We start from the raw sequence: 112,760 nt of genomic DNA, 5'->3' as shown, positions 1-112,760 counted from the left end.
TTTAACGCCCTATACGAAGTCAGGTTCCCAAGAAAAACATTTTGGCAAAGCTTTCGGCGCTAAGCCGCCTATGCGCCCGCATCCGCGCGGGCAGATTCATAGGCCAACAGCGCCCGCTTGACCGGAATCCCCCAATGATACCCCCCCAAACCGCCCGATTTTCGCAGGGCGCGGTGGCAGGGGATCAGCCAGCTGATCGGATTGCGCCCAACGGCGGTGCCCACAGCGCGCACGGCTTTGGGCGTGCCGATCGTTTGCGCGATCTCGGAATAGGTTGTGACATTGCCCGACGGGATGCTTAACAACGCCTCCCACACTTTTATCTGGAAAGGTGCGCCAATCAGATACATCGGGGCTTTGTCCCCACTGCCCACCCGCGCGCCAAATGCGGTTTGCACCCAATCATGCAAAAGGTCTGGGTTTTCGACAAAGGTGGCACCGGGCCAACGGCTGCGCAAATCCTCCATTGCCTCGGTTTCCCCGGTCTCGGCCGAGAACGCGAGGCCGCAAATGCCCCGATCTGTGCCCATCACCAATGCCGGACCAAAGGGGCTGTCGAACCACCCCCATGAGATTTCCAGCCCCGCGCCTTTGCGGGCGAACTCGCCAGGGCTCATCGCCTCCCACCTTAGGAAAAGATCGTGCAACCGCCCTGACCCCGACAGCCCCAGTTCATGTGCCGTCCCAAGGGTGGTAAAGCGGTCACGTAACAGATCTTTGGCGTGATCCAGCATCAGGTATTGCTGATACCGTTTCGGCGACACCCCCACCCAGCGCGAAAAGAGACGCTGAAAATGGGGGGCGCTCATCCCCATTTGGTCTGCAATCTGGTCAAGCGCCAAGGGATCAGAGGCGTGATCGATCAAATCAATTGCACGGCGCATCACACCATAGTGGTAGCCATCATCAGGGGCGCGAGTCGGGGATGTAAGAACTTGTATCATGCCGCCAAACTAGGAGCTGCGCTTTGTTCAAGCGACCCGAAACTTGCGCCAAATTAATATTTACGCGGCAAGCAGATGCAAAAGAGTTTCCTCAGGGCTGAGCAAATTACGCAAAAAACCGGCCTCTTCTTTGCTTAGACAGGTACGCGGGGACGTGGAAACACCATCAAAGACCTTGCTTGCCCGGCGCAGTTCCGGGCTGACATCCAGCATCGACGCCGTATCGCGGCCCGTGGTTTCCGCCCAAATGCCGCAGGTCATAATCAGATCGTGATGCTCTGTTATAATGTGGTGATAGCTTAGCGCAGGCGCGCCCATCTCAAAGCGCGGCGTCGACCGTCGGGACAACGCACCAATTTCAGCCATCGCTTCGGTATGACCGAAATGCCGCGCCACATGATGTGACGCAACCAGCACGTTGTGATGTGGCGACAGGCGCAGGGGTTCAACCAGCCCTTCGGGTGCGACGTTTTCCCTGGGGCGCAGATGCACGGGCGATGGCAACGGCAGGCCGTCTGGCCCAATGCCGCGGGACCGCTTGATCGCCAAGATCGGTTGTGCGCCGCGGTCGCGGGTGATGACGTGATCGCCCGATTCCAACCATTCCACCGGCAGTTCGCCATCCAACGTCATAATCATCGCGCCCGGACCGAAACCTGAAACCTTTGAAAACATCGCTTCAACTGCCATTACCCATTCCCCTATTACTGAGGGCTACCGCCCATTGCACATTACCAGCCTACTGCCCGTGCCCCCAATCTAGCGAACAGAATGTGCAAATTAGGTAAACGACCATTCTTGAACGCGCCCAGCCTTGCCCTGATTGAAAAATCCCCCCATACCAAGGCACATGGCCAAACCCCTTGATTATCATACCATCCGAGAGATCTTTACCCGGTTTCAGGCAGCAGATGCCGAACCAAAGGGTGAACTGGATCATACAAATGTATACACTTTGCTGGTTGCCGTGGCGCTGAGCGCGCAGGCAACTGATGCAGGGGTAAACAAGGCCACGAAATCCCTGTTTCAGATCGTCGAGACGCCCCAGCAGATGCTTGACCTTGGGCTGGAGGGACTGACGGATCACATCAAATCCATTGGTCTGTTCCGCCAAAAAGCCAAGAATGTCATGAAGCTAAGCCAGATTTTGGTAGATGACTATGACGGCATCGTGCCAAACAGCCGCGCGGCCCTGCAATCGCTGCCCGGTGTCGGGCGCAAGACGGCAAATGTGGTTTTGAACATGTGGTGGCATTACCCCGCCCAAGCCGTCGATACGCATATCTTTCGCGTGGGCAACCGCACGCGCATCTGCCCCGGAAAAACGGTTGATGCGGTTGAACGCGCCATAGAAGACAATATTCCCGTTGATTTTCAACAACACGCCCATCACTGGATGATCTTGCACGGTCGGTATCACTGCAAAGCGCGCAAGCCGCTGTGCAGAACCTGCATCATCCGCGATCTCTGCCCCTACGAGGACAAAACTGAATGACCCAATATGAAGTGGTTGGTATCGGCAACGCCGTTGTCGATGTAATCTCGCATGCCGATGATGCGTTTCTTGGCGAAATGAACATCGAAAAAGGCATCATGCAGCTGATCGAGCGTGACCGCGCCGAAGACCTGTATGGCGCAATGAACGACCGCGTCCAAACCCCCGGTGGATCGGTTGCCAATACGATTGCCGGCATCGGCGCGCTTGGCCTGCCAACGGCGTTTATTGGCCGTGTGAACGACGATGATCTGGGCAAATTCTATGCGCAATCCATGATCGATGGCGGCACTGATTTCGTGAACGCCCCTGTCGCGGGCGGCGATCTGCCAACCTCGCGCTCGATGATCTTTGTATCCCCCGATGGCGAACGGTCGATGAACACCTATCTGGGCATCTCGACCGATCTGGGGCCTGCGGATGTGCCCGATGCTGTTGCCGGCTCGGCCAAGATTATGTTTCTTGAGGGGTATCTGTTCGACAAGGATCAGGGCAAGCAAGCCTTTCTTGAGGCATCACGCCTGACCCGCGCGGCGGGCGGCAAAGCTGGTATCGCGATTTCCGATCCCTTCTGCGTTGATCGTCACCGCGACGATTTCCTGCGCATGATTGCGGACGAGTTGGATTATGTCATCGGCAATGAGGCCGAGATCAGATCCCTGTTCGAAACCGATGATCTGGAGGAAGCACTGGCCAAAACATCCGCGATATGCGGCATGGTCGTATGCACACGTTCCGGCGATGGCGTCACGCTGATCCGCGAAGGAGAGCGCGTCGAAGTCCCCGTGACCAAGGTCACCCCCGTGGATGCAACAGGCGCGGGCGATCAATTCGCTGCCGGTTTCCTGTTTGGTATGGCCACTGGCCGTGATCTGGAAACCTGCGGCAAGATGGGTCACATTTGCGCGGCCGAGGTCATCAGCCACGTGGGCCCCCGCCCACAAACCGACATGATGACCCTATTCAAAGAACAAGGGCTGGTGTGATCAATGCTGACTGATGGATATCACGACGTGCCGGATGGCAAACTGGCGATGGTTGTGACCCATCTTGAGATGCGTGCGGCACCCGTTATGCGGCCTATGGAATTGCCCGATGGCGTATCTCTGCGACAGGTCACGCCGACGGTGGAATGGTACCGTGACGTCTTTGACCGGGTTGGCGCACAGCATTGGCTGTGGTTTTCGCGGCTGAAGATGTCTGACGCTGATCTGGCTGCAATTCTGACAGATACCGATAGGGTCTATTATACCCTTGGCAAAGACGGCCAGGACGAAGCCCTGCTTGAGCTGGATTTCAGCCCGTCGGGCGAATGCGAGCTGGCGTATTTTGGCCTCACCCCAAAACTGATTGGCGCAGGCGCAGGTCGCTACCTCATGAACCACGCGATTGCCACCGCGTGGTCGCGGGACATCACCCGTTTTCACCTGCACACCTGTACCATCGACAGCCCGCAGGCCTTGGCGTTCTATCTTCGTAGCGGGTTTACCCCGTACCGCCGCCAGATCGAAATTGCTGACGATCCACGGTTAACGGGCCTGCTGGACAGCGACGCTGGCCCCCATGTGCCGATCATCGGTTAACGGGCCACGGCACCGCCAGCGCTGCTGGTGATTACCCCATCCGTTCCGATGCATATGATCCGGGCGAGGCGGGGAACACGACGGTCTTGTTGCCGTTCAAAAACACCCGGCGGTGGATATGCGCGTGGATGGCACGGGCGAGTACCTGACTTTCCACATCGCGGCCCAATGATACGTAATCATTGGCCGATTGGGCATGGGTCACACGCACGATATCCTGCTCGATAATCGGCCCTTCATCCAGATCGGCGGTCACGTAATGCGACGTCGCACCGATCAATTTGACCCCACGCTGGAACGCCTGCTTGTAAGGGTTCGCACCCTTAAAGCTGGGGAGGAACGAGTGGTGAATGTTGATGATCCGCCCCGACATTTTCTGGCACATCTCGTCTGACAGAATTTGCATATAGCGCGCCAACACGATCAGCTCCGCCCCTGCCTCTTCGACCACCGCCATGATCCGCGCCTCGGCCTCGGCTTTGTTCTCGGGCGTCACCTTGATGCAGTGGAACGGGATGTCGTTGTTCACGACGACCTTTTGATACTCCATATGGTTGGACACCACCGCAACGATATCAATGGGCAGCGCGCCAATGCGCCAGCGGTATAGCAAATCGTTCAGGCAATGCCCGAACCGCGATACCATAATCACGACCTTCATCTTTTCGGTCTGGTCATGGAAATCATAGGTCATGTTGAAAGGGCTGGCAGTGGCTGCGAAACCATCGGCCAACCGGTCCAGATCAACAACGTCGTCACTCTCAAAACTGACGCGCATAAAGAAATTGCCGGTTTCCTTGTCGTCGAACTGGGCACTGTCGGTGATGTTACAGGCGTTATCGGCAAGGTAATTCGCAATCGCAGCGACGACCCCACGGGTCGAAGGACATGCAACGGTAAGAGCAAAGTTTTTCATGGGTTCAGGTCCAGTCAGAAAGGAAGCGGTACATGGCTTCGACGGGCCTGTGTTTCCCAAGCCGTTTGCGCGGTCAATAGACGCATATGCAAATGCCGCGCCAAAGCAGCACCACCCGTGCCTTTAAGCGACGCGGTGGTTTCCGATCATGCACAATGGGCGGCATTTGCTACGAAATAAGCAGTATGAAAACCGATCAGATATCAGCGGGTGTAATATGCGGGCGGAACGCCGCCACGACGGCCTGATAGACCTCGCGTTTGAACGGCACGATATTGTCGACCAGATCGTCAACAGGCAGCCAACGCCATTCTGAAAACTCTTGATGATCGGTTTCCAGATTGACCTCGGAATCCTCGCCGTGGAACCGCAACAAGAACCATTTTTGTTCCTGCCCGCGATAGCGGCCTTTCCAGATGTTAGGCACCAGATCATGCGGCAGATCATAGGGCAGCCAGTTGTCCGTCTGGGTCACGACAGACACGGAACTGGGCCCAATGCCGGTCTCTTCCTCAAGCTCGCGCAGGGCGGCGGCCTCGGCCTCTTCGCCTTTGTCGACGCCACCTTGGGGCATCTGCCAGGCATCTTGATCCCGGTCCCTGCGTTGCCCGACAAACACATGGCCATCGGCATTCATCAGCATCACGCCGACACAGGGACGATAGGGCAGTTTGGCGATTTCTTCGGGTGTCATGGCGGGGCCTTTGGGTTGTCTCGGTTCAGCGCGGGCCTATCACAAAAGCCCGCCCGATGTATATTGGCTTACGCAGCGTTGTGCGTGACAGATGCCAGCGCTTAAGATGAAGTCAGTCGCAACGTCCCCATCCTTCGAAAGGTTCGCCCCATGTCCGACTATCCACACCTGCTGGCCCCGCTTGATCTGGGCTTTACCACATTGAAAAATCGCGTGTTGATGGGGTCGATGCACACGGGGCTTGAGGAAACACAGGATTGGAACCGCGTCGCTGAATTTTACGCGACCCGCGCGCGTGGCGATGTGGGGTTGATGGTTACCGGCGGCATCGGCCCGAACCCCGAAGGGTCAGTGGCCCATGGTGCGGCGATGATGACCTCGCAAAAAGATGTCGATAACCACAGCATCGTCACCCAACGTGTGCACGAGGCGGGCGGTAAAATCGCGATGCAGATCCTGCATGCCGGGCGCTATGCGTTCAGCCCCGATTGTGTGGCCCCGTCGGCGATCAAATCCCCCATCTCGATGTTCGCGCCCAAGGAACTGGACGCAGAAGGCATCGAAAAACAGATCAGCGACATCGCCGCCTGCGCCCTGCGCGCCAAGCAAGCAGGCTATGACGGGGTCGAGGTGATGGGCTCCGAAGGCTATTTCCTGAACCAGTTTTTGGTCACCCACACCAACAAGCGCGACGATGAATGGGGCGGGTCCTATGAAAACCGGATGCGGCTGCCAGTCGAGGTGGTGCGTCGCGTGCGCGAGGCGGTCGGCCCCGATTTCATCCTGATCTACCGCTTGTCGATGATCGACCTGATCCCCAATGGATCAACGTTTGAAGAAGTCGTGCAACTGGCCAAGGCGGTCGAGGCCGCAGGTGCCACAATCATCAACACCGGCATCGGCTGGCACGAGGCGCGTATTCCAACGATTGCCACGTCCGTTCCCCGCGCCGCGTTCGCATGGGTTACAAAGAAACTGATGGGTCAGGTTGGCATTCCGCTGATCACCTCGAACCGGATCAACACACCCCAAGTTGCCGAAGACGTGCTGGCCGAAGGCTGCGCTGACATGGTGTCGATGGCGCGGCCCATGCTGGCGGATGCTGATTTCGTGGCCAAGGCGGCGGCGGGCAAAGCTGATCAGATCGCGCCTTGCATCGCCTGCAATCAGGCCTGTCTGGATCACACCTTTGGTGGCAAAATCTCGACCTGTTTGGTGAACCCGCGCGCCTGCTACGAGACTGAGCTGAAGGTAGAACCGACGATCGACGTCAAAACAATCGCGGTTGTCGGTGCTGGCCCTGCCGGTCTGTCGGCGGCCATCACAGCGGCTGAGCGGGGCCACAAGGTTACCGTCTTTGACCGCGCGTCCGAAATCGGCGGACAGTTGAACCTAGCCAAGCAGGTTGCGGGCAAAGAGGAATTCTGGGGCCTTGTCGATTGGTACCGCGCAATGGTCAAAGAACATGGCGTGACCGTCAAACTGAACACCGAAGTATCGGCCAATGATCTGGGTGACTTCGACGAGGTGATTATCGCCACCGGCGTCGTGCCGCGCGACCCACAGATACCCGGCCAAAACACCGGCAATGTCGTCAGCTATATCGACATCCTGAACGGCAAGGTGACCGCGGGCCACAAGGTTGCGGTCATCGGTGCGGGCGGTATCGGTTTTGACGTGTCCGAACATCTGGTCCACGACGGCGACAGCACCACCACGAACCTGCCCGAATGGATGAAGGAATGGGGCGTTACCGACCCTGCCGACCATCGCAGCGGTCTGGCCCCCGAAGGCCCCCAACCCCACGCCCCTGCACGCGAGGTCACGATGTTGCAGCGCAAGGCCACGAAGGTCGGCAAAGGTTTGGGTAAGACGACAGGCTGGATTCACCGCGCGTCCCTGACCATGAAAAACGTCCAGATGATTGGCGGCGTGAATTACGAAAAGATCGACGCAGACGGTTTGCACATCAGCTTTGGCGAGGCCCGCGAGAAACCTCAGCTGATCGAGGCGGATACGATTGTGCTTTGCGCAGGTCAGCTGTCGGATCGGTCCCTTGCAGACGCGCTTGAGGCGAAAGGCATCCCTTGCCACGTTATCGGCGGTGCCGATGTCGCGGCAGAGTTGGACGCGAAACGTGCGATTAATCAGGGAACAAGGCTCGCCGCGGCGCTGTGATATTGCCCTTGGGCCGATAGGGTGCGAAACTTTGCTTTCAAAAGCAGTTAGAAAGCGGACCCATGCCCATTTGCGTTTTTGATATCTATCCCGATGGCACCGCGACAGTGCCGACGGACACCAATCTGACGGGTCCGGGTGCCTATCGGTGGTGGCATTTCGATCTGACGGACGAGATGCTTGAACCTTGGGCACGCGAAAACCTGCATGACATCCCCGCCGGATCGTTGGTTCAAAAACAAACGCGCCCCCGCTGTGACCAGTTCACCGGCGGGCTGATCCTGAACCTGCGCGGCATCAACATGAACGAGGGACAGGCCGCCGATGAAATGGTGTCGGTCCGCATGTTCATCGAATCCGACCTGTTGATCACCGTCCGCCGGAAGAGAGTATTCGCCCTCGAAGCAATCCGCCGATTGGCCGAAGCGCAAAATGCCCCGCCCAGCCCAGCCGTGTTTCTAGAGGATCTGGTGGGTCGGCTGACCCGGCGGGTTCAGGAACATGTCGAAGGCATCGATGAACAAACAGAATTCTTTGAAGTGGATTTGGAGGACAAAGACACGCCAATGCCACGCGAATTGCCTGAAATCCGGCGCAGCGTGATCCGGCTGCGGCGCTATCTTGATCCGCAACGCGCAGCACTTAGCAAACTAGCCGCCCTTGATATCCCCCTGATCCCCGAGAACAGCCAGCTTGAACTGCACGAACAGGCAAATAGCGCGCTGATCGCGGTTGAGGAATTGGACGAGCTGCGAGACCGTCTTGTGTCGGTGCAAGAAGAACATGACGTCCACGTTGCCCAACGCCAAGCGCGCCATGGGTATGTGCTCTCTGTGGCGGCGGCCCTGTTTCTTCCGTTGGGATTTATCACCGGATTGTTTGGCGTAAACGTCGCAGGCATGCCCGGCATTCATTCCCCTTGGGCCTTTGCATTTTTATGTCTGGGTATCACCGTGCTGGCGGTCTTGATGTTCGCGTTGCTTAGAAAGCTGCGGTGGATCTGAAACGCCTGAGAATGCGCGTAACTTGCGATTGTTTCCCTGACGCAAACAATCCACGCAATAACCTTTCTACTGACCCACCACTGCCGTGATCTTGCCCGATTTGACCCGCATATCTCTGCCAACTCAGATGATAGAAAAGGGGACGGCAATGGACCGCCTGACAGAAATGGAAGCATTCGCCACCGTCGTGGATCAGGGTGGTTTTACGGACGCGGCCAAGAAAATGGGCATCTCGAAGTCTGCCGTATCCAAACATGTATCCTCGCTTGAGGCACGCCTTGGCGCGCGCCTGCTGAACCGCACCACCCGCCGGGTCAGCCCCACGGAAATCGGCCTTGCCTATTATGACCGCGCCCGCCGCGTGTTGAATGACGCAGGCGAAGCAGATGCGCTGGTGACATCAATGCAATCCGCGCCCTCGGGCCTGCTGCGCATTTCGGTCGCAACGGATTTCGGGGTGAACCATCTGTCCCCCGCCCTGTCCGGTTTCCTTGAGGAATTTCCAGACATCACCGTGAACATGGTTCTGAACAACCGCTACGTTGAATTGATCAGCGAAGGTTTTGATATGGCCGTCCGCATCGGAGAGTTGGAGGACAGCACCCTGCGCGCCCGCAAACTGACCGAGACGACTAAACGCATGATCGCGTCGCCGGGGTATTTCGAAAAATACGGCCGTCCTGAAAAGATCGACGATCTGAACGACCACAAGCTGTTGCACTATTCGAACCAATCCAGCGGAAACATGTGGAAACTGACCTCGCCATCGGGTGAAAAGCGGCAGGTGCGCACTGCCGGCTGGCTGTCTGTCAATGACGGGCAATCCCTGTTGAACGCCGCAGTTTCAGGCCTTGGCATCGCATATCTGCCCAGCTTTCTATATGCTGATGCGATGGCAAAGGGCCTTGTCGAAGATGCAATTCCCGAGCTGCCCTTGGAAACTCAGGGCATATATGCCGTTTACCCACCGGGCCGTTTTACCCAACCCAAGGTCCGCGCGTTCATTGATTTTCTAGCGCATGAATTTGCCGACAAAGGCCCGAACGACTGGTAAATCCACCCTGCGACGCAATCGACCCAAGCCAGATCAAATCAACCCTCGCTCACCGTCTAGGTAGCGGGGGTTTATCATTTCTTGAAGGTCAATCCCGCGACAACAAAACTGCCTCGACCCTGCGGTTATCCTCGCGCCCTTGCGCGGTCAGGTTTGATGCGACGGGGGCAAGATACCCCATACCTTCAGCCTCGATCTGGGCGGGGGGGATGTCGTATCTTTCGATCAATCTGTCACGTACAGCGGCAGCGCGACTACGCGACAAGGCAATGTTCGGCTGCAACGACCCAACGCTATCGGTATGCCCGACCAGCGCAATCCGGACCGTCGGCTGATCCTTTAGAAACGCGGCGAGCCGTTCAAGCGCACCTGCACCGGCATCGCCCAATGTGGCCGTACCCGACGTGAAATCCAGCCCGCCCAATACCGCATGCCCTTGGCGCAGCAACGCATCGGCCAGCGTGTTCCCATCCGCATTTGACGGTGGCACTTCGACACCACCCTCTGGCACCTGCGCGGCCTTTACGGCATCCGCCTGAATAATCTGCACATAGGCCGAAGATGCCGCCGTGCTGGCCAGCACAGTTACAATGGACGTCGGTGCCGACAACGGCCCCTGCACTGCGGTCACAAACTGATAGGACCGAATGTTGACGTACATATTCGGCCCCGGCAGCGTTTCGGTGGCAAAGCGAAAATCAAACCCGCCACAGGCGACTGCGCCGCAATCCAGCACGATGTCATACCCAGCCTCAGTCAGTTGTGACCGAAGCGGGCGCAGCACTTGCAAGGGCGTCAACCCTAACGCCTCAAGCCGCCACGCGGACCGCGCAATGTTCCCCTCAATAGTCACTGTATTCAGGGCACCGTCCGCAAACGGGCCAATCGGCGCTACATAGCTGTCAGGCCCCGTATTTCGCTCAACCGTTAGGCGCGCGGATTGCGGTAAAGACAGCTCTACCGCTGCGGCAGGCGTCGCAAAGGCCAGCAAAGCAAAAGCTGTGGCGCGCAGGATCATCTGAACTGCGCGTGATAGGCTTCGTTAGGTTTCATGTTGGTGGCGCTGGCCACACGGTTGGTCATGTTAAAGAACGCCGCGACCGATGCGATGTCAAAGATATCGCGGTCCGTGAAACCCACATCGCGCAGCGCCTGACGGTCGGCTTCGGTGGTTTTGGCGCTGGCCACGGTCAGGTTTTCCGAGAACTCAAGCATCGCTGTTTGGCGCGCATCCAGATCGGCGACACGCCAGTTCATCACCATCTGTTCGCCCAAGATCGGGTTGCCAGAAAGCTGCCGCACGGCAGCGCCATGCGCCGTCAGGCAATAGTAGCATTTGTTCACCGACGACACCACGACTGCGATCATCTCGCGCTCAAGCTTGGACAGGTTCGACGCGCCCAGCATCAGATCGTTATACATCGCGGTAAAGCTGTTCAGCTTGTCGATATCAAACGCGTATGTCTGCAAAACATTCGGGATCATGCCCAGCTTTTCCTGACACACGTCAAAGTATTTTTGCGTGGCTTCAGGCAGCGGATCAACCATCGGCAGATCAAGGGCGGTTGGGGCGTCTTTTGCCATCGGATGGCTCCTTTATTCAGCGGGTTGCCGATAATGATAGTCGCCCACATGGGCAAAGCCCAGCCCTTGATAAAGCCGGTTCGCGGGCACATTCGCCTTTGTGCAAAGAACCGCCACATGGGTCGCACCTTGGGCCTGCGCCCACGTGGCCGCGCGGCGCATCATCCACTTGCCCACGCCCATACCACGTTGATGTTCCAGCACCTCGACCGCATGCACCATGCACACGCCATCATGGATCGCGGCAAAGGCCACGCCACCGGGTTTTTCCTTCCAGCGCGACAATATCGCTGTCTTTTTCGCGGCGCGGCGCATCACATCGATGCGGGCCGGGCCAATGCCGCCCTTGGCCCAAATCTCGAGCATGATGGCCAGCGGTTCCCAAATCTCGAACGCGGTGACAGGGGGGATCGGCACGTCGGTCAGCCCTTCGACCGGCAGGATATAGATGTTCACGGGATCGATAATCTCGTATCCCCGCGCGGCCAGTTCAGCGTCCAGCGCATCATCGCCCTGCCGGATCATGAAAAGCGGCGTTTGGTTCATGGCGCGCATGGCCGTTTCGGCAACACTGACATCCGCGCCCGCGCTGGCCAGCGTCGCGGCCGAGGCACGTTTGCCCCCGCCTTGCCCATCGCGCAGGGTCCAGCCATTTTCTGTCCAGCGCCGCGCAGCGGGCCAGGTTTGATCAATCACCTCGTAAAGTTGGGGGATATCCGGTGCCGTCAAAATGCCGCCTCCAGCTTTTTCATAGCGGCGTCGATGTCAGCCTGATTGCTCCCCCGGATCACAATATGCGCGCCGTATTTGCCATCTTTTTGAAACGGGTATGATCCAATCGACAGCGTCGGATGATCCTTGGCGATCTGCCCCAGTGGGCCAGCAATATCGCCTTCGCCACGGTCGATGCGCATCGTCGCACTTAGCAACGGTGCGCCGCCGGTCAAGGTGGGCAGCACGGTGGCGACCATCGCCTCGAACACAGACGGAACCCCTGCCATCACATGCACATTCTCAAGCGTGAAGCCGGGGGCCGCTGAAACGGGGTTATCAATCAATATCGCATCATCAGGGATACGGGCCATCCGCAACCGCGCCTCGTTCAGCTCGGTGCCGGACCGCGCGTAATGCGCCGCCAGAATGGCGCGGGCGTCGTCGCGCACGTCGATATGTTTATCAAAGGCCGCTGCGATACAATCGGCGGTGATGTCATCATGGGTCGGGCCGATACCGCCGCTGGTGAACACCGTATCATAGGCTTTTGACATCGCCTGAACCGCCGCAATAATCGTGCCATGTTCATCGCCGATCATGCGGACTTCTTTCAGGTCGATCCCCACGCTGGTCAGTTGCCCCGCCAGATGGTGCATGTTGCTGTCGCGCGTGCGCCCCGACAAAATTTCGTCGCCGATCACAATCATGGCTGCGGTGGGGTTTGGCATGGGCCTGTCTCCTTGAGGGGGCTGTGATTGAGGTATAGGTCACACCCTATGCGCTTTCAAACTGAACTTGTCCCCGCCCGCCTGATCCGCCGTTACAAACGGTTTCTAGCCGATTGCACATTGGACGATGGCCGAGAGGTCACCGCCCATTGCGCCAACCCCGGATCAATGATGGGGCTGGCCGACCCCGGCATGCGGATTTGGCTGGAACCCAATGACGATCCCAAACGCAAGCTGAACTATGGCTGGCGCTTGGTTGATCACGAAAACGGGCATTTCACGGGTGTTGATACGGCCCTGCCCAACCGCGCGGTCAAGGCTGCGTTGATGGCGCGGCAAGTGCCTGCATTGGCAATGTATGAAACCGTCAGACCCGAGGTGAAATACGGTGAGAAATCGCGCATCGATTTTCTGCTGACACAGCCCGGCCTGCCCGACGCCTATGTCGAGGTGAAATCAGCGACCCTTTCACGCACCCCAAGCTTGGTGGAATTCCCCGATAGCGTCACTGCGCGCGGGGCAAAACATTTGGCTGAACTGGCCCAGATGGCGCGGGCGGGGCACCGTGCCGTTTTGCTGTATTTGGTGCAGCGTACCGATTGCACCGCGTTCTCTGTCGCGGGCGATATCGACCCCACCTATGCCGCCGCATTTGCCGCAGCGCGGGCCGCAGGGCTGGAAACATTGGTCATCGGTACCCATATCAGCCCTCAACAGGTGACTTTGGGCACTGAATTACCCCTAAAGGGTTGACCTGCACCGACCCTTGGACCATCCCGAACGAAACGACATAGACCTACGGAGATACCGGTGATGAATGAACACCGAGGACGCCAGACAAAAGACGGCATTCGCATTTACGACCCATCGGATTTCGCAGGCATGCATGCCGCGGGCAAGCTTGCCGCGCAGATTCTTGATGATATTGCCGCGCATGTTTTCGTGGGTCAGACAACCGGAGCCCTTGATGGCCTGATCACCCAGATGGTCGAGGACGCAGGGGCCAAATCGGCGACGATCGGATACAAGGGCTATCAGCACGCCAGCTGTATTTCGATCAACCATGTCGTCTGCCACGGCATCCCGGGTGACAAAAAGCTGAAAGACGGCGACATTCTGAACATCGACGTCACCGTGATTGTCGATGGATGGTTTGGGGATACCTCGCGGATGTATGTCGCGGGCAAATTGCCCCGCAAGGCCGAACGCCTGATCAACGTGACCCATGACGCCCTGATGCGCGGGATTGAGGCCGTGAAACCCGGTAACACCTTTGGCGATATCGGCCACGCGATCCAAAGCTTTGTCGAAAGCCACCGGATGAGCGTTGTAACCGATTTCTGCGGGCATGGTTTGGGCCGCGTTTTTCACGCCCCGCCCAATGTCTTGCACTATGGCCGACCCGGCACAGGGTCGGTTCTGGAACCGGGCATGTTCTTTACGATTGAACCGATGGTCAATCTGGGCCGCGCGGAAACCAAGGTTTTGTCAGACGACTGGACAGCAGTAACCCGCGACAAATCGCTGTCTGCGCAATTTGAACATTCCATCGGCGTGACCGAAACGGGGTGCGAAATTTTCACCCTATCGCCCGCCGGTAAATTTCATCCGACCTATTCCCAAGACTAAGCTTTGCGCTTGGCCATCTTGAGTTCGATCACAGCCCAAAGCACGCTGCCTGCATAGGCAAAGCAGCAAATCACAAGCGTGGCCCAAGGGAAACTGACCAAGCAGGCAATAAAGCTGGTGAAGGCGATCAGGAAATAGGTCACGTTGCTGCGCGAAAAGCTGACGGATTTAAACGACCATGTCGGGATGCGGCTGATCATAACCCAACCGACAAACACGATATAAAGACAGGCCAGCAAATCCGGCATCGCCGCACCGGGGCCAAATGCATAAGGCAAATAGATCGGCAGCATCACCAGCATCGCACCCGCTGGTGACGGCACGCCGGTGAAATATCCGCCATCATCCAATGGCGTCTTGGTGCGCGAATCCACGTTGAAACGTGCCAACCGCATCACGCAGCACACGGCGAATACCAGTACTGCCAGCCAGCCCGCGCGATAGAAGTCTTGCAGGCCCCAGAAATAAACCACCAAGGGCGGTGCCACGCCAAAGTTGACGAAATCCGCAAGGCTGTCCAATTCGGCACCAATTTTGCTATCGCTGCCCAGATAGCGCGCCGCGCGCCCGTCCATCCCGTCCAGAATACTGGCCAGCGCGATCAAAAACACCGCCAGCGGAAATTTATCCTCGGCCGCGAAACGGATCGCTGAAATGCCCGCGCAGATCGCCGCAATGGTCAGCATGTTTGGCAACAGCTGAAGCAGCGAAAATTCGGTCTTTGATTTATCTAGGGGCGCTGGGATTTTGTCGGGCATTTACGACAGCTCTGCCAATATGGTTTCGCCCGCCACCATGGTCTGGCCAATGCTGACCTTGGGTTCAACGCCTTGGGGCAGGTATACATCCACCCGCGATCCAAAGCGGATCAGACCAAAACGCTGGCCCGCCTGCGTGTGTGCGCCGGGCTTGGTAAAACAAACAATGCGGCGCGCCACGAGGCCCGCAATCTGCACCACGGCAATGTCACGCCCGTCGTCCATTTTGATACGCAGGCTATTGCGCTCGTTGTCCTTGCTCGCCTTGTCCAGCGACGCGTTAAAGAACTTGCCCGCACGATAGGCGATTTCGGTGATCTCACCGGCGACCGGCGCGCGGTTCACGTGGCAGTTAAACACGTTCATGAAAACGCTCACACGGGTCAGCGGCGTATCGGCCATGCCCAACTCGGCCGGGGGGATGGCGGGTTCAATCAGGGAAATGATGCCGTCGGCGGGGCTGATCACCAGATTGTCGCCCTTGGGCGTCACGCGCTCAGGATCGCGGAAGAAGTAGTAGCACCAAACCGTTGCCCCGACGCCGATCCAGCCCAGAAAGTCAGCCAGCAAAAACAGAACCAAGGTGATCGCGGCAAAGATCGCGACAAACTTGCGCCCTTCTGGGTGCATTGGTTTGATAAAGGTACTGGTCATGCTCAGGCTCATGGGGGCGTCTTTCCGTTGGAATAATTGACTAGCTCATAGGCGTAAGTAGGGTGAATGCAAAGCCTGAACAGTTTTTCGGTTAGCTCACGTTTAAAAAAGTAATCCAGGTGTCGCCATATTTTCTTTTGTCGATGCGGGTAAATCCGTCGGGCGGGTCCATCGCCGCGTTTTCTTCCCACACGATCATCGCACCCTTGGCCAGCCACCCACCGGCCAGCGCCTTGGCCAGTGCCGCCTGCCCCATCGCTTTGCCATAGGGGGGATCAAGGAACACCAGATCAAAGGGGGCCGCGATCCAACCGCCAAGCGTTGTGGCGTCCGACCGCATCAACGTTGTCTCGCCTTCGGCGCGCAGTTTCTTGATATTCTCGGAAATCAGTTTTTGCGCGACACGCCCGTTTTCAACAAACACCACATCGCGCGCGCCGCGCGACAGCGCCTCAAGGCCCAATGCGCCGGTGCCTGCAAACAGGTCCAACACATGCGCGCCGTTGATCACATTATGCGAGGCCAGCATCGAAAACAGGCTTTCGCGCACACGGTCAGAGGTGGGGCGCAGATGTGCATCTGCATCGCCTTTGCCAACCTCTGCCAGATGCGTGCCGCGCGATTTTCCGGCGATGATCCTCATGCTTTTAGCAGCGCTTTCAGGTCTGTTTCGGGATCTTCGATCAGCTCGGGCGCAGGGGATTTCCCCGCCTCGATCAGCCGTCGCCCGATCATGAACCCGCGCGGGTCATTCATGGCGTCCACGGCCAGCAGCTCGGCCCCTTTGTAGTACCAGAACGCGACTGAATCCTCATCCGTCCGTCGGGTAATCACACGATCATACCCTGTGTTCAGGCCCGCAATTTGCAATTTCACATCATATTGGTCAGACCAGAACCATGGCTTTGCCGCATATTCCTTGTCCGCGCCCATGATATTTTCGGCAACACATTCCGCCTGATCAATGGCGTTTGGCACCGATTCCAACCGGATGCGCGTGCCGCGATAGGGGAAAGACGTGCAATCCCCCGCCGCCCAGACATTCGGCGCTGATGTGCGCCCGTGGCTATCGGTTTTGATCCCGTTATCAATCTCGATCCCTGCCGCCTCGGCCAGCTCTGTCGCGGGGCCAATGCCTACACCGACGATCACGAAATCGACAGGCAGTTCCGACCCGTCGGACAGACGTGCCGCTGTGACATGGGTGTCGCCGATCAACCGCTCAAGGCCCACGCCCTCGCGGATGTCCACGCCGTGCGAGCGATGCAGATCACGGAAGAAATCAGATGTTTGCGGGGCCGCGACGCGCTGCAAGATACGGTCGCCCATCTCAACCAGGGTCACGTTCAGCCCCAGCTTGGCGGCGACCGATGCCGCCTCAAGGCCGATGTATCCCCCACCTACGATCAACACACGCGCGCCTTTGGTAAATCGCGGCCCCATCGCATCAACATCAGTCAAATCGCGCACCACATGCACCCCGTCCAATGCGCCGCCGATACTGGCGGGCAAACGACGCGGCACCGACCCGGTGGTCAGCACCAAGCTGTCATAGGGCATGTCATCGCCGCTCACGCGGATCGTTTGGGCCGCGGTATCAATGCTGTCGACATGGGTGCCCAGCATCAGATCAATATCATACTCGCCATAGAAGCTTTCGGGGCGCAGAAACAGGCGCTCAAGCGTCATGTCGCCCAGCAGATACGCCTTGGACAACGGGGGGCGTTGATAGGGCGGCACGGTTTCGGCACCGATCAGGGTTATCTTACCCCCAAAGCCGGAATTGCGCAGTTTGGCCACACATGATGACCCGGCCTGACCTGCCCCGATAACAACGACATGTCCCATGCTGCATCCCTTACTTAAAAAATCGGTTTCCCGCCTGCGCCCAAAACCTATATCTAAGCACAAGACAAACGCAATGACATGGAAGGTCAGACAGATGACGATTTCTCAAGGTGATATGCTACCCGATGCCACGCTGATGGAAATGGGTGCCGATGGCCCCGCGCCCGTGCAAATGGCGGACAAGGTAAAAAGCCGCAAAGTCGTGGTATTCGCTGTTCCGGGTGCGTTTACGCCCACATGCCATTCCGCACATGTGCCCAGCTTTATCCGCACCAAAGACCAGTTTGATGCCAAAGGCGTGGACGAGATTATTTGTATTTCCGTCAATGACCCCTTCGTGATGCAAGCATGGGGCGACGCGACGGGTGCTTCGGCTGCCGGTATTACCATGCTGGCCGACGGCAACAGCGCCTTTACCAAGGCAATCGGCATGGATTTCACCGCTGAACCTGTTGGCTTGATGGCACGATCCAAGCGCTATGCGATGCTGGTTGATGATGGCAAGGTCACACTGTTCCAAGCCGAAGAAAACCCCGGCGTTTGCGAAACCTCCGGTGGCGAGGCGTTGCTGGACAACATGTGATCTGAAAACAGTAGTAAAGATGGGCCGCCGGAGTGTTTTCCAGCGGCCCTCATATGTTTCAGCTTTTGTAAGTGCCATCTTTCAGCAAAGGCCAAGCTTCTGCATACGGCATTACATCTTCATGTTTTGACTTCCAATGAGCGTCAATTCCATCCCATCCGTTGCCCTTAAATACGTGGCCGCATTCAGGACAGACCTTAGAGACTGTGTTTTGGGTGCCGGTAGTAGTAGAGGCTTGCTTTTCGTTTACCGTGCCGAATAAACCATCCATCTTGCGCGCGAGCTTGGCATCCAGCGCGCTTAGCCCATCGCAATCATGGGTCGTCAGCGTCACGACCACCTTGCTGTACACATTTTCCCATTCCGGGTGATGGTTCCATTTTTCCGCCCAGATGGCCGCGCGGGTCATCCAGCCAAATGCATCCGCAAAATCGTTGAACTTGAACGTCTTGATGATGGCATCACGCCCGTCGACCATTTCCCAGCCTGTCGCAAACAAGGGGGCGAGCACGGTTTTCCGGGTCTCTTCGCTTAATTTTTCGCTCATTGTTGTTCCTCAATATTTACCCGCTTAAACGGGCCATAATCTGTCAGTATGTCGATATCGTGATCTACGGCGGCACGTTCTTGCTGCAGGTAATCCCCCACGGCGCGGGCAAAGCCCTGATCGCGCATCCAGTGCAGTGACCATGTTGCGGTGGGCAGATAGCCGCGTGCCAGTTTGTGTTCGCCTTGGGCTCCTGCCTCTACGCTTGCCAGCTTCATGTCGATTGCGATGTCGATTGCGCGATAATAGCACAGTTCGAAATGTAGGAACGGGTGGTGCTCGTTGCACCCCCAGTACCGCCCATATAACGCGTCAGCCCCGACAAAGTTCAGCGCGCCGGCGACCCACCGCCCATTACGCCCTGCCAACACCAACGCCATGTCATCGCGCAGGGTTTCCTGAGCGATATCAAAGAACTGGCGCGTCAGATAAGGTGTGCCCCATTTGCGCGCACCGGTGTCTTGGTAAAACTCCCAGAACGCATCCCAATGTTCAGGCTCGATCTGGTCGCCGGTAAAAGTTTCAATCGTCCCGCCAAAATCCTGCGCTTGCAGCCGTTCCTTGCGGATGTTTTTGCGCTTGCGCGAGCTGAGCGTGGCAAGAAAGCCGTCGAAGTCCGCATAGCCGTGGTTTTGCCAATGGAACTGCTGGCTTTTGCGCGCCATCAACCCCAATTCTTGCGCCGCCATCGCCTCGGCCTCGGTGCAAAAGGTGATGTGTAATGACGACAGCCCGTTGTTGTCGGTCAGTTGCACGGCACCTTGTATCAACGCCGCCATGCCTGCGTCCTCAAAACCCGGACGGGTTAGAAAACGGCGACCGGTGGCGGGGGTGTGCGGCACGGCAATTTGCAGTTTCGGATAATACCGACCACCCGCACGTTCCCACGCATGGGCCCAGTTGTGATCAAAGATATATTCGCCTTGGCTGTGGGATTTCGCATACATCGGCGCCACCCCGATGATCTGCCCGCCAATCGACGCAGCTAGGTATTGCGGCTGCCAGCCCGTGCCGGGGCCAACGCTGCCGCTGTCCTCCATCGCGGATAGGAAACGGTAGGTGGTGAACGGATCATTTGGCCGCCCGCCTGATGCGGCTTCGGGGCAGGCGCAGGCATCCCAGTCGGCCTGGCCAATGTCTGCAATCTCGGGGAATATTCGAATTTCGACTTCTTGCGCGCTCATGAAGGTGTCCCGGTTGCCATGGGTTGTATCTGTGGCCGAAACGCCGGGGTTCAAGCGGTCAGCAACGCATCATAGCCCTCGAAAGTGATATTATCGGCATAGTGTCGCGCCGTCGCTTCGATTTCGGCGCTGCGCACTGTCCAACAACACACCATCGCGCCCGCCTTGCGTAGGGCTGCCACACGCGGTCGCGACAGATCATCAACCTCGTGACTGATGAAACATGCGCCGGACCGGTCATAATCGGGTAACTCACGCAGATGATCGCAGGTCGCCCGCGATAGCGGCCAATCGGCATAGCGGTAGGCACTGGTGACAATGCCGCGCGGCACCTGTGGCACAAGCTGCGCCATCAAGGCCACGGAATTTGGATTGAACGACATCACCGCCACATCGCCCTCATAACCCTGCAACGCTTGGGCTGTCATCTTTTCCAGCGGACCGATGTTTGCGCCCATGGCACCGTCTTGATCCTTGACCTCGACCAGCAACGGAACACGCCCGCCGATCAGCGTCAGGATTTCTGGCAAGGTGTGTATCGTATCGGTGCCGCCCTTCAGCGTGATCTGTGCCAGCTCGGCCGCGGTGCGTTGCTGGATCGGTCCTGTCTCGGCCGTCAGACGATCCAGCGCATAGTCATGAAAAACCATCGCTTGCCCGTCGGCGCTTAGCTGCACATCCAATTCGATACCATAGCCGCGTTCAATCGCAGCGCTGAACGCGGTCGGGCTGTTTTCAGGCCGTCCCGCGTTCAGATCATGAAAGCCCCGGTGGGCAAAAGGTGCTTTTACAAGGGCTGCTGGAAAGGTCATGCGATCTCGAAAATGCCTTCGATTTCGACGGCGACGCCCAGTGGCAAGGACGCGGCAGATACCGCAGAACGTGCATGCCGCCCTGCATCACCTAGGGCCTCGACCAGAAAGTCAGACGCGCCATTGATCACCTTGGGCTGGTCGGTGAAATCGGCAGTAGAGTTCACAAAACCGGTCAGCTTCACCACGCGCACCAGACGTTCGATATCGCCATCACAGGCGGCTTTGACCTGCGCCAACAGGCTGATCGCACAGGTTTTGGCTGCCGCCGCACCGGCATCAACATCCATCGTATCGCCCAGCTTGCCCAGAATCAGGCCATCAGGTCCGTTCGATATCTGGCCAGAGATATAGACGATGTTCCCCGTCTTGACGAAAGGCACATAGTTGGCCGCAGGGGCAGGCGCGTCTGGCAATGTGACACCTAAATCGCTGAGACGTTTGGTGATGCTCATGGGTTTCTTCCTTTGAAATCAGATATGTTTGCGCGACAGGTTAACGCTGCGACGGCCAAACGGAAAGGGGGCATTCACGCAGCGAAATCCACGGTTTTCCGGGGTGGCAGGGATCATGTAATGATATGTTGCCAATTACATGTACTGCCCCCATAACGTGCAAAATCCTTACCGCCGCCAAGGGGGCTGCCGTGATCAATAGATTTAATTCATCCAAAATGCTGCGCAACCTGACGATGCTCGCCTTTGTGGCAGCCCTTGCCGCGTGCAGCGGTACCGCGAGGGTTGAGCCGACAGGCATCAATGACCCCTACGAGCAAAACAACCGCAAGGTACATGCTTTTAACAAAAAGATTGCAGGATCCGGTAAGGGCGGCGGGCTGGCCAAGGCTGTGCCCTTTGAATTTCAGACGATGATTCACAACGTCGCAGAAAACATGTCGATGCCCCAAGTCGCGGTGAATTCGTTCCTTCAGGGCGACCTGCAAGGATTCGGGCTTGCAACATCGCGCTTTGCGATCAATTCGGTCCTTGGCTTTGCGGGTCTGGTTGATGCTGCCAGCGAATTCAAAGTGCCTGAACACGACACCGATTTTGGCGAGACCTTGTATGTTTGGGGTGTTGGCGAAGGGGCGTATTACGAACTACCGCTTCTGGGGCCATCGACAGGCCGTGATGTTGCAGGGCGCGTTGTGGACATGTTCACAAACCCGCTGTCCAACGTGCTGGACAGCCCTGAAAAATATGTTGGCACTGCCGCAAAGCTGACCGACCGCATCCTCAAGAACAGCCGACGCAGTGACATGATCAGTGATGTGCTGGGCAACAGCGCCGACAGCTATGCGCAGGCGCGCCTGATCTATCTGCAGAAACGCCGCTATGAACTTTCCCGCCGCACCGGCACGATGGCTACGTATGATGACCCCTATGCAAACTAAGCTTGGCAGACGCACCTTTATTGGCGGGGTCTGTTCACTGGTCGTCGCACGACCCGCAGCCGCTTTGACGGCAAATGACGCGACTGCGTTTATCACGCGGTTGATCGCCGACATTTACCGCGTGATCGACAGCGGCATGCCCGAGGCCGATATGATCCCGCAGTTCGAGACGTTGTTCGAACGCTATGCTGACGTCGATATCATGGCGCAATATGCGCTTGGCGTTGACGGGCGCAGCGCCAGCCCCGCGCAAAAGGCAGCGTTTTCCGATGTCTTTTCCAGCTATATCGCCAAAAAATACGGCGGCCGATTTGGCCAATTTATCGGTGGCCGGATCGAGGTCGAAGGTGCCCGCGAAATCAAGCAGGGCTACGAGATCAAGACCACCGCTTATCTGCGCGGTGAAAACCCGATTGATGTGATTTTTCTGGTGTCCGACAAATCCGGCGAGCTTCAGTTTTTCAATATGTTCCTTGAGGGCGTGAACCTGCTGCTGACCGAACGCAGTGAAATCGGTTCGATGCTGGACCGGCGTGGTGGTGATCTGATTGCAGCGACCCAAGACCTGAAAGCCGTACGCTAGACGCTTGGCAACCGCCCTTGCCTGCCTCATGGTCGGGGCATGGATATCACGCTGATCAAAACCTTTATCGAGGTCGCAAACTCCGGCTCTTTCGTGGCTGCGTCGGACAAGCTGTTTGTCACGCAATCAGCGGTCAGCCTGCGCATTCAGCGACTAGAAGACAGCTTGGGCCACGCGCTGTTCAAACGTTCCAAATCGGGCGCGCTGCTGACATCTGAGGGCGAACAGTTCGTCCCCTATGCCCTAAGCCTGCTTAAGATATGGGAAGAAGCCCGCCAACAAATCGCTATCCCCGAGGGCTACAGCCGCAGTCTTTCGCTGGGGGCGCAATATTCGCTTTGGCACCGGTTGGGGTTTCGCTGGATTGATGCGCTGCAAACAGCTCTGCCTGATCTAAGCGTGCGGGCCGAAATGGGCATGACCGACAGGCTGACCCGGTTTCTCGTCGAAGGGGTGATACAGGCTGCCCTGCTCTATACCCCGCAGCTCCGCCCCGGTCTGCTGGTCCAACCCGTGCTGGCCGAGGAGCTGGTGCTGGTCTCGTCTTTCCAGGCGGCGCTGGAGGATATCGGGCCGGAATATGTCTTTGTCGATTGGGGTCCAGAATTCACGCATATGCATGCAACCGCGCTACCCCATCTGACAAATGCGGGGCGTGCCATGGCGCTTGGCGCGTTGGCTGGCGACTATATCGTGAACCGCCGCGCCGCCGCATATCTGCCTGCACGCTCCGCCCAGCGGTATATCGATACAGGAAGGTTGCACCTTGTTGCGGATGCGCCACGGTTTTCCTATCCCGCGTGGGTTGTTTGGCGCGAAGACCTGGACCCCGAGTTGCTGTCGGTCGCGCGGCGCACCTTGATTGACGTCGCCCAAGCGGCTGAAAATGAACAAGATAACCTGATTGAGCAATCGCCCACCAGCTGATGCCCATACACTGATCACAGCCGCCGAATTACAAACGAGTAATGCTCGTTTTATGCACGAGTAATTCGAATTTAACTTATGTGAAGTACTACCCTAAATCCATTCTCAGCAGAGATGCTCCTGTCCCTCTCTCAGGGTCGGGTCACTTCTAAGGGAAAGGATTCCCCAATGAATACGTTCTTTAAAGTTTCGGCGGTTTCCGTAATCGCACTGATGGCTGCCGCCCCAGTTTTCGCTCAGCAACGCGCTTTGGGCATTGAGACATTGAATGACCAGATCGACGACATCACAGATGATGTTCAAACCGATCTTGCACGCGGCGATGACGCAGAGCGTTACGGCCCCAACGGCGTCGCACAAGGCTGGCGCGGTTCGTTCGCATTGTCCGCATCGGGCACAAGCGGCAACACCGACAACGGTGAAGTTTCAGGCGCTGGCCGTCTGACATATGGTATCGGCAGCTGGAACCACTTGGTTGGTTTTGCGGTCGAATACGGCGAAGCCAATGGCCAAAAAAGCGAAGAGAAGTTTTTCGGCACATACGAAGGTAGCCGCTATTTCTCTGAGCAGCTTTATGCCTTTGGTCTGGCCCGTTACCAATATGATGGCTACCTGACCGACAATACCGGTGCACAGGTTCCCGGTTCGGAAACCGACGCGTTCTTGGGCTTTGGTCCGGGCTACCGTGCGATCAACACAAATGGTCACACATGGCGCATCCAAGCGGGCCCTGGCGTTCGCTACTACAAGGACGTGACTGGCACATCTGAAACCGAAGTCGGTGCCATCGCATCTTCGCGTTACTTCTATGCCTTCAACGACACAGTGTCGTTCACCATGGACACAGACGTTGTAAGCTCCAAGGTCAACACTGTTCTGTCGAACGATGCGGGCATCAACTACAAAATGTCTGACAACCTGTCGACACGGGTCAGCTACCGTACTGACTACAACACTGATCCTGCTGCGGGTCTGAAATCCACTGACAACACCTTGGGTGTGTCCTTGGTTCTCGGCTTCTAAAGCAGACTGTCATCTGGCTTAGGCGGGTTTGTTACCTCGGACCGTTCAAGCCTGACAGAAAAGGGAGATTGGGTTTACCCCAGTCTCCCTTTTTCACTTTTATGGCTGCGTCTATCGGTTATCTTCTTGCCCGTTGCCGCCGGATGATCCGCCACCAAAGATATCGCGCAGGACCTGATCAATCAGGCTCAGCGGGTTTTGCGGTTGCGGCGCGGGGACCGGCACGGGGGCCTCGACCACGGCAGGGGCCGGTATGATCATTGGCAAGGGCCGCACAGGCAGCCCCTCGTGTACCCGCTCCATCACTTCTTTCCAGATCTCGGTCGGCAACCCGCCGCCCGATACGCCTGTCAGCGGGGTGTTATCGTCATAACCCATCCAGACACCGGCCACATAATCAGCCGAGAACCCGATGAACCACGCATCGCGGTTGGCTTGTGTGGTGCCGGTCTTGCCCGCCAGTTCACGCCCGCCAAACTGCGCCCGTCTGCCGGTGCCTTCCGACACGACTTTCTCCATCATATAGACCAGCTGAAGGGCGGCATCCTCTTGGATCACCCGTTCGCCAATACCGCCGCCCGTGCCCATCAACGGTTCGCTATCGCCCAGCAGCTTTAGATCAATCAAGCCGTAAGGTTTCACGGACGACCCGCCGTTCAAGATACCCGCATATGCACCTGTCATCTCAAGCAGGGTGCTTTCGGAAGCCCCAAGCGCGAGCGCGGGACCGACGGCCAGATCGCTTTGAATGCCGAACTGCGTTGCGACTTGGCTGACCACATCGCGGCCCACACTTTCAGAAACTTTGACTGCCGGAATATTAAGCGAATCCTTTAGTGCGGTCGTCAGCGACACCTGACCTTTGAACTCTTTGGTATAGTTTTTAGGGCACCATTCGCCCGATCCCGGGATATTCAGGCAATAGGGTGCGTCCTCGATCAGATCATTGGGGGAATACCCCAGATCAAGGGCCGCAGCATAGATGAATGGTTTGAACGACGAACCCGTCTGGCGCATCGCTTGGGTCGCGCGGTTAAAGGCACCAGCCACTTTGGTCTTGCGGCCACCAACCATTGCACGCACAGCACCATCGGCGGACATGACGACAACGGCAGCCTGCGCCTTGGACCCTTCGCGTACCTTATTTTCGAACACCCAGCTTAGCCCGGCCTCGGCGGCCTTTTGAATGCGCTGATCCAGCGTTGTCTTGATAATCACGTCTTCGGTCGTGTTGCGGGTAAAGAACTCGGGCCCCGACGACATGACCCAATCAGCGAAATACCCGCCGGCTTGGGCTTCGGCGGCCTCTGACAGTTCGGCGGGGTGCGCAATCGCATCGTCAGCCTCGGCTTGGGTCAGATACCCCTGCTCTTCCATCAGGCGCACCACAGTGGCAGCGCGGCTTTGCGACCGGTCCAGATTGTTCGTGGGCGATAATGTTGTGGGGGCGGTCAGCAAACCGGCCAGCATCGCGCCTTCTGCGGGGCGCAGGGCCGTTGCAGGCTTGCCGAAAAAGCGTTGTGCGGCGGCTTCGGCACCGAATGCACCGCCGCCCATATAGGCGCGGTTCAGATAGATCGACAGGATATCATCCTTGGAATACTTCACTTCCATCGCCATGGAATACAGCGCCTCCTTAGCCTTGCGGCTGAGGGACGAGCGGCGGCATTCGGCCTCGTATTCCTTTTCCGTCTGGCCCGAGGATGGATCGAAAGGTTCGCCCAGACACAGCAGTTTGGCGACTTGTTGGGTGATCGTTGACCCACCATGCCCTGACAGTGGGCCGCGCCCTTCAGACAGGTTGATACGCACCGCAGATGCGATCCCGCGCGGGGATACACCAAAGTGGCGGTAGAAACGTTTGTCTTCTGTGGCGATGACCGCGTTCTTGAGATGTGGTGATACATTTGACGCGTTCACAACACCGCCGAACTGATCGCCACGCCATGCGAATACATCCCCATTGCGATCCAACAAGGTGACCGATCCGCGCGCGCGCCCATCCAGCAGCGCATCAAGCGGCGGTAGCGTTGTGTAAAAATACCCGACCGCACAGGCCAGCAACAGCACGACCACCAGCGTCACCCGCGAGACGATTTTCCAGATCAGGTTCAGGATCCAGCGGATCACCGCGCTGAAAAAGCCAAGGATACCGCCGCGGCGTTTGACCGGTTTGCGTGCAGGCTTGCGCTTGGCAGGTGCCTTTTTTGCAGGCTTCTTTTTGGCCGAAGCTGCCGCTTTTGCGCTATATCGCTTGTCAGCGACCATGGGCCGCTTCCGCTTGGGTGAATCACTCATTTACTGCTCGCTCGACCGTTCTTTTTCGCCACTCTATCCTGCATGCCGATGATTGTTTAGCGTAGAGGTCATCGGCACGCGTCTATTTTTTGCACATTTTTTAATCACATTTAACTTTTTGCACATTTTTTAGACATACACGCCTGTAAAACAGGCCATTGTGCGCCCTTTTGCCTATCATAATCGACCAGAGTCCCGCTTTTCTTCTCAGGCATCACGCAGGAAGAACCTGCATTCTAGAAGAGGGACTTTAGGTGAAACTCATCATAGCAACAATTAAGCCTTTCAAGCTTGAAGAGGTCCGCGAAGCGCTGACCGAAGCAGGCGTACGTGGGTTGATGGTAACAGAAATCAAGGGCTTTGGTGCCCAGTCTGGCCACACAGAAATCTATCGCGGCGCTGAATACGTCGTGAACTTTGTACCCAAAGTAAAACTTGAATTGGTCGTCGCCGACGCGCTGGCCGATCAGATGGTCGAAACCATCACCCGCACCGCCCACACCGGCAAGATCGGTGACGGCAAAATCTTTGTGCTCGATGTCGAGCAGGCCGTGCGTGTGCGCACCGGTGAAACCGGCGAAGACGCCATTTGACCCTTAACGCTTGAGGAAATGACGAAATGAAATTACGAATTCTCCTTCCCATGGCCGCGACAGCCGCGCTGTTGCCGACATTGGGCTTTGCACAGGACGCCGAGTTTGCAAGCGCGTCCGAGACTGCATTCATCTTTAATACGCTGCTGTTCTTGATCGGTGGCTTCCTGGTCTTCTGGATGGCCGCTGGTTTTGCCATGCTCGAAGCCGGGCTTGTCCGTTCAAAGAACGTGACAACGCAGCTGACAAAGAACATCGCGCTGTTTTCGCTGGCTGCCATCATGTATTGGCTGGTTGGCTATAACATCATGTACCCGGGCGACGCCTGGATCATCCAAGGCGTGTTCGGCACCTTTGGCACCAAAGACATCAAAACAGCGATCGACGCAGGCGGCTATTCCAACGCGTCCGACTTCTTCTTTCAGTTGATGTTCTGCGCGACCACAGCATCGATCGTTTCGGGCACATTGGCCGAACGTATCAAACTGTGGCCCTTCCTGATCTTTACCGTCGTGCTGACCGGCTTTATCTATCCGATCGAAGCAAGCTGGCAGTGGGGCGCAGGCTGGTTGTCTGACGCAGGTTTCTCTGACTTTGCTGGTTCCACATTGGTTCACGCAGCTGGTGGTTTCGCAGCCCTTGCAGGTGCGATCATCCTTGGACCACGTATCGGCAAATACAAAGACGGCCGTGTGATCCCGATGCAGGGTTCGAACCTGCCGCTTGCCACACTGGGTACGTTCATCCTGTGGCTGGGTTGGTTCGGCTTCAACGGCGGTTCGCAGTTGGCCATGGGGTCGATGATCGACGCTGACGCTGTTGCGCAAATCTTTGCCAACACCAACATGGCGGCGGCTGCCGGTGCTGTTGCGGCGATGATCCTGACGCAGATCCTGTACAAAAAGGTCGACCTGACCATGCTGCTGAACGGCGCGCTGGCGGGTCTGGTGTCCATCACTGCGGGTCCGCTTGACCCGACATTGTTTGGCGCGCTTTGGATCGGTGCCGTTGGTGGTGTGATCGTGGTCTTCGCGGTTCCATTCCTGGACAAGCTGAAAATCGACGATGTTGTGGGTGCGATCCCAGTACACTTGATCGCCGGTTTCTGGGGCACGCTGGTTGTTCCCGTCTATACCGACGGCACATCCTTTGTGACACAGATCATCGGCTTTGCGTCCATCGGTGCATTCGTCTTTATCGTGTCGCTGGTTGTCTGGTTGATCCTCAAGGTCACCATGGGCATCCGCGTCAGCGAGGAAGCCGAGATTACCGGCCTCGACGTGTCGGAGCTGGGTATGGAAGCATATCCTGAGTTCTCGAAAAGCTAAGAGAGCCACACCGTAACGAGTTTAAGACCCGGGCCTTCGCGTCCGGGTTTTTTTTGGGTGAAGGGCGGGTAAAAAAATAGCGCCGTGCTGGGGGACAGCGCGGCGCTATTGAGTATTTAAGAAAGGGTGAAGCGGAAAGAAGCCGCTTAGATGCCCACGTCGATGATCGCCTTGGCAAGGATCGGAACGGTTTGTGCGTTCAGGCCTGCGATGTTCATGCGGCTGTCGCCGACCATATAGATGCCGTGATCGACGCGCAGTTTTTCCACCATTTCCGGGGTCGTGCCGAGGCGCGAGAACATGCCGCGGTGTTCTGCAAGGAAACCGAACCGATCAGAGCCAGAGAGCCGTTGCAATTCGCCGGCAAGCTGGCTGCGCAGACCCAGCATGGTGTTGCGGATATCCTCAAGCTCGGCCATCCAGTCGGCGCGCAGGGCGTCGTCGTTCAGGATCGTCGCCACAATCCGCGCACCGTGGTCAGGCGGGAAGCTGAAGTTCTGGCGGTTCAAGAAGGCCAGTGTGCCTTGGTTCAGCTGCTGGGCAGAGGCATCCGAGGAAACAGCCATCAGGATGCCGGTACGTTCGCGGTAGATGCCAAAGTTTTTGGAGCAGCTGGCCGCGATCAGGCATTCAGGCACCGCCGCGGCGACCTTGCGGGTTGCTGCGGCATCTGCGTCCAGACCATCGCCGAAACCTTGGTACGCGATGTCGATCATTGGGGTTGCGCCGGTTTCTTGCAGAACCTTAATTACAGCGTCCCATTGCGTGGGGTTCAGGTTTGCGCCGGTGGGGTTGTGACAGCAGCCGTGCAGCAGGATCACATCGCCCTTTTGGGCGGTCTTGAGATCGGCCAACATGCCGTCGAAATCAACGCCACGGGTTTCATCATCAAAATAGCGGTAAGGCACGGTCGTCATGCCGAGGTATTTCAGGATCGACAGGTGGTTTGGCCAGGTCGGGTTTGACACGAACACCCGTGCATCGGGGCGCGCCATCTGGATCAGCTCAAACGCTTGACGCAGGGCCCCTGTGCCACCGGGGGTCGCGGCTGCCGCAACATTAGCGCGGGGCACAGCATCGCCTAGAACCATGGTGACCATCGCATCGCCAAAGGCAGGATCGCCGGACAGTCCGGTATAGCTTTTGCTGTCTTGCGCTTCCCAAATTTGATGTTCGGCAGATTTAACCGCCCGCATGACCGGTGTCAGCCCGGTCGCATCTTTGTAGACGCCCACGCCAAGGTCGATCTTGGTCTCGCGGGGGTCGTCCTTGTACATTTGCATGAGAGCAAGGATTTTATCGGCGGGCTGCGCCTGCAGGTTTTCGAACATTATGCGTCTCCGGTCGCAACGGGCACTGTGGGGAACATCCCCCATTCGGCCCAAGATCCATCATATAAAGACCAACTTTTGTGGCCTATCCGTTCCAGCGCCAGCCCAAGGACCGCCGCTGTAATGCCTGATCCGCAACTGGTGATCACCGGGCGCGACAAATCAATGCCAGCGCCCTCGAAGGCGGCCTTTATCTGGTCCACGGATTTCATGGTTTTGTCTGCGTTCAGCAGATCAGTATAGGGCAGGTTCCGCGAACCGGGGATATGGCCCGCACGCAACCCTTCGCGGGGTTCGGGATCGTCACCGCGGAACCGACCTGCTGCGCGGGCATCAACGATCTGCGGGTCCTTAAGCTTGGAGGCTTGGGCCACCTGCGTCACATCGCGCACCAGTTGGTTTTGAAAGCGAACGGTCATGTGGCGGTCGCGGGGGATGGGGGGCATGTCTTCGGTCTTGCGACCCTCGGCCACCCATTTGGGCAAGCCGCCATCCAGCACTGCAACGTTGTCCTGACCCATCAGCTTGAACAGCCACCAGACCCGGGCCGCAGACATCAGGCCCGCGCCGTCATAGACAACAATCTGATGGCCATCGCCGACACCCATTGCCCGCATACGCGACATGAATTTTTCGGCCGGGGGGGCCATGTGAGGCAGATCGGAGCGCCCGTCCGAAATCTCGTCTATGTCAAAGAAACGCGCGCCGGGGATGTGGGCCGCGTCATACTCGGCCTTGGGATCGCGGCCCATGTCGGGCAGATACCATGACGCATCCAACAAACGCAGGTCGGGATCTTTGATGTGTTGTGCCAGCCAGTCGGTTGAAACAAGTGTTTTCGGATCGTCGGACATGGGTCAGCCCCCTTTGAGAACAGGTTTTGCTATGCCTAACCGTGCAGGCGGGGGCAGGCAAGGGTGCGGCTGCCCTAGGGGCCTGCAAAAGGGTCGGTTTGCAGCAAGCTGGGGCGGTCTGCGACACCTTGCCACCACCGTTGAAGGGTCGGAAATGCGGCCATCATCGAGCTGCCCTGCGGTGCCATCGTGAAGTAGGCGATCATCGGTGCCAGATGGAGATCGGCAAGCGTAATGTCGACCCCGTTCAACTGGTGCCCTTCGGCCGCGATGGCATTCAAGCTTTGCAACATGGGGCGGGCATTTTTCAGCCCCTCGGTCACGGCCAATTCATCTGCGACCTCGTCCATCATGGGCGCAAAGACAGCGTTTGCGAACACCTGCCGCACCAATGGCACGTAGCCGTAGAAATCGGTAACGGCGACGACCTGAGCCATACGCGCCATCTGGTGCGGTGCTGTCGGAACCAAGGACAGGCCCGGACCAATCGCATCGAGGTATCGCAAAATGGCGCTGGTTTCGGTCAGCGTGAAATCATCGTGCCGCAACACGGGCACCCTGCCAAATGGGGTGTGTTCCAACAACAAAGGATCGGACGTGTCAGAGAACGGGTTCAGCTCGTGATAGGTTGCTTCCAACCCCATTTCGATCAGGGCGGCGCGCACAATGCGGGTGTAAACGCTATATCGGTAACCGATGAGGGTCAGCCCCTCAGCCATGGTCTTTCAACAGGCGTTGCTTTTGCCGCGACCAATCGCGCTTGGCCTCTGTCTCGCGCTTGTCGTGCAGCTTTTTACCCTTGGCGATGCCGATCTTGATCTTGGCCATGCCGCGGTGATTGAAATACATCACCATCGGCACAAGGGTCATGCCCTTGCGCTGCGTTTCGTTCCACAGGTGCGACAGCTGCTTTTTCGACACCAGCAGCTTGCGGCGGCGGCGTTCTTCGTGGCTAAAGGTTTTCGCCTGGCTGTAGGGGGCGACATAGGAATTCACCAACCACAGCTCGCCATCCTCAACCGCGGCATAGCTTTCGGCGATATTGGCCCCGCCGTTGCGCAGGGATTTCACCTCGGACCCTTCAAGCATAATGCCGCATTCGACGTCATCATCGATGGCGTAGTCAAACCGCGCGCGGCGGTTTTCGGCAATGACCTTGTAGTTGGGGTCAGATTTGGATGATGATTTTACCTGTGACATGCCGATGATGTAGGACGCAGCGCCCGCCTGCGCAAGATGGGCCGCGCATCGTTTGAAATTGTGCATCAAATCCGCAGCGATTTGTACGGCTGCCAAGAACGGGCATTTATGCCGCCCTATTCGCCCAGTTTCGCGTGAACTTCTTTCAGGTCGATCTCGGAAATGGGCATCTTGTTGGCTGGATTATCCATATCGTATCTGAACAGCTCGAAGTCACGCTTGTAGATTTCGCGCACCAGATGCATCGACAGATCGTCAAAATAATCCTCTACCGGATGCGCCCGCTTGGGCCCGTGCCCTTCGGATTCGTTAAACCGTGGAATATCGGCCAAGGCGACGGGGTGCGGTGTCTTGATCGCATCCAGCACGTCTTGCATGCCGTCGTTAAACTGTTCGGTCCAGACGATCTTGTCGTAGGTGCCGCCGTTTACGATGAAGGTGCTGACATGCCCCGCTTGGGCGGACCAGTGAATGTCCGGGTCCATGGGGCGCCGCCACCGAATGGTATCGCGTGCAAACAGCAAAAACCGGCGAAAGCTGGCGATTTGGTCAAACTCTTGCTTGCCGTCGATGCCGCCGACTTCGATACCGTATTTCTGCACCAATAGCGGAACAAGGTTGCCACGATACCGCTTGCCGTTGCGCTGGATGCCGCAGATTTTGTCAAAGAACGAGCTTAGAACACGGGTGTAGGGGTTTCTTACACAGGTAAACGCATAGGAATCGTGGGCCTGCACATTTCTGGTAATCGGCTCTTGCGATTCATCCATGGCCCATTTGTGCATGCCGGATTTCGCATCGTGAATATCGCCGTCGAAAAATTCGCCATGATCCGAATAATACATGATCTGCCCAATGGTCGAGCAGGCGCATTTGGGCACCACACGGTACACAACGCTTTCGCTTTCCGTCATCCAAGTCCCTGGAAAACCCATTTTTTTGCCCGAACCTCTTATTTTTGGCCACAATTACCACAGTTTATGGCAAGAGAATGGCCTGAGTTAGAAAAAAGCAAATATTCGCGGTTTATTCAATCACTGATCATCTTTATCTTGTCGCCTGAGCGATACGAAAGGGCAGCGTCGTCACTCATGGCCAGAATCGCCTATATCTTACTATGTCACAAGGACCCGACTGCGATCATCAAGCAGGCGGAACGGCTGACGTCGTCGGGCGATTATATGTCAATCCATTTCGACGCCTCTGCCAGCGCCACCGATTTCGCACAGATTACCAAAGCACTTTGCGCCAATCCGAACGTGGTGTTTACGCGCAAACGCATTCGCTGCGGTTGGGGCGAATGGTCACTGGTCCAAGCGACCCTGAACGCGGTCGAAAGCGCGGTTGACGCGTTCCCCCGCGCGACGCATTTCTATATGCTGTCGGGTGACTGCATGGCGATCAAATCGGCCGAATACACCCATAATTACCTGAATGATAATGACTTCGATTTTATCGAAAGCTTTGACTACTTTGAAAGCGACTGGATCAAGACCGGCTGGCAGGAAGAGCGGCTGATCTATCGGCATTGGTTCAACGAACGCACCCAAAAGAAACGCTTTTACTGGATGTACGGGTTGCAAAAGCGTTTGGGCATAACCCGCAAAATCCCGGCCGACATACAGGTACAGATCGGCAGCCAGTGGTGGTGTCTGCGCCGCCAGACCATCGAAAAGGTTCTTGAGTTCAGCAAGCGCCGCAAAGACGTCATGCGGTTCTTTCGCACCACATGGATCCCGGATGAGACATTCTTCCAAACCATCGTGCGCCACGTCATTCCGGGCGACGAAATCCGCGCGCGTACGCTTACGTTCCTGATGTTCACCGATTACGGCATGCCGCTGACCTTTTATAATGACCACTACGATCTGCTTGTTGCTCAGGACTACCTGTTTGCGCGTAAAATCAGCAGCGAAGCGACAGACCTCAAGCGCCGCTTGGGCCTGCTTTACACCGCGCAAGGCGTCGAGTTCCAGATCAGCAACGAAGGCCGCAGCCTGTTCAACTTTCTCAGCGGGCGGGGCCGGATCGGGCGCCGTTTTGCCACCCGATTTTGGGAAGCCGAAAGCACGCTGGGCCGCGAGCGTGAGCTGTTGATCGTTGTCTGCAAAAAATGGCACGTCGCCAAACGTGTTCTTGAACGCATCCGCCAGACAACAAACCTGCCGTCGATCGAATATCTGTTCAACGAAGAAAGCACACCCCTGCCCGATCTGGGCGGCATTCAGAACACCCTTGGCAAACGCACGCGCCACCGGCGCGCCTTGATGCGGATGTTGTTTGACTACTATGAAACAGACCGGCTGATTGTCTGCATGGACCCGGGCAATATTGAACTGCTGAATGATTTCGCCTCTGACAGGTCGATCACGCGCATTTTGGAAATCGAATGCCAGTTCTCTGACGACTATCTGGCTGGCCACGCGGTGCGCGTCGGCCTTGCTGGCGAACGCACATCGGCGGAAACCTTGGGCCGGCTCTTGCCGACGATCCGCAACGACATGACATTTGAATCCGACCGTATCCGCGACTCGCAGTTCGAGAATTACGCGCGGATGCGGGAAAACGCTTCACCCCAAGAAAATGCCAATGTCTTGTCTGATTTCCTTCAGATACCACCGGAAAAAGCGCTAGATATCGCTAAAATGCATTACCTCTTTTCAGACTAAGGACACCCCATGGCCTACGCCTATGACGATCAGAACATCTTTGCCAAAATCCTGCGCGGTGAAATCCCCAACGATACCGTTTTCGAATCCGATCACGCGTTGGCCTTTCGCGATATTCAACCGCAGGCCCCGACCCATGTGCTGGTGATCCCCAAAGGCCCCTATGTCAGCTTTGATCACTTCGCGGCCCAAGCCTCGGACGCCGAGATCGTCGGTTATATCCGCGCAATTTCCGAAGTTTGCAAATCCGAAGGGGTTACGCTTGAGGACGGCGATGGCTTTCGGATGATCTCGAACGCAGGCGCGGATGGCGTTCAAGAGGTCCCGCATCTGCACGTTCATATCTTGGGCGGCCGCCCTATGGGCCGCATGGTTGCCCGCCCGACCTAATCCCCGGCTTCGATGGCTTTAAAATATCCCGGGGGTGCCCGAAGGGCGGGGGCTGGCCCCCTCTCCCACCCGAACCACGCGACTACGGTTGTTTTTTCCAGCTTGCCATCCAGCGCGAAAAACGCCCCTGCTTTTCAGCAAAATCATCTTCGATCCGCTCTAGCGTCGGATCGATCCGTTTCTCTCTGAACCTGCGCCAGCGCACCCAGATCGCATAGATCAGCGCGGCAAAGAGCGTCAGTATGATGATGTTCAAAAACGGAATGCCTTTTGAAACATCCGGACCCGCAACGGGGCGCACAGAAATCGCATTGGGAAAGATCGACAGGAATTCGTTCCGCCAGCCGTAATGCTTCAGCGCCACATATTGCGGCGCGCCCGAGGCAGATCGTAAATCCGAGGCTTCGGCCTGCAAATTGGTTGTGTCAAACTTGAAATAGGGCGGCCATCCCCAGCCGGTGTCTTCGTTGCGGTACACCATCACATCGCCCTTGGCGCGGCGGGTCTGGATAAAGAACACATCCCGGTTGCCCAAGCTGTTGTTGTTGCCCACATCCGCATTGGACCAAAAGATTGAGTTATCACCAAAATCGACACGCTTTTCATAGGTGTCGGTGATCCGCACGATATCGACCTGCGGCAACGTATAATGAAAGAATCCGGCGACAATCGTCCAGATCGTGATCCAGAACACCCATTTGATGATATTCATAGCGCCGGCTTCCCCTAGCTAAAGTTGGTGAGGTAGATGATTACGATAACCAGCCCCACCGGTACAATATAGACACCCCAGATCAATTTACGACGGATCGAGCTGTCATATCTCTTTAGCCCTCGTTGCACGAAACTGTCCAAATCCACAAGCCGTGGACCCTTGCGCCATTTCTCGCGCAGTTTGCCACGCCGGATGCGGCGGGAATACATCGACAGGCCCACATAGATGATGGTAAAGACAGCAAAGCCGACCACAATCAGTTGAAAAAATGCAAGCATGGCGAGTTGTCCTTGTGTCCTGACGCGTTTTCCGCCCCGCACGGCCCCACCGACATTGGAAATCATCCAACGCCGACAGGGCCTAAGGCTTAGGTTTTACCCTACCACGTTAAATTCCGGCCCATAAGGATAGCCGGTGATATTGTCATTGCCATCATCCGTGATCACCAAGATATCATGCTCGCGATATCCGCCAGCACCGGGTTTATCAGCGCCTACGGTCAGCATCGGCTCCATCGAGATAACCATGCCGGGTTCAAGCACGGTGTCGACGTCTTCGCGCAGTTCCAGCCCCGCTTCGCGGCCGTAGTAATGCGACAACACGCCAAACGAATGCCCGTAACCAAAGGTGCGGTGTTGCAGCAGATCACGCTCGGCAAAGAAATCGTTTATCTTATGGGTGATCTCGGCGCAGCTTGATCCCGGTTTCAGCAGGCTCATCCCGTATTCATGGGCGGCGACATTGGCCTCCCAAATCTTGAGGCTGGCCGCATCCACCTCGCCCGCAAACATCGTACGCTCAAGCGCGGTGTAATAGGCAGATATCATCGGGAACGTGTTCAGCGACAAGATATCACCGCGTTCCAACTGACGTGCCGTGACAGGGTTATGCGCGCCATCGGTGTTCAGCCCCGACTGGAACCAGACCCACGTATCGCGGTATTCGGCATCGGGGAAACGTTTGGCGATCTCAAGCTCCATCGCATCGCGGCCCGCCATAGCGATATCGATCTCGCGCGCGCCGACCTTGACCGCGTCGCGAATGGCATAACCGCCCACATCGGCAACCTGCGCGCCTTGGCGGATCAGGGCGATCTCGGCCTCTGACTTGTGCATCCGCTGGCGCATCGTCGTCTCGAACAGATCGACCATCACAACCGGTTCCAGAAAATCCTCAAGCTTGTCGCGCTGCATCATCGTCAGGTGGTCGCCCTCATACCCGATCACGGCCCCTTTGCCCGTGACCGACGCGATCGCCCGCCAGTAGTTATCGCGCTGCCAATCGGTATAGGTGATGTTGTCGGCAAAACTGCGACGCCACGGCTGGCCTGCGTCGATGCCTGCGGAAATGGTCACGCAATCGGTATCCGTGACGACCAAGCCATAGGGTCGGCCAAAGGCACAGTACAGAAAGCCCGAATAATACGCGATATTATGCATCGATGTGAAAACAGCAGCGGTTGCCCCTGCGCTTTCCATCCGCTCGCGCAGCTCTTCCAGACGCGCCTCGTATTCTGCCGCATCAAAAGGCAACGGCGATTTCTCACCATTGTGAAAGCGGTACATATCGGGGCGCAAAACTTTAGATGGATTGGTCATATCAGACCCTCCTTTTCAGAAAGGTCCCGGCGTGCAGGACGCAAGGGCCTATATTCAGAACGACGCCATCGCCCTAGCCCATGCAACCTTTCACCTATTTCAGCGCACCGATCAAGGGGTCACTTGATGCCAAGCAACGCTTTCATCATGTCGCTGTCGGGGTCTTCCAACAAATCGATGATATCAAAGTGATGCCGCCCTTCGACTGCGGTCATCTTGGCCCCCCAAACGCGCGACAATTGTTCTGCCTGTTCGATAAAGGCGGGGCGTTCATCCGCGCCGACCCAGATCGTGACATTCACCCCATGCGGCGGGGTCATGTTGACAGGGCTTTCGGCAGCGGCCTCTGCCTCATCCAGCTGCAAAACCTCGTTCATGGTGGTTTGCAGCAACGGTTCCAGATCGGCCACGGGGGAAATCGTCACGATATTGGAAATCCGTTCGCGCACATCACCAGGCAGGATCAGCGGGTCGGTCATACGCGCAACCAACTGACCCCCAGCGGAATGTCCGGCCAGTGAAATCGACCCTTGGGTCCGCTTGGCAACATCTGCCAGCCCTTTGGCCACCTGACTGGTGATCTGGCTGATGCGTACATCGGGGCACAGATCATAGCCAATCATCGCAACGGCATAGCCGCGCGACAGCGCGCCCGCCGCCAGATGCGACCAGTCAGAGGGGGCAAAAGCCTTCCAATATCCGCCATGGATGAAAACGACAGTGCCACGGGAAACACCTTCGGGTTCAAAGAAATCATAAACCTGACGGTCGGACGGACCGTATGAGATATTCTTTTGCGCGCGAAACCCCAGCTTTTTGCGGAACGCTGCTGCTGCCTTTTGCCAGCGGGGCGGATAGTCCTCGGCACCCTCGATATAAGCGGCGTTGGCATAAGCATCATCTAACTGCATTTGGGTCTCCCTTAACACTCCAAAACAAACTGGAACTAGACAATCATAGCGAATGTTGCTTTGGGTTCCACAAACAAAAGCGGAGAGATCAAAATGACTGACGCAAAGACCGATCTGAAATCTATGCTCAAGGACCCCAGTCTGCTGGAAACCCGCGCCTATATTGGCGGCGAATGGGTAGATGGCGACGATGGCACCTTTGATGTGACCAACCCTGCGCGCGGCGATGTAATTGCCAAAGTGGCCGACCTAAGCCGTGCCCAAGTCGCCGGAGCCATCGCCCAAGCCGAGAAAGCCCAGAAAGAATGGGCCGCTTGGACCGGCAAGGAACGCGCCGCCGTAATGCGCAAATGGTTCGATTTGATGATGGAGAACCAGGACGATCTGGGTGCCATCCTGACCGCAGAGCAAGGCAAACCACTGGCCGAGGCCAAAGGCGAGATCGCCTATGGCGCGTCGTTTATCGAATTCATGGGCGAACAGGCCAAGCGTGTGTACGGCGAAACCATTCCCGGCCACCAGCGCGACAAGCGTATCACCGTGATCAAGCAACCCATCGGTGTTGCCGCATCGATCACGCCGTGGAACTTTCCCAACGCGATGATCACCCGCAAGGCAGCCCCCGCGCTGGCCGCTGGCTGTGCATTTGTTGCGCGCCCAGCTGCGGAAACGCCGCTGTCGGCGATTGTCATGGGTGTGTTGGCCGAACGCGCGGGCATCCCTGCGGGCGTGTTCAACGTGGTGCCATCGTCGTCGTCCTCTGCCGTGGGCAAGGAATTCTGCGAAAACCCCGCCGTGCGCAAGCTGACCTTCACCGGATCGACCGAAGTTGGCCGCATCTTGATGAAGCAAGCCGCCGATCAGGTCATGAAATGTTCGATGGAGCTGGGCGGCAACGCACCGTTCATCGTGTTTGATGACGCCGATCTGGATGCCGCGGTCGAAGGCGCGATCCTGTGCAAATTCCGCAACAACGGCCAGACCTGCGTTTGCGCCAACCGCATCTATGTGCAGGCCGGTGTCTACGACGCCTTCGCGGAAAAGCTGAAAGTCGCGGTCGAGAAGCTCAAAGTCGGTGACGGCTTTGAAGACGGCGTGGCCCTTGGCCCGCTGATCAATTCCGCCGCGGGCGAAAAGGTCAAAGAGCATATCGAGGATGCAAAATCCAAGGGTGCCAATGTGATCTTGGGCGATGCTGGCGACATGGACGGAAACTTCCTGCCGCCCACGATCATGACCGGCGTCACCCAAGACATGATGGTCGCGACCGAAGAAACCTTTGGCCCGCTGGCACCGCTGTTCAAATTCGACACGGTCGATGACGTGATCGCGATGGCCAACGACACGATCTTTGGTCTGGCGTCCTACTTCTATGCCAAAGACCTGAGCCGCGTGTACAAAGTCGCCGAGGCACTGGAATACGGCATCGTGGGCGTAAACACCGGTCTGATCTCGACCGAGGTGGCACCGTTCGGCGGCGTCAAACAATCAGGTCTGGGCCGCGAAGGCAGCCATCACGGGATCGAGGATTACCTTGAGATGAAATACATCTGCATGTCTGTCTGATATGTACTTTGCGGGCGGCGGGAAGATCCTGCCGCCCGTTTTCGTTTAAGCAGCCAGCGCCTTGGTGATCAGATTGCCCAGCCGCTTGATCCCCTCGACGATCTTACCCTCGTCCGAGGTGGCATAGCTCAGCCGCAGCGTATTGCGCCCTGATCCATCGGCAAAAAACGCATGCCCCGGCACAAAGGCGACCCGCTCGGTCTTGAGCGACTCGGCCAGCAAATCGGCCCCGTCCAATGTCTCGGGCAGCGTCACCCAAATGAACATCCCACCTTCGGGTTTTGTCCAGCTGACACCGTCCGGCATATACTCTTCCAGCGCGTTCAGCATCACATCGCGCCGCCCACGATAGGCCGCACGGATTTTGGCAACATGGCTGTCGAAATGCTGCTGGGCGACGTCGGCAATCGCGATCTGGTTCAGCGTCGCACTGTGCAAATCTGCCGCCTGCTTCATCAACACCAGTTGGTTGATCACGGGCATCGCAGCGCACACCCAACCGACGCGCAGACCCGGCGACAATGTCTTGGAGAAGCTCCCGCAATAGATCGTGCGACAAGCCTCGATATCACCGCCCTTGCGCGCGGCCTCAAGCGCCAGAATTGGCGGAACCGCCTCGCCGTCAAAGCGCAGAGATTGATATGCCGCGTCTTCGATCACGGCGATGTCCATCTCGTCCGCCAGATCAATCACACGCTCGCGCGCCGCGCGGCTGACCGTGGCACCGGTGGGGTTGGCAAAATCAACCGACAGATAGGCAAACTTGGCTTTACCGCCTGCGGCATCGGCCGCTGCCATGTAATCGGCCCCAGACCGGTTGCTTAATGGGTCCAGCTTGTCATAACGCGGCTCGTAGGCGTTAAACGCGCCCAATGCGCCCAGATAGGTGGGCCAGCCGACCAAAGCGGTGTCACCGGGCGATAGGAACAGCTTGCCCAGATAATCCAGCGCTTGCTGCGAACCGGACGTGATCAGGATGTTATCGGGCGTGGCGGGAATGCCGATTTTCTGCATTTGGTCCGCAATCCAGACCCGCAGCGGTTTGTGCCCTTCGCTGGTTGAATATTGCAGTCCTTGATCGGCAATTGGGCCCGTCAATGCTGTGTTAAATGCGTCTTGGAATGCCTGCTTTGGGAACAGTTCAGGGTCAGGAATGCCGCCGGCAAACGATATGATATCCGGCTGATCCAGCAGCTTGAGCAGCTCGCGGATTTCAGATGCCTTCATGCGCGTGGCGCGTGTTGCGAATATTTCTTGCAAGGACATGGTGCCCGCCTCCCCCCATTGATTTCAGGCACATTGGCGTGCGACTCATTTTAAGTCAATATTAATGACCTAAACCACCTGACGGCCAATACAAAAAGACCCGAGGCACTGCCCCGGGTCCAATTCACGCGATCTGAAGAATGCTTAGTTCACAGACTTCGCATCGACGACATCTTTTTCAATCGCGCCCGCGGTGGAGCTTGCGATCTGGATCTGGCGCGGCTTCAGTGCTTCGGGCACTTGGCGCTCCAGATCGATGTTCAGCATCCCATCAACATGGGTGGCACCCGTTACTTGCACATGGTCGGCAAGGTGGAACCGACGCTCGAACGCACGTGTCGCAATACCGCGATGTAGATAGGTTTTCTCGGTCGCGTCATCCGCCTTGCGGGCTGAAACGATCAGGGATTTTTCCCGTACTTCGACGTTTAGCTCCGCCTCAGAGAAACCGGCGACGGCAATCGAAATGCGGTACGCATCGTCGTCAAGCTTTTCGATATTGTAAGGGGGATAGCTGTTTTGTGCGACATCATTGGTCGCAACGCGGTCCATTAGGTTGGCAATTTGGTCAAAGCCAACGGTGGAACGGTAAAGGGGTGCAAAATCAAAATTACGCATAGGTGTTCATCCTCGTTTGAGCGATTTACATATCCGGACCTTCCACTGCGGACAGGCCCTTGTTTCATGTCCAAAACCCTAACTAGGCGTCTTGGTGAAACTGATGTGGGGATGAATAATTCCGGTTTCAAGAGGGGCGCGATAACGCGATACGCGCAGAAATTTCTGCCTAAGGCTTTACGAACTTGGCACCGGTTGTCCGGCGACGGTCCGTTGCAGATATCGTTTTCCGCTTGATGCCCGGGGCATGGTAAACCCCTTTTCCGGCAACCAGTTCCGCCTGCAACTGCGCAAGGGGCGTGCCCAATGCAGTGCCTAATGAGACTTCATTCCCTTCAACCTGCGCCTTGGCGGACACCACCGAAACGATCTGCGGCACACCGTCGGAGAAGGTGAAAATCGGGGCACCACTTGATCCGAAATCGACGGAACAGGTGGTCACCAGAACACCCTCTTGGCGGGCCAAAACGCTGCACACCTCTTGCAGTGACGGTGCTTCGGCGCGGTCTTTGGCATAGCTGACGACACCCAACCTGTCGCCCCGACGCGGGCGTGCCGCCGTCTCAAAGGGGATAATCGTGGTATTCTGGATCGGGCGGTCAAGCTCTAGCAAGGCCAGATCATTGCGCACCCGCTGGGGTGATACGGCCCCGTCATAGACATAGTCAGGATGCACGACAGCACGGCGGATATTGCGGTACGCGCCCGCCCGCCCGTTGCGCCATCCGGCCAGAAATTCGACAGTGCTGTGATCGATAAGTTGCTTGGTTTTGCGGTCAAACAGACAGTGCGCCGCCGTCAAAACAAGGCGTGGTGCGATCAATGCGCCGGTGCAAAACCCTGCGCCGCCAATGTCCAACCGGCCAACGGCCTCCCACGCGCGCGCATCAACACCAGTCTCAAGGCTGCGCAGGTAGGCATCTTCGGATAACGCCGCTGTCGAGACGGTCAGCAAAGCAAGAGAAAGGGCTACCCAACGGCGCATTGCAAGGCTCCCTTCCTTCGGAGTTCGCTAAATATGGAACCCACCGCTAATGGCAAGATGAGGCATAAATAGGGCAAGACGTCACCGCAGTTTCGGAATCTCGCCCTTGGGGTCATATTCGCGGGTCAGCGCCGGTGGTTTCGGCCCACCACTGGCCCAATCCAACAGTTCGACCGTATGCACCACAGGAATGCCCGCAGCCGACCCGATTTGCATCATGCATCCGATATTCCCTGCAGCAATCACGTCCGGGTTCTTGGCCTGTAGGGTTCTAATTTTGCGATCTTTCAGCTGCTTTGAAATTTCTGGCTGCATCAGATTATAGGTGCCCGCCGACCCGCAACACAGATGGGAATCAGCCGGTTCGACGACGGTGAACCCGGCTTGCTTTAGCAAATCCTTGGGATAGGTTTTGATCTGCTGGCCGTGCTGCAAAGAACACGCCGCGTGATAGGCGACAACCATCCCTTGATCTACCGGCTCACGTGGCACAACGGCGTCTGTTCCAGCAATATTATCCTTGGCGGGGCGGGGTGCTGCCTTGGTATCCTCTGTCTGTTTCAGATCGATCAGCACCTCTGACACATCCCGCGCAATCGCCGATACCCGCGCCGCATCCGCCGCAAGGGGATCATTGCGAAACATATGCCCGTAATCCTTGACGGTGGTCCCGCAGCCGGACGTGTTGATGACAATGGCATCCAGCCCCTTGCCGTCAATTTCGGCGCACCATGCTTTGATGTTTTTGGCCGCCGTCGCGTGGCTCTCATGGGTCTTGCCCATGTGATGGGTCAATGCCCCGCAACATCCCGCCCCCTCGGCTACCACAACCTCGCAGCCCAACCGGGTCAGCAGCCGGATCGTGGCATCATTGATGTCCGTATTCAGCGCCTTTTGCGCGCAGCCTGTCATCAGCGCCACACGTTTTTTGCGCGCGCCTTGCGGGGCAAAGCTTTGCGGATCGTCATTGCGGCTGACGGGCGGGATGGTCTTGGGGGCCATCTCAAGCATCGCCTTAAGCCGCGCGTCCGGCATCAGCCGTGCAAAGGGCCGCCCGATCTTGGCCCCCAACAACGCCAACCGAAACCGCGTCGGATATGGCAGAATTTGCGCCAAGATCCACCGCAGCGCCCGGTCGCTGAAAGGCCGCTTGTAGCGCTGTTCGATATAGTCGCGCGCGTGGTCCACCAAATGCATGTAATGCACCCCCGACGGGCAGGTCGTCATGCAAGCAAGGCAGGACAGGCAGCGGTCGATATGTTTGACCGTCTTGGCATCCGGATCACGGTCGTTTTCCAACATGTCCTTGATCAGATAAATGCGCCCTCGCGGGCTGTCCAGCTCATCCCCCAACACTTGATAGGTCGGGCATGTGGCTGTGCAAAAACCGCAATGCACACAGGCGCGCAATATCTCGTTGCTGCGTTTGATTGCAGGGTTTTTCAGCTGATCTGGGGTGAATGTGGTTTGCATGGAATACTCCGGCGATTACAGGTCACGGCCCGTGGACCATTGAAAAGTCAGGGGGCAAGGATGCTGGCCCAAGCCAGCCCGAACCAAGGGATAGTGGTGCCAATCGCACCCAGAACGGACGTCCAGCGCCGGAATTTCTGACCCGGATAGGCGCGGCGCAGGGCCTGAGTGACAAAGGCCAACACGCCGATCCACGCCAACCAGATCAACAACAGGCTGACCCCGGCCATCAGCATCTCTGCATCCAATGGACGTGCCAAGCCATAGCGTATCGCCAGGGCGGCGGCGGCGCTCACTAGCGCAAAAACCAAAAGAAAGAGCAATTGCCCCCTGGTCGGCTGGCCTTTCGTCATCGCACGAAAAATTAGCGGCCCGACGACGAAAACCAGTAGGAAAAAGAGGATCAGCGTCATGCCGCATGGTCCATCAAGCCCGCGTTAAAGATGCCCTTGGGATCAAACTGCGCACGCAATTTCGACGTCAGCCGCGCCAGACCGGCAGGTTCTGGATGGAACATGCCCAGCTGTGCTTTGGTCTCGGCGCTGGCCCGGATCAGGGTCGCGTGGCCATCAAACGCCCCCACGGCTTGGCGTAAATCATGGCCCGTGGTGGTTAACATCCAGATCAGCCCACCGGCCCAATCGTAAAACCATGCCTGTGCACCGGACCGCGCCGCAATGGCTGGGCCATCAGATGGCTTGCACGACACCCGCCACACATCGCCATCCTTGCCGTGAAACGCCGCCACATCACGGGTATCGGCCCATGTCGCGTCAGATGCTGCGGCATCGCGAACATCTATTTCCGCGCCGGTCGCGCCCAACACTTCACGAAGCTTGCCCAACCTATACGCGACAGACGCTTCGAACCCTTCGACCCGCAGCTTCGTTTCCTGCCGAACCGGATCATGCGCCGCACCTGTTACCTCAAACGGGCTGCCAAGCGCCCGTGCCATCGCCGCCACAGCGCCCGCGTCATCCAAACCATGCAAGACCAGCGTGGCGTGGGTTTCCGGTTTGGGTAATACCTTCAACGATACCTCGCTCAGCACACCAAGGGTTCCATAAGACCCCGCCAACAGCTTAACCAGATCATAGCCCGTGACGTTCTTCATCACGCGCCCGCCGTTCTTGACGACAGCACCCTGCCCGTCGACATAGCGAACGCCCAACAGAAAATCGCGCGCAGCACCGACGGAAATACGGCGCGGGCCGCTGACATTCGCGGCCGTCACCCCACCAATTGTTGGTGTGCCCTTGGTACCCAGCAATGCCCGATGATCCATCGGCTCGAACGCCAACCGCTGGTTTTCACCGGCCAGCGCCGCTTCGATTTCAGCCACCGGCGTGCCTGCCTTGGCGACCACAGTCATGGCACCCGGCTCATGCAATGTAATGCCGCTTAGGCCCGCAACAGACAAAACCTGACCGCCGACCGGGACACCGCGCGTGCCGCCGCCCTGAACCGCCAATGGACCGACAGCGCCCTTAACAGCGTCCACAAGCGCCTGTTCTGAAGTGATGTCCATTCTTCTCTGGCTCCTAAATATCCAAATCCAGCCCTATGCCCCAAACACGGGCGGCCAGTTGTCAGCCTACTCTGCGGCAATCTTCACCGCGCGGCGGGTTTCGGACGCATCCAGCGGAAATACTTTGGCCGGGTTCAACAACCATGCGGGGTCAAACACGTCCTTAACGGCCATCTGGGCGTTCAGATCGGCCGCTGCATATTGCACATGCATAAGGTCACGCTTCTCAATTCCCACACCATGCTCGCCGGTCAGACAGCCGCCCACCTCGACGCATAGCTTCAGCACCTCGGCACCAAACTCTTCGCACAGCTCCAGATCACCCGGTTTGTTTGCATCAAACAAGATCAACGGATGCATATTGCCGTCGCCTGCGTGAAATACATTCCCGACCTTCAGGCCGAAATGATCGCTCATCTCGCCGATACGTTTCAGCACATGCGGCAAGGATGACACAGGGATCGTGCCATCGAGGCACATATAATCGTTGATCTGGCCCATCGCCCCAAAAGCCGATTTGCGACCCAGCCAGATTTTGGCGCTTTCTTCGGCAGATTTGGATTGGCGCAGCTCGACCGGGTTATGCCGCCGCGCGATCTCCGAGATCAGCTCAAGCTGGTGGTCAATCTCGGCGTCCGATCCTTCGACCTCGACGATCAGCAACGCTTCGCACATCGGATATCCAGCTTTGGCAAAAGCCTCGGTCGCCTCGATGCACGGGCGGTCCATGAATTCGATAGCAACGGGCAGAACGCCCGCCTTGATGATGTCGGACACGCAGGTGCCCGCGACTTCGTTATCGTCAAAACCTATTAGAACGGGCCGCGCCCCTTCGGGCTTGTGCAAAATGCGCAGGGTGGCTTCGGTGACAACGCCAAGCTGCCCTTCGGACCCGCAGATCAACCCCAGCAGATCAAGGCCCCCTGCATCCAGATGCGCCCCGCCAATGTCGATGATTTCACCATCCATCAGCACCATTTTCACGCCCATCAGATTGTTCGTGGTCACACCGTATTTCAAACAATGCGCCCCGCCCGAATTCATCGCGATATTGCCCGCAATGGCACAGGCAAGCTGGCTGGAAGGATCAGGCGCATAGAAAAATCCGTGTTCCTCGACCGCGCCGGTCACGCTTAGGTTCGTGCGGCCGGTCTGCACGCGGATGATGCGATTTCCGTAATCCGTCTCGATCACGTCATTCATCCGCGCCACGCCCAATATGACGCAATCGGCTGTTGGCAACGCGCCGCCCGCAAGCGACGTGCCTGATCCGCGCGGCACGACGGGCACGCCTTCCTCGTGGCAGATGCGCAAAACATCCGACACTTCTTGCGTCGATGACGGCAACACCGCGACCATGGGCGGGCATTTATAGGCGGTCAGGGCATCGCATTCGTAAGCGCGCGTTTCACGTTCATCATGAATAACCGCATCAGGCGGCAAGACACCCTGCAACCTCTCAACCATCCGCGCCTTGCGGGCCATTATTTCAGGGTTGGGAATAGGCATTTCCATGGCGCACCTCGCATTTTGGTAAAATAATATTACCAATTTAAGCCATTGGCAAGCTGGAACCGTCCAGCGTATGCATCATTGCATGACTTGGATGGATCGCCTTGCCCTTTTCGGGCCGCTAGATTGCGCCGCACTGGCTTGCATTTTTATTCTATGGTTCGGCATCGGTTGGCTGACCGAGAATTCAGGCACCAAACGCCCGTCAATGTCGCAACTGATGGCGGTGCATCGGCGCGAATGGATGGTTCAGATGATCACGCGCGAGCCGCGGATTTTTGATGCTCACATTCTGGGCACCTTGCGCCAAAGCACTGCATTCTTCGCCTCGACCAGTGTGATCGCTTTGGGTGGTACATTGGCGTTGCTGGGCAATTCGGAACAACTCGCAACCGTGGTCGAAGACCTGTCCCTGACCGACCTGCCCACCATCGTGTGGGAGCTGAAGATGCTGTTACCGTTGTTCTTTTTGGCCAACGGCTTTTTGAAATTTGTTTGGTCAAACCGTCTGTTTGGCTATTGCTCGGTATTGATGGCTGCCGTGCCCAATGACGCGAAAGATCCGCGCGCGCCGCAAATGGCAGCAAAGGCTGCTGAAATTAACATCACCGCAGCGCGGAGCTTTAACCGAGGGCTGCGATCGCTTTACTTTGCGCTGGCCAGCCTCCCTTGGCTGATCGGCCCGATCCCGTTAATTATTGCTGCTATTGTTACTGTTACAATTGTTGGACGACGTGAATTTAAATCAGAGTCCCGGCGCATCCTCTTGGAAAGCTGACGCAGACGACATATATCTATTCTTTAATTCCTTTGGTGAAATTATGTTCAAGATCGCATTCGCAACCGCACTTGTCTTAAGCGCGCAATACGCCGCTGCAGATAATGCGGTGATTGAAAACGTTCGTGCCGTTCAAACGGATGGCCTGTGGACGTTTGATGTCACCATCAGCCATGACGATGAAGGCTGGGGCCATTTCGCCGACGCGTGGCGAATTCTGGACGGCTCTGGCAACCAAATAGCCATCCGCGAGCTTATTCACCCACATGTCGACGAACAGCCGCTGACGCGGTCGCTGTCGGGTGTTGCGATCCCACAAGGCATTACCGAAGTCGGCGTTCAGGCGCGCGACACGATGAACGGCTGGTCTGACGACATCAAAAAAGTGAAGCTTAAATAGGGTTAGACCCGGTGATACGGGCCGCCCGACAGGATTGAGGCGGCACGGTACAACTGTTCGGCCAGCATCACGCGCACGAGCATATGCGGCCAGACCATCTTGCCAAATGACAGCGCGTGGTCTGCGTCATTGCGCAGCTCTTTGGCGATGCCATCGGCGCCCCCAATCACAAACGCAATGTCACCACGCCCCTGATCACGCCAGCCCCCAAGCCGATTGGCAAAGTCGGGCGACGGCTCAACACGCCCGCGCTCATCCAGAACGCAGATCAATGACCCGTCCGGGATCACACGGCGCAGCAAGGCAGCCTCCGCCGCCATTCCACCGTTTTTCTTATCTTCAACTTCGAGAATTTGTGCGGGGCCAAGGCCCAGCGCACGGCCTGTCCGGTCGAACCTTTTCAGGTAGTCATCGATCAGTTCTTTTTCTGGTCCGGCGCGCAAACGCCCGACCACGCAGATATGAACACGCATGCCAAAAGCCTTGCGGGCTTAGTGCGGCATGACGGCTGGTGGCTCAGGTGTGTCTGTAGGCATCCACATCTTTTCCAGCTGATAGAATTCGCGCACTTCTGGGCGGAAGACGTGAACGATCACATCGCCTGTGTCGATCAAAACCCAGTCGCCTGTGTCTTTGCCTTCGACGCGGGGCGTGCGGTTGTATTCGTCCTTAACCATCTGCGCCAGCTTTTCGGCAATCGATGATACCTGACGCGAAGACCGGCCCGAGCACACGACCATATAGTCACCGATAGCCGTTTTGCCGCGCAGATCAATCTGCACGATATCTTCGGCTTTGTCGTCGTCCAGTTGGGATAGGATCGAAGCGAGAAGTGCGTCGCTTGTTGTTACATTTGTGTCGGCAGTCATCATTGCTGCCTGCGGGTGCGCAGCGGGAGCTGCGTTTGAGAGAGTAGACAGGACATTGTCCTCCTTTAGGCGCGCCGACAGTCCCCCGGCGCTGGGGATACTTTAGGATATGCCCACATGGGTGAAATTTCAATGACAAGCAAGGCGATCAGGCAGTTACCAGCCGTCTTGTGTAGTATTCCAGCGTATTTTCGCGGCACGGTCGGTTGGCGCACCACATTCAGAAGTCAACAAAGCGCCCCTATCAGGGGTACGGCCCAATGCGGGCAAGGTTGTATATGCTCTTCTTTACAAAGGGCTTATTGGTTTCGCGTTTGTGTGGCCCAAGCGCCGAATTACCCGCCGCCCAAAAGTAACGTGGCGTTCATGCACAACAATCCACCCCTTCCCCGGGGATGCTCTCTTTCGCCGCCTAATTCGACGCACCTACGCCCCGGCCACGCCAAAATAGCGGCTTATCAAGAATCGGGGCGTTAGCTTTTGGCGTAGCGAACGAACAAGTCGCGCCACCCTTGATCCAAGGCGGCCACGGCATTTGGATCGACGTCACACACATCCTCCCAATACCGGCCCGTTGGTGTATGATATCCAAGCGCGTCTTCTTTCTCGCGCAGCGCGGCATAGCGGGCGCGGTCCAGATCAAGGTTGGCCCGACGGTTGCGCAGCCCATCCGGCTTTGCGCGGGGGAACAGCAGGGCAGACGGGTCTTGGGACAGGTTCACACAGCAGCACCCCTGCTCTGCCGCGACCAAGGCCAAACGTGCGGATTTCGCCCCCAGATCGCGCAGCGTAATGTCATCGCGCAACGGATCGGCGGTACCCGTCCCGTAAAAATGCGTGTCGCCAGATTTCGGATACACCATATCGCAGCCCATAAAGGCCAGAACCGTGGGCCGCAAAGCCGACAGCGCCCAATAGCCCGTGGTAAAGGCCATCGTCCCACCCGCATAGACAAAGCCGCCAAAACCGTTTTGCGCGGGCACAAACGCATTTGCCCCTACCAGTCGTTGATCGGCTGCAACGCTATCGGGCATGCGGTCAGCGGGGAAATCTTCGGGATAGACCAGCGCATTCCAATCCGGGCGCACACGCCAGGCGTTGTTCATGACAACGATGTGGTCGAACCATTCGGCGGGCCAGCTTTGGCTTTCCGTCACATTCGGCCCACTGCCCAATATCAACACCACTTTTTGTTCATCGATCATGGGCTTTGCCAATCTGCTATCGCGCAATGTGAAGATGATAGATGATGTGCGTCCAACAACAAGCTAATCCTCAACTACGGCGGGTGGGTTAGTGTCGAGCATTTTGACCTCGCGCTGCGGGAACGGGATAGAGATGTCATGTTCCTTGAACGTATCCCAAAGCGCCAGATACACATTACCGCGAATATTCGTCAGTCCGCCGGTCGGGTCCTTGATCCAGAACCGCAAAATGTAATCGACGCTGCTATCGCCAAACCCGACGATATGACAAACAGGCGCTTTGAACGACAACACACGCTCCACGCCTTGGGCGGCCTCAATCGCCAGTTTCCGCACCACATGCGGATCGTCGCCATACGCCGTGCCAAAATAGATATCGAGGCGCACAAAATCATTGGAATGCGACCAGTTCACCACCTGTCCTGTAATCAGGTCTTCGTTCGGGATCAGGTATTCCTTGCCGTCGCGCGTAACGACGGATGCATAGCGCGCGCCCAAAGTTTGAATCCAGCCAAAGGTTTCGCCAAGGCTGATCACATCCCCCGGTTTGATTGATTTATCAATCAGGATGATGATGCCGGACACGAGGTTCGACACCACCTTTTGCAGACCAAAACCAAGGCCGACACCAATGGCACCTGACAGCACCGCAAGCCCGGTCAGATCAATACCAACGGCCTTGACCCCCATAAAGAACGCGATGCCGTAGAACGTCAGCTGGATGCCCTTGACCGCCAGCACCTGCATCGACGGGCTGATGTCTTCGTTTTTGCGAATGGTCGCGGCGGTGGTTTGGCTAAAAATCCGCGCGACTGCGAAAAGCAGGCCAATCACCACAAGCGCCGTAATCACTGTGAGAACGGACATCCTGAAATCCCCGACATGCAGTGCCAGCGAATCCAAAAACGCCGAAACGCTATCGACGACATTCAGGAAATACAGCGTCGCATAAATCCACAGGCCCCACGTGACCAAGCGGCGCATCGGACGGTTGCGCACCAGCCGGGTGGCAAAGGCGATGCAGACCCAGACCGACACCAACGTCGCGAAAATACCGATCAGATAGGACCGTGACGGCCAGGTGATGTTCTGCATCACCAGATAGATCACGCTCGAGATCGCGGCGAACCAGATCAGACCCAGCCGCCGCTTGATCTGCACGACCATGCGCAGCTGCCATTTCGACCACCCGTCATGGCGGCGCACCCACGCCTGAATCCAGTTTCCCGACAGGTGATGCAGCGCCCATGCGACCAGCGCCACGGCAATCAGGATCAGGATCTGATACTGACGCCATCCGGGATACAGCATGCTTTCGCCCAGACCGACCCCGCCGGCAATCAGCGCCTGAATGCTTTCCATGAACGTGGCAAAGGGATCAGGGGTCATCGACAAAAACCTCGTGCGCAAGGTGAATAATTCATCCTGCGATGGTGGGACAATCGGCACGATTGGGCAAGCGGTGATCCGCACCACCTATCATCGGCGGCACCCACGGCCCGTAATACTGACCCCAACGGGCCGTCAGCCGCCTTGCCTGTAGGGCTGAAAGGGTCTAATTAGCGCTTTATGACACATGTTTCAGACAACCTGTTCAACATCTGCGACCGTGCACGCCTGCGCGAACGCTTTTTTGGGGCGACCCACACCGTGCTGGCGCGACTATAAAGCCTGCTTGCGCCTTGGCGCATTCCGTCTGACGACCACCAATCACACTTATTTACGGGAGAGGACCACATGTCCCCCAAAACGCTCTATGATAAAATCTGGGATGCCCATGTTGCGCACGAAGCCGACGATGGCACCTGCTTGCTTTATATCGACCGCCACTTGGTTCACGAAGTAACCAGCCCGCAGGCCTTTGAAGGTTTGCGCATGACCGGCCGCACCGTGCGCCGTCCGGATCAAACCATTGCGGTGCCCGATCACAACGTGCCCACAACGCTGGACCGTGCCAACGCCGCCACAATGACCGAAGACAGCCGCGTTCAGGTGGCAGCCCTTGATACCAACGCCAAGGAATTCGGCCTGCATTATTACCCCGTGTCCGACGTGCGTCAGGGCATTGTGCACATCGTCGGCCCCGAACAAGGCTGGACCCTGCCCGGCATGACCGTTGTATGCGGCGACAGCCACACGGCAACACATGGTGCATTCGGGTCATTGGCCCATGGCATCGGCACGTCCGAGGTTGAACATGTTCTGGCCACGCAAACGCTGATCCAGAAAAAATCAAAAAACATGAAGGTCGAAATCACCGGCAAGCTGCCATTGGGTGTGACTGCCAAAGACATCACCATGACCGTCATCGGTGAAACCGGTACGGCTGGCGGCACCGGCTATGTCATCGAATATTGCGGCGAAGCGATCCGCGAGCTGAGCATGGAAGGGCGCATGACCGTCTGCAACATGGCCATTGAGGGCGGCGCGCGCGCTGGCCTGATCGCGCCGGATGAAAAGACGTTTGAATATTGCATGGGTCGCCCGCACGCACCGAAAGGCGCACAATGGGAAGCCGCCCTTGCATGGTGGAAAACGCTTTATTCCGATGACGACGCGCATTGGGACAAGGTCATCACGATCAAGGCCGAAGACATCGCGCCAGCCGTCACGTGGGGCACGTCGCCCGAAGACGTGCTGCCGATCACGGCCAAAGTCCCCGCCGCTGCGGATTTCAAAGGCGGCAAGATCGACGCGGCCAAGCGGTCCATCGAATATATGGGCCTGACCGAAGGCATGCCGTTGACCGACATTAAGATCGACACGGTCTTTATCGGGTCCTGCACCAACGGCCGGATCGAGGATTTGCGCGCCGCTGCCGCAATCCTGAAGGGCAAAAAGATCAAGGAAGGCATGCGCGCCATGATCGTTCCGGGCTCCGGCCTTGTGCGGGCACAGGCCGAGGAAGAAGGCCTTGCCGATATCTTTAAGGAGGCCGGTTTTGAATGGCGTCTGGCTGGGTGTTCCATGTGTCTGGCGATGAACCCCGACCAGTTGGCACCGGGCGAACGCTGTGCTGCCACGTCGAACCGCAACTTTGAGGGCCGTCAGGGCCGGGGCGGACGCACCCACCTGGTGTCACCCGCAATGGCAGCGGCTGCGGCGATTACGGGCCATCTGACCGATGTACGCGAGATGATGTAAGGTTTTGGCAAGGGTTCCACCCCTTGCCAGACAGTAAGGGCACAGCATGCAAAGACGCAGCTTTCTATCCATGATCGGCGCGGTCAGCCTGACGCCACTGTTGCCAGCCATCGGTGCCTCCGCACCGGCGGCGGCAATTGCGAACGGCTATAACCGCTACCAGTATGGGCTGGCGGTATTCCACGCCCGTACACGCATTGGATTGAACGCCGCTGACCTGATCGCCAAGATTCGGGTGAACCCGGCTCAAGCACATGCGATGATGGGGGAAATGTCAGCCTCTGGCATTCTAACCCGTAGCGCTTCTGGCGCGGTCACTGTGTCCTCAAATCGCATCACGTCCAAACCTTATGTGCGCAAAGCGCTTCGTCAGATCATTGACGGCGCTTGTGACGCACCCATTGAACAAACCGCAGAGGCACAGCCTGACGGTTCCCAAACTGGAGTTCAGTCATGAACAAGTTTACCACCCTTAGCGGCATTGCCGCCCCCCTGCCCTTGATCAACATCGACACCGATATGATCATTCCAAAGCAGTTCCTGAAAACCATCAAACGGTCTGGCCTTGGCGTGAACCTGTTTGACGAAATGCGCTATGATGACGACCGCAACGAAATTCCCGAATTCGTTCTGAACAAACCACAGTACCGCGATGCGCAAATCCTTGTTGCGGGCGATAACTTTGGCTGCGGATCGTCGCGCGAACACGCGCCATGGGCGATTGCTGACTTCGGTATCACATGCGTGATTGCCCCCAGCTATGCCGATATTTTCTATAGCAACTGCTTTAAGAACGGCATTTTGCCTATCGCATTGCCGCAAGAGCAGGTGGATATTTTGATGAAAGATGCCGAAAAAGGGGCGAATGCGCGCATCGAAATCGACCTTGAGACACAGACAATCACCAGCTCTGACGGTGAGGTTTTCACCTTCGATGTCGACCCCTTCAAGAAGCATTGCCTGATGAACGGGCTGGATGACATCGGTCTGACCATGGAAAAGGCGGCCTCGATCGACAGTTTTGAAGCTAACGCGTCCCAAGCACGTCCTTGGGTCTAAGTTTTTTCAAAAAACAAGCGAACTAAATTTCACCTCTATAGTGGGCCGCCAAATCCGGCCCACTACATATAGTGCTTGCCTTATTTTTGACCCACCATTGGTGCATTATCGCACCACCTGCTCCTTCAAAATGCCCGATACATTACGTCTTATTTAACATCGGACTTGAGAACTTTGGCAAAAGAAGGCATCAATTGGGCAAGAATGAGGCAGGCCTTCGTCGTCAGAGGGCAACAAGTTGGAACAAGCACGCGGCATTGAATCGTGGCTGGCCAGTCTTGGAAGGGTAGTTTTGTGATTGCACGCATAGCAGGCGCGGGAGCGCGTGGCATCCTTGTGGCATTGTTAGTCACCACACCAGCCTTGATGCTGCCAGGTACCGTTACTGACGCCAACCAAATCACCATGCTGATCGCGTTGCTGGCGTCTTTTCTGACTTTTGTCGAATACAATTCGAAATATCCCAGCATCGTTGAATTCCGTGACGCCCCGCCTTTCAATCGGCTGCGGTTTGCGTCGCTGTTTGCGATCGTGATCGTGCTGACATTGATCCTGAAACATAAATCAGACCCTTCCGGCGTTTCGCAAGCGTTGACGTCAATCGGTACAATCCTTGGCAACGCGATGGATTTCCCGTTTTCCCCGGTGCGAATGATTGTTCTGATGCTGCCGGAAAACTCGGATTTCGCGCTGGTTGAATCCGTTCGGGTGTCGGCTGGTATGGCGTATCTTATCTCGCTTATCTCGATGGCGGCCTTTGTTTTCTTGGTGCGCGTGTTGAATTGGCCCACCCGCAAAGGGGCGTTTAACGTTTGGGTCAATATGCCTTTGTTCGACCCGACAGCAGGCGGTGATGTGATCAACCGCCTTCGTCGCGACGCCCGGATCAACATCGTGCTGGGCTTTTTGCTGCCCTTCGTGATCCCCGCAGTGGTCAAGGCGGCCTCTGATCTGATAGACCCGATCACATTGGAGCACCCGCAAACCCAGATTTGGACCGTCGCCGCATGGGCATTTCTTCCTGCCAGTATGATTATGCGCGGCCTTGCGCTGAGCAAGATTGCCGACATGATCGGGGAAAAACGCCGCCGCGCCTATGCCGCCGAAAAGAAGGCGGAAACAGACGACAACAAAAAGAATATGCAGCCAGCCTAGCTGTCTGCCTGCTGGTTTTACCGGCCCCTTTATGTGCCGACCCGCTCCGCATCGCTACCTATAACACCGAACTGTCACGCGATGGCCCCGGCCTGTTGCTGCGCGACATCCTAAGGGGTTCTGATCCGCAGATTGATGCGGTGGTGCAAACCATTGCACAGGTATCTCCCGATATTTTGGTCCTCCAAGGGTTCGATTACGATTTGGGCGGCGCGGCCCTGTCGGCCTTTGCTGATCTATTGGCGGATGGCGGGGCCGCTTACCCCACCCAATTCGCATTGCCGCCGAACGCAGGCTTGCAAACGGCGTTAGACATGGATGGCGACGGCAAAACCGGCGGGCCGCGTGACGCGCAGGGGTACGGCAGGTTCTTCGGCGATGGTGCGATGGCGATCTTGTCGCGCTACCCTATCGTGCCTGAAGTGCAGGATTATTCCACCCTGCTGTGGCGCGACCTGCCCGGCGCGACCCTACCGCAAACAGATGCAGGGCCGTTTCCATCCGTCGCGGCACAGCACGAACAGCGGTTGTCGTCGCACGGGCATTGGGTGGTTCCGGTAAATACGCCCACACATGGCAGGGTCACGCTGATGACCTCGCACGCGACGCCGCCCGTCTTTGACGGCCCCGAGGATCGCAACGGCTTACGCAACCAAGACGAGATCCTGTTTTGGGATCATTACATGGGCGGCGCGTTTACCGTGCCACCGTCCGAAAAATTCATACTGCTTGGCGATATGAATAACGACCCCAACAAGGGCGAAGGGTTGAAGCCCGCAATCCACCGATTACTGGATCACCCCGTGCTTCAAGACCCGCTGGAAGGCCAAGCTACCGCCCAATTTGACGGGCTGGGCGAAATGCGCGTCGATTATCTGCTGCCGTCTGACGACTGGCGCGTTATCGCATCAGGCGTCGCCCAAAACCCCGCCGCCAGCCGCCACAGCCTGATCTGGGTCGATCTGGACCGCTAGCCGTTCTTGACGCCCCTAGCTGCTCGCGCTACGCCGCTTGCAACATATTTTGCAGGAGTTTCCCCATGGCCAACCCAACATTGCTTATCCTCGCCGGTGACGGCATCGGCCCCGAGGTCATGGACCAGGTTGTCCGCATCATTGACTGGTACGGCGATAAACGTGATCTGGCCTTTGACGTTGAACATGATCTGGTCGGCGGTGCCGCCTATGACAAGCACGGCACACCCCTGCATGACGACACGATGGCCAAAGCGCTAGAGGCCGACGCCGTGCTGCTGGGGGCCGTGGGTGGCCCCAAATACGACAACCTTGATTTCAGCGTAAAGCCCGAACGCGGGTTGCTGCGTTTGCGCAAGGAAATGGATTTGTTTTCCAACCTGCGCCCTGCGCAATGTTTTGACGCTTTGGCGGATTTCTCGTCGCTCAAGAAAGAACTGGTTGCCGGTCTGGATATCATGATCGTGCGCGAACTGACGTCCGGCGTTTATTTCGGCGAACCGCGCGGGATATTCGAAGAAGGCAACGAACGCGTTGGCATCAACACCCAGCGTTATACGGAATCCGAGATCGACCGCGTCGCGCGGTCAGCATTCGAATTGGCCCGCCGCCGTGGCAACAAGGTTTGTTCGATGGAAAAAGCCAACGTGATGGAATCCGGCATCCTGTGGCGCGAAGTTGTGCAAAAGGTCCACGACGAAGATTACCCCGATGTCGAACTGTCGCATATGTACGCCGATAACGGCGCGATGCAGCTGGTGCGCGCGCCCAAGCAGTTTGACGTGATCGTCACCGATAACCTGTTCGGCGATATTCTGTCTGACTGTGCCGCGATGCTGACCGGGTCGCTTGGCATGCTGCCATCCGCGTCTTTGGGCGCGCCAAATGCAAATGGCCGCCCAAAAGCAATGTACGAACCCGTACACGGCTCTGCCCCTGACATCGCGGGCCAAGGCAAGGCAAACCCCATCGCCTGTATCCTGAGCTTTGCCATGGCGCTGCGCTATTCCTTTGACCAAGGTGACGAGGCCGCGCGCCTGGAAAACGCGATTGAAAAAGTGCTGGCCGATGGCGCACGCACGGCCGATCTCATGGGCCCCGAAGGGGGCACGCCGATTTCGACAACGCAGATGGGCGATGCCATCCTTGAGGCGCTAGACGCCAGCCTTTAAGCTTTGCGCAGCCCCCCGATTTGGGATCAAGTCGGGGGCTGCACACACGACAAAGGGGCAGACGGCATGAACGATACAAAAGACACTCCTGAACCCTCTGTGACCCGAAATACCACCCTACGCGGGATGGTACTGGGGCTAGCGGCATTCGCCGTCTACGCCACCCATGACGCGGCGATCAAACAGCTGGGCGAAAAATACTCGCCCGTGCAGATCGTGTTCTTTGTGGTCTTGCTCAGCTTTCCTGTCGTCACCTTGATGCTGATCAGTGACAAGACCGCTGCAAACCTGCGGCCACGGGAACCTTTCTTGATCTTAGTCCGTACCGTCGCTGTCGTCGTCGGCGGGTTTAGCGCCTTTTATGCGTTCTCGGTCCTGCCCTTGGCCGAAACCTATGCCATTCTGTTCGCCGCCCCGATTCTGATCACAATCCTTTCTGTCCCTATTCTGGGCGAGGTCGTGCGCGCCCATCGTTGGATCGCTGTCGTCGTTGGCATGCTTGGCGTGTTGATCGTCTTGCGCCCCGGCACCGCCGATCTGGGGCTTGGTCACCTTGCCGGATTCGTGTCGGCCTTTTGCACGGCGCTGACAGCCGTTGTCATGCGCAAGATCGGCGGCGGTGAACGTCGCGAGGTGCTGCTGCTTTATCCGTTGTTGGCGAATTTCGTGGTGATGCTGTGCCTGCTGCCGCTTGTCTATGTGCCAATGCCTTTGGCTGACCTCGGCTTGGTTCTGGCTGTATCCGTGCTGGCGGTCCTTGCGATGACCTTGATGATCCGCGCCTATACCCTTGCCGACGCAGCACTGGTCGCCCCAATGCAATACAGCCAAATCATTTGGGCCGCGCTGTTTGGCTGGCTGTTCTTTAATGAAACAACCGACCTGATGACCTTTGTCGGGGCGGCGGTGATTATCAGCAGCGGTATTTACATCGTGGTGCGCGAAACCAGTGGTACCGTATCGTTGAACAAGCCCGTACTGCGTGCCCTAAGCCGCCGCCCCGAAATGGGCGGCCTGCCCCGCATCAGCCTTGCCAATCCCGAAATTCAGCAAACCGTTGAGGATGCCAGCGAATAGTGCCAGTGTCGCGCTGATCCCAGCCGGAAGACCCACATGACCACACCCATCCAAGCCGAAGTATTGCTGCCCACCCAAGAGCTGCGGAATGATCTGCCGTTTTATACCAAAACGCTTGGTCTGCGGCTCGACAGTATCTTTCCTGCCGATGATCCGTCGGTGGCCAGCTTTTCCGGCCATGGGTTGCGCATCCGCATCGAAAAAGGCGCAGACGTCCCGCCCGGTAAAATCCGCATCCTGACCGATGATCCTGATGGTTTCGCAGATGGGGCCCGCGCGCTGGTGGCCCCCAACGGCACGCAAATCGAAATCGCGTCGCTGTCGCCCACGGTTGACCAACCCCAAACGCAGCACGAATTCGCCGTGCGCCGCCTGCGCGACGAGGCCCCTTGGGTGATTGGCCGTGCTGGCATGCACTACCGCGATTTGATCCCCTCGCGTCTTGGCGGGTCGATTATCGCCAGCCACATCCGCATTCCCGATGGCGGCCCTGTGCCGGATATGGTGCATTACCACACCGTCGGGTTTCAGCTGATCTTTTGCTACCGCGGTTGGGTCGATGTTTTATACGAGGACCAAGGCGACCTGATCCGCCTGCACGCGGGCGATTGCGTCACGCAGCCGCCCGGCATCCGCCACCGCGTCGTCGAAGCATCGGCCAATATCGAGGTGATCGAGATTGGCGTACCCGCCGAACATGTCACCACCATTGATCACGAGATGACCCTGCCCAACGGCAAGGGCGACCCGATGCGCGAGTGGGACGGCCAGCGGTTTGTGCATCACCTGAAAGACGGTGCCGTCTGGCAGCCGTTCCGCATCCCCGGCTTTACCGCGCGTGACACAGGGATCAGCGACGGCACCAAAGGCGTGGCCGGTATCCAAGTGGTGCGCACTGACGGGCAAACCCCGCCACCCAGCAAGCACGATGCCGATATCCATTTCACCTTTGTCATGGAAGGGTCGATGACCCTGACCGCCGAAGGCCAAGACCCGCGTGACCTTCAGCCCGGCGACGCCTTTGTCATCCCACCGGGGATGGTCGCGCAATACACCAACTGCTCGCCCGATCTTGAGCTGTTGGAAGCCGCTTTGCGCGGTGACTTTGCCACCATCCTTCTGGATTAGACTGGTTTAGCGAGGGACCCCGCGTTATGCCCCCGTGCGCCCCTCAAAACACTTCAATGCGATGCCAGCCTCTTGCAATGCGGCTTTGACGGAGCGCGCTATATCAACCGCTTCTGGCGTGTCACCATGCAGGCAAATCGTGTCGATGGCGGCTGGGATTTCCTTGCCGCTTTCAGTGATGATCGCGCCCGCTTGAACCATCTTGACCATACGCTGACCTGCAAGGGCGGCATCATGGATCACGGCACCCGGCTGGGATCGGTCCACCAAGGTCGCGTTGTCGTTATAGGCACGGTCGGCAAAGATCTCTCCGGCCCATTTGCAGCCCAGCGATTGCGCCGCGTCTTGTTGTGCCGTTGCCGACAGCACCATGACGATCAAATCGGGTGCCACGCTTAGCGCTGCCTCGTATAAATCACGCGCGAGGGTTTCATCCTCGGACGCCATATTGGCCAGCGCACCGTGTAGTTTCAGGTGGCGCACCTGCGCCCCGATGCTGCGCGCCATGCCGACGCTTGCCGCGACCTGATAGCGGACCTGATTTTGCAATGTGCTGCGCGGCACGGACATGCGGTTGCGGCCAAAGCCCGCAATGTCCATGAACCCCGGATGCGCGCCAATGCCCACGCCGTTTTCACGCGCCATCTTCATCGTCGCCGCCATCACATCGGCGTCGCCCGCATGGCCGCCACAGGCGATATTGGCAGAGCTGATGATTTTCAACAAAGCCGCGTCATCGCCCATTTTCCACGGGCCAAAGCTTTCGCCCATATCGGCGTTCAGATCGACGGTGATCATGTCAGGTATCCTTTTCAAACGGGTTATCGGTGGCCGAGGTCACGCCCCCCACCAATTGGTAGGACAGCAGGTTTTTGATTGTAGCGGGATCACGAACCAACGCGGTGATCTGGCCCGGCAGCGCCTTGATGTCGCGGCGGTGCTGGGTCTCAAGCGTGATGGCCTGATCAAGCGTGACAAATTCAAAGGTGATTTTTGTGCCGGCAGGGGCCTGTGCCACGCGCGGCAAATCGCGCGGGATGACCGTGCCGATGCGGGGATAACCGCCCGTGGTTTGCGATTCCCCCATCAACACGAAAGGCGCGCCGTCGCCGGTGATTTGGATATCGCCCGGCACGATGACTTCGGACAGGATGGTCAATCCGCCCTCGGCATAGAAGCCTTCGCCATCGTGATCCATACGCACGCCCATGCGGTTGGCGCGGGGGTCGCGGGCGAATTGGGTGCTGGTAAAGCGGTCGCGTTCCGCTGCCGTAAAGCGGTCGGTTTGCATGCTGGCGACCACACGGACAACGCCCCCGTCAAAACGGGTATCGCGTGGCAGCAGCATGCCCGTCCCGCGCCCTTTGTCAGTGCCAATCGGGAAACGATCACCCGATTTTAGTGCAGCGCCCAGACCGGCGCTCAGATGGCTGGCACGCGCGCCCAAGGCGGGATCGGTCGCGATGCCACCGCCGATGTGCAAATAGCCATAGGTGCCAGATGTCGCGCCGCCGATGGTCAGCTTGGCCCCAGCAGGCAGCAGATGACTGGCGTTCCAAACGATAGCCTCGCCGTCGATATTCGCGGTCATGCTGGCCCCGGTCAGGGCAATGCGAATGTCAGCGTCAGCGATAAACGTGCCGCCGGTGCCTGTCATCTCGATCGCGGCCAGATCGGGGGATTGGCCCAGTAATGCGGCCCCTTCGTAAAGCGCGACCAAATCGGCAGCCCCGCCTTTGGTCAGCCCTTGGGCCAACCATCCGGCGCGGCCACGGTCTTGGATCGTGAGGGCCGGACCGGCCTGCGCAATTGTCAGCGTCGTGGTCATGACAGCACCTCGGTCTCTGCCCCGCCAGCGCCGCTGTCATCAGTCGCAAGAATGTTGTCATATTCACTGCGCGAGATGGACGGAAAGCAAAGCTCGTCCCCCGGAGAGAGCGAAAACGGGCTGTCGCTGCGCGGGCGAAAGGTCTTGAACGCTGTCTGCCCGATATGCCGCCATCCGGTGGGCGACGCGTTGGTGAAAATAATCAACTGCCGGATTGCGACGATCAAGGCCCCGGCGGGCACGGATTTCGTCAACGCCTGTTGGCGCGGGATATCCCAGTTCTTTGGCAGCTCGCCCATATAGGGCTGACCGGGGGCAAACCCGATAGTCAGCACGCGCACACGGGCCTGCGACAGTTCCGCAATTGCGGCGTCGGGATCAAGGCCAGCCAGTTCGGCGGCTTCCTCAAGCTGGGGGGCCAGATCGGTGCCATAGACGGTCGGAATGTGCCACAGTGTCCGGCCAGAGGGCAAAGGTGCCGTGTACCAATCCCGAGTGTCCAGCAGATCATTCAGCCGCGTCAACATATCGTCCAGCGGTTGCGTGACCAGATCGACCTGCAGAAAGGTCGATACAAGCGATGTACTTGTCTCGGAAACCTCAGGCCAATCCGCCGCATCAACGGCTGCACGAAAGGACAATGCCGCGCGATTGGCGGGTTCTGACATGGTATCGGCAAAGCTGATCAGGATACCGGTAAGGCCGACCGTTTGTATTTTAGGGAACGCGCTCATGATGGCCCTTGTCTGATGTTGTCTGGCAACCATGTGGCAATGTCCGGAAAAAAGATCAACACAAACACCATGACCACCATGATCGCAAACATCGGCAATGCGGCCTTGGTGATGTATCCCATTTCGTGATCCGTCATGCCTTGCAAGACAAACAGGTTAAACCCGATAGGCGGGGTGATTTGCGCCATCTCGACAACCACCACAACGAAGATACCGAACCAGATCAGATCAATGCCTGCGTCGCGCACCATGGGTTCGACCACGGCCATGGTCAGCACCACAGATGAAATTCCATCAAGGAACATGCCCAGCACAATATAGAACACAAGCAGCGCCATGAGCAGCTCAAAGCGCGACAGCTCCATCCCTGCGATGCCGTCGGCCAATGCGCGGGGCAAACCGGTAAAGCCCATCGACAGCTTTAGAAACGCCGCCCCCGCGAGGATCAGCGCAATCATCGCCGAGGTGCGCATCGCGCCCATCAGGCTTTGCTGAAAGCTGTCCCAGTTCAGCGACCCTTGCAAAAGCGCCAGCACCAACGCGCCAATCACACCAATAGCGGCGGCTTCGGTCGCGGTGGCGAACCCCAGATACATCGACCCGATCACAACCGAAATCAGCGCAAACACCGGCAGCAAGAAACGAGAATTGCGCAGCTTGTCGGCAAAGCTCATGTCGCGTTCAACCGTGGGATTCCAGTCTTTGGAGGTGAGCGAGATAAACGCAACATAGGCCATGAACATCAACGCCAAAAACAGTCCGGGCAACACGCCCGCAAAGAATAGCTTGGTGATGCTTTCATTAACGGTCACCCCATAGACGATCAACGCCAGCGATGGCGGGATCATCAGACCGAGCGTCGCAGCGCCTGCCAACGTGCCGATGATCATCTTTTCGGGGTAATTGCGTGCCCGCAGTTCGGGGATCGACATCTTGCCCACGGTGGTCAGTGTCGCGGCGGATGATCCGGACACGGCAGCAAAGACGGTGCAGCCGACGATATTGGTATGGACCAGCCCGCCGGGCAGCTTGGCCAGCCACGGCGACAGACCTTTGAACATGTCTTCGGACAGGCGGGTGCGGAATAATATCTCGCCCATCCAGATGAACAGCGGCAGCGCGGTCAGGGTCCATGAACTGGAACTGGCCCAGATCGTTGTGACCATCGCGTCGCCAACGGGGCGGGTCGTGAAAAGCTCCATCCCGACCCAGGCAACGCCCATCAGGGCTAGGCCGACCCAGACGCCAGTGCCCAGCAAAAAGAATAGAACGACGAGGAAGAGGACGATTGCGTAAAGTTCAGTCATCGCATCACTCCCCAAAACTTTGATCGACCAGATCGCGGGTCAGGCGGTGTTCGCCCTTTACGATCAGGTTCAGCAGATTGTCTGTCAGGGCGATGGCAAGGATCGCGCCGCCGACCACCATCACCGATTGCGGAATCCAAAGGGCCGTGGCGTCTTGGGCCTGACTGACCTCGTTAAACTTCCACGACCAATAGACGAACCAATAGGCGTAATAGGTGAAATACCACGCGATTGCCGCAGCCAGCCCAAAGCACCAGATATCCAGCAGCCGTTTGGGGCCATCCGGCAACGCGTTCAGCAAAATCGACACGCGGATATGCGAGCCGCGGTTCAACGCATTTGCAAAGGCCAGAAAGCTCGCCCCCGCCATGGCATAGCCAGCATAGCTTGCGGCACCGGGAAAAACCTCGCCGGTCCAGCGGGCGATCATCTGGACCACGATCAACATCAGGATCGCGACCAGACACATGGCGGCTAGAGCCCCAGAAATCAGATAAAGGGCATCAAGCGATTTGCGCAGGGCTTTCATAGGTGTCTCTCCGGTCAGCGGAAGAATGGCGGCCCTTGGTACAGAGCCGCCAAGGGGATGCTTATTGCATCGACTTATAGCTATCGACGATGGCCTTGCCGTCATCGCCAGCTGATTCCAGCCATTCAGACGTCATGGTATCCCCCACAGCGCGCAGGCCCGTCATCAGCTCTTCGCTCGCGGCTTCGACTTTCATGCCGCCGTCGCGCAAACCGTCATAGGTGAACTGGGTATAGTCCTTGGACGCTTGCAAACCACGCGCTTCGGCCTCGGTCGCGCAGGTGGTGATGACACCCTTGTTGGCATCAGACACGTCCGACCAAACATCGCTGTTCACCATGATATAGTTGCGCGGCAACCATGCATCGACTTCGTAGAAGTTTGTCAGGCTTTCCCATACTTTCTGGTCATAGCCTGTCGCACCGCTTGAGATCATCGATTCAGCAACGCCCGTGGCAAAGGCTTGGCTCAGTTCCGCCGCTTCGATGGTGACGGGCAACATACCTGTCAGCTCGGCCAAACGGCTGGTGGCGTTGTTATACGACCGGAATTTGACGCCCTTCATGTCCTCGACGCTGTTCACATCTTTCTTGAAATACAGACCTTGAGGTGGCCATGGCACGTTGTACAGCAGCGTCAGGTTCTGCTCGGCCAGCAGCTCTTCGATCTTGGGTTTGGCCGCTTTCCAAAGTGCTGCGGAATCGTCAAAGGACGGCGCAAGGAACGGGATTGAATCAAAGCCGAACAGGGCGTTTTCGTTCTGGTGACCAGACAGCAGGCGTTCGCCCAATTGTACTTGGCCGGTCTGGATGGCGCGTTTAATGTCTGCACCCGCGATCAGCGACCCGCCGGGGTGAACGGTGATCTCGATATCGCCAGACGTGCCATCGGTCACGCATTTCGCGAATGCCATGCCGTTCTCGGAATGGAAATTCGATGCGGAATAGGCCATCGGCATGTCCCACTTTTCGGCAGCCAGTCCGGGCAGCGCGCTTGTCATAGCGATTGCCGCGGTGGCAACGCCGGTCATCAGTTTATTGGTCAGTTTCATGTCTCTCTCCTTGTTGGTGATTTCGATGGTTCAGACGTTGCTGAACCGTTGTGGGTGATAGGGTTTCATGTCGGTATTGGTTGGCTGATCCATGATCAGACCCGCAATCAGTCGGCCGGTTTTTGGCCCGCCGGTCAGCCCGATATGGTGGTGGCCAAAGGCGGTATACACCCGGCTGTTACCGACCTGTCCGATCAGGGGCAGGCTGTCGCTGGGGGCGGGCCTGTGCCCCAGCCATTCGATTTCATTGCTGGCTTTCAGGTTTGGAAATGCGGCCTTGGCCTGACGGCGCAACAAGGCCAAAGGCGCTTTAGAGGGGCCAGCCTCAAGCCCGCCAAACTCAAGTATACCCGCGCAGCGCACACCTTGGGCCATTGGGGTGGCCACGAATTTGCCACTGGCGATCATAACGGGGCGCGATGGGCCGCCGGTCGCGTTCTCGAATATCACGTGATAGCCGCGTTCCGATTCAAGCGGCACATTCAGCCCCAGCTTGGCCATCAGCGGCTTTGACCATACGCCCGTCGCCAGCACGACATCATCACAGGCCAAGGTCCCTTGGCTGGTTTGCACGGCAGTTACAGTACCATCGGTTAGGTCGAAATCCTTGACCTCGGACTGCATAATGGTGCCGCCCGCCTGTTCAAATGCGTGCGCCAAAGCGGCGACATACCCCCCCGGGTCGCGGATAAACCCGTGATCATTTAGCGTGGCCAAACAGGTGATTTCAGAGCCTAACGCGGGCTCATACTCGTGCACCGCGCCACCTTCGATCAATTCAGGGGTGAACCCGGCCTGCGCCCGCAGCGCCCATGTATATGCCTCGGCGTCAAAGTCGGCCCAGCTGCGATAGGCAAAAACATAATCGCTGTCAGTCACCCAATCGGACAGGCCCAGATCGGTGGTCAGGCTTTTGTGTTGTTCGACGCTGTCGCTGACAATCGGGGCAAGTGCCGCTGAAATGCGCCGCGTGTCGGCGTCATTTGCATAGCCCATATATTTTACCAACCACGGCAGCAAACGCGGCAGATAGGACAGGCGCAGATACAGCGGCACATCGCGGTCCAGCAGCATAAACGGTGCCTTGCGCAGCAACCCCGGCCCGGTGACCGGCGCAACACCGCTTGCCGCAAGCACACCAGCATTGCCATGGGACGTGCCCGTACCGGGGCCAGCACGATCAATGATCGTTACCGTCGCACCGGCACGCTGCAACCAGATGGCCGCAGAAACACCCACGATGCCAGCGCCAATGACAGCAACGTGGCGGGTCATCGCGAATCCCCCAGCGGAGAAGGTTTAGGTTTACGCATGGTCATGATTCCTTTGGACTCACTCTGGCACAGAAATGCAATACGTCAACAAATTGTTGATAAAATGACATCGTAGTGCAAAACGGGCCGCGATGGTGCCTATAAACCGTGCTGTCTACGTGGGTTTCGGCGCGCGCAGCCAATCATCGTCAAAGCTGATCTGGGATACGCCCGCCAGCTTGGTTAGCCGCGCCAGTTCGGCCTCGAATGCGCTTTGCTTGCCTTTGCCCCATCGCGTTCCCGGCTCTGGCCAGAGTGCGCGCACCACAAGCGTATCGCGGTCGCGGAACGCTTTCATATCGACGCGGGCAATGATGCTGTCGCCTTGCAGGATCGGGAAAACATAATAACCATAGGTACGCTTGGCCTCGGGCACGAACATCTCGATACGGTAGTTAAAACCGAACAGACGCTCGGCCCGTTTGCGGTCTCTCAACGCCGGATCAAAGGGACTGAGCACGCGCAACCGTTGAGTGGGTTCAATTTGAAGCGCGGGGTCATTCGCAATGTCCGGGCGGGCAAAGGCATCGCGCGTTTCGCCGTTAGCGCAGGTTACCAAGATCGGCTGCAAGCGCCCTGCGGCAAGCTCTGCGCGCACCCAATCCCTGGCCTCTGCCGGGCTGATGTGATCCCAGAACGCAGCCAGTTCGGTATGGGTTGCAAAGCCAAGGCGATCCAACGCCCCGTTGCAGCACCAGTCAATCGTCGCCGTATCATCCGGCGCGGCGGTCGCGTCACACAGATGCGCCTCAAGCACGTTTTCGGTCAGGTCATAACGTTTCTGGAAACCCTCGCGGCCAACGACATGCAGCGCGCCAGTGCGCCACAGGTATTCCAGCGCGGTCTTTGACGGGTGCCAATCCCACCAGCCGCTGTTTGATCGTTTCTCGTCCTTGCCAACATCGGCAGAACAAACCGGACCCTGTTCGCGGATCTGATCCAAAAGCTTACTAAACTGCGATTCAAAGTCATGCTTATGCCAGTTGCGATACCGCTTGCGCAGGGTCTCGGCATCACGCTGGCGGCGCATTTCCCAATAGGAATAATAGCCCATCGGAATGACGGCCGCGTCATGGGTCCAATGCTCAAACAACGCGCTGTCTTTTTCATAGAGACGCTTTAATCCGCTGGGGCGATAGCGGGGCTTGCGGGAAAACAAGATCAGATCATGCGCCCGGGCGACGGTGTTGATGCTGTCCAACTGGACAAAACCAAGCCCCTCGATCACCTTCAGCAGCGCGTCCCCTTTTGCATCGCCCTGCGGCGTATCACTTAACAAATGACGGTTCAGGAACAGACGTCGCGCGTCTTTGTTGCTAAGCGTGAGAGTATTCATCCGCTGCGTTTGCGGCGCAGCGTATCCCCCAATGACAGGGTTGGCGTCATTGTAACATGTGTCTGCAAATCGGGGTCGGGTTCATCCAATGTGTCGTTCAGAATGATCTGCGCCGCAGCACGGCCGATTTCGGCGCGACAGGCATCCATTGTGGCCAACTGTCGTGGCAAACCCTGCAACAGTTCGACGTTGTTAAAACCCGCCAACCCGATCTGCCCCGGGATATCAATACCTTGATCGATCAGATACAGCAGGCCGCCTGCCCCGATCATGTCGTTGGAATAATACAGAAAATCCAGATCGGGCGACCGTTCCAGCATATCTTGGGTCATCTCGCGGCCCTTGGCCAGCGCCGACCCACCGGAATAAAACGCGCGGTCCTCAATCTCGATCCCGGCTTTTGCCAGCCCTTCGGTGAATCCTTCAAAGCGTTTACGGGCGCGGTGATCCAACGGCATCTTGGTGCCCATGAACCCGATGTGCTCATAGCCCTCTTTCAGGATCGCCTTGGCCATTTCCTGACCCGCACGGCGGTGCGAAATCCCCACGACCGCGTCTATCGGGCGGCCATCGACATCCATAATCTCGACCACTGGAATGCCAGCGTTTTTCAACATGGCACGGGTAGCGTCCGAATGCTCAAGCCCCGCGATGATCACACCGGACGGCCGCCAGGACAGCATTTCGTATAAAACGCGCTCTTCCTTCTCGGGCATGTAATCTGTCACCCCGACAACAGGCTGCAGCGGCGTGTCTTCGAGCACCTGATTGATGCCATTCAGCACCTCGGGAAATACCATATTCGACAGGGACGGGATGATAACCGCAACAAGGTTCACCCGCTGCGAGGCCAGCGATCCTGCGATCTGGTTGGGCACATATCCCAGCTCTTTCGCGGCGGCCAAAACCCGCAGGCGCGTTGCCTCTGACACATCACCCCGTTTGCGCAACACCCGGCTGACTGTCATCTCGGAAACGCCACAGGCGTCTGATACATCACGAAGCGTTAACGGGCGTTTGGGGGTCTGTGACAAGGGCAATATCCTACTCTTCAACCAATGTCTCACGCTAACGTAGATTATGAGCATGGCGCAAGACATCACGATGTCGCGCCCCAAAACGACAACCCCGTTTTTGCGGGTGACGACCCTACCCTGGCTTGCTAAAGCTAATTCGGCGGCCCCGTGGCTCAACTGGATAGAGCAGCCCCCTCCTAAGGGGCAGGTTATTGGTTCGAATCCAATCGGGGTCACCAAAAATCAACCCGTTTACAAATCGCCGTGTAAAAACTTGGGAAAATTCGCCAATCCTAATGCGTTGGCTTGCCAAGGGCGCATCACGGGGCGGGGAAAACGATTAAGGGATGGTGTATACGAACGCTCAAATTCGTAAGTAAAAATGGTGAGCCCGTCCGGGTTCGAACCGGAGACCTACTGATTAAAAGTCAGTTGCTCTACCAACTGAGCTACAGGCCCACTAGGCGGCTTACTAGAAAGGTGGCGCGGTGGGGTCAAGCCCTTAACGTACGAAATTTTCCGCACATGCTGGATAAGTTTCATTCGCCGCGTTATATGCGCCAAATGTGCAGTGATATGACCAACGGTTTGCCCTTCATGAAGATGCATGGGCTGGGAAACGACTTTGTCGTGCTGGATGCGCGCGAGTCGGGTCCGGATTCGTTTTCCGTCACCCCCGCGCTGGCCAAGGCCGTCGGGCATCGGCATTTTGGTGTTGGCTTTGATCAGCTTGCCGTCATTTCCAACGGCAAGGGCAACGCGCACCTGACGTTCTATAATTCGGATGGCTCAATGTCTGCGGCCTGCGGCAATGCCACCCGCTGTATTGCGCGGTTCTTGATGGATGAGACGGGAAAATCGTCCCTGCATCTGACAACAGATCGTGGCGATCTGGCAGCGCGCGATTTGGGGGATGGCCTGACGTCAGTGAACATGGGCCAACCGCAGCTTGACTGGCAGGACATTCCGCTGGCCTGTGCCATGGATACGCTAGAGCTGCCGATTGAGGGCGCGCCGACAGCGACCGGCATGGGCAACCCGCATTGCACGTTCTTTGTGGATGACGTTGCAGCTGTCGATCTGGCCAGCTTTGGCCCCGAGAGCGAACACCACCCGCTGTATCCCGAGCGCACCAACGTACAGGTCGCGCAAATTGTCGGGCCTGATCATATCCGTATGCGCGTCTGGGAGCGGGGCGTGGGGGTCACGCTGGCCTCTGGGTCGTCTAGCTGCGCCACAGCTGTTGCTGCGGCCCGTAGGGGCCTGACAGGGCGCATGGTGCGCATCGACCTTGATGGCGGCACGCTACAGATTGACTGGCGCGAGGATGGCGTCTGGATGACCGGGCCAACCGCGCATGTATTCAGCGGCACCCTGACCCCCGCCTTTCTGGATAGCTTGAAATGACCGCGCCTATTTTCTCAAACCACGGTTGCCGTCTGAACGCGTATGAGACGGAAGCGATGAAGGACCTTGCCCAGCAGGCGGGTCTGGAAAATGCTATTGTGGTCAACACCTGCGCGGTGACAGCCGAAGCCGTGCGCAAAGCCCGCCAGGATATCCGCAAGCTGCGCAAAGCCAATCCAAATGCCCGGCTGATCGTCACGGGATGCGCCGCCCAGACCGAGCCGGATACGTTTACCAAGATGGACGAAGTCGACGCTGTCATCGGGAACACCGAAAAGATGGTCGGCGCGACGTGGCAAGGGCTGGCTGCTGATTTCATTGGCGAGAGTGAGGCCGTGCAGGTCGACGACATTATGTCGGTCACCGAAACCGCCGGCCATCTGATTGACGGCTTCGGCACGCGCAGCCGCGCCTATGTTCAGGTGCAAAACGGCTGTGATCATCGCTGCACCTTCTGCATCATCCCCTATGGCCGTGGCAATTCACGGTCTGTTGCGGCCGGCGTTGTCGTCGATCAGATCAAGCGGTTGGTCGATAAAGGCTTTAACGAGGTCGTGCTGACCGGCGTGGACCTAACAAGTTGGGGCGCTGATTTGCCATCAGAGCCCAAGCTGGGCGATCTCGTCATGCGCATTTTGCGGCTGGTCCCCGATCTGCCACGTCTGAGAATCAGTTCGATCGATTCGATCGAGGTGGACGACAACCTGATGCAGGCCATCGCGACCGAACCCCGGTTGATGCCGCATTTGCACCTTAGCCTGCAACACGGCGATGATATGATCCTCAAACGGATGAAGCGGCGCCATTTGCGCGACGATGCGATCAAGTTTTCCGAGGATGCGCGGAAACTGCGCCCGGATATGACCTTTGGCGCGGATATTATCGCGGGCTTCCCGACAGAAACCGAAGCGATGTTCGCCAACTCCCTCAAGCTGGTCGATGAATGCGATCTGACGTGGCTGCATGTCTTTCCCTACTCGGCCCGCGAAGGAACGCCAGCCGCGCGGATGCCCGCAGTGAACGGTGCCTTGATCAAAGCCCGTGCGGCCCGCCTGCGCGAAGCTGGTGCACAGCAAGTGGCCAAGCATCTGAACGCACAGCAAGGCGTCGATCACCGCGTTCTGATGGAAAGCGCCGCGATGGGCCGGACGGAACAATTCACCGAAGTTCATTTTGCCCACCCCCAAATCGAGGGAAGCATTGTTGCGGCGAAAATCACGGATCACGATGAAACCCATCTATTGGTCGGCTAGTCGTATTTCCCCGTTTTAATACACACCTAAGATTGCGTTTCCCCTAGGGTATGTAGAAGGTAGCGGGAACAGCTGCACCTTGCACAAGATGGACACCTAGCATTGCCAGATTCCCCCCCCAAGAACCTTAAAAAGCTGATTGAGAACGGATTTCTCGCGAATGCGTCGGACGTGCTAAAGCAGTTGATGGCTGAATTGGCGACGGAAAAGAGATTGGAAAAGGGCGAGGTTCTGTTCGAACAGGGCGACCCCGGCGAAACCCTATATGCAATTGGCAGCGGCACCTTGGAATTCAGCGTGCTGTCCCCCGATGGCCGCAAGCTGATCCTTGATGTAATGAGCAAGAGCGCGATCTTTGGTGAAATCGCGCTATTTTCCCCCGGCCCCAGAACCGCGACTGTTATCGCGCTTGAGGGGGCAACCGTATGGGGTATCAAGAACGCTGATGTTCTGGCGTCACTGAACGAACGGCCCGAGCTGGGCGTGGATATGATCCAGTTGGCCGGGCGGCGTATGCGGTGGATGGGCCAACAGCTTCGCGATCAGGTTTTTCTGCCGCTACCGATGCGATTGGCGCAAAAAATTCTGTATCTCGCCAAGCATAACGGCGCGCATGACCATACGCTTAAGCTATCTCAGGCGGAATTGGCGGAGTTTGTCGGGGTAAGCCGCGAATCGGTTTCCAAGACCCTAGCCATATGGAAGCGCGAAGGTGTGATTGACCTAAGTCGCGGGTCATTGCGGATACTTGAGCAAGAAAACCTAGAAAAAATAGCGGCTTCTGACGATATCTAACCGTTATGTGATCAAGATCACAGACCCGAGAGCCCGAGTTAACTATTAATTAACTTATTGAAAACACGGGACAGCGATAAAAATCATCCTTCTACTCTGGATGATGTTGGCCCGATTTAGAGACAGAGGGACAGGGTTCGGCCAAGGTAGTTATCCGCCTTTGCCATAGCGTTCAATTGATCTGGGCGCTTGCTCTTCTCTCTCTTTTTATCGGCCAATTTGTTTGTGCTTCACAAGAAGGCTCCCCACTTCGCACAAACGCAAAAGCCTTCTGGATCAGTCCCGGTCCAGAAGGCTTTACTTTTTAGCGGTGTCGAAAGACTGATAAATCAGTCTTTCTTGTATTTTACCGGTGCCCAAAGGCGCTTGTTTGTCAGGTACAACAGAACCGACAGAAGCGTCAGGAAAACCACGCCCGCGAAACCAGCCTGCTTGCGGGCCATCATCTTGGGCTCTGCTGTCCACATCAGGAATGCAGCAACGTCAGCCGCCTCGTGGTGCAGGTCGGATTCGTGACCGTCGGCATACTCAACGTCATCGCCATACAGCGGCTGTGCCATGGAGATCCAGCTGCCCTCGACCATGGAATGACCGTTGTCGTCCTTACAGGAATCAGGGATGCCGCCATTTGCGAACGCTTTGTTATACGAGCCCGGGAAATCCTCGGGCGCGCATTCCGGCGCGTCTTCATAGCCGACCATCAGCGACGCGATGTATTCCGGTCCGCCGATGCCTTTGAAGAACTGGTTGATCCCCAGACCGTAAGGCCCGTGGAAGCCAGCACGTTTCTTAGCCATCAGACTTAGGTCAGGCGCGTTTTCAAGGGCTGATACCGGAAAGTGGTCAACCGGTGTTGCCGGCCGGAAATCGTCCAGCTCGGCGTCGAAGACTTCGTAGCGTTCCGAATAGGCGCGCACTTGATCTTCGGGCATGTGTGGGCCGCCCTCATCCGCCAATGTGCGCAGCGGTACGAATTTCAGACCGTGGCACGCCGAACAGACCTCTGTGTAAACCTGAAGACCGCGTTGAAGCTGGTTGGTGTCGTAGGCCCCAAACGGGCCTTCGAAAGAGAAGTCAAAGTCTTCTACATGCGCTGCACCACCCGCCGCCAAAGCGGCAGACCCTGTAAGGCCCAAGGCGACAACAGCCGATATGAAAGTTTTCTTGATCATTGTCATGGTCCTTACTCTGCTGGGTTGACCAGCGTCTTGGTGCCGCCGGTTTTCGCATCGTAATGCGATGCAAAATCGGCTTCGATGGTTTCGGGCTGTGGCAATGGTTTCTCAAGCACACCAAGCAGCGGCATGATGACCAGGAAGTAACCGAACCAATAGGCCGCTGCGATCAACGAAAGGCTGGCATATGGTTCTTCGGCGGGCATGGCACCCAGCCACATCAGCGCAAAGAAATCGACGACCAACAGCGCAAACCACCACTTGAACATTGGGCGGTACCGACCCGACCGAACCGAAGAGGTATCGAGCCAAGGCACCAACGCCATCACAGCAATCGCACCGAACATCGCCAACACACCAAAGAATTTGGCGTCGATGATGCCACCGGTCACGAACGACGCAATCTGAACAACCCATACTTCAGCAGTAAAGGCGCGCAGGATCGCGTAGAACGGCAGGAAGTACCATTCAGGAACGATGTGTGCAGGTGTCGAAAGCGGGTTTGCTTCGATGTAGTTATCGGGGTGGCCAAGGTAGTTTGGCATAAACCCGACGATGGCAAAGAAGATCACCAAGATCACGGCCAGCGCGAACAGATCTTTCATCACGAAATACGGCCAGAAGGGCAGCGTGTCTTTCTCTGCTTCTTCTTTTGATCCGCGACGCACTTCAACCCCAGTTGGGTTGTTGTTACCCGTGGTGTGGAACGCCCAGATGTGAACGATAACCAAACCCGCAATCACAAAGGGGAACAGATAGTGCAGGCTGAAGAAACGGTTCAGCGTTGCATTATCAACCGCTGGTCCACCCAAAAGCAGGGTTTGGATCGCTTCACCAACGAATGGCACAGCGCCAAACAGACCGGTAATAACGGTCGCGCCCCAGAAGGACATTTGACCCCATGGCAGAACGTAGCCCATGAATGCCGTGCCCATCATCAACAGATAGATCAGCATACCGATGATCCACGTCACCTCGCGTGGGGCTTTGTAGGAGCCGTAGTACAGGCCGCGGAAGATGTGAGCGTACACAGCAATAAAGAACAGCGATGCGCCGTTAGCGTGCATATAACGCAGCATATAGCCGCCATTCACGTTGCGCATGATATGTTCGACCGAGGCAAACGCCTGATCGACATGCGGTGTATAGTGCATCGCCAGAACGATACCGGTGATGATTTGCAACGCCAGACAGAACGTCAGAACGATGCCCCAGATCCACATCCAGTTCAGGTTCTTTGGGGTCGGGATCATCAATGTGTCATACAGCAGCCCAACAACCGGCAGGCGGCTGTGCAGCCACTTTTCACCGTTTGATTTTGGCTCGTAATGGTCGTGAGGAATTCCAGCCATTCTAGTTCTCCCTTAACCCAGTTTGATCGTGGTTTCGTCCACGAATTCTGCAATTGGCACCGGCAGGTTGCGCGGTGCTGGACCTTTGCGGATGCGACCCGCGGTATCATAGTGCGAGCCGTGGCATGGGCAGAACCAGCCGCCGAAATCACCCGCGTCACCCAAAGGCACACAGCCAAGGTGCGTACACACGCCCATCATGACCAGCCATTCTTCGTTGCCAACCATTGCGCGGTTTTCATCGGTTGCAGGTGAATCAGCCGCGATATTCGCGTTTTCGGCACCTTGGTCAGGCAGCTCAGACATTTCAACGTCGCGCGCCTTGGCGATCTCGTCGTCGGTACGACGGCGGATAAACACAGGTTTACCCAACCATTTGACCGTCAATTGGGTGCCCGGCTCAACCGCGGAAACATCAACGCGGATAGAGGACAACGCCTTAACATCGGCGGATGGGTTCATTTGATTGACCAAAGGCCAGACTGCCGCACCAACGGCAACCGCACCTGTACCTGCCGTGGCGTAGTAGAGGAAATCCCTCCGGGTGCCTGCGTGATCTTCTGCTTGGGACACGGGTTAACTCCAAATCGAGGGCCAAAAGGCCATTAATCCAAGGGGCGGCGAAAACACGCCTCCCGTAGTTCTGTTGTTTACTAGCCTCAAGGACTGCGCACGTCCAGATGCCTTTGATGCGCAAACCGCCGCAGCTAGGGTTTCAATGGGCCTAAAACCCTGAAATTTTACTAATTTAAGCAGCAGGCGGCACTGTTGCCTGCATTGACGGGCGCGAATCAAAGTTTTTCGCCCAGCCTGCCAGCGCGTCATTCCCCTTGCGCCAATTCCGCGCGTCGTGGCGGAAATCAAGATAGGCAAGCGCACAGCCAACGGCGATTTGCCCCATATCCAGCGGACCGGACAAATGGCTCACCCAGCGGCTGTTCAGCACGGCAACGGCGCGTTCGATTTTACCCCATTGCCCTTCGACCCATTCCGGCATCTGTTTGTCATCCGGCCGCATCCGCCCCTCGTAAACCATCAGCAACGCGGCATCCAATATTCCGTCCGCTGTCGCCTCAAGCGTCAGTGTATCCCAGCGGCGCGGGGCCGCCGGGTAGAGCTTGCCACCAGCGCGATCGTCCAGATAGGCACAAATCACCCGGCTGTCATACAATGTCGGTCCTTCGCTACGCTCAAGCGCGGGGACCTTGGTCAGCGGGTTTTTCGACAGCAACGCTGCGTCAGGTGACAAAGGCGTGGTATGCATCGTCTCAAGCGTCACATCATCAATCTGACCGGTTTCGTGCAGCAACACCATGACTTTGCGAACATAGGGCGAGGTCGGGGAATAATAGAGCTTCATCGTGGTCTCCTCCAAGAGTTATGCCAATATCACTGGCAACGCGGGCCGGTGCAATCACTTGTTGTTCAACCGCCTGTGGCCGCGCGCATCATCTGGGCGATGACATCCACCTCGGCCCCGAAGCCATGCGCACCCACCCCATCGGCCGCCGCAAAGCGCACCGCGTCCGGTTTGTTCTGGCTCAACTTCCATGTCCCGTCGACGCCTGTGATGGTCATCCGGCAGGGTACGATCATCCGCATCAGCTTTTGCATCGTCTCGTCTTGCATCTTGTCGGTGGTCCAAGGCGGTTTCGGCAGCAGCCTGTATTCGTAAAATGCTGATTGACGGTTCAGCAGATCAAGCAGTTCCTCGGCAGGGCGCAGTTCCAACACGCCGGTCAAATGTACAGCGACATAATTCCAAGTCGGGACTTGATCCTCGACCCCGTACCAGTCTGGCGAGACATAGCTATCACCACCAACCACAGCTAATTTCACGGTAACCGGTTCAGACAGCGCCCGCGCAATCGGATTGGACCGCACCAGATGAAGGTCGGCAATATCGCCCGCATCGTTCAACAAGAACGGCACATGCGACATCAACGGGCCCGTCGCCCCGTTCGCAGCAAGCACACCAAATCCGCGTTCGCGGGCAAAGGCGATATTCTTGGCTGTATCGGCATCATGATAGATCGGGTTGGGGTGCATGGGCCTATGACTTTCCTACAAGTTCACTTTTGGTATTGCAGACCCGCGCGCAGCTTGGCAACTTGCACATATTCTCAGGGCGGGGTGCAATTCCCCACCGGCGGTATGTGGCCTTGCGCCACGAGCCCGCGAGCGCGACTGCCCCGAAAGGGTCGGTTGGTCAGCAGATCTGGTGAGATGCCAGAGCCGACGGTCATAGTCCGGATGGAAGAGAATGCGTTTGCGCCGACCCAATTCTGGGCCGTCCGTAATCGTGATCGCCTTGGGTGACTTGTGTCGCTGACGTTAAAAAGGAGATCACTATGACACACACCCGCTACGCCTTTATCAAAGCCCGCTGGCATGCCGATATCGTGGATCGTGCCTATGACGGGTTTTCCGAAACCATCCCCGCGTCCCAAATCGACGTGGTCGATGTGCCCGGTGCGTTTGAAATGCCCTTGATGGCGCAAACGCTTGCCAAGTCCGGCAAATACGACGCCATTATCTGCGCGGCTTTTGTCGTGGATGGCGGCATCTATCGCCATGATTTTGTGGCGTCGGCTGTTGTCGATGGGTTGATGCGCGTGGGGTTGGATACCGGAGTGCCGATTCTATCCGTGTCCCTGACGCCCCATCATTATCAGGAAACCGACCACCACAACGCGATCTACCGCGCGCATTTTGTGGAAAAAGGCCGCGAGGCCGCCTCGGCTGCCCTTGGGGTTGTTGCCGCGCGCCAGTTGCTAGACGCCTAAACCCGCGCGGGCCTGCGCGTCAGGCCCGCTGCACCGCAATGCTGGCGATGCCCAGCACATCCAGCACCTTGGCTTCGATCTGTTCGGCATTCATGCCAGCGACAGCATACATATCCGCCGGGCTGGCCTGATCGATAAAGATGTCAGGCAACACCATCGACCGATATTTAAGCCCCTCGTCAAACACGCCTTCATCACTCAGCAATTGCGCGACGTGGCTGCCAAAGCCACCGACGGCACCCTCTTCAATCGTAATCAGCGCCTCGTGATCAGCGGCAAGTGTCAGGATCATGTCCCGGTCCAGCGGCTTGGCAAATCGTGCGTCTGCAATGGTCGGGGTGATCCCCTTGGCGCGCAACGCTTCGGCGGCTTTTTCGACTTCTGCCAATCGCGTCCCGAATGACAGCAGCGCCACGCGCTTGCCCTCTGCAATGATCCGGCCCTTGCCGATTTCCAGCGGCACACCGCGTTCCGGCATATCAACGCCGTTGCCTTCGCCGCGCGGAAAACGGAACGCAATCGGCCCGTCATCATGCGCCGCGGCGGTGGCGACCATATGCACCAGCTCGGCCTCATCCGCGGCGGCCATCACAACCATACCCGGCAAGTTCGCCAAGAACGCCACATCAAATGCGCCCGCATGGGTCGCCCCATCCGCGCCAACCAGCCCCGCACGATCAATTGCAAACCGCACCGGCAAACGCTGGATCGCAACATCATGCACAACCTGATCATAACCGCGCTGCAAGAACGTCGAATACATCGTGCAAAACGGTTTCATCCCGCCCGCAGCCAGTGCCGCCGAAAACGTCACGCCGTGTTGTTCAGCAATGCCTACGTCAAAACAGCGGCTGGGATAACGTTCTGCAAACAGGTTCAACCCGGTGCCATCCGGCATCGCTGCCGTGACCGCGCAAATTTTGTCATCCTTCGCCGCCTCGGCGATCAGGCTATCGGCAAACACGCGCGTATAGCTTGGTGCATTTGACGGCGCTTTTTTCTGCTCTCCGGTCAGCACGTTAAACTTCGCCGTGGCGTGCCCCTTGTCGCGGGCCGCCTCAGCCGGGCCATAGCCCTTGCCCTTCTTGGTGATCACATGGATCAACGTCGGCCCTGTGGCCCGCGCCTTGACCGTGCGCAGTACAGGCAGCAACTGGTTCAGGTCATGCCCGTCAATCGGCCCAAGGTACGAGAACCCCAACTGCTCGAACAATGTCCCGCCAACGGCCATGCCCTTCAGGATATCCTTGGCGCGCTTTGCCCCCTCGCGGAACGGACCGGGCAGCAGACTAACCGCCCCCTTGGCCGCCGCTTTGAAATCCTGAAACGGTTCTTCGGCGTACAAACGACTTAGATAAGATGACATCGCGCCGACAGGCGGGGCAATCGACATCTCGTTGTCGTTCAAAATCACGATCATCCGCTTTTTCAGATGGCCCGCGTTATTCATCGCCTCATAGGCCATACCGGCAGACATCGACCCGTCACCGATCACCGCAATCGCATCGCCCAGCCCCTCGGGCACCACACCGCCCAGATCACGCGCAACGGCAAAGCCCAACGCAGCCGAGATCGAGGTCGAGCTATGCGCCGCGCCAAACGGATCATAGGGGGATTCGCTGCGTTTGGTAAAACCGCTTAGCCCGTCTTTCATCCGCAGGGTACGAATGCGATCACGCCGCTCGGTCAGGATCTTATGCGGATAGCATTGATGACCAACATCCCAGATCAGCTTGTCACGGGGGGTGTCAAAAACTGCATGCAAGGCGACCGTTAATTCAACAACGCCCAAGCCAGCACCCAAATGCCCGCCTGTTTCGGACACAGTCGAAATCGTCTCGGCGCGCAGCTCATCCGACAGCTTGATCAGCTCGGGATCGGAAAACTGTTTCAGATCCGCAGGGCGTGCCACACGGTCCAGCAATGGTGTCTTGGGTCTTTCAGTCATCTCGGCCCCTCCGAAGGGTCAACTTTTGCGCGCAATAACGAAGCGTGCCGCGTCTCGCAAGGTTTCCGCGTCGTCGCCATAAGGGGCCAAAGCGTCACAAGCAGAATTCACCAACGCGCGGGCCCGCTCTTTCGCCGGCTCTAACCCCAGCAGCGATACGAATGTCGCCTTACCGGCACCTGCATCTTTTCCGACAGCTTTGCCAACAGTTTCGGCATCGCCCTCAATATCCAAGATGTCGTCGGCGATCTGAAAGGCAAGGCCAAGGTCGCGGGCATAGCGCCGCAACGGGCCTGCATCAGCACCTGCCATCACCGGTCCGGCGGTCGCGGCCCATTCAATCAACGCACCGGTTTTGCCCACTTGCAAAACGCTGATCTGTTCTAGGGTCAATGGCTGGCTGGCGGTTTCGGCCGCGATGTCCATCGCCTGCCCTCCGACCATGCCGCGCACGCCGGCCGCACGGGCCAACCCCGCAATCAAAGCCACACGGGCGGCATCAGGGCATCCAGTATTCGCAATCAGCTCAAACGCCAAGGATTGCAACGCATCCCCGGCCAAAATGGCCGTCGCTTCATCCCATTGCACATGGACCGTCGGCTTACCCCGTCGCAGATCATCATCATCCATCGACGGCAAATCATCATGCACCAATGAATACGCCTGCAGTGCCTCGATTGCACCGGCACAAGGGGCCGCCTGCGCATCCAGAATACCGTGCAGCCGCGCGCTCTCGATCACGAAAAAGGCACGCAACCCTTTGCCACCGGTCACGGCGTATCGCATCGCCTCTGCGACCGTACCATCCACGCCGCCCAGCCCGTGCAATATCTGCCCGGTCGCCAAATCGGCCGCATGGCCCAGCGCCTGATCAAACGGCCTGCGCGTCAGCTCTGCGTCCAAATGAACGTCAAACCCCGCCAACAGCCGTCACCCCTGTCGGATTGCCATCCCCGTCCAAGGTAATCTGGGCAACTTTCTCTTCTGCTTCTTTCAACTTGGTTTCACAGCGCTTTTTCAACGCGGCACCACGCTCGTACAGCGCAATGCTTTCATCCAACGCGACATCGCCCCGTTCCAGCTGGCCCAATACTTTCTCAAGCTCGGCCATCGCCGCTTCAAAGCTCATTTCGTCTACCGCAGTTTCAGTCATGTCTGCCAACCTTCATACGTCAATTTGCCCCGACCATAGCTTGCATGGCCCGCGCCTTCCAGTCGCCGATCACAACTTCTCTGGCTCAAAAATATCCCACGGGGGTTTGGGGGTGTGAAACCCCCACAGGGCGGCAACTGAATTAATCCGGTGCCAGCATATAACCCGCGCCGCGCACGGTCTGCAGATAGCGCGGTTGCTTTGGATTGTCTTCGATTTTGCGCCTCAGCCGGGTGATCTGCACATCAACAGCACGTTCCTGCGCTTGCCCGCGATCACGGCCCAATTCCTCGACCAGCTTTGACCGGCTCAGCGCCGCGCCGGGTTGCGCGGCAAAAATGCGCATCAGCTGGATTTCAGTCGCCGTCAGCCGCACCAGGTCGTCGCCCTGCCACAGCTCTCCACGTTCGATGTCATAGCGGATCGGCCCCATCGACAGCACTTTTGGCGCGCTGTCGGAAACGCTGGTATCGGGCATGCGGCGCAAAATCGCATTGATGCGCAACAGCAGTTCCTTTGGCTCGAACGGCTTTGCCAGATAGTCATCTGCACCCGCCTCAAGCCCCTCGATCCGGTTGTCGGTCTCGCCTTTCGCGGTCAGCAGTAAAATCGGCGTCGCCATTGTTTCACGCAAACTGCGGGTCAGGCTAAGCCCGTCTTCGCCGGGCATCATCACGTCCAGCACGATCAAATCAAAATCAAGACCGGCCAGAATCCGCCGTGCATGTGCTGCGTCGCGTGCAGCAGTCACCAAAAACCCGTGCCGCATCAGAAATTTCTGCAACAACGTCCGAATACGTTCGTCATCGTCCACGATCAGCAGATGCGCATCCATGCTGCTCATCCGCTATTCTCTTTCAGACGCAGGTAGCTATGGCGCATTTCGGGGTCCATCATCGTTTCCAGCACAGTTCTAAAGCCGGCGACGGCCTCTGGTCCTGCGTCGCGAAAGGCGCCGCGCATCCGCACGCGTTGCGCGTCCGATAATGTCTGCTCAAGCACGCGGCCTGCTTCGGTCAAGTACAAATGCCGCTCCCGCTTGTCTGATTTTCCCACTTGGCTTTCCACCAGACCATCGGCAATCAACGTGCGCAACACACGATTTAGGGACTGTTTTGTAACACCCAGTAGCCCCAACAAATTATTCACCGTTGTGCCCGGTGCCCGGTTAATAAAGTGGATCGCACGGTGGTGAGCGCGGCCATAGGCCATATCCACCAGAATTCGGTCAGGATCTGCCGTAAATCCGCGATAGGCAAAAAACATGGCCTCGATCGCCTGCCGCAGCTGTTCATCCGTTAAAAACAACAGGTTTTCACCGGAATGAGAAGATGTGCCGCGTCCGTCTGCCATTCTTGTCTCCTGCAACTTCACATCAGAGTTTACGTCAGCCTTGTTGACTTTCCAAGTGTCAAAGGCTAACGAATCTCAGGTTTTGCGTAAGAAAATGTCCGTTTCGGGTATATCTCACGCAACATTCGTAAATTATGATGACGGATCAAGGAAGGATTCACCATGGACGGTGCATATGATGATCGCGACGGCAAGATCTGGATGGATGGCAAAATGATCGATTGGCGTGATGCCAATGTCCATATTCTGACCCATGCCATGCACTATGCCTCCTCTGTGTTCGAAGGTGAGCGGTGCTATAACGGCAAGATTTTCAAAGGCCGCGAACATTCGGAGCGTCTGCGCAAATCCGCCGAGTATCTGGATTTCGAAATCCCCTACACCGTCGATGAAATCGAAGCTGCCAAATACGAAATGCTTCAGGCCAACGGCTGGACAGATGCCTATGTGCGCGCCGTTGCGTGGCGTGGTGCGGGCCCTGACATGGGCGTATCTGCCGCGCGCAACCCTGTGCGTCTGGCCATCGCCGGCTGGGAGTGGGGCAACTACTATGGCGACGCCAAGATGAAGGGCGCCAAGCTCGACATTTCCAAGTGGAAGCGCCCCTCGCCCGAGACGATCCCCGTGCATGCCAAGGCCGCCGGTCTCTATATGATCTGCACCACATCCAAACATGCGGCCGAGGCCAAAGGATGCTCTGACGCGTTGTTCATGGATTATCGCGGCTATGTGGCCGAAGCGACAGGCGCGAACATCTTTTTCGTCAAAGACGGCGAAGTGCATACACCGCTGGCCGACTGCTTCCTGAACGGCCTGACACGTCAGACGGTTATCGGGATGCTCAAGGAAAAAGGTCTAGTGGTTCACGAACGCCGCATCATGCCGGAAGAGCTTGAAGGCTTTGAACAGTGCTGGCTGACCGGCACCGCCGCCGAAGTGACACCTGTCGGCCAGATCGCCGATTACACCTTCGAGGTGGGTGCCCTGACGCGCGACATCTCGGAAGCCTACGAACGCCTCGTCCGGATGTAGGGTGGGTGCCAACCCACCTTACCCAAACAAACCGGCGCGGTTCACCCCCGCGCCGGTTTCCGTTTCGACAACGATTTAATACAGCGCGACAGGGTTAATCATCGCCTGCACCGTGCCTTTGATCAGCGGCTGACCCAGAACGAACATGAATTCCTTCACGCCGTCGCGTACCAATGGACCCGTATTCATCGTTTCAAGAATATAGATACCGTTGTCTTTCAACAGCGTGACGTGGCCATAGAAAATCTTGTCACCCTCTTTGGCCGGAATCGCCTCAAGCCCCCAGGTATCTGCACCCACAGCCATCGGGTTCATCGACGCCATGTAAACCGCACCTTCGTTGTTCAAACCCGGCTCGGATGATCCCCACGCGGCAGGATTGCTTTCCAGCATGCCGTCGGTCCACCCGGTGTGGAACATGACAATATCGCCTTCATTCACCGTGATCTCTTGGGCATCCATTGCCGCCTTAATCTCGGCCTCGCCGAAATGCTCGCCAGCGGCCAACACGTCTTTGCCGAAATGCTTGGCCATATCGACGATCACCGCGCGGGCGACAAGCGGCGGCACAGCGTGGGTGCCCAATTTAGTCAGACCGCCAATCGCGGAAATCTCTTTTTCGTCCAGACAGTTATAGTATTGGCCGTTTTCGCCCAAGTGGCCCAAACCATCCAACTGCGACCCGATGCCAATCCATGTCTGGATGATGTCGTCGTTATAATTCCCCTCGTACCCAAAGGCCGACAGCTTTTGCCCACCTTGCTGGTTCGGCTGCACGATCTGCAGGTTCAGCGACCGTGGTGGAAAGGCCGGTGTATCGGGGCCGATCACGATACCAAGCGGCATTGATTTACCGCGTTTGATCAGTTTTGACGCCTCCAGCGTCCGCTCAGTGCTGATCAGGTTGGCCGATCCGATCTGATCGTCCGCGCCCCATTTCGACGGGACACAATCCTGCGCGAATGCACCGCTGGCCGCAAAGCCACAGGCGATTGACGCAACAATAATTGATTTCAATGTCATGGTACTTCTCCTCCCAGAAAATAAATGCGGCCCCTTCTTTGAGAGGTGATTCCGCATGTCCAGAGGATCAGGCTAACACGATTTCCACCTAAGCGCGCATGACGCAACGTCTAACACCCTAACTAGGTGTGCCTTGCGGGGGGCTGCTGGCCTTGGCTTTTGACCGGTCCAGCCCCAGTTGCCGTTCCCGCCAAATGATCAGCACGCCGCCGGTCATCACCAGTCCGGCACCGATCAAAATGGCAGGTGTCGGGACTTCGCTAAAGACCAGCCACCCGATGAGGGTCGCGAAAATCATCGACGCATAATCGAACGGGGCCAGCATCGAAACAGGGCCGAACCTGAAAGAGGACGTGATCATAATTTGCGAAATCCCGCCAATCAGCCCGGCGACAACCAACAAGGCGCTTACCCCAAGCCCCGGCATGACCCACACAAAAGGCGACCAATTCAGAATCAACCCCAAAGGCAGCGTAAGGAAAGAAAGCACAGTCGCCGTCAGAGAAAAGAAGAACACGATCGCTGCGGTACTATCGGTTTGCACCAACCTGCGTACGTGAATTTGCACCATGGCCCGCATGATCGACGCGCCAAGAACCATAATCGCGCCCATCGTCGCCATCTGCGACACCGCATCGCCCCCAATCGTAAAGCGCGGGTAGAGCACGATCAAAACCCCCACCAAACCAACGGCAACCGCAGACAGGCGGAACAGACGCACCCGTTCGCCCAGAAAAATCGCAGCAAAAACAACGGTGAACAAGGGCGTCGCATAGCCGATTGCCGTGACTTCGGGCAACGGCAACAAACTAAGCCCGCCAAAGGTCAGCCCCATGGCCGTGGTGCCAAACACCCCGCGCCAGACATGCCCCATCAGATTTGACGGCTCTAACCCGTGGCGCAGATCGCCGCGCTGCCAGAGCCACAAAATAATAACCGGAAAGGCAAAGAACGACCGGAAGAACACAGCCTGCGCGGCCGGGACCGTATCGGTCGCGGTCTTGATGATGGCCGCCATGGCCGTGAATAAAAAGACAGCCCCCAGTTTGAGGGCAATGGCCCGTCCCGGGCGGTGTTCAGTCATTGTTGCTGCCATACCGGATGCTTGCGCCCCTGCGGATCAAAGTTCAAGACCCCGCGCGCGGCCTACCGAAAAATTTGAACTTTTCGGCCAGCTTAGCCGATGATGCCCTGATTTTCGCCAACCTGCCCCCGGTGCAGCAGCATATGATCCAGCAAGACGCAGGCCATCATCGCCTCGCCCACCGGCACCGCACGGATACCCACGCAGGGATCATGGCGGCCCTTGGTAATGATCTCGGTATCTTCGCCCGACTTTGTGATTGTCTTGCGTGTGGTCAGAATGCTCGACGTCGGTTTGACCGCGAAACGCAGCACAATATCCTGCCCTGTGCTGATCCCGCCCAAGATACCGCCCGCGTGGTTCGACGAATACACAGGACCGTCAGGGCCCATGCTGATCTCGTCAGCGTTCAATTCGCCCGTCAGCATCGCGGCAGACATGCCTTCGCCGATTTCCACACCTTTGACGGCGTTAATGCTCATCATCGCTGCGGCCAGATCGGTATCAAGCTTGCCATAAACCGGCGCACCAAGGCCAGCAGGGACATTGCGCGCTGTTATCTCGATGACCGCGCCGACCGACGAACCGGACTTGCGCAAGCCATCCAGATAATCAGCCCAATCCCCCGCTGCTTTGGCGTCAGGTACCCAGAACGGGTTTTGCTCGATCTGGTCCCAATCAAACGCATCGCGGTCAATCTTGTGGGCACCCATCTGCACCATATAGCCGGTGATTTGCAGATTTGGGGCAATCGCCTTGATCGCCTCGCGGGCCAATCCGCCTGCGGCCACACGCGACGCGGTTTCCCGCGCCGACGACCGGCCACCCCCGCGATAATCGCGGATACCGTATTTCTGGAAATAGGTGATGTCGGCATGGCCGGGGCGGAACTTGTCCTTGATATCACCATAGTCTTTCGACCGCTGATCGGTGTTTTCGATCATCAACTGGATTGGCGTGCCGGTTGTCACCCCTTCGAACACGCCCGACAGAATACGAACCTCGTCGGCCTCGCGCCGCTGGGTGGTGTATTTGTTCTGGCCGGGCTTACGCTTGTCCATCCAGTGCTGGATCATCTCTTCGGTGATCGCCACGCCGGGCGGGCAGCCGTCAACGGTCGCACCCAGGGCAGGGCCGTGGCTTTCACCCCAAGTGGTGACGCGGAAAAGATGGCCAAAGCTGTTGATCGACATATTGGATGCTCCTTTGCCCTCCGCATTAACGGGGGTGGCGGCATGCCTCAAGGGGTTTTGGCTTGCCAAGGGCGCACAAGCCTCCTACGTCTTTGGATACCTCGGGGGGCACTGTTGTGCTGAGATTGCGAAAGCTGACCCGTAGAACCTGAACCGGTTAACACCGGCGGAGGGAAGGTCTGGACATCACTCCAACGCTTTCTGACGCCGCATTTTGGAGGATGCCATGAAGTATCTTACACTTGCTGCCACAACTTTTCTTGCCACATCTGCTTTGGCCGACACGCCCGAATTGGTGGTCTATACCTACGACAGTTTCGTTGCCGAATGGGGCCCCGGCCCGGTGATCGAAAAGGCGTTCGAAGAAACCTGCGCCTGCGATCTGAAATTCGTTGGCATGGGGGATGGCCCCGCATTGCTGGCCCGGCTCAAGCTTGAGGGCACGCGATCTGACGCGGATATTGTGCTGGGGCTGGATACCAGCCTGATCGCGGCGGCCAAGAAAACCGGCCTGTTTGCACCGACTGACATCAACGCCGACTATGACCTGCCCATCGCGTGGAACGACGAAAGCTTTATCCCTTATGATTGGGGCTATTTCGCTTTTGTTCACAATACCGATCTGACACCCCCCAAGAATTTTCGCGAGCTGGGCGAAAGCGATATCAAAATCATCATCCAAGACCCGCGGTCATCCACCCCCGGCTTGGGTCTGCTGATGTGGGTCAAAGAGGCCTATGGCAATGAGGCACCAGCAATATGGGACGGGTTGGCCGACAATATCGTCACCGTGACCAAAGGCTGGTCCGAAGCATACGGCCTGTTCCTTGAGGGCGAGGCCGATATGGTGCTAAGCTATACCACATCGCCCGCCTACCACATCATCGCCGAAGAAGATGAAACAAAGGTCGCGGCCCCCTTTGACGAAGGTCATTACATGCAGGTCGAAGTTGTCGGCAAACTGGCGAACAGTGATCAAAGTGATCTGGCCGACGCGTTCATGGAATTCATGGTGTCGGATGCTGCTCAATCTGTGCTGCCAACAACGAACTGGATGTATCCTGCGGTTATGCCAGAAGGTGGGCTGCCTGCCGCATTTGACCAAACCATCGAACCCGGAAAGGCGCTTTTGATTCCGAACGAAGCCGTCCCTGCACTCCGAAAAGAGGCGCTGGCTGAATGGCTCTCCGCCCTTTCGCAATAAGTACAAAAACCGGGATCAGCGCGGCCGCTTTGGTGGTCTTGCTGATCCTTGCCGCAGTTTGGGCCGTTTTGACGCGCGCAGAATACGGCAGCGGCCTGGGCCCCGCTGAATGGTCTGCAATCCACTTTACCGTCGTTCAGGCCGCGCTGTCTGCTGGCATCTCAACGGTGCTGGCCGTTCCTGTTGCCCGCGCGTTGGCCCGCAGACAGTTCGTTGGGCGCGGCCTGCTGGTGACTTTGCTGGGTGCGCCGTTCATCCTGCCCGTTATTGTCGCGGTTCTGGGCCTGTTGACGGTATTCGGGCGGGCGGGTTGGCTCAACATGGCGCTCGCTGGTTTGAACCTGCCCACGATATCGATTTACGGGCTGCACGGGGTTGTGCTGGCGCATGTGTTTTTCAATCTCCCGCTTGCGACGCGCCTTTTGTTGCAAGCGTGGCAAACGCTTCCTGCTGAACGGTTTCGATTGGCGGGACAGCTTGATCTAACGCCGCGCGCCGTTTTCCAAACAATCGAATGGCCGATGCTGCGGCAGATTTTGCCGGGAACGGCGGCACTTATCTTTGTCATTTGCCTGACCAGCTTTGCCGTGGCGCTGACCCTTGGCGGTGGCCCGCGCGCCACGACCATCGAACTGGCAATCTATCAGGCGTTCCGGTTTGATTTCGACCTAAGCCGCGCCGCCTTGCTGTCCTTGGTACAGCTTGTTTTGGCTGGCAGTGCCGCATTCTTTGCGTTGTGGATCATCCCAAACGTCAGCATTGGCGGCGGCCAAGACCGTCTGCGCCGACGCTGGGATGCACGGGGCGGGGTCCAACGACTGCTAGACGGGATCGTCATCACTATCGGCGCGCTGTTTTTGCTGCTGCCTTTTGGCGCCATCATCGCGCAAGGGCTGGCCGGGTTGTTGGTAACACCGGCAATCGTCTGGCAATCGGCGGTGACCTCCATCGGCGTTGCCTTGTGCAGTGTGGCCGTATTGCTGTTGCTGGCATTGCCCATGGCGGGCTGGATTGCCACCGCCAAACGCGGCAGCGTCGAGGCCATCGGCCTGTTCGGCATCGCGGCCTCGCCGCTGATGATCGGCACAGGATGGTTTATTCTGATCCACCCGGTCGCGGACCCTGTGTTATTTGCGCTGCCTGTAACCGCCTTGGTAAACGCATTGATGGCCCTGCCCTTTGCGCTGCGCATCCTTGTGCCACCGTTGCGTGACACCGTGCAGGTCTATGGGCGTCTGTCCCAAGCGTTGTCCCTGCAAGGCTGGCCATTTTGGCGTTGGGTCGTTTTCCCGCGATTGCGCCCGCAAATCGGCTTTGCGATGGGGCTGACCGGGGCGCTTTCCATGGGGGATCTTGGTGTGATCGCCCTATTCGCAGATCAAGACCACACCACATTGCCATTGCAAATGTACCGTCTTATGGGCAGCTACCAGATGGAGGCCGCAGCCGGGGCCGCGCTTATTCTTTTGGCGCTATCGCTGGGCATTTTTTGGATTTTCGACAAGGCAGGACGCGCCCATGCTCAAGCTTGAACAGGTGCTTATCACCCAAGGCAGTTTTTCACTGCGGGCCGATATGTCGATTGAACCGCAAAAGAAATATGCGGTTATTGGCCCCTCCGGCGCTGGTAAATCAACCCTGCTGGGCGCGCTGTGCGGGTTCGCCCCTATCACCGAGGGCCGATTGATGTGGCAAGGGCGCGACATCACCAATGATGCACCCGGTGCGCGGCCAATGACGATGCTGTTTCAGGACAACAATCTGTTTCCACACCTCAGCATTTTGCAGAATGTCGGGCTTGGCCTGCGCCGCGACATGCGGCTGACCGCCAGTGACAAGGCAGATGTAGAACGCGCCCTGTCACGGGTCGGGCTGGCAGAGATGGCCGATAGAAAACCCGGCTCGCTATCCGGCGGGCAGCAAAGCCGCGCCGCCCTTGCGCGCGTCTTGGTTCAGGCGCGGCCGCTCGTCCTGCTAGATGAACCATTTGCGGCACTCGGGCCTGCGTTGCGAAACGAGATGCTGGATTTGGTGCAACAGCTGGTTACAGAGACGAACGCATCGCTGATTATGGTCACCCACGACCCGAAAGACGTGGCACGCATCGCGGATGAGGTGATATTTGTTGCGGGCGGCATCGCCCATGCCCCGCAACCCGCCAAGGCGTTGATGGATAACCCGCCCGCAGAACTGCGCAGCTATCTGGGATAGTCAGAAAAGTACCAGATAGAACGCCAGCGCAACGCCAAGCATCGCAAGATAGCCCAACAGCACATACAGCCCGTCCCGCGTGAAAAGCCCAAAGGCGAACAGCGCCACGGTGGCCCCGCCCGTTGACGATGCAAAAGGTACGAATTCCAGAAACGGCCACCCGATGGGCAGGATCGTGCACATCAGCAACGTCAGAACCCGCATTGGCCCGGTTGTCATAAACTGCAACCGTTTGCCTGAATGCCGGTCAAAGAACGACGACGGCTTGCGCAGCCACCGCACGACGCTGTGCAGATGGGATGATTTCATCTGTTTGTTCAGCAGGAATTCCGGCAACCACAGCCGCTTGCGACCCCAAAGCGCCTGCGCGGACAGGATAAACACCAAGATCGCCATAAAAGTCGACATCCCGATCACACCGGACAGGGGCGACACCAGCAAGACCGACGCCAGCAAAATGAACGGCGTGATCGACCGGTCGCCGAACTCGTCCAGCACATCGCGCAATGTGACGTTTTCTTGCTCGGCGGCACTTTGCATCCCGTCCAGCAGGTCGTTCAAACTGTTGTTGGTCGCAGTCAGCATCAGACCCTCTAGATCAGCCTTCCAAGGCAAGCATCGCATTCAACCCTTCATGATATGTCGGGTATCTTGGCGTCCAACCCAACGCCTGCTTGATCAGGTCGTTCCGAACCTTTTTGCTTTCGGCATAAAAACTGCGCGCCATCGGGGTCATTTCAGCGTCTTCAATCGCGATGGCGGGCGGGGTCGGGACCCCCAGCAGCTTGGCCGCATAGGCGATCACATCTTGGGGTGGGGCCGGGTCATCGTCGCATAGATTATAGATCGCACCGGGATCCGGGTTGCGCAAAGACAGCTCCAACGCTTGGGCGATGTCATCGACGTGGATGCGTGAAAACACCTGACCGTTCTTGATGATGCGCCGTGCCGTCCCCGCGCGCACCTTGGCAAAGGGGCCGCGACCCAGGCCATAAATGCCCGCCAGCCGGAAAATATGCAGCGGCAGATCGGGAATGGCCTGCCAGCGTGCTTCGGCCTCCACCCGCGCTTGCCCTCGTTTGGTCGAGGGGCTGAGCGGCGTGGTTTCATCCACCCAATCGCCGCCGTGATCGCCGTAAACGCCGGTGGTCGACAGATAGCCAAGCCACCGCAGGTCGGGCGCTGCACGGGCGATATCATCCTGCACCCCGTTCAACACCGGATCACCGTCCGGCCCCGGCCCGGCTGACACAAGGATGTTGGGAAACTCTGCCACCAGCGTCGCCAGATCGGTGCCCGGCCAGACAATGGGTTCGACCCCGGTCGCGGCGATTTGATCCGCCTTATCAGCACTGCGCGTGGTACCAACAATGCGCCATCCTTGCGGGACCAACCGTTCTGCCAAGGCCCGCGCGCTGTACCCGTGGCCAATCGATAAAAGTGTTTTTTCCATCACAACATCACATTTCCAGCGGCAGTTTTATCCGCTTTTCTTTACTGACCAAGGCGTTGATCCGCGCGATATGTTCGGGCAGGCATTTGGTCGTAAAATCATAATTTTCAACCACATGCTGGCGTGCTGCTGGCCCTAGGTGGTTGTATTTTGTGGGGTTGGCCAAGACATCAACCACCTGATCCGCCAGCGCTTGGGGCTTGAAAAAGTCACACAGCAACCCGGTTTCGCCATGGGTAATTGCCTCGCGCACAGGTGCCACATCGGAGGCAACAATCGTCGCCTCCATCGACATGGCTTCAAGCAGCGACCAAGACAGCACAAAAGGCATCGTCAGATAAAGATGGCAGCGGCTGATCTGAATGATCTTCTGGTATTCAGCGTACGGCAACTTGCCCAGAAAATGCACCCGGCTCCAATCGATGTCTTTGCCGACCTCGGCCTCCATCTCGGCGCGCAGGCCGCCGGGGTGTTTGCTTTTGCCGCCATAGGACGTGTCATTGCCGCCCAGCACCAAGACCCGCGCATTGGGTCGTTCTTTCAGGATTTTGGGCAGGGCGCGCATGAACACATGAAACCCGCGCGTCCGCTCAAGGTTGCGGGCGATATAGGTCACGATCTCATCGTCGCGGGTTAATTCATGATCCAAGCGGCCCAGCTTTAGCGTCACCTTGGGGTTCGGTTTCAGCTGGTCCGTGCGAATGCCATCATGGCAAACATATAGCTTTCTATGAAAGCTTTGAGGGAAGCGGTCACGCTGCCAATAGGTCGGGCTAAGCCCCAGATCGACCGTTTCGATATTGGCCAGCGGCACAGCATTGCGCGCCCGCAGCAAAAATGCGGTATCCTCTGTCACCGGATCTTCTGGATCGAACCCCACGGGGCCACCCTTGTCGCTGTAAAAATATTCAAAGAAACCGATGATCGGCACATCTGGCCAAACATCTTTGAAAAAAGTCAGCTCGCCCCAACCCACATGCCCGATCACAATGTCAGGTTTGAACCCTTCGGTTTTTTCGATCCGCCTCGCAGCACGTGCAGCCCCCAAACCGTTTCCGGCGCATTCTTCCCAGTTTTTGGACAGGCCATAGGTGCCTTCGGCAGGCTTGTGGTGCGGTTTGTAGATACGCGTCGCCACCCCATCAAAGCTGGGCGGCTTTTGGCGCTGCGTCAGAAAGTAAATCTGGTGTTCACCCGTCTGCGCCAGCCACTGCACCAGCTCGCGATACTGGCCGGGCATATTCTGGTGAACAAACATGATCTTCATAAGTTTCGCCCGAAAGTGACCGCTGCGATTTCAGATAGCCCAAGCCAGCCGCGCATTGCAAACACTGCCGTTACTTGCCCTTCCAAACGGGATCGCGTTTCTCGGCAAAGGCGTGGGCCCCTTCCAGCTGATCCTCGGACGCATAAAGCCGGTCAACAGTCTCCAGCTGCCGCCCCGTGATCCGGTTCATGGCATCCTGAAATTTCGAATCCTCGGCGTCGCGCACAATTTCCTTGATCGCGGCATAGACCAACGGCGGGCCAGACGCCAAAAGCCGCGCCAGTTCCCATGCCCGGTCCATTAACTGATCCGCAGGCACGATCTCATTCACAAGGCCCCAACCTTTCGCTTCTGCGGCGTCAAACCAACGGCCAGTCAACAACAGCTCCATCGCGATGTGATAGGGGATACGCTTGGGCAGCTTTACGCTCGCGGCATCCGCCACCGTGCCAGACCGGATTTCAGGCAGCGCAAATGTCGCGTGATCCGCCGCCAATATCATATCCGCGCTCAGCGCCAGCTCTAGCCCGCCACCGCAGGCAATGCCGTTCACCGCCGCGATCACCGGCTTGTTCATGCCGCGCAATTCTTGCAACCCGCCAAAGCCGCCCACGCCATAATCATCATCCACGGCATCACCACCGGCGGCGGCTTTTAAATCCCAACCGGGGCAGAAAAACTTGGGGCCCGCCCCCGTGATAATCGCCACGCGCAGGTCAGGGTTATCGCGAAAATCGCGGAACGCCTCGCCCATCAATCGCGAGGTTTCCAAATCAATTGCATTCGCTTTGGGCCGGTCCAAGGTGACCAACAAAACGCTGCCGTCGGTTTCGGTTTTCACAACACTCATGACATGTTCCTTTTAGGTGCGGCGGATCAGGGCATCGACAGCAATGGCGCTGTCGATGCCACAGATCAGCGGGTTAACCTCAACCTCGCTGATCGCATCTTGATGCGCAATCACATAGGCCTGAACCGACATGATCGCCTTGGTAATCGCCCCAAGGTCTGCGCCCAGTTTGCCCCTATACCCGTTCAGCAAAGGCGCAATGCGCAAGCTTTGCAGCGCTTCTTGGATCTGCGCAGGTGTCACGGGCAACAGAATCGAAACGGTATCTTGCCAAAGCTCGGTCAGCACACCGCCCGCCCCGATGGTTAACAAAAACCCATGAGCAGGGTCGCGCGTTACGCCAATCAGCAGTTCAGCAACTGGGTTCTGCACCATCTCTTCTACCAGAAAACTGTCGGTGGGCATGGCTTTGGCGCGTGCCTCAACAGCGTCAGGGGTAAGCCCGACGATCACGGCACCGGCTTCTGACTTGTGGGCCAGCCCTTGACCTTTCAGCACAACCACACCGCCAATTTTGGTGGCAATCACACCAGCCTCAGCAGGGCTGTTTGCGACATGCCCTTTCGGCACCCGAAGTCCAAACGCGGCCAACATCCGTTTCGCCGCGCCCTCAGATATCAACTGCGCGTCGCGATCAGCACCGGGCTGTAAGGGCGGCACAGGGTCAGGCGACACATCAAACGCCGCTGCTTCGGCCGCTGCGATTGCTTCGCTCAGACCGCAGATCGGGGTGACACCCCCGGCAATCAACCGCTCGATTACGTCATGGGGCATCAATTCTGGCAAGGTCGCGACAACGGCAACGGGCCGTCCCGAACCGGCACGAATATTCAGCGCAGCTTGCGTGGCGCATTCCCAATCCTCCGCATCCGTATGTGGATAATCAACAATAACCAATGTCAGACCGATATGTTTATCTGCCATCGGCAACCACGCGGCTGTCATTTTCTCAACATCGCGCCAGATATAGGTGTTGTAGTCCAGCGGGTTCGACAGCGCGACCATTGGCCCAAGCGCATCGCGCAACGCCAGCTTTTGCACCTCGGTCAGGGTCGGAAATGACACCGCGCGACCATGTGCGGTGTCCGCGGCCAAACTCGCCTCTCCGCCCGAACAGCTGATCGAAGATAGCGACGGCGCGTCCAGACGCCGGTTGACATGCAGAACCTTCAACGTCTCAACAAAACTGGGCAAGTCCCGCAACCTGGCGATCCCCAATCGACGCAACAGCGCGTCGGCACCCGCATCCCCACCGGCAAGGGAGGCCGTATGCGACACGGTTGCACGCTGTGCCTGCTCTGACACACCGACCTTAAGCGCCACCAAGGGGATACTCTTTTCAGCCGCCGCTATAGCCAACCTGTGCCACGCAGACGTGTCCGAGAACCCCTCGATATGCAGACCAATGGCCGTGACACGCGGGTCATCCAGTAAAGCCAAGGCAATCTCGGCCTGCTTAGTCTGGGCCATATTTCCGCAGGTCACCATATAGGCAACCGGCAAGCCGCGCTGCTGCATGGTCAAATTGATCGCGATGTTGGACGACTGCGTCAGAATCGCGACGCCGCTGGCGACGGGGGCGCAACCATGCTGATCCGGCCATAAAAGCGCGCCATCCAAGGCATTGATAAACCCATAGCAGTTGGGGCCCAAAATCGGCATCGTACCTGCTGCTACCACCAACTGCGCCTGTAGCGCAGTTGCGGTCTCATCCTCAGCTTCTGCTTCTGAAAATCCCGACGCGAAACACACCGCACCGCCCGCCCCCATGGCCGACAATTCGGCAACCACATCAACTGTTGCAAGCCGGTTCACCCCGATAAAGGCAGCGTCCGGAACCTCGGGTAATTCAGCCAGCGCAGCGACGGACCTGATACCCTCAATGCTCACCCCTTTTGGATGAACAATATAAAGCGCACCTCGAAACCCCATTCGTTGGGATTGCCGGATAACCTGCGCGCCCCACGCCCCACCACCGATCAAAACAATCGATTTTGGCCGCAACAATCTATCAAGGCTGCGCCTCATATCCAGCCACGCACCAAAAGAGTTTTTATGCCTTCGGCAAGGATATTTAAGAGCCAGAGAATACGGGTCCGCCCCCTATCCAATATCGCAGATAGGGGGCTTCTCCGGCTACGGCCATCGGCGTCCCCGCCTGTACCACTCAGATAGGCTATCCTTCTGATGTTGAACAAATGCTTAAACGCTGCACCCATTTCCGCATTCTCTGGCTCTAAAATATCCCGGGGGGAGGGGCGTAAGCCCAGGGGGGCTGGCCCCCCTTCCCGGCCGATGCCGCAAGGCAGCGGAACTTTAGGCCCCCAATGCACGCAGCATCTCGCGGCTGATAATATGGCGCTGGATTTCGCTGGTACCGTCCCAAATCCGTTCTACCCGTGCGTCACGCCAGAAACGTTCAATCGGGTAATCATCCATCAACCCCATTCCCCCGTGCAGCTGCAAGGTTGCATCAGTCACGCGGGCCAGCATCTCCGAGGCATAAAGCTTGGCGCTGGCGATCTCTCGGTTGGCGGGCAGGCCTTTGTCCAAGCGATCTGCGGCGGCAAGTGTCAGCAGATCCGCCGCGTCAATCTCGGTGATCATATCGGCAAGTTGGAAGCTCACACCCTGAAATTTGCCGATCTTCTGACCGAACTGTTCACGGGTCGCGGCATAGTCCACCGCATAGTCAAACACCCTTCGCGCGCGGCCCACCGACATTGTCGCGACCGTAATGCGGGTCGCGTAAAGCCATGTGTTCATCACCTCGAACCCGCTATCGACCTCGCCCAACACCTGCGCGTCCGGCAGGCGGCAATCGTCGAATTCCAGGATCATGTTTTTATAGCCACGGTGGCTGACTGATTTGTACCCGTCGCGGATGGTAAAGCCCGGCGTGCCACGGTCCACCAGAAAGGCGGTGATCCGTTTTTTGGGGCCTTTGGGTGTCATATCTTCGCCGGTTGCGATGAAGACGATGATGAAATCGGCATGGTCCGCGCCCGAGATAAAATGTTTGGTCCCGTTCACCACCCAATCGCCGCCATCACGCCGCGCCATGCATTTCATGCCGCGCACGTCCGATCCGGCACCCGGTTCGGTCATCGCCAGCGCATCCATCCGTTCGCCGCGCACGGCGGGCATCAGATAGCGGTCGATTTGCTCACCCTCGCAGGCCATCAGGATACTCTGCGGCCGCCCGAAAAAGTGGTTTAGCGCCATTGATCCGCGCCCCAACTCGCGCTCGACCAATGCGAATTCCAGATGGTTCAGCCCCGCGCAGCCGACGCTTTCGGGGAAATTGCAGGCATAGAACCCCAACTCAATCGTCTTGCGCTTGATCTCGTCCGCGATCTCTTGCGGGACTTCGCCGGTTTGTTCGACCAATGTCTCGTGCGGGTAAATCTCTTTTTCGACAAAGCTGCGCACGGTGTCGGCGATCATCAGGCTCTCTTCGGACAGACCGTAATTCATTGCAGGCCTCCCGAAACGAAACGGTCACTGCGCATAGTTTGATCCTTCTTCGTCCAAAATCGCCTTAAGCTCTGCCAGATGGCGCGCATCTTGTTCAGGGTAGCTTTCCAACTCTTGCGCGGTTTTCTCTGCGATATCGTCGGGGATACGGCGCAAGGGCATGCCGGTTTGCAGGGCGCGAATATAGGTCTCGGCGGCGCGTTCGAAATAGAACAGGCGGTTGAAAGTATCTGCAACGGTATCGCCAATCACCAGCACACCGTGGCTGCCCATGATCATCACCTTTTGCTTGGGATCGGTCAGTAATCCGGCACAGCGGGTGCCTTCGTCCTCGAACGCCAACCCGCCGTAATCTTCGTCGATCACAACGCGGTTGAAAAACGTACAGCAGTTTTGATCAATCGGCGGCAGGCGGCTGTCTTGCAAGCTGGCCAATACCGTCGCGTGGATCGAATGCACATGCATCACACAGCGCGCGTGGGCGCAGGCGCGGTGCACGCCACCATGCAAACCCCAAGCGGTGGGATCAGGTGCATCCTGGCCTTTCAGCGTATCAGGGTTGTTGGCATCCACCTCGATCAGATCGCTGGCTTTGACCCTGCTGAAATGCACCTGGTTCGGGTTCATCAGGAACTTGGTGCCATCGTCATTCACAGCAAGGCTAAAGTGGTTTGCGACCCCTTCATGCATGTTCAACCGCGCGGTCCAGCGAAACGCGGCGGCCATATCGACCCGTTCCTGCCAGTGGTCCATGTTATGGCGGATTTGCGTCACGGTCATCGGTGTCTCCCTGATTTGCACAAGTGATCGGCTGTCCTTGCGTCGCATAACCTTGAACCTCGTGCAATCTTCGTGTCAACGTCAGGCATGACACATACTCCTTTCCCCTCTTGGCCCGATGTGGCTGCTCAATTGGTATCGGTCGCTGCGGGGCGCGCGGCGGCGGATATGATTATCACCGGCGGCACGTGGGTTAATGTCCACACCCGCGAGATGTTACCTGATCATGACATTGCCATTGTCGCAGGCCGCATTGCGTTTGTTGGCCCCGATGCGCAGCATTGTAGGGGCGATGATACGCAGGTGATCGACGCCAAAGGGCGCTATATGATCCCCGGTTTGTGCGACGGGCATATGCACATCGAAAGCGGCATGTTGACGCCTGCAGAATTTGCCCGCGCGGTGATCCCCCACGGCACCACGTCGATGTTCACCGACCCGCATGAGATCGCCAATGTTTTGGGCCTCGAAGGTGTGCGGATGATGCATGACGAGGCGTTATTGCAACCGATCAATATTTTTACCCAGATGCCGTCCTGTGCGCCCTCGGCACCGGGGATGGAGACAACGGGTTTTGAGATCACCGCCGAAGATGTGGCCGAGGCAATGGAATGGCCCGGCATCATTGGTCTGGGCGAGATGATGAACTTTCCCGGTGTCACCAATGGCGACCCCAAGATGCTGGCCGAGATCGCCGCGACACAGCGGGCCGGCAAGACGGTCGGCGGGCATTATGCATCGCCCGATCTGGGCCCCGCCTTTGCCGCCTATGTGGCGGGCGGGCCAGCGGATGATCACGAGGGCACCTGCGAGGCCGACGCGATTGCGCGGATGCGTCAGGGGATGCGGTCGATGATCCGGTTGGGGTCGGCGTGGTATGACGTGGAAACGCAGATTACGGCGATCACGGAAAAGGGGCTGGATTCGCGCAATATGATCCTGTGCACCGATGATTGTCATTCCGGCACCTTGGTCAATGACGGGCATATGAACCGGGTCGTGCGTCACGCGATTGACTGCGGCTGTGATCCGCTGGTTGCTTTACAAATGGCGACGATCAACACGGCAACCCATTTCGGGCTGGAGCGCGAGATTGGGTCGCTTACCCCCGGACGGCGGGCGGATGTGATCCTGACCTCTGATCTGAAGACCCTGCCGATCGAGACGGTGATCGCACGTGGGCAGATCGTGGCGCAGGCCGGCGAATGTGTGGTGGATTGCCCGCATTACGACTGGCCGGACGCCGCGCGGCAAACGGTGCATATGGGCAAGACGCTGGATGCGTCTGATTTTGTAATTAAGGCCCCCAAAGGCGCAAATGCGGTCACTGCGAATGTGATCGGCGTCGTCGAAAATCAGGCCCCCACCCGCGCGCTGAAATTCGAACTGCCGGTGACCGAAGGGCGCGTGCAGGCCACCGGCGAAGTATGCCAGATCGCACTGGTTGAACGGCATCGTGCAACGGGCACCGTGGTAAACGCCTTTGTCTCGGGGTTTGGCTACGAGGGGCCGATGGCCATGGCATCCACTGTGGCCCATGACAGCCACCACATGATTGTTGTCGGCACCGATGCCGACCACATGGCGATGGCTGCAAACCGACTGGGCGAGGTCGGCGGCGGCATCACTATCTTTAAAGACGGCAAAGAGCTTGCCCTGGTCGAGCTGCCCATCGCCGGATTGATGTCCGATAGCCCGGCATCCGAGGTGGCCGAAAAGACCGAAGCCATGATGCAAGCGATGCGCGACTGTGGCTGCACCCTGAATAACGCCTATATGCAGCATTCCCTGCTTGCCCTTGTTGTCATCCCCGAATTGCGGATATCGGACCTTGGGCTGGTGGATGTCCGTAGCTTTGAATTTATCCCAGTGTTAGAGCCGCATTCATGACCCGTATTCTAAGCCCCGACAGCCCGCCCGCTGAGCAATTTACCGATGCGACAAAAGCAGTGGAGCGGTTGATATCGCTGTACCAGCAGGCGACCGGCTTTCTGACCGAGCATTTTCAGAAAGCCATGGATGATGCGGCGCCGGACACCCGGATCAGGGCGTTCTATCCTGAAATCCGTTTCACGACGTCAAGCTATGCGCAGGTTGATTCGCGGCTGTCCTTCGGTCACGTATCTAGCCCCGGCACCTATGCCGCGACGATCACGCGGCCCGAATTGTTTAAACACTACCTGACACAACAAATCGGTCTGCTGATTGAAAACCACGGCCAGCCCGTTGTCATCGACGTGTCCGATACGCCGATCCCGGTCCATTTTGCTGTGTCCGGCGATGCCGCGATTACGGTCCCTCACGATGGGGCCGCAGAATTCACACTGCGCGATGTGTTCGATGTGCCCGATCTTAGCACCACAAATGATGACATCGTGAACGGCACATATACGCCGCCAAACGGTGTGGGTGCCTTGGCACCTTTCACTGCGCAACGTGTCGATTATTCACTGGCGCGGCTGGCCCATTACACGGCGACCGATCCCGATCATTTCCAGTGTCACGTGCTGTTCACCAACTACCAGTTCTATGTGACCGAGTTCGAGGAATACGCACGCGCCATGCTGCGCGACCCTAACAGCGGATATACATCGTTTGTATCGACCGGCGATGTAGAGATCACCGATGGCGATGCGCCTTTGCCCGGCACGGGCAAGACACCGCAAATGCCGACCTATCACCTGAAGCGGGCAAACGGGTCGGGCATCACGCTGGTCAACATCGGCGTTGGTCCGTCGAATGCGAAAACCGCCACGGACCACATCGCCGTGTTGCGCCCCCATGCGTGGTTGATGGTCGGCCACTGTGCCGGTCTGCGCAACACGCAACAGCTTGGCGATTTTGTGCTGGCCCACGCCTATCTGCGCGAGGACCACGTGCTGGACGATGACCTGCCGGTTTGGGTGCCCATCCCCGCGTTGGCTGAAATCCAGATCGCGTTGGAAGACGCCGTTGAACAAGTGACCCAGCTTGAGGGGTACGAGCTGAAGCGCATCATGCGCACCGGCACTGTGGCCACCATCGACAACCGCAATTGGGAATTGCGCGATCAATCTGGCCCCGTGCAACGCCTGTCGCAATCACGCGCCGTCGCGTTGGACATGGAAAGCGCCACAATCGCAGCAAACGGATATCGCTTCCGCGTGCCTTACGGCACACTCTTATGCGTGTCCGACAAGCCCCTGCATGGTGAGTTAAAGCTGCCCGGCATGGCCTCCGGATTCTATAAAACGCAAGTTGCACGCCATCTGATGATCGGAATTCGCGCCATGGAATTGCTGCGCGATATGCCGCTGGAAAGGCTTCACAGCCGAAAACTGCGTTCATTTGAAGAAACCGCCTTCCTTTAAACGTGTAAAAAAGCAGAAAAGCGCATGTTTTCGCTCATTTTCAGCACCTATTCGTTGTGTTCTCACACAACATACCGTTACATTCTGCCCGTGAGGCCCTAATCCGGGCGGACGAAGGAGAAAAAAAGATGGCTACAAAACCAATGACAAAAACCCAGCTCGTCGCAGCTCTGGCCGATGAAATGGGCACAGACAAAAAAGCGGCTGGCTCTGCACTTGATGCAGTATGTGCTTTGATCACAAAAGAAGTCTCCGGCGGCGGTGCTGTGACACTTCCTGGCATCGGCAAAATCTATTGCCGTGAGCGTCCAGAGCGCATGGTTCGCAACCCTGCGACCGGCGAACAGTTCAAAAAAGAAGCGGACAAGGTCGTTAAGATGACCATCGCAAAAGCGTTGAAAGACAGCGTTAACGGCTAAGTCTGGCAACAGATTTATCCAAAAGGGTCGCCTTCGGGCGGCCCTTTTTTATTGCCACCGACGCACCGCCCCTTGCGCATCAAACCTATCTGGGAAAAGGTCGGCCGACCTCAGGTTTCAGAAAGGCTGCCCATGGATATTCGCGCAATTCTCGTGGGGCTTGCCTTTGCTTTCATGTGGTCCTCCGCCTTTACCTCGGCCCGTATTATCGTCGCTGATGCGTCGCCACTGATGGCCCTTTCGGCGCGCTATCTTATCTCGGGGTTGCTGGGGGTCGGTATCGCGCTGGCCTTGGGGCAAACCTGGCGACTGACCAAAGCGCAGTGGCGCGCGACAATCATCTTTGGCATCTTGCAAAACGCCGTATATCTGGGCCTGAACTTTGTCGCAATGCAGACGGTCCAAGCCTCACTGGCCGCGATCATCGCATCAACAATGCCGCTCTTGGTTGGCTTGGCCACTTGGATTTTCCTTGGCGAAAAACTGAAACCACTGGGCATTGCCGGTTTGGTCGCGGGCGTGGTCGGCGTGTCGATCATCATGGGTGCGCGGATCAGCGGTGGTGTCGATATGATGGGGCTGACGCTATGCGGGATCGGTGTGCTGGCCTTGACCGCCGCAACCTTGCTGGTGCGCGGGGCCACGTCAGGTGGCAACTTTATGATGGTTGTGGGCCTGCAAATGCTGGTGGGCTGCGTGACGCTATCGATTGCGACGCTGCTGTTCGAGACCCCGCATATCACCCCAAGCTGGACGCTGCTTGCCGCGTTTGCCTATACCTGCTTGGTGCCCGGTCTGCTGGCCACCGTTGCCTGGTTCTGGCTGGTCAACCGCATCGGCGCAACGCGTGCTGCAACCTTTCACTTTTTGAACCCGTTTTTCGGCGTGGCAGTTGCGAGTGTACTGCTCAGCGAACCCTTAGGCGGTCAGGATATCCTTGGCGTGATCATCATCACCTTTGGCATTCTGGCCGTTCAAATTTCGCGGCAACGCGCCGCCTAAAGAAACCGGACTGGAGTTTTGAAAAACTCCGTCACCGCCCCATATAATATATTAAGATCGCAAAGGAGACATCCATGCCAAAGTATCAAAAGACACCCGACGCCGTCGCGGCCCTGTCGCCAGAGGAATACCGCGTCACCCAACAAAGCGGGACAGAGCGCCCCGGCACGGGCAAACTGCTCAGCAACAAAGAGCCGGGCATTTACGTCGACATCGTTTCGGGCGAGCCTCTGTTTGCGTCAGCCGATAAATACGAATCCGGTTGCGGGTGGCCCAGTTTCACCAAGCCGATTGAACCGGCTTATGTAAGCGAATTGCGTGACGACACCCTCGGCATGATCCGCACCGAAGTGCGCAGCACCCATGGCGACAGCCATTTGGGGCATGTCTTTCCCGATGGTCCGCCCGACCGTGGCGGGCTACGGTATTGCATCAACTCGGCCTCGCTCCGCTTTGTGCATCGCGACGATATGGAGGCCGAAGGATATGGCGATTACATCAATCAGGTGGAGGACCTAGCATGACACAACAACGCGCAGTATTGGCCGGCGGATGCTTTTGGGGCATGCAAGATTTGATCCGTAAACGCGATGGGGTCATTTCAACCCGTGTCGGGTATTCCGGCGGTGACGTGCCCAACGCAACCTATCGTAATCACGGCACCCATGCAGAAGCGATCGAAGTTATCTTTGACAACGCGGTGCTAAGCTATCGTGACTTGCTGGAAATGTTCTTTCAGATTCACGATCCGTCGACGATCAACCGTCAGGGCAATGACCGCGGGCTAAGCTATCGGTCGGCAATCTACTATGAAAACGATGATCAAAAGGCCGTCGCACTGGACACAATCGCTGACGTAGACGCATCGGGCATCTGGCCGGGCAAAGTCGTCACCGAAGTCGAACCCGTTGGCGATTTCTGGGAAGCAGAGACCGAGCACCAAGACTACCTTGAGCGGATTCCAAATGGCTATACCTGCCATTTCCCGCGCCCCGATTGGGTTTTGCCCAAACGTGCGGCTGCTGAATAAGCTGCTCTTAATACCTGATTAAAGCTGGGGGGCACCCCCGAGTCGTTAACGTACCGCCAGTGGATTTCTCCGCTGGCGGTTTACTTTTTAACGTACAGCAACGCATTCCCCCCACTTTCGCAAGAGAAACGCGCGCTTAACTAGTTATGTGGTCGCGGATTGGTCAGCGAATATTGTCACTGCGCTCCGATACCGCGCGCAGCACTAGTGATTAAATATGGCGATACCATGGTCACCACGCAATTTATTAACAAAAGGTTAACAAAATCTTGATTACGTTAATATTTATCCGTTCGCAATTCTGGGGCGGCCGGTCGCCTCGACCGTAATCACGGCTTCGATGAACACCTGACGGCTCTCCACGCTGGTGGTTCGTATATCGCGCGTCGCATTCACTTGAAGGTCCGCCACACCAGCGGTCTGCGCAGATGAAATCGCTTTCTGGCGCAAAGCATCCTCAAGCTGCTTAATCGCGCTGGCCTGATCGGTGAAATCCTGTGGCCCGCTGTCCAGATGCACCCGATACCGCCCCTCGCTGGGCGAAGTCACCGTGCCGCTTTCGCGCATTGTGACGCGGCCCACCACGGCACCGATGGCATTTGCCACATCCGCGTGTTCCGGCAAAATCATCTGCGCGCCAAGCGCGGCTCCGACCGCAGGATAATAAGCCGCCGCAGACGCACCCAATCCGATCACGGGGACATTCAGCGCCGCATCTATCCGCAAAAGTCCCCGATGCCCCGTTAACCCCCGTTGCAGCAACACATGACGCGCCAGTACCTCGGGGGCGGCATCGAACGCCGGATCTTCCTCTGCAAAAGCGGTTTCCAGCAACGCCAACGCCGTTTGATGGGTCAACTGATCCACGATCATCTGCGCCATTACATCAGGATCAGGTGCCAACATATTGCCCGCCCCCGTCCGCCGACGGCCGAACAGCGCCAGGGCCTTGCGCGCAGCATCTGCATCCCACATCTCAACCCGGCCCAACACATGGCTGGCGTCCGACGGGGTCACACCCGCAATCTGCACCAGACCCCGCTCAACCAACCGCTGCAGCGCACCGGTTTCGATGCGCGAACGTAAGATTTTACCCAGCGGATGCACCCCATCGCCGATGCGTTCAAGCAGGGTGCTTTCCCGAGGGCCGATGCCTTCGTGGGTTTGCCCGGCGACAGCCCGCACAAACCTTGCATCAAATTCACCCGGTGTCGCGCTGCGCAATTGCGCGTCCAAGGCGTCGTGAACAATATCCGGCGCATCAACCGCCACCAGCGAGACCGGCAATAAACGTCGCGGCCCCAACGTAATACCGCCCTGCAGCCCTTCGGTCAGGAAATGCACCTCGCTATCGCCGCCCAGCCCCGTCGTGCGCATGGCCACGGCTTCGACCATCGTGCGGTAGGGTCCGACCTGCGCACCCGCGGGATCAATTGCGGGCCGCCCCTCCCGCAACAAGGCGACATCGGTTGTGGTCCCGCCTATGTCGCTGACCAACGCATGATCGGCACCCGTCATCCAACGCGCCCCGACGATGGACGCCGCAGGCCCGCTTAGGATCGTCTCGATCGGGCACTCGCGGGCTTGGCCCGCTGAAATCAGCGCCCCATCTCCGCGCACCACCATCAACGGGGCCGTTACGCCAATCTCGGTCAGGACATCCTCGGCGCGGCCAATCAGCCGGTCAATCATCCCGATCAAACGCGCGTTCAAAACAGCCGTCAGCGCGCGTTTCGGCCCGTTCAACTTGGCCGACAATTGATGCGACGATGAAACCGGCTTGCCCGTCAATTGCGTCACCAGATCGGCGACACGCAGCTCATGCGCAGGGTTGCGCGTGGCGAACTGGCTGGCGACAGCAAAACCGCTCACATCACCTTTGTGCTGCTCAAGAAAGGCAATCAGTGCCGCCTCATCCAGCGGGGTCGCTTCGCTGCCAGCGTGGTCATGACCGCCGGCCAAGATCAGATACGGATCGCCCTTTAACGCATCGGCCAAGCCATGGGCCTGCAAATCCCGTTCCTTAAAGCCGACATAGATCAACGCAACACGACCGCCCTGCCCTTCGACCAGCGCATTGGTCGCCAGTGTAGTCGACAGCGATGCAAGCGACACATCAGCCGCATTAACATCCGCCTTGGTCAACACCGCACGCACAGCGTTTCCGACGCCAATCGCAAGATCATTCCGGGTGGTCAGCGCCTTGGCCGACGCAATCACAGTCTTTTCGTCACGGATCAAAACCGCATCCGTATAGGTTCCGCCGGTATCAACACCCAGAAGCAACGCCATCGTCTTCTCCTTGCACTATTGCCACGGGTGTAGTGATAACGCCGTTCAGGTCCAGCCCGTTTGCGTCATTTTGCGGCCAAGCGGGCCATCGCCCAACGCGCCGCCTCCGCCACGGTGGCATCGGGATCATGGATCAAGCCTTGCGCCGCTGTCGCAAGCCCCGGCTGGCCCGAATTCCCGATGGCGTACAGAACATTGCGGATGAACCGGTCCCGCCCGATCCTCTTGATCGGTGATCCGGAAAACCGCGCGCGAAAGGCCGCGTCATCAAGCGTAGCAAGCTCCGCCAGATCTGGTGCACCGACCCCGCCGTGATAGCGCATATCGCTGGCCGCAACGGCGAACTTGTTCCACGGGCATGCCGCAAGGCAATCATCGCAGCCGTAAATCCGGTTGCCCATCTTGCTACGCAGCTCCAGATCAACCGGGCCTTTATGTTCAATCGTCAGATAGGAAATGCAGCGCCGCGCATCCAGCCGGTAGGGCGCTGGAAATGCATCTGTCGGACAGGCATCCAAACACGACCTGCAAGACCCGCAATGGTCAACCTCGGCCCCGTCAACAGGCAGCTCAAGCGTGGTGAAAATCGCGCCCAGAAAGGCCCAGTTCCCCCAATCACGGCTCAGCAAATTGGTGTGCTTGCCCTGCCACCCCAGCCCCGCCGCTTGGCCCAACGCCTTTTCCGGCACGGGCGCGGTATCGACAAACACCTTCACCTCGCAGGTTTCCTGCTCGATCAGCCAACGCGCTAACCGCTTGAGACGCTTTTTAACAATGTCATGATAATCGCGGCCATGCGCATAAACAGATATCGCGGCCTTATCCGTATGATCTAATACCGCCGTCGGATCATGCTCGGGCGCATAGCTTTCTGCCAGCATAATGACTGACCTCGCTTCGGGCCACAAAGCCGCAGGATCACCGCGCCACGCCATCCGGTCCGCCATCCACGCCATCTGCCCGTGATACCCGGCCTCGACAAAGGCGGCCAACCGCGCAGGCACTTCCGGAACATCCGATGGGCGGCACACTTTGCAGGCCACAAACCCCTCGGCCAAGGCCTGAGCCACCAAACGATCCTTTAAATCGTCCATGTCTTCTCTGGCTCTGAAATATCCTCGGGGGTTTGGGGGCAGACAGCCCCCAACGTTTTCCGCTTAAAAATCAAGGTCATTATAGTGCTTTGGCGGCGGAAACCCCGGTACTTGATCGGCCAGCAACGATCTAAACGCAGGGCGCGATTTGATCTTGGCGTACCAATCCTTCACCACGTCAGACCGGTTCCAATCCACGTCCGAGATATAATCAAGCGACGACAAATGCGCGGCCGCCGCGAAATCGGCCAGCGTCATGACATCGCCCGCCAGCCACCGACGATGGTCCAGCAACCACGCCATGTAATCGATGTGGTATTTGATCGCTTTGGCACCGTCCTTGACGTTGCGGCTGTCTGGGAAACCCTGGCCCATGACCTTTTTGTTCACGCGCTCATACAGCAGCTTTGATGTCACTTCGGCATGGAATTTGTCATCAAACCAGCTGACCAGACGGCGCACTTCAAGGCGCTGAACCGGATCGCTTGGCATCAGGGACGGTTCCGGGCGGGTTTCCTCGATATATTCGCAGATCGCCGCGCTTTCAGACATCATGACGCCGTCCAACTGCAAAACGGGCACCTTACCGGCCGGGTTTCTACGCATGAAATCAGGGTCTTGCTCCCAATATCGTTCCTCTACCCGCTCAACCTCGATCTTCTTTTCGGCAAGGCTAAGCCGGACCTTGCGACAGAAAGGAGAAAGAGGGACGTGAAACAGGCGGGCCATATGGGGATCCAAAACTAGGGTTGAGCTTATCCACTCATGCCTGTGTTAACTGGCATTTTCAACTCTCGAAACAAGCGGCGCGCCCATCCTTGCTGATTGTCGCCGCCCCGTCGCGGATCCGCGCGGTCCGCTTTTTGGTATAGCTGCCGGGGTTTGATGCAGACCGGGTTTTGGGCGATGGCAATATCGCGGCAATCCGTGCGGCTTGGGTCGGCGACAGGTTCGCGGGGGTGACGCCAAAGTAATAATGGGCCGCCGCATCAACACCAAACACACCTTCGGAAAACTCTGCGACGTTCAGGTAAACCTCGACAATACGGCGCTTGGACCAGATCGCCTCGACAAGCGGGGTAATCGCGGCTTCCAGCGCTTTTCGCACCCATGTGCGCCCATGCCAAAGATAGACATTCTTGACCGTTTGCTGGCTTAGGGTCGACGCGCCACGGTTCGATCCTTCGGCAATTGCCTTTTTAATCGCCGGCAGGTCAAAACCCCAGTGATTGCAAAAATTCGCATCCTCAGCCGCCACAACGGACCGCGCCATAACCGGGGCGATATCCTCAAGCGGGACCCATTGATGATCAACACCACCCAACCTGCGCGACTCGCTGAACATATAGGGTGTCGTGGGCGGATTTATCACGGCGAACAGCAAGATAAATGCAAGCAAAATCCCGACAATGACCAACATCACCTTCAACGCCGCACGTATCACGCGCTGCTTAAAGCTCTTGCGGGGTTTCGCGGCCGCTTTGGTCTTTTTCGATGTTGCGCGTTTAGCCATGGGCACCAGCTATACTGCCCAGAGCGGTTCTTGTGAACGGGCGTTACACCCTGAAATCGCCTTTTGCCGGATGCGTGGCCTTACGCAGCAATCAGCCGAGCATGATACGCAGTCATGCCCGGCTGTTTTCCAAACCCTATTCGGCGGGGATCGCTTTGCTATCGTGGCTCAGCGGTGCCGGAATATGGATCAACATCTCTTTCGGGCAGATCTGCACGAAATGATCCTTTTCAATCGACCAATGCTGGAGGATATCAGCAGCTTTACGGCTGTTGGTTTCCTCCAAATGCCGCTCGATCAGCGTTTTCAGCTCGTTTTCCCAATGATCCACGGTGACCGGGCAGGTCACAAGCGTTTCTGTGTTCAACATTGCATCCGCACGCCCCTCGGGATCATAGAGATAGGCCATCCCGCCCGTCATACCGGCACCAAAGTTGGCACCGATGCTGCCAAGGATCACTGCAACACCACCGGTCATATACTCACAACCGTTGCTACCGCAGCCCTCGATCACCACATGCGCGCCCGAGTTGCGCACCGCAAAACGTTCGCCTGCGCGGCCCGCTGCGAACAAGAACCCTTTGGTCGCACCGTATAGAACCGTGTTCCCGATAATGGTGTTCTCGGCCGCAGTGATCGTGCTGGCCATGGATGGGCGTACAACGATTGTGCCCCCCGACAGCCCCTTACCGACATAGTCATTGGCATCGCCGGACACTTCCAGTTTCAACCCCGGTGCTGCAAACGCGCCAAGGCTTTGACCGGCAGAACCTGTCAGTTTCACTGTCAGGTGATCCGGCTGCAACTGGTTGTTCATGCCAAAGCGGCGAATGATATGGCTGGATGTCCGCGTGCCAACGGTACGGTGCGTGTTTTGCACCGCATAGCTCAGCTGCATCTTTTCCCCGTCTTCAAGGAACCGCGCAGCGTCGCGCACGATTTCAGCGTCCAGCGTATCCAACACAGCATTGCGTGGTTTGTTGCGGTCATAAACGATCTCGGACGCGCCATCGACGGTGATCAACAGCGGGTTAAGGTCCAGATCATCCAAGTGGGCAGAGCCACGGCTGACCTGCGCCAGCAAATCGGCACGGCCAATCACGTCATCCAAGCTGCGCGCACCGATGGACGCAAGCAATTCGCGTACTTCGGTGGCGTAGAAGGTAATCAGGTTCACGACCTTATCCGCATTACCGGTGAACTTGCCGCGCAACGCCTCGTCTTGGGTACAGACGCCCACGGGGCAGGTGTTCGACTGGCACTGACGCACCATGATACAGCCCATCGCGATCAGCGCGGCGGTACCGATGCCGTATTCTTCGGCGCCCATCATTGCCGCCATGACAATGTCGCGACCTGTGCGCAAACCGCCATCGGTCCGCAGGGTCACGCGGTCACGCAGGTTGTTCATCGACAACACCTGATGCGCCTCGGTCAGGCCCATTTCCCATGGCAAACCTGCATATTTGATTGAGGTCGCAGGCGATGCACCGGTGCCACCATTGTGGCCCGAGATCAGGATGATATCCGCCTTGGCCTTGGCCACACCGGCGGCAATCGTGCCAACACCCGAAGACGCGACCAGCTTCACGGTCACCTTACAGCGCGGGTTGATCTGCTTGAGGTCATAGATCAGCTGCGCAAGGTCTTCGATCGAATAGATGTCGTGGTGCGGTGGCGGGGAAATCAGCGTCACGCCCTTGGTCGAATGGCGAAGACGGGCAATCAGGTCGGTGACCTTCATACCGGGCAGCTGGCCACCCTCGCCGGGCTTGGCACCTTGGGCGACTTTGATCTCCAGCTCTTCGCACTGATTCAGGTATTCGGCGGTCACACCGAAACGGCCCGACGCCACCTGTTTGATCTTGGCCGACGGGTTGTCACCGTTGGATTCAGGTACAAAGTGCGCCGGATCCTCGCCACCTTCGCCGGAATCCGACTTGGCCCCGATGCGGTTCATCGCAACGTTCAGCGTTTTATGCGCCTCTGGCGACAACGCGCCCAGCGACATACCGGGGGTCACGAAACGCTTGCGGATCGCGGTGATGCTTTCGACTTCTTCAATCGGGATCGCCTCACCCAGCGGTTTGATATCCAGCAGGTCGCGCAGATGGATCGGCGGGTTGCTTTGCATCTTGGCGCTGTACTGCTTCCACATCTGATAGGACGCTTTGTTGCAGGCCATTTGCAGCATGTGCATCGACGACGCTTCCCAAGCGTGAGTCTCGCCCGAGGTGCGCGCCTTGTAGAAGCCGCCAATGGGCAGCACGGTGCCATCACCCTTCCAGCCACGGGCATGCACGGCTTCGGCTTTACGCTGAATACCTGTGGTGCCGATGCCGCTGATACGGCTGGTCATGCCGGGGAAGTATTCGGCACACATCGCACGGCTGAGGCCAACAGCCTCAAAATTCAGACCGCCACGGTAAGACGACACAACGGAAATACCCATCTTGGCCATGATCTTGAGCAACCCTTGGTCAATCGCCTCGCGGTAGCGGGCCATTGCGGTGGTCAGGTTCACGTCCAGCAGGCCACGTTCAATACGGTCAGCCAGTGAATCTTCGGCAAGATAGGCGTTCACCACGGTCGCACCACAGCCGATCAGAACGGCAAAGTAATGCGGGTCAACACATTCAGCCGAACGGACGTTCAGCGATGTGAATGTGCGCAGGCCCTTGCGGGTCAGCTGGCTGTGCACGGCAGAGGTCGCCAAGATCATCGGCATAGCCACCCGGCCCTCGCCGCTGAACTGGTCGGTCAGCACGATGTGCCCGGCACCGGAACGCACGGCATCTTCGGCCTCGTCGCGGATACGGCGCAAGCCTTCGTTCAGGTTACTACCACCGGGTTCAAAACTACAGTCGATGGTCACGGAATCCGCGTTGAATTCACCCATCAGCTGATCGAATTGCGCGTTGGCAAGGAACGGGCTGTCGAGCACCAAAATCTCGGTCTGGGCGCTGGATTCATCCAACACGTTTTTCAGGTTACCGAAACGTGTTTTCAGGCTCATCACCCGGAATTCGCGCAAGCTGTCGATCGGCGGGTTTGTGACCTGGCTAAAGTTCTGGCGGAAGAAGTGGCTAAGCGGCCGGTACTGGTTCGACAGAACCGCGGACGGGGTATCATCGCCCATCGACGCCAATGTTTCTTTGCCATCCTCGGCCATCGGGGCAAGGATTTGTTCGAGGTCTTCGATGGTATAACCCGCAGCCACCTGACGGCGGCGCAGTTCATTGCCTTCGAACAACGGCTTTTCGTCAATGTTGCTCAGCGCTTCGTCAAGTTCGTTGATCTTGCCGACCCATTCGCCGAAGGGACGGGATGCTGCCAGTTTGTCCTTGATCTCGGTATCGCCGAACATCTTGCCTTCTTCGATATCGACAGCCAGCAATTGACCGGGGCCAAGCGCGCCTTTGTGGATCACATTGGCCTCGTCTTGCGGGACCATGCCCGCCTCGGAACCGGCGATCAGCATACCATCGGCAGTCACGACGTAACGCATGGGGCGCAGAC

General features: G+C 57.6%; 112 protein-coding genes, 2 tRNA genes, 1 pseudogene and 2 riboswitches (1 of these 117 running past the window's edge). Of the genes and pseudogenes, 43 read left to right on the top strand and 72 right to left on the bottom strand.

Going from position 1 to position 112,760, the window contains the following annotated elements; genetic code table 11:
- Nucleotides 1-68: 68 nt before the first annotated feature.
- Both WNY39_RS11200 and WNY39_RS11195 read right to left on the bottom strand, forming a co-directional pair.
- Nucleotides 69-944 (bottom strand): bifunctional helix-turn-helix domain-containing protein/methylated-DNA--[protein]-cysteine S-methyltransferase, encoded by an 876-nt coding sequence (locus tag WNY39_RS11200; protein WP_342845634.1) that lies wholly within the window; start codon nucleotides 942-944, stop codon nucleotides 69-71.
- A 60-nt stretch (nucleotides 945-1,004) separates the two neighbouring features.
- Nucleotides 1,005-1,634, bottom strand: a complete 630-nt coding sequence (locus tag WNY39_RS11195; RefSeq protein WP_342845633.1) for a Hint domain-containing protein — start codon at nucleotides 1,632-1,634, stop codon at nucleotides 1,005-1,007.
- 160 nt (nucleotides 1,635-1,794) lie between these two features.
- Here WNY39_RS11195 and nth point away from each other — a divergent pair, with 160 nt between their 5' ends.
- From nth to WNY39_RS11180, 3 genes are read left to right on the top strand one after another with little or no spacing between them, the layout of a single operon-like run.
- Entirely contained in the window at nucleotides 1,795-2,439 is a 645-nt protein-coding gene (gene nth / locus WNY39_RS11190) for an endonuclease III (protein WP_341233162.1), read from the top strand.
- Nucleotides 2,436-3,425, top strand: a complete 990-nt coding sequence (locus WNY39_RS11185; protein ID WP_342845632.1) for an adenosine kinase — start codon at nucleotides 2,436-2,438, stop codon at nucleotides 3,423-3,425. The genes nth and WNY39_RS11185 overlap by 4 nt, the downstream gene beginning before the upstream one ends.
- A gap of 3 nt (nucleotides 3,426-3,428) precedes the next feature.
- Nucleotides 3,429-4,022, top strand: coding sequence for a GNAT family N-acetyltransferase (locus tag WNY39_RS11180; protein ID WP_342845631.1), 594 nt, complete (start codon nucleotides 3,429-3,431; stop codon nucleotides 4,020-4,022).
- Nucleotides 4,023-4,053: 31 nt separating this feature from the next.
- Here the strand turns inward: WNY39_RS11180 and purU are convergent, their stop codons facing one another.
- Together purU and WNY39_RS11170 are read right to left on the bottom strand one after the other, a co-directional pair.
- Nucleotides 4,054-4,938 (bottom strand): formyltetrahydrofolate deformylase, encoded by an 885-nt coding sequence (purU, locus tag WNY39_RS11175; RefSeq protein ID WP_342845630.1) that lies wholly within the window; start codon nucleotides 4,936-4,938, stop codon nucleotides 4,054-4,056.
- Nucleotides 4,939-5,134: 196 nt separating this feature from the next.
- Nucleotides 5,135-5,632, bottom strand: coding sequence for an RNA pyrophosphohydrolase (locus WNY39_RS11170; protein ID WP_342845629.1), 498 nt, complete (start codon nucleotides 5,630-5,632; stop codon nucleotides 5,135-5,137).
- Nucleotides 5,633-5,782: 150 nt separating this feature from the next.
- Here WNY39_RS11170 and WNY39_RS11165 point away from each other — a divergent pair, with 150 nt between their 5' ends.
- The 3 genes from WNY39_RS11165 to WNY39_RS11155 all read left to right on the top strand — a co-directional run bounded on the left by WNY39_RS11165 (nucleotide 5,783) and on the right by WNY39_RS11155 (nucleotide 9,868).
- Nucleotides 5,783-7,810 (top strand): NADPH-dependent 2,4-dienoyl-CoA reductase, encoded by a 2,028-nt coding sequence (locus tag WNY39_RS11165; RefSeq protein ID WP_342845628.1) that lies wholly within the window; start codon nucleotides 5,783-5,785, stop codon nucleotides 7,808-7,810.
- A 62-nt stretch (nucleotides 7,811-7,872) separates the two neighbouring features.
- Entirely contained in the window at nucleotides 7,873-8,814 is a 942-nt protein-coding gene (locus tag WNY39_RS11160) for a zinc transporter ZntB (RefSeq protein ID WP_342845627.1), read from the top strand.
- A 148-nt stretch (nucleotides 8,815-8,962) separates the two neighbouring features.
- Nucleotides 8,963-9,868 carry a LysR family transcriptional regulator gene (locus WNY39_RS11155; protein ID WP_341233155.1) on the top strand — a complete coding sequence of 302 codons (906 nt, stop codon included), beginning with the start codon at nucleotides 8,963-8,965 and terminating at the stop codon, nucleotides 9,866-9,868.
- Nucleotides 9,869-9,956: 88 nt separating this feature from the next.
- Here the strand turns inward: WNY39_RS11155 and WNY39_RS11150 are convergent, their stop codons facing one another.
- Genes WNY39_RS11150 through WNY39_RS11135 form a run of 4 tightly spaced genes read right to left on the bottom strand, consistent with a single transcriptional unit; the run spans nucleotide 9,957 to nucleotide 12,894 of the window.
- Nucleotides 9,957-10,886, bottom strand: coding sequence for an OmpA family protein (locus WNY39_RS11150; RefSeq protein WP_342845626.1), 930 nt, complete (start codon nucleotides 10,884-10,886; stop codon nucleotides 9,957-9,959).
- Nucleotides 10,883-11,452, bottom strand: a complete 570-nt coding sequence (locus tag WNY39_RS11145) for a peroxidase-related enzyme (RefSeq protein ID WP_342845625.1) — start codon at nucleotides 11,450-11,452, stop codon at nucleotides 10,883-10,885. Before WNY39_RS11145 ends, WNY39_RS11150 begins: the two co-directional genes overlap by 4 nt.
- Nucleotides 11,453-11,464: 12 nt before the next feature.
- On the bottom strand, nucleotides 11,465-12,181 hold the full coding sequence (locus WNY39_RS11140) for a GNAT family N-acetyltransferase (protein ID WP_342845624.1): 717 nt from the start codon (nucleotides 12,179-12,181) through the stop codon (nucleotides 11,465-11,467).
- Nucleotides 12,178-12,894, bottom strand: coding sequence for a molybdopterin-binding protein (locus WNY39_RS11135; protein ID WP_342845623.1), 717 nt, complete (start codon nucleotides 12,892-12,894; stop codon nucleotides 12,178-12,180). Before WNY39_RS11135 ends, WNY39_RS11140 begins: the two co-directional genes overlap by 4 nt.
- A 48-nt stretch (nucleotides 12,895-12,942) precedes the next feature.
- Here WNY39_RS11135 and sfsA point away from each other — a divergent pair, with 48 nt between their 5' ends.
- Together sfsA and map are read left to right on the top strand one after the other, a co-directional pair.
- On the top strand, nucleotides 12,943-13,647 hold the full coding sequence (sfsA, locus tag WNY39_RS11130; protein WP_342845622.1) for a DNA/RNA nuclease SfsA: 705 nt from the start codon (nucleotides 12,943-12,945) through the stop codon (nucleotides 13,645-13,647).
- Nucleotides 13,648-13,707: 60 nt separating this feature from the next.
- Nucleotides 13,708-14,523, top strand: coding sequence for a type I methionyl aminopeptidase (map, locus tag WNY39_RS11125; protein ID WP_342845621.1), 816 nt, complete (start codon nucleotides 13,708-13,710; stop codon nucleotides 14,521-14,523).
- On the opposite strand, the gene pssA is transcribed toward map, so the two are convergent.
- The 4 genes from pssA to WNY39_RS11105 form a co-directional block, all read right to left on the bottom strand.
- Nucleotides 14,520-15,281, bottom strand: a complete 762-nt coding sequence (gene pssA / locus WNY39_RS11120; protein ID WP_342845620.1) for a CDP-diacylglycerol--serine O-phosphatidyltransferase — start codon at nucleotides 15,279-15,281, stop codon at nucleotides 14,520-14,522. The genes map and pssA overlap by 4 nt on opposite strands.
- A complete protein-coding gene (locus WNY39_RS11115; RefSeq protein WP_342845619.1) occupies nucleotides 15,282-15,947 on the bottom strand; it encodes a phosphatidylserine decarboxylase in 666 nt (221 codons plus the stop codon).
- A 79-nt stretch (nucleotides 15,948-16,026) separates the two neighbouring features.
- A complete protein-coding gene (rsmD, locus tag WNY39_RS11110; RefSeq protein WP_342845618.1) occupies nucleotides 16,027-16,578 on the bottom strand; it encodes a 16S rRNA (guanine(966)-N(2))-methyltransferase RsmD in 552 nt (183 codons plus the stop codon).
- A complete protein-coding gene (locus WNY39_RS11105; RefSeq protein WP_342845617.1) occupies nucleotides 16,575-17,783 on the bottom strand; it encodes an FAD-dependent oxidoreductase in 1,209 nt (402 codons plus the stop codon). The genes rsmD and WNY39_RS11105 overlap by 4 nt, the downstream gene beginning before the upstream one ends.
- A gap of 94 nt (nucleotides 17,784-17,877) precedes the next feature.
- Between WNY39_RS11105 and WNY39_RS11100 the strand changes: the two genes are divergently transcribed.
- Complete coding sequence (locus tag WNY39_RS11100; RefSeq protein WP_342845616.1) at nucleotides 17,878-18,366, top strand: peroxiredoxin; 489 nt, start codon at nucleotides 17,878-17,880, stop codon at nucleotides 18,364-18,366.
- 259 nt (nucleotides 18,367-18,625) lie between these two features.
- Here WNY39_RS11100 and WNY39_RS11095 read toward each other — a convergent pair.
- The 4 genes and pseudogenes from WNY39_RS11095 to WNY39_RS11080 all read right to left on the bottom strand — a co-directional run.
- Nucleotides 18,626-18,913, bottom strand: a pseudogene (locus WNY39_RS11095) (4a-hydroxytetrahydrobiopterin dehydratase); the annotation flags it as partial.
- On the bottom strand, nucleotides 18,910-20,097 hold the full coding sequence (locus tag WNY39_RS11090; protein WP_342845615.1) for a GNAT family N-acetyltransferase: 1,188 nt from the start codon (nucleotides 20,095-20,097) through the stop codon (nucleotides 18,910-18,912). The pseudogene WNY39_RS11095 and the gene WNY39_RS11090, both read right to left, overlap by 4 nt.
- A gap of 50 nt (nucleotides 20,098-20,147) precedes the next feature.
- Nucleotides 20,148-20,909 (bottom strand): glycerophosphodiester phosphodiesterase family protein, encoded by a 762-nt coding sequence (locus tag WNY39_RS11085; protein WP_342845614.1) that lies wholly within the window; start codon nucleotides 20,907-20,909, stop codon nucleotides 20,148-20,150.
- A complete protein-coding gene (locus WNY39_RS11080) occupies nucleotides 20,906-21,364 on the bottom strand; it encodes a RidA family protein (RefSeq protein WP_342845613.1) in 459 nt (152 codons plus the stop codon). Before WNY39_RS11080 ends, WNY39_RS11085 begins: the two co-directional genes overlap by 4 nt.
- Nucleotides 21,365-21,555: 191 nt before the next feature.
- Between WNY39_RS11080 and WNY39_RS11075 the strand changes: the two genes are divergently transcribed.
- The 4 genes from WNY39_RS11075 to WNY39_RS11060 all read left to right on the top strand — a co-directional run bounded on the left by WNY39_RS11075 (nucleotide 21,556) and on the right by WNY39_RS11060 (nucleotide 24,835).
- Nucleotides 21,556-22,302, top strand: a complete 747-nt coding sequence (locus WNY39_RS11075) for a VacJ family lipoprotein (protein ID WP_342845612.1) — start codon at nucleotides 21,556-21,558, stop codon at nucleotides 22,300-22,302.
- Nucleotides 22,292-22,885: an ABC transporter substrate-binding protein gene (locus WNY39_RS11070; protein ID WP_342845611.1), complete on the top strand. Its 594-nt coding sequence runs from the start codon at nucleotides 22,292-22,294 to the stop codon at nucleotides 22,883-22,885. Before WNY39_RS11075 ends, WNY39_RS11070 begins: the two co-directional genes overlap by 11 nt.
- A gap of 39 nt (nucleotides 22,886-22,924) precedes the next feature.
- Nucleotides 22,925-23,812: a LysR family transcriptional regulator gene (locus WNY39_RS11065; RefSeq protein WP_342845610.1), complete on the top strand. Its 888-nt coding sequence runs from the start codon at nucleotides 22,925-22,927 to the stop codon at nucleotides 23,810-23,812.
- Between the two features lie 168 nt (nucleotides 23,813-23,980).
- Entirely contained in the window at nucleotides 23,981-24,835 is an 855-nt protein-coding gene (locus tag WNY39_RS11060) for a DUF481 domain-containing protein (RefSeq protein ID WP_342845609.1), read from the top strand.
- A gap of 111 nt (nucleotides 24,836-24,946) precedes the next feature.
- On the opposite strand, the gene WNY39_RS11055 is transcribed toward WNY39_RS11060, so the two are convergent.
- The gene (locus WNY39_RS11055; protein WP_342845608.1) at nucleotides 24,947-27,133 is read right to left on the bottom strand and encodes a PBP1A family penicillin-binding protein; all 2,187 of its coding nucleotides are present in this window, start codon (nucleotides 27,131-27,133) and stop codon (nucleotides 24,947-24,949) included.
- A 254-nt stretch (nucleotides 27,134-27,387) separates the two neighbouring features.
- Here WNY39_RS11055 and WNY39_RS11050 point away from each other — a divergent pair, with 254 nt between their 5' ends.
- Nucleotides 27,388-27,726 (top strand): P-II family nitrogen regulator, encoded by a 339-nt coding sequence (locus WNY39_RS11050; RefSeq protein ID WP_005851080.1) that lies wholly within the window; start codon nucleotides 27,388-27,390, stop codon nucleotides 27,724-27,726.
- Nucleotides 27,727-27,752: 26 nt separating this feature from the next.
- On the top strand, nucleotides 27,753-29,054 hold the full coding sequence (locus WNY39_RS11045; RefSeq protein WP_341233135.1) for an ammonium transporter: 1,302 nt from the start codon (nucleotides 27,753-27,755) through the stop codon (nucleotides 29,052-29,054).
- A 146-nt stretch (nucleotides 29,055-29,200) separates the two neighbouring features.
- Here the strand turns inward: WNY39_RS11045 and WNY39_RS11040 are convergent, their stop codons facing one another.
- The 5 genes from WNY39_RS11040 to WNY39_RS11020 form a co-directional block, all read right to left on the bottom strand.
- The gene (locus tag WNY39_RS11040) at nucleotides 29,201-30,385 is read right to left on the bottom strand and encodes an amino acid aminotransferase (protein WP_342845607.1); all 1,185 of its coding nucleotides are present in this window, start codon (nucleotides 30,383-30,385) and stop codon (nucleotides 29,201-29,203) included.
- The gene (gene sseA / locus WNY39_RS11035) at nucleotides 30,385-31,239 is read right to left on the bottom strand and encodes a 3-mercaptopyruvate sulfurtransferase (RefSeq protein WP_342845606.1); all 855 of its coding nucleotides are present in this window, start codon (nucleotides 31,237-31,239) and stop codon (nucleotides 30,385-30,387) included. The genes WNY39_RS11040 and sseA overlap by 1 nt, the downstream gene beginning before the upstream one ends.
- Nucleotides 31,240-31,313: 74 nt before the next feature.
- Complete coding sequence (locus tag WNY39_RS11030; protein WP_342845605.1) at nucleotides 31,314-31,958, bottom strand: glutathione S-transferase family protein; 645 nt, start codon at nucleotides 31,956-31,958, stop codon at nucleotides 31,314-31,316.
- A complete protein-coding gene (gene smpB, locus WNY39_RS11025; RefSeq protein ID WP_341233657.1) occupies nucleotides 31,951-32,439 on the bottom strand; it encodes an SsrA-binding protein SmpB in 489 nt (162 codons plus the stop codon). The genes WNY39_RS11030 and smpB overlap by 8 nt, the downstream gene beginning before the upstream one ends.
- A gap of 116 nt (nucleotides 32,440-32,555) precedes the next feature.
- On the bottom strand, nucleotides 32,556-33,374 hold the full coding sequence (locus tag WNY39_RS11020; RefSeq protein ID WP_342845604.1) for a sulfotransferase family protein: 819 nt from the start codon (nucleotides 33,372-33,374) through the stop codon (nucleotides 32,556-32,558).
- 156 nt (nucleotides 33,375-33,530) lie between these two features.
- Between WNY39_RS11020 and WNY39_RS11015 the strand changes: the two genes are divergently transcribed.
- Both WNY39_RS11015 and WNY39_RS11010 read left to right on the top strand, forming a co-directional pair.
- Nucleotides 33,531-35,108, top strand: coding sequence for a DUF5928 domain-containing protein (locus WNY39_RS11015; RefSeq protein WP_342845603.1), 1,578 nt, complete (start codon nucleotides 33,531-33,533; stop codon nucleotides 35,106-35,108).
- A gap of 9 nt (nucleotides 35,109-35,117) precedes the next feature.
- Complete coding sequence (locus WNY39_RS11010; RefSeq protein WP_342845602.1) at nucleotides 35,118-35,498, top strand: histidine triad nucleotide-binding protein; 381 nt, start codon at nucleotides 35,118-35,120, stop codon at nucleotides 35,496-35,498.
- Nucleotides 35,499-35,580: 82 nt separating this feature from the next.
- Here the strand turns inward: WNY39_RS11010 and WNY39_RS11005 are convergent, their stop codons facing one another.
- The 4 genes from WNY39_RS11005 to WNY39_RS10990 all read right to left on the bottom strand — a co-directional run bounded on the left by WNY39_RS11005 (nucleotide 35,581) and on the right by WNY39_RS10990 (nucleotide 38,722).
- On the bottom strand, nucleotides 35,581-36,210 hold the full coding sequence (locus tag WNY39_RS11005) for a DUF1523 family protein (protein WP_342845601.1): 630 nt from the start codon (nucleotides 36,208-36,210) through the stop codon (nucleotides 35,581-35,583).
- A 14-nt stretch (nucleotides 36,211-36,224) separates the two neighbouring features.
- Entirely contained in the window at nucleotides 36,225-36,491 is a 267-nt protein-coding gene (locus tag WNY39_RS11000) for a hypothetical protein (RefSeq protein ID WP_342845600.1), read from the bottom strand.
- A gap of 96 nt (nucleotides 36,492-36,587) precedes the next feature.
- Entirely contained in the window at nucleotides 36,588-37,811 is a 1,224-nt protein-coding gene (locus tag WNY39_RS10995; protein ID WP_342845599.1) for an aminopeptidase P family protein, read from the bottom strand.
- A gap of 119 nt (nucleotides 37,812-37,930) precedes the next feature.
- Nucleotides 37,931-38,722, bottom strand: coding sequence for an alpha/beta hydrolase (locus tag WNY39_RS10990; protein ID WP_342845598.1), 792 nt, complete (start codon nucleotides 38,720-38,722; stop codon nucleotides 37,931-37,933).
- A gap of 93 nt (nucleotides 38,723-38,815) precedes the next feature.
- On the opposite strand from WNY39_RS10990, the gene WNY39_RS10985 reads away from it, so the two are divergent.
- A complete protein-coding gene (locus WNY39_RS10985; protein WP_342845597.1) occupies nucleotides 38,816-40,288 on the top strand; it encodes an NAD-dependent succinate-semialdehyde dehydrogenase in 1,473 nt (490 codons plus the stop codon).
- A 45-nt stretch (nucleotides 40,289-40,333) separates the two neighbouring features.
- Here WNY39_RS10985 and WNY39_RS10980 read toward each other — a convergent pair whose 3' ends face one another.
- From WNY39_RS10980 to WNY39_RS10950, 7 genes are all read right to left on the bottom strand, one after another.
- Nucleotides 40,334-41,554: a PLP-dependent aminotransferase family protein gene (locus WNY39_RS10980; protein WP_342845596.1), complete on the bottom strand. Its 1,221-nt coding sequence runs from the start codon at nucleotides 41,552-41,554 to the stop codon at nucleotides 40,334-40,336.
- Between the two features lie 144 nt (nucleotides 41,555-41,698).
- The gene (locus tag WNY39_RS10975) at nucleotides 41,699-42,172 is read right to left on the bottom strand and encodes an Hsp20 family protein (protein ID WP_342845595.1); all 474 of its coding nucleotides are present in this window, start codon (nucleotides 42,170-42,172) and stop codon (nucleotides 41,699-41,701) included.
- 169 nt (nucleotides 42,173-42,341) lie between these two features.
- Nucleotides 42,342-43,157: a trypsin-like serine protease gene (locus tag WNY39_RS10970; RefSeq protein ID WP_342845594.1), complete on the bottom strand. Its 816-nt coding sequence runs from the start codon at nucleotides 43,155-43,157 to the stop codon at nucleotides 42,342-42,344.
- Nucleotides 43,158-43,238: 81 nt separating this feature from the next.
- On the bottom strand, nucleotides 43,239-44,630 hold the full coding sequence (gene glcF, locus WNY39_RS10965) for a glycolate oxidase subunit GlcF (protein ID WP_342845593.1): 1,392 nt from the start codon (nucleotides 44,628-44,630) through the stop codon (nucleotides 43,239-43,241).
- Between the two features lie 47 nt (nucleotides 44,631-44,677).
- Nucleotides 44,678-45,043 (bottom strand): hypothetical protein, encoded by a 366-nt coding sequence (locus WNY39_RS10960; RefSeq protein WP_342845592.1) that lies wholly within the window; start codon nucleotides 45,041-45,043, stop codon nucleotides 44,678-44,680.
- A complete protein-coding gene (locus tag WNY39_RS10955; protein ID WP_342845591.1) occupies nucleotides 45,040-46,158 on the bottom strand; it encodes an FAD-binding protein in 1,119 nt (372 codons plus the stop codon). Before WNY39_RS10955 ends, WNY39_RS10960 begins: the two co-directional genes overlap by 4 nt.
- A 66-nt stretch (nucleotides 46,159-46,224) precedes the next feature.
- Nucleotides 46,225-47,673, bottom strand: a complete 1,449-nt coding sequence (locus WNY39_RS10950) for an FAD-linked oxidase C-terminal domain-containing protein (RefSeq protein WP_342845590.1) — start codon at nucleotides 47,671-47,673, stop codon at nucleotides 46,225-46,227.
- Nucleotides 47,674-47,755: 82 nt separating this feature from the next.
- Between WNY39_RS10950 and WNY39_RS10945 the strand changes: the two genes are divergently transcribed.
- Together WNY39_RS10945 and WNY39_RS10940 are read left to right on the top strand one after the other, a co-directional pair.
- Entirely contained in the window at nucleotides 47,756-48,448 is a 693-nt protein-coding gene (locus WNY39_RS10945) for a DUF599 domain-containing protein (protein WP_341233116.1), read from the top strand.
- 43 nt (nucleotides 48,449-48,491) lie between these two features.
- Nucleotides 48,492-48,848 carry a hypothetical protein gene (locus WNY39_RS10940; protein WP_342845589.1) on the top strand — a complete coding sequence of 119 codons (357 nt, stop codon included), beginning with the start codon at nucleotides 48,492-48,494 and terminating at the stop codon, nucleotides 48,846-48,848.
- A 2-nt stretch (nucleotides 48,849-48,850) separates the two neighbouring features.
- Here the strand turns inward: WNY39_RS10940 and rlmH are convergent, their stop codons facing one another.
- The 4 genes from rlmH to WNY39_RS10920 form a co-directional block, all read right to left on the bottom strand.
- Complete coding sequence (gene rlmH, locus WNY39_RS10935; RefSeq protein ID WP_342845588.1) at nucleotides 48,851-49,321, bottom strand: 23S rRNA (pseudouridine(1915)-N(3))-methyltransferase RlmH; 471 nt, start codon at nucleotides 49,319-49,321, stop codon at nucleotides 48,851-48,853.
- Nucleotides 49,322-49,339: 18 nt separating this feature from the next.
- Nucleotides 49,340-49,717, bottom strand: coding sequence for a ribosome silencing factor (gene rsfS / locus WNY39_RS10930; protein ID WP_219579114.1), 378 nt, complete (start codon nucleotides 49,715-49,717; stop codon nucleotides 49,340-49,342).
- Nucleotides 49,718-50,190: 473 nt separating this feature from the next.
- On the bottom strand, nucleotides 50,191-50,922 hold the full coding sequence (locus WNY39_RS10925) for a hypothetical protein (protein ID WP_342845587.1): 732 nt from the start codon (nucleotides 50,920-50,922) through the stop codon (nucleotides 50,191-50,193).
- 63 nt (nucleotides 50,923-50,985) lie between these two features.
- A complete protein-coding gene (locus tag WNY39_RS10920; protein WP_342845839.1) occupies nucleotides 50,986-52,284 on the bottom strand; it encodes a mechanosensitive ion channel domain-containing protein in 1,299 nt (432 codons plus the stop codon).
- Nucleotides 52,285-52,659: 375 nt separating this feature from the next.
- On the opposite strand from WNY39_RS10920, the gene leuC reads away from it, so the two are divergent.
- The 8 genes from leuC (at nucleotide 52,660) to WNY39_RS10880 (ending at nucleotide 60,631) form a co-directional block, all read left to right on the top strand.
- Complete coding sequence (gene leuC / locus WNY39_RS10915) at nucleotides 52,660-54,066, top strand: 3-isopropylmalate dehydratase large subunit (protein WP_342845586.1); 1,407 nt, start codon at nucleotides 52,660-52,662, stop codon at nucleotides 54,064-54,066.
- Nucleotides 54,067-54,112: 46 nt separating this feature from the next.
- Nucleotides 54,113-54,523 (top strand): hypothetical protein, encoded by a 411-nt coding sequence (locus WNY39_RS10910; RefSeq protein ID WP_342845585.1) that lies wholly within the window; start codon nucleotides 54,113-54,115, stop codon nucleotides 54,521-54,523.
- Nucleotides 54,520-55,125 carry a 3-isopropylmalate dehydratase small subunit gene (gene leuD / locus WNY39_RS10905; protein ID WP_342845584.1) on the top strand — a complete coding sequence of 202 codons (606 nt, stop codon included), beginning with the start codon at nucleotides 54,520-54,522 and terminating at the stop codon, nucleotides 55,123-55,125. The genes WNY39_RS10910 and leuD overlap by 4 nt, the downstream gene beginning before the upstream one ends.
- Before the next feature lie 294 nt (nucleotides 55,126-55,419).
- Nucleotides 55,420-56,280: a hypothetical protein gene (locus WNY39_RS10900; RefSeq protein ID WP_342845583.1), complete on the top strand. Its 861-nt coding sequence runs from the start codon at nucleotides 55,420-55,422 to the stop codon at nucleotides 56,278-56,280.
- An 8-nt stretch (nucleotides 56,281-56,288) separates the two neighbouring features.
- On the top strand, nucleotides 56,289-57,254 hold the full coding sequence (locus tag WNY39_RS10895; protein ID WP_342845838.1) for an endonuclease/exonuclease/phosphatase family protein: 966 nt from the start codon (nucleotides 56,289-56,291) through the stop codon (nucleotides 57,252-57,254).
- Between the two features lie 65 nt (nucleotides 57,255-57,319).
- Nucleotides 57,320-58,426 carry a 3-isopropylmalate dehydrogenase gene (leuB, locus tag WNY39_RS10890; protein WP_342845582.1) on the top strand — a complete coding sequence of 369 codons (1,107 nt, stop codon included), beginning with the start codon at nucleotides 57,320-57,322 and terminating at the stop codon, nucleotides 58,424-58,426.
- A gap of 66 nt (nucleotides 58,427-58,492) precedes the next feature.
- Nucleotides 58,493-59,503, top strand: a complete 1,011-nt coding sequence (locus tag WNY39_RS10885; protein WP_342845581.1) for a DMT family transporter — start codon at nucleotides 58,493-58,495, stop codon at nucleotides 59,501-59,503.
- Nucleotides 59,504-59,539: 36 nt separating this feature from the next.
- Nucleotides 59,540-60,631 carry a cupin domain-containing protein gene (locus tag WNY39_RS10880; protein WP_342845580.1) on the top strand — a complete coding sequence of 364 codons (1,092 nt, stop codon included), beginning with the start codon at nucleotides 59,540-59,542 and terminating at the stop codon, nucleotides 60,629-60,631.
- Nucleotides 60,632-60,655: 24 nt separating this feature from the next.
- On the opposite strand, the gene WNY39_RS10875 is transcribed toward WNY39_RS10880, so the two are convergent.
- The 9 genes from WNY39_RS10875 to WNY39_RS10835 all read right to left on the bottom strand — a co-directional run bounded on the left by WNY39_RS10875 (nucleotide 60,656) and on the right by WNY39_RS10835 (nucleotide 69,763).
- Nucleotides 60,656-61,429, bottom strand: coding sequence for a 5-oxoprolinase subunit PxpA (locus WNY39_RS10875; protein WP_342845579.1), 774 nt, complete (start codon nucleotides 61,427-61,429; stop codon nucleotides 60,656-60,658).
- 1 nt (nucleotide 61,430) lies between these two features.
- On the bottom strand, nucleotides 61,431-62,459 hold the full coding sequence (locus tag WNY39_RS10870) for a biotin-dependent carboxyltransferase family protein (RefSeq protein WP_342845578.1): 1,029 nt from the start codon (nucleotides 62,457-62,459) through the stop codon (nucleotides 61,431-61,433).
- Nucleotides 62,456-63,193: a carboxyltransferase domain-containing protein gene (locus WNY39_RS10865; protein WP_342845577.1), complete on the bottom strand. Its 738-nt coding sequence runs from the start codon at nucleotides 63,191-63,193 to the stop codon at nucleotides 62,456-62,458. The genes WNY39_RS10870 and WNY39_RS10865 overlap by 4 nt, the downstream gene beginning before the upstream one ends.
- Nucleotides 63,190-64,500 carry a TRAP transporter large permease subunit gene (locus tag WNY39_RS10860; protein ID WP_342845576.1) on the bottom strand — a complete coding sequence of 437 codons (1,311 nt, stop codon included), beginning with the start codon at nucleotides 64,498-64,500 and terminating at the stop codon, nucleotides 63,190-63,192. Before WNY39_RS10860 ends, WNY39_RS10865 begins: the two co-directional genes overlap by 4 nt.
- Before the next feature lie 4 nt (nucleotides 64,501-64,504).
- The gene (locus WNY39_RS10855) at nucleotides 64,505-65,029 is read right to left on the bottom strand and encodes a TRAP transporter small permease (protein ID WP_342845575.1); all 525 of its coding nucleotides are present in this window, start codon (nucleotides 65,027-65,029) and stop codon (nucleotides 64,505-64,507) included.
- 61 nt (nucleotides 65,030-65,090) lie between these two features.
- Complete coding sequence (locus tag WNY39_RS10850; RefSeq protein WP_342845574.1) at nucleotides 65,091-66,080, bottom strand: TRAP transporter substrate-binding protein; 990 nt, start codon at nucleotides 66,078-66,080, stop codon at nucleotides 65,091-65,093.
- Between the two features lie 30 nt (nucleotides 66,081-66,110).
- Complete coding sequence (locus tag WNY39_RS10845) at nucleotides 66,111-67,355, bottom strand: FAD-binding oxidoreductase (protein ID WP_342845573.1); 1,245 nt, start codon at nucleotides 67,353-67,355, stop codon at nucleotides 66,111-66,113.
- Nucleotides 67,356-67,508: 153 nt separating this feature from the next.
- Entirely contained in the window at nucleotides 67,509-68,729 is a 1,221-nt protein-coding gene (locus tag WNY39_RS10840; RefSeq protein WP_342845572.1) for a crosslink repair DNA glycosylase YcaQ family protein, read from the bottom strand.
- Nucleotides 68,726-69,763, bottom strand: a complete 1,038-nt coding sequence (locus tag WNY39_RS10835) for a LacI family DNA-binding transcriptional regulator (protein ID WP_093917210.1) — start codon at nucleotides 69,761-69,763, stop codon at nucleotides 68,726-68,728. Before WNY39_RS10835 ends, WNY39_RS10840 begins: the two co-directional genes overlap by 4 nt.
- Nucleotides 69,764-69,907: 144 nt before the next feature.
- On the opposite strand from WNY39_RS10835, the gene WNY39_RS10830 reads away from it, so the two are divergent.
- Nucleotides 69,908-69,984, top strand: a tRNA-Arg gene (locus WNY39_RS10830).
- Between the two features lie 144 nt (nucleotides 69,985-70,128).
- Here WNY39_RS10830 and WNY39_RS10825 read toward each other — a convergent pair.
- A tRNA-Lys gene (locus WNY39_RS10825) sits at nucleotides 70,129-70,204 on the bottom strand.
- A 117-nt stretch (nucleotides 70,205-70,321) separates the two neighbouring features.
- On the opposite strand from WNY39_RS10825, the gene dapF reads away from it, so the two are divergent.
- The 3 genes from dapF to WNY39_RS10810 all read left to right on the top strand — a co-directional run bounded on the left by dapF (nucleotide 70,322) and on the right by WNY39_RS10810 (nucleotide 73,200).
- Complete coding sequence (gene dapF, locus WNY39_RS10820; protein ID WP_342845571.1) at nucleotides 70,322-71,152, top strand: diaminopimelate epimerase; 831 nt, start codon at nucleotides 70,322-70,324, stop codon at nucleotides 71,150-71,152.
- Nucleotides 71,149-72,405: a tRNA (N(6)-L-threonylcarbamoyladenosine(37)-C(2))-methylthiotransferase MtaB gene (mtaB, locus tag WNY39_RS10815; RefSeq protein WP_342845570.1), complete on the top strand. Its 1,257-nt coding sequence runs from the start codon at nucleotides 71,149-71,151 to the stop codon at nucleotides 72,403-72,405. Before dapF ends, mtaB begins: the two co-directional genes overlap by 4 nt.
- 186 nt (nucleotides 72,406-72,591) lie before the next feature.
- Nucleotides 72,592-73,200, top strand: a complete 609-nt coding sequence (locus tag WNY39_RS10810) for a Crp/Fnr family transcriptional regulator (RefSeq protein ID WP_342845837.1) — start codon at nucleotides 72,592-72,594, stop codon at nucleotides 73,198-73,200.
- 329 nt (nucleotides 73,201-73,529) lie between these two features.
- Here WNY39_RS10810 and WNY39_RS10805 read toward each other — a convergent pair whose 3' ends face one another.
- The 5 genes from WNY39_RS10805 to WNY39_RS10785 form a co-directional block, all read right to left on the bottom strand.
- Nucleotides 73,530-74,378 (bottom strand): cytochrome c1, encoded by an 849-nt coding sequence (locus WNY39_RS10805; protein ID WP_342845569.1) that lies wholly within the window; start codon nucleotides 74,376-74,378, stop codon nucleotides 73,530-73,532.
- A 5-nt stretch (nucleotides 74,379-74,383) separates the two neighbouring features.
- The gene (petB, locus tag WNY39_RS10800; protein WP_342845568.1) at nucleotides 74,384-75,727 is read right to left on the bottom strand and encodes a cytochrome b; all 1,344 of its coding nucleotides are present in this window, start codon (nucleotides 75,725-75,727) and stop codon (nucleotides 74,384-74,386) included.
- Between the two features lie 12 nt (nucleotides 75,728-75,739).
- Nucleotides 75,740-76,300, bottom strand: coding sequence for a ubiquinol-cytochrome c reductase iron-sulfur subunit (petA, locus tag WNY39_RS10795; RefSeq protein WP_341233091.1), 561 nt, complete (start codon nucleotides 76,298-76,300; stop codon nucleotides 75,740-75,742).
- A 175-nt stretch (nucleotides 76,301-76,475) separates the two neighbouring features.
- Entirely contained in the window at nucleotides 76,476-77,087 is a 612-nt protein-coding gene (locus WNY39_RS10790) for a glutathione S-transferase (protein ID WP_342845567.1), read from the bottom strand.
- Nucleotides 77,088-77,152: 65 nt separating this feature from the next.
- Nucleotides 77,153-77,776, bottom strand: coding sequence for an FMN-binding negative transcriptional regulator (locus tag WNY39_RS10785; RefSeq protein ID WP_342845566.1), 624 nt, complete (start codon nucleotides 77,774-77,776; stop codon nucleotides 77,153-77,155).
- A gap of 66 nt (nucleotides 77,777-77,842) precedes the next feature.
- Nucleotides 77,843-77,996: riboswitch (FMN riboswitch) on the top strand.
- Nucleotides 77,997-78,078: 82 nt separating this feature from the next.
- Between WNY39_RS10785 and WNY39_RS10780 the strand changes: the two genes are divergently transcribed.
- Nucleotides 78,079-78,513 carry a 6,7-dimethyl-8-ribityllumazine synthase gene (locus tag WNY39_RS10780; RefSeq protein ID WP_341233088.1) on the top strand — a complete coding sequence of 145 codons (435 nt, stop codon included), beginning with the start codon at nucleotides 78,079-78,081 and terminating at the stop codon, nucleotides 78,511-78,513.
- Nucleotides 78,514-78,532: 19 nt separating this feature from the next.
- On the opposite strand, the gene dxs is transcribed toward WNY39_RS10780, so the two are convergent.
- The 5 genes from dxs to WNY39_RS10755 all read right to left on the bottom strand — a co-directional run bounded on the left by dxs (nucleotide 78,533) and on the right by WNY39_RS10755 (nucleotide 82,967).
- Entirely contained in the window at nucleotides 78,533-80,461 is a 1,929-nt protein-coding gene (gene dxs / locus WNY39_RS10775) for a 1-deoxy-D-xylulose-5-phosphate synthase (protein ID WP_342845565.1), read from the bottom strand.
- Nucleotides 80,462-80,479: 18 nt separating this feature from the next.
- Nucleotides 80,480-81,385 carry a polyprenyl synthetase family protein gene (locus tag WNY39_RS10770; protein ID WP_342845564.1) on the bottom strand — a complete coding sequence of 302 codons (906 nt, stop codon included), beginning with the start codon at nucleotides 81,383-81,385 and terminating at the stop codon, nucleotides 80,480-80,482.
- Nucleotides 81,372-81,614, bottom strand: coding sequence for an exodeoxyribonuclease VII small subunit (locus tag WNY39_RS10765; protein WP_341233085.1), 243 nt, complete (start codon nucleotides 81,612-81,614; stop codon nucleotides 81,372-81,374). Before WNY39_RS10765 ends, WNY39_RS10770 begins: the two co-directional genes overlap by 14 nt.
- 142 nt (nucleotides 81,615-81,756) lie before the next feature.
- A complete protein-coding gene (locus WNY39_RS10760; RefSeq protein ID WP_341233084.1) occupies nucleotides 81,757-82,458 on the bottom strand; it encodes a response regulator in 702 nt (233 codons plus the stop codon).
- Nucleotides 82,455-82,967 carry a MarR family transcriptional regulator gene (locus WNY39_RS10755; RefSeq protein WP_342845563.1) on the bottom strand — a complete coding sequence of 171 codons (513 nt, stop codon included), beginning with the start codon at nucleotides 82,965-82,967 and terminating at the stop codon, nucleotides 82,455-82,457. The genes WNY39_RS10760 and WNY39_RS10755 overlap by 4 nt, the downstream gene beginning before the upstream one ends.
- 162 nt (nucleotides 82,968-83,129) lie before the next feature.
- On the opposite strand from WNY39_RS10755, the gene WNY39_RS10750 reads away from it, so the two are divergent.
- Nucleotides 83,130-83,999, top strand: a complete 870-nt coding sequence (locus tag WNY39_RS10750) for a branched-chain amino acid aminotransferase (protein ID WP_342845562.1) — start codon at nucleotides 83,130-83,132, stop codon at nucleotides 83,997-83,999.
- Nucleotides 84,000-84,074: 75 nt separating this feature from the next.
- Here WNY39_RS10750 and WNY39_RS10745 read toward each other — a convergent pair whose 3' ends face one another.
- The 3 genes from WNY39_RS10745 to aroC form a co-directional block, all read right to left on the bottom strand.
- The gene (locus tag WNY39_RS10745) at nucleotides 84,075-85,022 is read right to left on the bottom strand and encodes a cyclase family protein (RefSeq protein WP_342845561.1); all 948 of its coding nucleotides are present in this window, start codon (nucleotides 85,020-85,022) and stop codon (nucleotides 84,075-84,077) included.
- Between the two features lie 118 nt (nucleotides 85,023-85,140).
- The gene (locus tag WNY39_RS10740; protein ID WP_342845560.1) at nucleotides 85,141-86,118 is read right to left on the bottom strand and encodes a DMT family transporter; all 978 of its coding nucleotides are present in this window, start codon (nucleotides 86,116-86,118) and stop codon (nucleotides 85,141-85,143) included.
- A gap of 80 nt (nucleotides 86,119-86,198) precedes the next feature.
- Nucleotides 86,199-87,299, bottom strand: a complete 1,101-nt coding sequence (gene aroC / locus WNY39_RS10735; RefSeq protein WP_342845559.1) for a chorismate synthase — start codon at nucleotides 87,297-87,299, stop codon at nucleotides 86,199-86,201.
- Nucleotides 87,300-87,391: 92 nt separating this feature from the next.
- Nucleotides 87,392-87,491: riboswitch (TPP riboswitch) on the top strand.
- Nucleotides 87,492-87,525: 34 nt separating this feature from the next.
- On the opposite strand from aroC, the gene thiB reads away from it, so the two are divergent.
- Genes thiB through WNY39_RS10720 form a run of 3 tightly spaced genes read left to right on the top strand, consistent with a single transcriptional unit; the run spans nucleotide 87,526 to nucleotide 90,714 of the window.
- Nucleotides 87,526-88,503 carry a thiamine ABC transporter substrate binding subunit gene (gene thiB / locus WNY39_RS10730; RefSeq protein ID WP_342845558.1) on the top strand — a complete coding sequence of 326 codons (978 nt, stop codon included), beginning with the start codon at nucleotides 87,526-87,528 and terminating at the stop codon, nucleotides 88,501-88,503.
- On the top strand, nucleotides 88,479-90,035 hold the full coding sequence (locus WNY39_RS10725) for a thiamine/thiamine pyrophosphate ABC transporter permease ThiP (RefSeq protein ID WP_342845557.1): 1,557 nt from the start codon (nucleotides 88,479-88,481) through the stop codon (nucleotides 90,033-90,035). Before thiB ends, WNY39_RS10725 begins: the two co-directional genes overlap by 25 nt.
- Nucleotides 90,022-90,714 (top strand): ATP-binding cassette domain-containing protein, encoded by a 693-nt coding sequence (locus WNY39_RS10720; protein WP_342845556.1) that lies wholly within the window; start codon nucleotides 90,022-90,024, stop codon nucleotides 90,712-90,714. The genes WNY39_RS10725 and WNY39_RS10720 overlap by 14 nt, the downstream gene beginning before the upstream one ends.
- Here WNY39_RS10720 and WNY39_RS10715 read toward each other — a convergent pair whose 3' ends face one another.
- The 7 genes from WNY39_RS10715 to WNY39_RS10685 all read right to left on the bottom strand — a co-directional run bounded on the left by WNY39_RS10715 (nucleotide 90,715) and on the right by WNY39_RS10685 (nucleotide 98,541).
- Complete coding sequence (locus tag WNY39_RS10715) at nucleotides 90,715-91,299, bottom strand: exopolysaccharide biosynthesis protein (protein ID WP_342845555.1); 585 nt, start codon at nucleotides 91,297-91,299, stop codon at nucleotides 90,715-90,717.
- 13 nt (nucleotides 91,300-91,312) lie between these two features.
- Nucleotides 91,313-92,167 carry an SDR family oxidoreductase gene (locus WNY39_RS10710; protein WP_342845554.1) on the bottom strand — a complete coding sequence of 285 codons (855 nt, stop codon included), beginning with the start codon at nucleotides 92,165-92,167 and terminating at the stop codon, nucleotides 91,313-91,315.
- A gap of 7 nt (nucleotides 92,168-92,174) precedes the next feature.
- Nucleotides 92,175-93,434: a glycosyltransferase family 4 protein gene (locus WNY39_RS10705; protein ID WP_342845553.1), complete on the bottom strand. Its 1,260-nt coding sequence runs from the start codon at nucleotides 93,432-93,434 to the stop codon at nucleotides 92,175-92,177.
- 70 nt (nucleotides 93,435-93,504) lie between these two features.
- The gene (locus WNY39_RS10700) at nucleotides 93,505-94,284 is read right to left on the bottom strand and encodes a carnitinyl-CoA dehydratase (protein ID WP_342845552.1); all 780 of its coding nucleotides are present in this window, start codon (nucleotides 94,282-94,284) and stop codon (nucleotides 93,505-93,507) included.
- A gap of 12 nt (nucleotides 94,285-94,296) precedes the next feature.
- Nucleotides 94,297-96,312: an acetate--CoA ligase family protein gene (locus WNY39_RS10695; RefSeq protein ID WP_342845551.1), complete on the bottom strand. Its 2,016-nt coding sequence runs from the start codon at nucleotides 96,310-96,312 to the stop codon at nucleotides 94,297-94,299.
- A gap of 288 nt (nucleotides 96,313-96,600) precedes the next feature.
- Nucleotides 96,601-97,761 (bottom strand): acyl-CoA dehydrogenase family protein, encoded by a 1,161-nt coding sequence (locus WNY39_RS10690; RefSeq protein WP_342845550.1) that lies wholly within the window; start codon nucleotides 97,759-97,761, stop codon nucleotides 96,601-96,603.
- 24 nt (nucleotides 97,762-97,785) lie between these two features.
- Nucleotides 97,786-98,541 carry a class II aldolase and adducin N-terminal domain-containing protein gene (locus WNY39_RS10685; protein WP_342845549.1) on the bottom strand — a complete coding sequence of 252 codons (756 nt, stop codon included), beginning with the start codon at nucleotides 98,539-98,541 and terminating at the stop codon, nucleotides 97,786-97,788.
- An 87-nt stretch (nucleotides 98,542-98,628) separates the two neighbouring features.
- On the opposite strand from WNY39_RS10685, the gene ade reads away from it, so the two are divergent.
- The 6 genes from ade (at nucleotide 98,629) to msrA (ending at nucleotide 104,342) form a co-directional block, all read left to right on the top strand.
- Nucleotides 98,629-100,431 (top strand): adenine deaminase, encoded by a 1,803-nt coding sequence (ade, locus tag WNY39_RS10680; protein WP_342845548.1) that lies wholly within the window; start codon nucleotides 98,629-98,631, stop codon nucleotides 100,429-100,431.
- Nucleotides 100,428-101,891, top strand: a complete 1,464-nt coding sequence (locus tag WNY39_RS10675; protein ID WP_342845547.1) for an AMP nucleosidase — start codon at nucleotides 100,428-100,430, stop codon at nucleotides 101,889-101,891. The genes ade and WNY39_RS10675 overlap by 4 nt, the downstream gene beginning before the upstream one ends.
- A gap of 128 nt (nucleotides 101,892-102,019) precedes the next feature.
- Entirely contained in the window at nucleotides 102,020-102,310 is a 291-nt protein-coding gene (locus tag WNY39_RS10670) for an HU family DNA-binding protein (protein ID WP_175498591.1), read from the top strand.
- 132 nt (nucleotides 102,311-102,442) lie between these two features.
- Nucleotides 102,443-103,312, top strand: coding sequence for a DMT family transporter (locus WNY39_RS10665; RefSeq protein ID WP_342845546.1), 870 nt, complete (start codon nucleotides 102,443-102,445; stop codon nucleotides 103,310-103,312).
- A 74-nt stretch (nucleotides 103,313-103,386) separates the two neighbouring features.
- Nucleotides 103,387-103,836, top strand: a complete 450-nt coding sequence (msrB, locus tag WNY39_RS10660) for a peptide-methionine (R)-S-oxide reductase MsrB (protein ID WP_342845545.1) — start codon at nucleotides 103,387-103,389, stop codon at nucleotides 103,834-103,836.
- Nucleotides 103,833-104,342: a peptide-methionine (S)-S-oxide reductase MsrA gene (gene msrA / locus WNY39_RS10655; protein WP_342845544.1), complete on the top strand. Its 510-nt coding sequence runs from the start codon at nucleotides 103,833-103,835 to the stop codon at nucleotides 104,340-104,342. The genes msrB and msrA overlap by 4 nt, the downstream gene beginning before the upstream one ends.
- A 285-nt stretch (nucleotides 104,343-104,627) precedes the next feature.
- Here msrA and WNY39_RS10650 read toward each other — a convergent pair whose 3' ends face one another.
- The 5 genes from WNY39_RS10650 to gltB form a co-directional block, all read right to left on the bottom strand.
- Nucleotides 104,628-106,634 carry a hydantoinase/oxoprolinase family protein gene (locus WNY39_RS10650; protein WP_342845543.1) on the bottom strand — a complete coding sequence of 669 codons (2,007 nt, stop codon included), beginning with the start codon at nucleotides 106,632-106,634 and terminating at the stop codon, nucleotides 104,628-104,630.
- 65 nt (nucleotides 106,635-106,699) lie between these two features.
- Nucleotides 106,700-107,728, bottom strand: a complete 1,029-nt coding sequence (queG, locus tag WNY39_RS10645; protein WP_342845542.1) for a tRNA epoxyqueuosine(34) reductase QueG — start codon at nucleotides 107,726-107,728, stop codon at nucleotides 106,700-106,702.
- Between the two features lie 63 nt (nucleotides 107,729-107,791).
- On the bottom strand, nucleotides 107,792-108,457 hold the full coding sequence (locus tag WNY39_RS10640; RefSeq protein WP_219579179.1) for a glutathione S-transferase family protein: 666 nt from the start codon (nucleotides 108,455-108,457) through the stop codon (nucleotides 107,792-107,794).
- Between the two features lie 58 nt (nucleotides 108,458-108,515).
- Complete coding sequence (mtgA, locus tag WNY39_RS10635) at nucleotides 108,516-109,241, bottom strand: monofunctional biosynthetic peptidoglycan transglycosylase (protein ID WP_342845541.1); 726 nt, start codon at nucleotides 109,239-109,241, stop codon at nucleotides 108,516-108,518.
- A 136-nt stretch (nucleotides 109,242-109,377) separates the two neighbouring features.
- Nucleotides 109,378-112,760: the 3' portion of a glutamate synthase large subunit gene (gene gltB, locus WNY39_RS10630; RefSeq protein WP_342845540.1), read on the bottom strand. 1,150 nt of this gene lie beyond the right edge of the window; 3,383 of the gene's 4,533 nt are visible here — the last part of the coding sequence; its start codon lies beyond the right edge, outside the window — the gene reads right to left on this strand; it ends in the stop codon at nucleotides 109,378-109,380.

It is taken from the genome of Sulfitobacter sp. AS59 (assembly GCF_038899995.1).
In the GTDB taxonomy this organism is placed as follows: Bacteria; Pseudomonadota; Alphaproteobacteria; order Rhodobacterales; family Rhodobacteraceae; genus Sulfitobacter.
The sequence above is the reverse complement of the archived record's forward strand: the minus strand, read 5'-3'. Positions and strand labels throughout refer to the sequence as shown.

Bases quoted from the DNA above. Each gene is read 5' to 3' on its own strand.
- WNY39_RS10790 (WP_342845567.1), bottom strand. From the start codon at position 77,087: ATGAAGCTCTATTATTCCCCGACCTCGCCCTATGTTCGCAAAGTCATG.
- WNY39_RS10910 (WP_342845585.1), top strand. From the start codon at position 54,113: ATGCAAAGACGCAGCTTTCTATCCATGATCGGCGCGGTCAGCCTGACG.
- WNY39_RS11085 (WP_342845614.1), bottom strand. From the start codon at position 20,909: ATGACCTTTCCAGCAGCCCTTGTAAAAGCACCTTTTGCCCACCGGGGC.
- WNY39_RS10700 (WP_342845552.1), bottom strand. From the start codon at position 94,284: ATGAGTGTTGTGAAAACCGAAACCGACGGCAGCGTTTTGTTGGTCACC.
- WNY39_RS11185 (WP_342845632.1), top strand. From the start codon at position 2,436: ATGACCCAATATGAAGTGGTTGGTATCGGCAACGCCGTTGTCGATGTA.
- WNY39_RS10675 (WP_342845547.1), top strand. From the start codon at position 100,428: ATGACCCGTATTCTAAGCCCCGACAGCCCGCCCGCTGAGCAATTTACC.
- WNY39_RS10850 (WP_342845574.1), bottom strand. From the start codon at position 66,080: ATGAAACTGACCAATAAACTGATGACCGGCGTTGCCACCGCGGCAATC.
- WNY39_RS10765 (WP_341233085.1), bottom strand. From the start codon at position 81,614: ATGACTGAAACTGCGGTAGACGAAATGAGCTTTGAAGCGGCGATGGCC.
- WNY39_RS10665 (WP_342845546.1), top strand. From the start codon at position 102,443: ATGGATATTCGCGCAATTCTCGTGGGGCTTGCCTTTGCTTTCATGTGG.
- WNY39_RS11105 (WP_342845617.1), bottom strand. From the start codon at position 17,783: ATGGGACATGTCGTTGTTATCGGGGCAGGTCAGGCCGGGTCATCATGT.
- aroC (WP_342845559.1), bottom strand. From the start codon at position 87,299: ATGTCGATCAACAGCTTTGGCCATCTTTTCCGCGTCACCACTTGGGGT.
- msrA (WP_342845544.1), top strand. From the start codon at position 103,833: ATGACACAACAACGCGCAGTATTGGCCGGCGGATGCTTTTGGGGCATG.
- rlmH (WP_342845588.1), bottom strand. From the start codon at position 49,321: ATGCGTGTTCATATCTGCGTGGTCGGGCGTTTGCGCGCCGGACCAGAA.
- WNY39_RS11020 (WP_342845604.1), bottom strand. From the start codon at position 33,374: ATGGGTTTTCCAGGGACTTGGATGACGGAAAGCGAAAGCGTTGTGTAC.
- WNY39_RS10695 (WP_342845551.1), bottom strand. From the start codon at position 96,312: ATGAGGCGCAGCCTTGATAGATTGTTGCGGCCAAAATCGATTGTTTTG.
- WNY39_RS10690 (WP_342845550.1), bottom strand. From the start codon at position 97,761: ATGAATTACGGTCTGTCCGAAGAGAGCCTGATGATCGCCGACACCGTG.
- WNY39_RS10995 (WP_342845599.1), bottom strand. From the start codon at position 37,811: ATGACCAATCCATCTAAAGTTTTGCGCCCCGATATGTACCGCTTTCAC.
- WNY39_RS11135 (WP_342845623.1), bottom strand. From the start codon at position 12,894: ATGCCAAACCCCACCGCAGCCATGATTGTGATCGGCGACGAAATTTTG.
- WNY39_RS10855 (WP_342845575.1), bottom strand. From the start codon at position 65,029: ATGAAAGCCCTGCGCAAATCGCTTGATGCCCTTTATCTGATTTCTGGG.
- WNY39_RS11165 (WP_342845628.1), top strand. From the start codon at position 5,783: ATGTCCGACTATCCACACCTGCTGGCCCCGCTTGATCTGGGCTTTACC.
- WNY39_RS11000 (WP_342845600.1), bottom strand. From the start codon at position 36,491: ATGCTTGCATTTTTTCAACTGATTGTGGTCGGCTTTGCTGTCTTTACC.
- mtgA (WP_342845541.1), bottom strand. From the start codon at position 109,241: ATGGCTAAACGCGCAACATCGAAAAAGACCAAAGCGGCCGCGAAACCC.
- WNY39_RS11040 (WP_342845607.1), bottom strand. From the start codon at position 30,385: ATGTTCGAAAACCTGCAGGCGCAGCCCGCCGATAAAATCCTTGCTCTC.
- mtaB (WP_342845570.1), top strand. From the start codon at position 71,149: ATGACCGCGCCTATTTTCTCAAACCACGGTTGCCGTCTGAACGCGTAT.
- WNY39_RS10960 (WP_342845592.1), bottom strand. From the start codon at position 45,043: ATGACGCTGATCCTCTTTTTCCTACTGGTTTTCGTCGTCGGGCCGCTA.
- WNY39_RS10705 (WP_342845553.1), bottom strand. From the start codon at position 93,434: ATGAAGATCATGTTTGTTCACCAGAATATGCCCGGCCAGTATCGCGAG.
- WNY39_RS10670 (WP_175498591.1), top strand. From the start codon at position 102,020: ATGGCTACAAAACCAATGACAAAAACCCAGCTCGTCGCAGCTCTGGCC.
- WNY39_RS11045 (WP_341233135.1), top strand. From the start codon at position 27,753: ATGAAATTACGAATTCTCCTTCCCATGGCCGCGACAGCCGCGCTGTTG.
- leuD (WP_342845584.1), top strand. From the start codon at position 54,520: ATGAACAAGTTTACCACCCTTAGCGGCATTGCCGCCCCCCTGCCCTTG.
- map (WP_342845621.1), top strand. From the start codon at position 13,708: ATGAATGAACACCGAGGACGCCAGACAAAAGACGGCATTCGCATTTAC.
- WNY39_RS11065 (WP_342845610.1), top strand. From the start codon at position 22,925: ATGGATATCACGCTGATCAAAACCTTTATCGAGGTCGCAAACTCCGGC.
- WNY39_RS10940 (WP_342845589.1), top strand. From the start codon at position 48,492: ATGTTCAAGATCGCATTCGCAACCGCACTTGTCTTAAGCGCGCAATAC.
- WNY39_RS10715 (WP_342845555.1), bottom strand. From the start codon at position 91,299: ATGCTGACTGCGACCAACAACAGTTTGAACGACCTGCTGGACGGGATG.
- WNY39_RS11200 (WP_342845634.1), bottom strand. From the start codon at position 944: ATGATACAAGTTCTTACATCCCCGACTCGCGCCCCTGATGATGGCTAC.
- WNY39_RS10975 (WP_342845595.1), bottom strand. From the start codon at position 42,172: ATGCGTAATTTTGATTTTGCACCCCTTTACCGTTCCACCGTTGGCTTT.
- petB (WP_342845568.1), bottom strand. From the start codon at position 75,727: ATGGCTGGAATTCCTCACGACCATTACGAGCCAAAATCAAACGGTGAA.
- dxs (WP_342845565.1), bottom strand. From the start codon at position 80,461: ATGACTGAAAGACCCAAGACACCATTGCTGGACCGTGTGGCACGCCCT.
- WNY39_RS10785 (WP_342845566.1), bottom strand. From the start codon at position 77,776: ATGCACCCCAACCCGATCTATCATGATGCCGATACAGCCAAGAATATC.
- leuB (WP_342845582.1), top strand. From the start codon at position 57,320: ATGGCCAACCCAACATTGCTTATCCTCGCCGGTGACGGCATCGGCCCC.
- WNY39_RS10870 (WP_342845578.1), bottom strand. From the start codon at position 62,459: ATGACCACGACGCTGACAATTGCGCAGGCCGGTCCGGCCCTCACGATC.
- WNY39_RS10845 (WP_342845573.1), bottom strand. From the start codon at position 67,355: ATGACCCGCCACGTTGCTGTCATTGGCGCTGGCATCGTGGGTGTTTCT.
- WNY39_RS10685 (WP_342845549.1), bottom strand. From the start codon at position 98,541: ATGACCGTGACGCAAATCCGCCATAACATGGACCACTGGCAGGAACGG.
- queG (WP_342845542.1), bottom strand. From the start codon at position 107,728: ATGGACGATTTAAAGGATCGTTTGGTGGCTCAGGCCTTGGCCGAGGGG.
- sfsA (WP_342845622.1), top strand. From the start codon at position 12,943: ATGCGCTTTCAAACTGAACTTGTCCCCGCCCGCCTGATCCGCCGTTAC.
- WNY39_RS10710 (WP_342845554.1), bottom strand. From the start codon at position 92,167: ATGGAAAAAACACTTTTATCGATTGGCCACGGGTACAGCGCGCGGGCC.
- rsmD (WP_342845618.1), bottom strand. From the start codon at position 16,578: ATGAGGATCATCGCCGGAAAATCGCGCGGCACGCATCTGGCAGAGGTT.
- WNY39_RS10725 (WP_342845557.1), top strand. From the start codon at position 88,479: ATGGCTCTCCGCCCTTTCGCAATAAGTACAAAAACCGGGATCAGCGCG.
- WNY39_RS11015 (WP_342845603.1), top strand. From the start codon at position 33,531: ATGGCCAGAATCGCCTATATCTTACTATGTCACAAGGACCCGACTGCG.
- WNY39_RS10745 (WP_342845561.1), bottom strand. From the start codon at position 85,022: ATGACATTGAAATCAATTATTGTTGCGTCAATCGCCTGTGGCTTTGCG.
- WNY39_RS11060 (WP_342845609.1), top strand. From the start codon at position 23,981: ATGAATACGTTCTTTAAAGTTTCGGCGGTTTCCGTAATCGCACTGATG.
- leuC (WP_342845586.1), top strand. From the start codon at position 52,660: ATGTCCCCCAAAACGCTCTATGATAAAATCTGGGATGCCCATGTTGCG.
- WNY39_RS10970 (WP_342845594.1), bottom strand. From the start codon at position 43,157: ATGCGCCGTTGGGTAGCCCTTTCTCTTGCTTTGCTGACCGTCTCGACA.
- WNY39_RS10780 (WP_341233088.1), top strand. From the start codon at position 78,079: ATGACACACACCCGCTACGCCTTTATCAAAGCCCGCTGGCATGCCGAT.
- nth (WP_341233162.1), top strand. From the start codon at position 1,795: ATGGCCAAACCCCTTGATTATCATACCATCCGAGAGATCTTTACCCGG.
- thiB (WP_342845558.1), top strand. From the start codon at position 87,526: ATGAAGTATCTTACACTTGCTGCCACAACTTTTCTTGCCACATCTGCT.
- WNY39_RS10760 (WP_341233084.1), bottom strand. From the start codon at position 82,458: ATGAGCAGCATGGATGCGCATCTGCTGATCGTGGACGATGACGAACGT.
- WNY39_RS11195 (WP_342845633.1), bottom strand. From the start codon at position 1,634: ATGGCAGTTGAAGCGATGTTTTCAAAGGTTTCAGGTTTCGGTCCGGGC.
- WNY39_RS11115 (WP_342845619.1), bottom strand. From the start codon at position 15,947: ATGAGCCTGAGCATGACCAGTACCTTTATCAAACCAATGCACCCAGAA.
- WNY39_RS10865 (WP_342845577.1), bottom strand. From the start codon at position 63,193: ATGAGCGCGTTCCCTAAAATACAAACGGTCGGCCTTACCGGTATCCTG.
- glcF (WP_342845593.1), bottom strand. From the start codon at position 44,630: ATGCAAACCACATTCACCCCAGATCAGCTGAAAAACCCTGCAATCAAA.
- WNY39_RS11170 (WP_342845629.1), bottom strand. From the start codon at position 5,632: ATGACACCCGAAGAAATCGCCAAACTGCCCTATCGTCCCTGTGTCGGC.
- sseA (WP_342845606.1), bottom strand. From the start codon at position 31,239: ATGTCCGACGATCCGAAAACACTTGTTTCAACCGACTGGCTGGCACAA.
- WNY39_RS11160 (WP_342845627.1), top strand. From the start codon at position 7,873: ATGCCCATTTGCGTTTTTGATATCTATCCCGATGGCACCGCGACAGTG.
- WNY39_RS11010 (WP_342845602.1), top strand. From the start codon at position 35,118: ATGGCCTACGCCTATGACGATCAGAACATCTTTGCCAAAATCCTGCGC.
- WNY39_RS11070 (WP_342845611.1), top strand. From the start codon at position 22,292: ATGCAAACTAAGCTTGGCAGACGCACCTTTATTGGCGGGGTCTGTTCA.
- WNY39_RS10650 (WP_342845543.1), bottom strand. From the start codon at position 106,634: ATGGCGTTGCTTCTGGGTGTTGATACCGGCGGAACCTATACGGATGCG.
- msrB (WP_342845545.1), top strand. From the start codon at position 103,387: ATGCCAAAGTATCAAAAGACACCCGACGCCGTCGCGGCCCTGTCGCCA.
- WNY39_RS10955 (WP_342845591.1), bottom strand. From the start codon at position 46,158: ATGGACATCACTTCAGAACAGGCGCTTGTGGACGCTGTTAAGGGCGCT.
- WNY39_RS10810 (WP_342845837.1), top strand. From the start codon at position 72,592: ATGGCTGAATTGGCGACGGAAAAGAGATTGGAAAAGGGCGAGGTTCTG.
- WNY39_RS11030 (WP_342845605.1), bottom strand. From the start codon at position 31,958: ATGGCTGAGGGGCTGACCCTCATCGGTTACCGATATAGCGTTTACACC.
- WNY39_RS10750 (WP_342845562.1), top strand. From the start codon at position 83,130: ATGGACGGTGCATATGATGATCGCGACGGCAAGATCTGGATGGATGGC.
- WNY39_RS11005 (WP_342845601.1), bottom strand. From the start codon at position 36,210: ATGAATATCATCAAATGGGTGTTCTGGATCACGATCTGGACGATTGTC.
- WNY39_RS11180 (WP_342845631.1), top strand. From the start codon at position 3,429: ATGCTGACTGATGGATATCACGACGTGCCGGATGGCAAACTGGCGATG.
- purU (WP_342845630.1), bottom strand. From the start codon at position 4,938: ATGAAAAACTTTGCTCTTACCGTTGCATGTCCTTCGACCCGTGGGGTC.
- WNY39_RS11080 (WP_342845613.1), bottom strand. From the start codon at position 21,364: ATGAGCATCACCAAACGTCTCAGCGATTTAGGTGTCACATTGCCAGAC.
- ade (WP_342845548.1), top strand. From the start codon at position 98,629: ATGACACATACTCCTTTCCCCTCTTGGCCCGATGTGGCTGCTCAATTG.
- WNY39_RS10885 (WP_342845581.1), top strand. From the start codon at position 58,493: ATGAACGATACAAAAGACACTCCTGAACCCTCTGTGACCCGAAATACC.
- WNY39_RS10875 (WP_342845579.1), bottom strand. From the start codon at position 61,429: ATGATCACCGTCGATCTGAACGCCGATATGGGCGAAAGCTTTGGCCCG.
- WNY39_RS10740 (WP_342845560.1), bottom strand. From the start codon at position 86,118: ATGGCAGCAACAATGACTGAACACCGCCCGGGACGGGCCATTGCCCTC.
- WNY39_RS10945 (WP_341233116.1), top strand. From the start codon at position 47,756: ATGACTTGGATGGATCGCCTTGCCCTTTTCGGGCCGCTAGATTGCGCC.
- WNY39_RS10990 (WP_342845598.1), bottom strand. From the start codon at position 38,722: ATGCAGTTAGATGATGCTTATGCCAACGCCGCTTATATCGAGGGTGCC.
- WNY39_RS10640 (WP_219579179.1), bottom strand. From the start codon at position 108,457: ATGGCCCGCCTGTTTCACGTCCCTCTTTCTCCTTTCTGTCGCAAGGTC.
- WNY39_RS11145 (WP_342845625.1), bottom strand. From the start codon at position 11,452: ATGGCAAAAGACGCCCCAACCGCCCTTGATCTGCCGATGGTTGATCCG.
- WNY39_RS10950 (WP_342845590.1), bottom strand. From the start codon at position 47,673: ATGGAAATGCCTATTCCCAACCCTGAAATAATGGCCCGCAAGGCGCGG.
- smpB (WP_341233657.1), bottom strand. From the start codon at position 32,439: ATGTCACAGGTAAAATCATCATCCAAATCTGACCCCAACTACAAGGTC.
- WNY39_RS10755 (WP_342845563.1), bottom strand. From the start codon at position 82,967: ATGGCAGACGGACGCGGCACATCTTCTCATTCCGGTGAAAACCTGTTG.
- WNY39_RS10925 (WP_342845587.1), bottom strand. From the start codon at position 50,922: ATGATCGATGAACAAAAAGTGGTGTTGATATTGGGCAGTGGGCCGAAT.
- WNY39_RS10805 (WP_342845569.1), bottom strand. From the start codon at position 74,378: ATGACAATGATCAAGAAAACTTTCATATCGGCTGTTGTCGCCTTGGGC.
- rsfS (WP_219579114.1), bottom strand. From the start codon at position 49,717: ATGACTGCCGACACAAATGTAACAACAAGCGACGCACTTCTCGCTTCG.
- WNY39_RS10985 (WP_342845597.1), top strand. From the start codon at position 38,816: ATGACTGACGCAAAGACCGATCTGAAATCTATGCTCAAGGACCCCAGT.
- WNY39_RS10860 (WP_342845576.1), bottom strand. From the start codon at position 64,500: ATGACTGAACTTTACGCAATCGTCCTCTTCCTCGTCGTTCTATTCTTT.
- dapF (WP_342845571.1), top strand. From the start codon at position 70,322: ATGACCAACGGTTTGCCCTTCATGAAGATGCATGGGCTGGGAAACGAC.
- WNY39_RS10720 (WP_342845556.1), top strand. From the start codon at position 90,022: ATGCTCAAGCTTGAACAGGTGCTTATCACCCAAGGCAGTTTTTCACTG.
- WNY39_RS10920 (WP_342845839.1), bottom strand. From the start codon at position 52,284: ATGGAAAGCATTCAGGCGCTGATTGCCGGCGGGGTCGGTCTGGGCGAA.
- WNY39_RS11155 (WP_341233155.1), top strand. From the start codon at position 8,963: ATGGACCGCCTGACAGAAATGGAAGCATTCGCCACCGTCGTGGATCAG.
- WNY39_RS10980 (WP_342845596.1), bottom strand. From the start codon at position 41,554: ATGTCCTTGCAAGAAATATTCGCAACACGCGCCACGCGCATGAAGGCA.
- pssA (WP_342845620.1), bottom strand. From the start codon at position 15,281: ATGCCCGACAAAATCCCAGCGCCCCTAGATAAATCAAAGACCGAATTT.
- WNY39_RS11100 (WP_342845616.1), top strand. From the start codon at position 17,878: ATGACGATTTCTCAAGGTGATATGCTACCCGATGCCACGCTGATGGAA.
- WNY39_RS11150 (WP_342845626.1), bottom strand. From the start codon at position 10,886: ATGATCCTGCGCGCCACAGCTTTTGCTTTGCTGGCCTTTGCGACGCCT.
- WNY39_RS10880 (WP_342845580.1), top strand. From the start codon at position 59,540: ATGACCACACCCATCCAAGCCGAAGTATTGCTGCCCACCCAAGAGCTG.
- WNY39_RS11090 (WP_342845615.1), bottom strand. From the start codon at position 20,097: ATGAGCGCGCAAGAAGTCGAAATTCGAATATTCCCCGAGATTGCAGAC.
- WNY39_RS10840 (WP_342845572.1), bottom strand. From the start codon at position 68,729: ATGAATACTCTCACGCTTAGCAACAAAGACGCGCGACGTCTGTTCCTG.
- WNY39_RS11055 (WP_342845608.1), bottom strand. From the start codon at position 27,133: ATGAGTGATTCACCCAAGCGGAAGCGGCCCATGGTCGCTGACAAGCGA.